Annotated in this window: 105 protein-coding genes and 2 tRNA genes (2 of these 107 only partly in view); 43 read left to right on the top strand and 64 right to left on the bottom strand. The window is 34.6% G+C overall.

Annotated elements, in window-relative coordinates; genetic code table 11:
• From M666_RS05125 to M666_RS05115, 3 genes are all read left to right on the top strand, one after another.
• Nucleotides 1-902: the 3' portion of a PorP/SprF family type IX secretion system membrane protein gene (locus tag M666_RS05125; RefSeq protein ID WP_024482347.1), read on the top strand. The gene continues 49 nt to the left of window position 1, outside the view; 902 of the gene's 951 nt are visible here — the last part of the coding sequence; its start codon lies off the left edge, out of view; the stop codon is at nucleotides 900-902.
• Nucleotides 903-963: 61 nt separating this feature from the next.
• A complete protein-coding gene (gene folB, locus M666_RS05120; RefSeq protein ID WP_029447486.1) occupies nucleotides 964-1,320 on the top strand; it encodes a dihydroneopterin aldolase in 357 nt (118 codons plus the stop codon).
• A gap of 310 nt (nucleotides 1,321-1,630) precedes the next feature.
• A tRNA-Cys gene (locus M666_RS05115) sits at nucleotides 1,631-1,701 on the top strand.
• Nucleotides 1,702-1,879: 178 nt separating this feature from the next.
• Here M666_RS05115 and M666_RS05110 read toward each other — a convergent pair.
• The 6 genes from M666_RS05110 to rnr form a co-directional block, all read right to left on the bottom strand.
• Complete coding sequence (locus M666_RS05110; protein WP_029447487.1) at nucleotides 1,880-2,485, bottom strand: HD domain-containing protein; 606 nt, start codon at nucleotides 2,483-2,485, stop codon at nucleotides 1,880-1,882.
• Nucleotides 2,486-2,649: 164 nt separating this feature from the next.
• Nucleotides 2,650-3,597, bottom strand: a complete 948-nt coding sequence (locus M666_RS05105; protein WP_029447488.1) for a ketopantoate reductase family protein — start codon at nucleotides 3,595-3,597, stop codon at nucleotides 2,650-2,652.
• A 62-nt stretch (nucleotides 3,598-3,659) separates the two neighbouring features.
• Entirely contained in the window at nucleotides 3,660-4,241 is a 582-nt protein-coding gene (locus tag M666_RS05100; RefSeq protein ID WP_029447489.1) for a Crp/Fnr family transcriptional regulator, read from the bottom strand.
• Between the two features lie 66 nt (nucleotides 4,242-4,307).
• Nucleotides 4,308-4,985, bottom strand: a complete 678-nt coding sequence (locus tag M666_RS05095) for a LysE family translocator (RefSeq protein WP_024482352.1) — start codon at nucleotides 4,983-4,985, stop codon at nucleotides 4,308-4,310.
• 6 nt (nucleotides 4,986-4,991) lie between these two features.
• The gene (locus M666_RS05090) at nucleotides 4,992-5,672 is read right to left on the bottom strand and encodes a head GIN domain-containing protein (protein WP_029447490.1); all 681 of its coding nucleotides are present in this window, start codon (nucleotides 5,670-5,672) and stop codon (nucleotides 4,992-4,994) included.
• Between the two features lie 65 nt (nucleotides 5,673-5,737).
• Nucleotides 5,738-7,927, bottom strand: a complete 2,190-nt coding sequence (gene rnr / locus M666_RS05085) for a ribonuclease R (RefSeq protein ID WP_024482354.1) — start codon at nucleotides 7,925-7,927, stop codon at nucleotides 5,738-5,740.
• 608 nt (nucleotides 7,928-8,535) lie between these two features.
• On the opposite strand from rnr, the gene M666_RS05080 reads away from it, so the two are divergent.
• The 4 genes from M666_RS05080 (at nucleotide 8,536) to M666_RS05065 (ending at nucleotide 13,006) form a co-directional block, all read left to right on the top strand.
• Entirely contained in the window at nucleotides 8,536-8,967 is a 432-nt protein-coding gene (locus M666_RS05080; protein WP_029447491.1) for an RpiB/LacA/LacB family sugar-phosphate isomerase, read from the top strand.
• A gap of 8 nt (nucleotides 8,968-8,975) precedes the next feature.
• Entirely contained in the window at nucleotides 8,976-9,896 is a 921-nt protein-coding gene (locus M666_RS05075; RefSeq protein ID WP_029447492.1) for a cation diffusion facilitator family transporter, read from the top strand.
• Nucleotides 9,897-9,899: 3 nt separating this feature from the next.
• On the top strand, nucleotides 9,900-10,343 hold the full coding sequence (locus tag M666_RS05070) for a GNAT family N-acetyltransferase (protein ID WP_024482357.1): 444 nt from the start codon (nucleotides 9,900-9,902) through the stop codon (nucleotides 10,341-10,343).
• Nucleotides 10,344-12,361: 2,018 nt separating this feature from the next.
• Entirely contained in the window at nucleotides 12,362-13,006 is a 645-nt protein-coding gene (locus M666_RS05065; RefSeq protein ID WP_029447493.1) for a hypothetical protein, read from the top strand.
• Between the two features lie 64 nt (nucleotides 13,007-13,070).
• Here M666_RS05065 and M666_RS05060 read toward each other — a convergent pair whose 3' ends face one another.
• Nucleotides 13,071-13,445, bottom strand: coding sequence for a hypothetical protein (locus M666_RS05060; RefSeq protein ID WP_029447494.1), 375 nt, complete (start codon nucleotides 13,443-13,445; stop codon nucleotides 13,071-13,073).
• Between the two features lie 182 nt (nucleotides 13,446-13,627).
• Between M666_RS05060 and M666_RS05055 the strand changes: the two genes are divergently transcribed.
• The gene (locus M666_RS05055) at nucleotides 13,628-14,833 is read left to right on the top strand and encodes a C40 family peptidase (RefSeq protein WP_029447495.1); all 1,206 of its coding nucleotides are present in this window, start codon (nucleotides 13,628-13,630) and stop codon (nucleotides 14,831-14,833) included.
• Nucleotides 14,834-14,906: 73 nt separating this feature from the next.
• Here the strand turns inward: M666_RS05055 and M666_RS05050 are convergent, their stop codons facing one another.
• The 4 genes from M666_RS05050 to M666_RS05035 all read right to left on the bottom strand — a co-directional run bounded on the left by M666_RS05050 (nucleotide 14,907) and on the right by M666_RS05035 (nucleotide 18,212).
• Complete coding sequence (locus M666_RS05050) at nucleotides 14,907-15,746, bottom strand: hypothetical protein (protein ID WP_226989952.1); 840 nt, start codon at nucleotides 15,744-15,746, stop codon at nucleotides 14,907-14,909.
• Nucleotides 15,747-15,901: 155 nt separating this feature from the next.
• Entirely contained in the window at nucleotides 15,902-16,612 is a 711-nt protein-coding gene (locus M666_RS05045; RefSeq protein WP_029447497.1) for a hypothetical protein, read from the bottom strand.
• Nucleotides 16,613-16,858: 246 nt separating this feature from the next.
• Nucleotides 16,859-17,317, bottom strand: coding sequence for a tetratricopeptide repeat protein (locus tag M666_RS05040; protein WP_029447498.1), 459 nt, complete (start codon nucleotides 17,315-17,317; stop codon nucleotides 16,859-16,861).
• Between the two features lie 7 nt (nucleotides 17,318-17,324).
• Entirely contained in the window at nucleotides 17,325-18,212 is an 888-nt protein-coding gene (locus M666_RS05035; RefSeq protein ID WP_029447499.1) for a dienelactone hydrolase family protein, read from the bottom strand.
• Between the two features lie 305 nt (nucleotides 18,213-18,517).
• Here M666_RS05035 and M666_RS05030 point away from each other — a divergent pair, with 305 nt between their 5' ends.
• Nucleotides 18,518-18,736, top strand: a complete 219-nt coding sequence (locus tag M666_RS05030) for a hypothetical protein (RefSeq protein WP_029447500.1) — start codon at nucleotides 18,518-18,520, stop codon at nucleotides 18,734-18,736.
• A 53-nt stretch (nucleotides 18,737-18,789) separates the two neighbouring features.
• On the opposite strand, the gene M666_RS05025 is transcribed toward M666_RS05030, so the two are convergent.
• The 15 genes from M666_RS05025 to M666_RS04945 all read right to left on the bottom strand — a co-directional run bounded on the left by M666_RS05025 (nucleotide 18,790) and on the right by M666_RS04945 (nucleotide 34,266).
• A complete protein-coding gene (locus M666_RS05025; RefSeq protein WP_193353730.1) occupies nucleotides 18,790-19,497 on the bottom strand; it encodes a DUF1963 domain-containing protein in 708 nt (235 codons plus the stop codon).
• Nucleotides 19,498-19,550: 53 nt separating this feature from the next.
• On the bottom strand, nucleotides 19,551-20,468 hold the full coding sequence (locus M666_RS05020; RefSeq protein ID WP_029447502.1) for an SH3 domain-containing protein: 918 nt from the start codon (nucleotides 20,466-20,468) through the stop codon (nucleotides 19,551-19,553).
• A gap of 58 nt (nucleotides 20,469-20,526) precedes the next feature.
• On the bottom strand, nucleotides 20,527-20,901 hold the full coding sequence (locus M666_RS05015) for a hypothetical protein (protein WP_029447503.1): 375 nt from the start codon (nucleotides 20,899-20,901) through the stop codon (nucleotides 20,527-20,529).
• Nucleotides 20,902-21,044: 143 nt separating this feature from the next.
• Nucleotides 21,045-21,692 carry a hypothetical protein gene (locus M666_RS05010; RefSeq protein WP_029447504.1) on the bottom strand — a complete coding sequence of 216 codons (648 nt, stop codon included), beginning with the start codon at nucleotides 21,690-21,692 and terminating at the stop codon, nucleotides 21,045-21,047.
• A gap of 107 nt (nucleotides 21,693-21,799) precedes the next feature.
• Nucleotides 21,800-22,873: a hypothetical protein gene (locus tag M666_RS05005; protein ID WP_029447505.1), complete on the bottom strand. Its 1,074-nt coding sequence runs from the start codon at nucleotides 22,871-22,873 to the stop codon at nucleotides 21,800-21,802.
• Between the two features lie 67 nt (nucleotides 22,874-22,940).
• Nucleotides 22,941-23,279, bottom strand: a complete 339-nt coding sequence (locus M666_RS05000) for a hypothetical protein (RefSeq protein ID WP_029447506.1) — start codon at nucleotides 23,277-23,279, stop codon at nucleotides 22,941-22,943.
• Entirely contained in the window at nucleotides 23,272-23,847 is a 576-nt protein-coding gene (locus tag M666_RS04995) for a hypothetical protein (protein ID WP_029447507.1), read from the bottom strand. The genes M666_RS05000 and M666_RS04995 overlap by 8 nt, the downstream gene beginning before the upstream one ends.
• Nucleotides 23,848-24,573: 726 nt before the next feature.
• Complete coding sequence (locus M666_RS04985; RefSeq protein WP_029447509.1) at nucleotides 24,574-24,984, bottom strand: hypothetical protein; 411 nt, start codon at nucleotides 24,982-24,984, stop codon at nucleotides 24,574-24,576.
• 122 nt (nucleotides 24,985-25,106) lie between these two features.
• Nucleotides 25,107-27,332, bottom strand: coding sequence for an AAA family ATPase (locus M666_RS04980; RefSeq protein WP_029447510.1), 2,226 nt, complete (start codon nucleotides 27,330-27,332; stop codon nucleotides 25,107-25,109).
• 433 nt (nucleotides 27,333-27,765) lie between these two features.
• Nucleotides 27,766-28,758, bottom strand: coding sequence for a hypothetical protein (locus tag M666_RS04975; protein ID WP_151198032.1), 993 nt, complete (start codon nucleotides 28,756-28,758; stop codon nucleotides 27,766-27,768).
• A 291-nt stretch (nucleotides 28,759-29,049) separates the two neighbouring features.
• On the bottom strand, nucleotides 29,050-30,423 hold the full coding sequence (locus M666_RS04970; protein ID WP_029447512.1) for a class I SAM-dependent methyltransferase: 1,374 nt from the start codon (nucleotides 30,421-30,423) through the stop codon (nucleotides 29,050-29,052).
• 403 nt (nucleotides 30,424-30,826) lie between these two features.
• Complete coding sequence (locus tag M666_RS20840) at nucleotides 30,827-31,420, bottom strand: acyl carrier protein (protein ID WP_029447514.1); 594 nt, start codon at nucleotides 31,418-31,420, stop codon at nucleotides 30,827-30,829.
• Between the two features lie 204 nt (nucleotides 31,421-31,624).
• Nucleotides 31,625-32,056, bottom strand: coding sequence for a hypothetical protein (locus tag M666_RS04955; protein WP_029447515.1), 432 nt, complete (start codon nucleotides 32,054-32,056; stop codon nucleotides 31,625-31,627).
• Nucleotides 32,057-32,112: 56 nt separating this feature from the next.
• Nucleotides 32,113-32,676: a Crp/Fnr family transcriptional regulator gene (locus tag M666_RS04950; RefSeq protein ID WP_029447516.1), complete on the bottom strand. Its 564-nt coding sequence runs from the start codon at nucleotides 32,674-32,676 to the stop codon at nucleotides 32,113-32,115.
• A gap of 276 nt (nucleotides 32,677-32,952) precedes the next feature.
• On the bottom strand, nucleotides 32,953-34,266 hold the full coding sequence (locus tag M666_RS04945) for a hypothetical protein (RefSeq protein ID WP_029447517.1): 1,314 nt from the start codon (nucleotides 34,264-34,266) through the stop codon (nucleotides 32,953-32,955).
• Between the two features lie 279 nt (nucleotides 34,267-34,545).
• On the opposite strand from M666_RS04945, the gene M666_RS04940 reads away from it, so the two are divergent.
• Nucleotides 34,546-35,589: a hypothetical protein gene (locus tag M666_RS04940; RefSeq protein ID WP_029447518.1), complete on the top strand. Its 1,044-nt coding sequence runs from the start codon at nucleotides 34,546-34,548 to the stop codon at nucleotides 35,587-35,589.
• A gap of 214 nt (nucleotides 35,590-35,803) precedes the next feature.
• On the opposite strand, the gene M666_RS04935 is transcribed toward M666_RS04940, so the two are convergent.
• The 7 genes from M666_RS04935 to M666_RS04905 form a co-directional block, all read right to left on the bottom strand.
• Nucleotides 35,804-36,346, bottom strand: a complete 543-nt coding sequence (locus M666_RS04935) for a hypothetical protein (RefSeq protein WP_029447519.1) — start codon at nucleotides 36,344-36,346, stop codon at nucleotides 35,804-35,806.
• A gap of 114 nt (nucleotides 36,347-36,460) precedes the next feature.
• Complete coding sequence (locus M666_RS04930; RefSeq protein WP_029447520.1) at nucleotides 36,461-37,201, bottom strand: hypothetical protein; 741 nt, start codon at nucleotides 37,199-37,201, stop codon at nucleotides 36,461-36,463.
• A gap of 73 nt (nucleotides 37,202-37,274) precedes the next feature.
• Nucleotides 37,275-37,847 (bottom strand): hypothetical protein, encoded by a 573-nt coding sequence (locus tag M666_RS04925; protein WP_151198031.1) that lies wholly within the window; start codon nucleotides 37,845-37,847, stop codon nucleotides 37,275-37,277.
• Nucleotides 37,848-37,888: 41 nt separating this feature from the next.
• Nucleotides 37,889-38,953: a tetratricopeptide repeat protein gene (locus M666_RS20530; RefSeq protein WP_029447522.1), complete on the bottom strand. Its 1,065-nt coding sequence runs from the start codon at nucleotides 38,951-38,953 to the stop codon at nucleotides 37,889-37,891.
• A gap of 8 nt (nucleotides 38,954-38,961) precedes the next feature.
• On the bottom strand, nucleotides 38,962-39,663 hold the full coding sequence (locus M666_RS04915; protein ID WP_029447523.1) for a HEAT repeat domain-containing protein: 702 nt from the start codon (nucleotides 39,661-39,663) through the stop codon (nucleotides 38,962-38,964).
• A gap of 26 nt (nucleotides 39,664-39,689) precedes the next feature.
• Complete coding sequence (locus tag M666_RS04910) at nucleotides 39,690-40,292, bottom strand: hypothetical protein (RefSeq protein WP_029447524.1); 603 nt, start codon at nucleotides 40,290-40,292, stop codon at nucleotides 39,690-39,692.
• A 110-nt stretch (nucleotides 40,293-40,402) separates the two neighbouring features.
• Nucleotides 40,403-41,398 carry a hypothetical protein gene (locus M666_RS04905; protein WP_151198030.1) on the bottom strand — a complete coding sequence of 332 codons (996 nt, stop codon included), beginning with the start codon at nucleotides 41,396-41,398 and terminating at the stop codon, nucleotides 40,403-40,405.
• A gap of 1,422 nt (nucleotides 41,399-42,820) precedes the next feature.
• On the opposite strand from M666_RS04905, the gene M666_RS04900 reads away from it, so the two are divergent.
• From M666_RS04900 to M666_RS04880, 5 genes are all read left to right on the top strand, one after another.
• Nucleotides 42,821-43,192 (top strand): hypothetical protein, encoded by a 372-nt coding sequence (locus M666_RS04900; RefSeq protein WP_226989951.1) that lies wholly within the window; start codon nucleotides 42,821-42,823, stop codon nucleotides 43,190-43,192.
• 187 nt (nucleotides 43,193-43,379) lie between these two features.
• Entirely contained in the window at nucleotides 43,380-43,922 is a 543-nt protein-coding gene (locus M666_RS04895) for an HD domain-containing protein (protein WP_029447527.1), read from the top strand.
• A gap of 55 nt (nucleotides 43,923-43,977) precedes the next feature.
• The gene (locus M666_RS04890) at nucleotides 43,978-44,652 is read left to right on the top strand and encodes a hypothetical protein (protein ID WP_151198029.1); all 675 of its coding nucleotides are present in this window, start codon (nucleotides 43,978-43,980) and stop codon (nucleotides 44,650-44,652) included.
• Between the two features lie 2 nt (nucleotides 44,653-44,654).
• Entirely contained in the window at nucleotides 44,655-45,182 is a 528-nt protein-coding gene (locus M666_RS04885) for a GNAT family N-acetyltransferase (protein WP_029447529.1), read from the top strand.
• A gap of 4 nt (nucleotides 45,183-45,186) precedes the next feature.
• Nucleotides 45,187-45,819, top strand: a complete 633-nt coding sequence (locus tag M666_RS04880; RefSeq protein WP_029447530.1) for a LysE family translocator — start codon at nucleotides 45,187-45,189, stop codon at nucleotides 45,817-45,819.
• Nucleotides 45,820-45,838: 19 nt separating this feature from the next.
• On the opposite strand, the gene M666_RS04875 is transcribed toward M666_RS04880, so the two are convergent.
• The 19 genes from M666_RS04875 to M666_RS04785 form a co-directional block, all read right to left on the bottom strand.
• Nucleotides 45,839-46,390: a nucleotidyltransferase family protein gene (locus tag M666_RS04875; protein ID WP_029447531.1), complete on the bottom strand. Its 552-nt coding sequence runs from the start codon at nucleotides 46,388-46,390 to the stop codon at nucleotides 45,839-45,841.
• 44 nt (nucleotides 46,391-46,434) lie between these two features.
• The gene (locus M666_RS04870; RefSeq protein ID WP_029447532.1) at nucleotides 46,435-47,367 is read right to left on the bottom strand and encodes an NAD-dependent epimerase/dehydratase family protein; all 933 of its coding nucleotides are present in this window, start codon (nucleotides 47,365-47,367) and stop codon (nucleotides 46,435-46,437) included.
• 147 nt (nucleotides 47,368-47,514) lie between these two features.
• Nucleotides 47,515-48,135, bottom strand: a complete 621-nt coding sequence (locus M666_RS04865; protein ID WP_029447533.1) for a hypothetical protein — start codon at nucleotides 48,133-48,135, stop codon at nucleotides 47,515-47,517.
• 137 nt (nucleotides 48,136-48,272) lie between these two features.
• On the bottom strand, nucleotides 48,273-48,785 hold the full coding sequence (locus M666_RS04860) for a GNAT family N-acetyltransferase (protein ID WP_029447534.1): 513 nt from the start codon (nucleotides 48,783-48,785) through the stop codon (nucleotides 48,273-48,275).
• A gap of 33 nt (nucleotides 48,786-48,818) precedes the next feature.
• Complete coding sequence (locus tag M666_RS04855) at nucleotides 48,819-49,694, bottom strand: YegJ family protein (RefSeq protein WP_025616319.1); 876 nt, start codon at nucleotides 49,692-49,694, stop codon at nucleotides 48,819-48,821.
• Nucleotides 49,695-49,845: 151 nt separating this feature from the next.
• The gene (locus tag M666_RS04850) at nucleotides 49,846-51,474 is read right to left on the bottom strand and encodes a S41 family peptidase (protein WP_024482403.1); all 1,629 of its coding nucleotides are present in this window, start codon (nucleotides 51,472-51,474) and stop codon (nucleotides 49,846-49,848) included.
• Between the two features lie 49 nt (nucleotides 51,475-51,523).
• Nucleotides 51,524-51,967, bottom strand: coding sequence for a ribonuclease P protein component (rnpA, locus tag M666_RS04845; protein WP_257290290.1), 444 nt, complete (start codon nucleotides 51,965-51,967; stop codon nucleotides 51,524-51,526).
• 209 nt (nucleotides 51,968-52,176) lie between these two features.
• The gene (locus M666_RS04840; protein ID WP_029447535.1) at nucleotides 52,177-54,024 is read right to left on the bottom strand and encodes a M1 family metallopeptidase; all 1,848 of its coding nucleotides are present in this window, start codon (nucleotides 54,022-54,024) and stop codon (nucleotides 52,177-52,179) included.
• 123 nt (nucleotides 54,025-54,147) lie between these two features.
• Nucleotides 54,148-55,788 carry a S8 family peptidase gene (locus M666_RS04835; RefSeq protein ID WP_029447536.1) on the bottom strand — a complete coding sequence of 547 codons (1,641 nt, stop codon included), beginning with the start codon at nucleotides 55,786-55,788 and terminating at the stop codon, nucleotides 54,148-54,150.
• 61 nt (nucleotides 55,789-55,849) lie between these two features.
• Nucleotides 55,850-56,710 carry an MBL fold metallo-hydrolase gene (locus M666_RS04830; protein ID WP_029447537.1) on the bottom strand — a complete coding sequence of 287 codons (861 nt, stop codon included), beginning with the start codon at nucleotides 56,708-56,710 and terminating at the stop codon, nucleotides 55,850-55,852.
• Between the two features lie 163 nt (nucleotides 56,711-56,873).
• Nucleotides 56,874-57,926: an ACR3 family arsenite efflux transporter gene (arsB, locus tag M666_RS04825; RefSeq protein ID WP_039325172.1), complete on the bottom strand. Its 1,053-nt coding sequence runs from the start codon at nucleotides 57,924-57,926 to the stop codon at nucleotides 56,874-56,876.
• A gap of 4 nt (nucleotides 57,927-57,930) precedes the next feature.
• Entirely contained in the window at nucleotides 57,931-58,563 is a 633-nt protein-coding gene (locus M666_RS04820) for an arsenate-mycothiol transferase ArsC (protein ID WP_029447539.1), read from the bottom strand.
• 13 nt (nucleotides 58,564-58,576) lie between these two features.
• A complete protein-coding gene (locus M666_RS04815; RefSeq protein ID WP_316932436.1) occupies nucleotides 58,577-59,104 on the bottom strand; it encodes a GNAT family N-acetyltransferase in 528 nt (175 codons plus the stop codon).
• Nucleotides 59,067-59,534 carry a DUF6428 family protein gene (locus M666_RS04810; protein WP_029447541.1) on the bottom strand — a complete coding sequence of 156 codons (468 nt, stop codon included), beginning with the start codon at nucleotides 59,532-59,534 and terminating at the stop codon, nucleotides 59,067-59,069. The genes M666_RS04815 and M666_RS04810 overlap by 38 nt, the downstream gene beginning before the upstream one ends.
• A 49-nt stretch (nucleotides 59,535-59,583) precedes the next feature.
• On the bottom strand, nucleotides 59,584-59,916 hold the full coding sequence (locus M666_RS04805; RefSeq protein ID WP_029447542.1) for an ArsR/SmtB family transcription factor: 333 nt from the start codon (nucleotides 59,914-59,916) through the stop codon (nucleotides 59,584-59,586).
• 61 nt (nucleotides 59,917-59,977) lie between these two features.
• Nucleotides 59,978-60,367: a response regulator gene (locus tag M666_RS04800; RefSeq protein WP_029447543.1), complete on the bottom strand. Its 390-nt coding sequence runs from the start codon at nucleotides 60,365-60,367 to the stop codon at nucleotides 59,978-59,980.
• Complete coding sequence (locus tag M666_RS19930; RefSeq protein WP_029447544.1) at nucleotides 60,336-63,815, bottom strand: PAS domain S-box protein; 3,480 nt, start codon at nucleotides 63,813-63,815, stop codon at nucleotides 60,336-60,338. The genes M666_RS04800 and M666_RS19930 overlap by 32 nt, the downstream gene beginning before the upstream one ends.
• Nucleotides 63,816-63,976: 161 nt before the next feature.
• Nucleotides 63,977-66,187: a SulP family inorganic anion transporter gene (locus M666_RS04790; RefSeq protein WP_029447545.1), complete on the bottom strand. Its 2,211-nt coding sequence runs from the start codon at nucleotides 66,185-66,187 to the stop codon at nucleotides 63,977-63,979.
• The gene (locus tag M666_RS04785) at nucleotides 66,184-67,047 is read right to left on the bottom strand and encodes a universal stress protein (RefSeq protein ID WP_029447546.1); all 864 of its coding nucleotides are present in this window, start codon (nucleotides 67,045-67,047) and stop codon (nucleotides 66,184-66,186) included. Before M666_RS04785 ends, M666_RS04790 begins: the two co-directional genes overlap by 4 nt.
• A gap of 199 nt (nucleotides 67,048-67,246) precedes the next feature.
• Here M666_RS04785 and M666_RS04780 point away from each other — a divergent pair, with 199 nt between their 5' ends.
• Complete coding sequence (locus M666_RS04780; protein ID WP_024482417.1) at nucleotides 67,247-69,082, top strand: cation:proton antiporter; 1,836 nt, start codon at nucleotides 67,247-67,249, stop codon at nucleotides 69,080-69,082.
• Nucleotides 69,083-69,156: 74 nt separating this feature from the next.
• On the opposite strand, the gene M666_RS04775 is transcribed toward M666_RS04780, so the two are convergent.
• Nucleotides 69,157-69,951: a hypothetical protein gene (locus M666_RS04775; RefSeq protein WP_029447547.1), complete on the bottom strand. Its 795-nt coding sequence runs from the start codon at nucleotides 69,949-69,951 to the stop codon at nucleotides 69,157-69,159.
• A gap of 216 nt (nucleotides 69,952-70,167) precedes the next feature.
• Here M666_RS04775 and M666_RS04770 point away from each other — a divergent pair, with 216 nt between their 5' ends.
• Nucleotides 70,168-70,437: a hypothetical protein gene (locus M666_RS04770; protein WP_029447548.1), complete on the top strand. Its 270-nt coding sequence runs from the start codon at nucleotides 70,168-70,170 to the stop codon at nucleotides 70,435-70,437.
• Between the two features lie 60 nt (nucleotides 70,438-70,497).
• Here M666_RS04770 and lepA read toward each other — a convergent pair whose 3' ends face one another.
• Nucleotides 70,498-72,294, bottom strand: a complete 1,797-nt coding sequence (gene lepA / locus M666_RS04765; RefSeq protein ID WP_025616333.1) for a translation elongation factor 4 — start codon at nucleotides 72,292-72,294, stop codon at nucleotides 70,498-70,500.
• Nucleotides 72,295-72,681: 387 nt separating this feature from the next.
• Here lepA and dusB point away from each other — a divergent pair, with 387 nt between their 5' ends.
• The gene (dusB, locus tag M666_RS04760; protein WP_025616334.1) at nucleotides 72,682-73,680 is read left to right on the top strand and encodes a tRNA dihydrouridine synthase DusB; all 999 of its coding nucleotides are present in this window, start codon (nucleotides 72,682-72,684) and stop codon (nucleotides 73,678-73,680) included.
• An 88-nt stretch (nucleotides 73,681-73,768) separates the two neighbouring features.
• Nucleotides 73,769-74,368: a hypothetical protein gene (locus M666_RS04755; RefSeq protein WP_029450458.1), complete on the top strand. Its 600-nt coding sequence runs from the start codon at nucleotides 73,769-73,771 to the stop codon at nucleotides 74,366-74,368.
• Nucleotides 74,369-74,376: 8 nt separating this feature from the next.
• Here the strand turns inward: M666_RS04755 and M666_RS04750 are convergent, their stop codons facing one another.
• Nucleotides 74,377-75,579 (bottom strand): ABC transporter permease, encoded by a 1,203-nt coding sequence (locus M666_RS04750; protein WP_029447550.1) that lies wholly within the window; start codon nucleotides 75,577-75,579, stop codon nucleotides 74,377-74,379.
• A 3-nt stretch (nucleotides 75,580-75,582) separates the two neighbouring features.
• Nucleotides 75,583-75,975 (bottom strand): 30S ribosome-binding factor RbfA, encoded by a 393-nt coding sequence (gene rbfA / locus M666_RS04745; protein WP_024482423.1) that lies wholly within the window; start codon nucleotides 75,973-75,975, stop codon nucleotides 75,583-75,585.
• A 60-nt stretch (nucleotides 75,976-76,035) separates the two neighbouring features.
• On the opposite strand from rbfA, the gene mce reads away from it, so the two are divergent.
• From mce to M666_RS04655, 18 genes are all read left to right on the top strand, one after another.
• Entirely contained in the window at nucleotides 76,036-76,446 is a 411-nt protein-coding gene (mce, locus tag M666_RS04740; protein ID WP_029447551.1) for a methylmalonyl-CoA epimerase, read from the top strand.
• Between the two features lie 112 nt (nucleotides 76,447-76,558).
• A tRNA-Ile gene (locus M666_RS04735) sits at nucleotides 76,559-76,632 on the top strand.
• A 367-nt stretch (nucleotides 76,633-76,999) separates the two neighbouring features.
• Nucleotides 77,000-77,668, top strand: a complete 669-nt coding sequence (locus M666_RS04730) for an RNA polymerase sigma factor (protein ID WP_029447552.1) — start codon at nucleotides 77,000-77,002, stop codon at nucleotides 77,666-77,668.
• 126 nt (nucleotides 77,669-77,794) lie between these two features.
• Nucleotides 77,795-78,844 (top strand): FecR family protein, encoded by a 1,050-nt coding sequence (locus M666_RS04725; protein ID WP_029447553.1) that lies wholly within the window; start codon nucleotides 77,795-77,797, stop codon nucleotides 78,842-78,844.
• Nucleotides 78,845-78,980: 136 nt separating this feature from the next.
• Nucleotides 78,981-82,322 carry a TonB-dependent receptor gene (locus M666_RS04720; RefSeq protein WP_029447554.1) on the top strand — a complete coding sequence of 1,114 codons (3,342 nt, stop codon included), beginning with the start codon at nucleotides 78,981-78,983 and terminating at the stop codon, nucleotides 82,320-82,322.
• A gap of 12 nt (nucleotides 82,323-82,334) precedes the next feature.
• Nucleotides 82,335-83,738, top strand: coding sequence for a RagB/SusD family nutrient uptake outer membrane protein (locus tag M666_RS04715; RefSeq protein WP_039326263.1), 1,404 nt, complete (start codon nucleotides 82,335-82,337; stop codon nucleotides 83,736-83,738).
• Nucleotides 83,739-83,890: 152 nt separating this feature from the next.
• Nucleotides 83,891-85,042: a dipeptidase gene (locus M666_RS04710; RefSeq protein ID WP_029447556.1), complete on the top strand. Its 1,152-nt coding sequence runs from the start codon at nucleotides 83,891-83,893 to the stop codon at nucleotides 85,040-85,042.
• Between the two features lie 56 nt (nucleotides 85,043-85,098).
• Entirely contained in the window at nucleotides 85,099-87,096 is a 1,998-nt protein-coding gene (locus M666_RS04705; RefSeq protein WP_029447557.1) for an amidohydrolase family protein, read from the top strand.
• A gap of 87 nt (nucleotides 87,097-87,183) precedes the next feature.
• Nucleotides 87,184-88,305, top strand: coding sequence for an FG-GAP repeat domain-containing protein (locus M666_RS04700; protein ID WP_029447558.1), 1,122 nt, complete (start codon nucleotides 87,184-87,186; stop codon nucleotides 88,303-88,305).
• A 42-nt stretch (nucleotides 88,306-88,347) separates the two neighbouring features.
• Complete coding sequence (locus tag M666_RS04695) at nucleotides 88,348-90,414, top strand: amidohydrolase family protein (protein ID WP_082007889.1); 2,067 nt, start codon at nucleotides 88,348-88,350, stop codon at nucleotides 90,412-90,414.
• 8 nt (nucleotides 90,415-90,422) lie between these two features.
• Nucleotides 90,423-90,908, top strand: coding sequence for a RidA family protein (locus M666_RS04690; RefSeq protein WP_029447560.1), 486 nt, complete (start codon nucleotides 90,423-90,425; stop codon nucleotides 90,906-90,908).
• Nucleotides 90,909-90,985: 77 nt separating this feature from the next.
• Nucleotides 90,986-91,897: an MBL fold metallo-hydrolase gene (locus tag M666_RS04685; protein ID WP_158400214.1), complete on the top strand. Its 912-nt coding sequence runs from the start codon at nucleotides 90,986-90,988 to the stop codon at nucleotides 91,895-91,897.
• A 66-nt stretch (nucleotides 91,898-91,963) separates the two neighbouring features.
• On the top strand, nucleotides 91,964-92,821 hold the full coding sequence (locus tag M666_RS04680) for a creatininase family protein (RefSeq protein WP_158400212.1): 858 nt from the start codon (nucleotides 91,964-91,966) through the stop codon (nucleotides 92,819-92,821).
• Nucleotides 92,822-92,855: 34 nt separating this feature from the next.
• Nucleotides 92,856-93,746, top strand: coding sequence for a BPSS1187 family protein (locus M666_RS04675; RefSeq protein WP_151198027.1), 891 nt, complete (start codon nucleotides 92,856-92,858; stop codon nucleotides 93,744-93,746).
• 86 nt (nucleotides 93,747-93,832) lie between these two features.
• The gene (locus M666_RS04670; protein ID WP_052206643.1) at nucleotides 93,833-94,636 is read left to right on the top strand and encodes an aspartate/glutamate racemase family protein; all 804 of its coding nucleotides are present in this window, start codon (nucleotides 93,833-93,835) and stop codon (nucleotides 94,634-94,636) included.
• Nucleotides 94,637-94,638: 2 nt separating this feature from the next.
• The gene (locus M666_RS04665; protein WP_029447565.1) at nucleotides 94,639-96,081 is read left to right on the top strand and encodes an SLC13 family permease; all 1,443 of its coding nucleotides are present in this window, start codon (nucleotides 94,639-94,641) and stop codon (nucleotides 96,079-96,081) included.
• 250 nt (nucleotides 96,082-96,331) lie between these two features.
• Nucleotides 96,332-98,968, top strand: a complete 2,637-nt coding sequence (locus M666_RS04660) for an MGH1-like glycoside hydrolase domain-containing protein (RefSeq protein WP_029447566.1) — start codon at nucleotides 96,332-96,334, stop codon at nucleotides 98,966-98,968.
• Nucleotides 98,969-98,974: 6 nt separating this feature from the next.
• Nucleotides 98,975-99,751, top strand: coding sequence for a M90 family metallopeptidase (locus tag M666_RS04655; protein ID WP_029447567.1), 777 nt, complete (start codon nucleotides 98,975-98,977; stop codon nucleotides 99,749-99,751).
• A gap of 2 nt (nucleotides 99,752-99,753) precedes the next feature.
• On the opposite strand, the gene M666_RS04650 is transcribed toward M666_RS04655, so the two are convergent.
• Nucleotides 99,754-100,668 carry an alpha/beta hydrolase gene (locus M666_RS04650; protein ID WP_158400209.1) on the bottom strand — a complete coding sequence of 305 codons (915 nt, stop codon included), beginning with the start codon at nucleotides 100,666-100,668 and terminating at the stop codon, nucleotides 99,754-99,756.
• Between the two features lie 97 nt (nucleotides 100,669-100,765).
• Between M666_RS04650 and M666_RS04645 the strand changes: the two genes are divergently transcribed.
• Both M666_RS04645 and M666_RS04640 read left to right on the top strand, forming a co-directional pair.
• Entirely contained in the window at nucleotides 100,766-101,473 is a 708-nt protein-coding gene (locus M666_RS04645) for a DUF1003 domain-containing protein (protein WP_029447569.1), read from the top strand.
• Nucleotides 101,470-102,243: a patatin-like phospholipase family protein gene (locus tag M666_RS04640; RefSeq protein WP_029447570.1), complete on the top strand. Its 774-nt coding sequence runs from the start codon at nucleotides 101,470-101,472 to the stop codon at nucleotides 102,241-102,243. Before M666_RS04645 ends, M666_RS04640 begins: the two co-directional genes overlap by 4 nt.
• Nucleotides 102,244-102,269: 26 nt before the next feature.
• Here the strand turns inward: M666_RS04640 and M666_RS04635 are convergent, their stop codons facing one another.
• The 7 genes from M666_RS04635 to nirB all read right to left on the bottom strand — a co-directional run bounded on the left by M666_RS04635 (nucleotide 102,270) and on the right by nirB (nucleotide 111,633).
• Nucleotides 102,270-103,139 carry a DUF4249 domain-containing protein gene (locus M666_RS04635; RefSeq protein ID WP_029447571.1) on the bottom strand — a complete coding sequence of 290 codons (870 nt, stop codon included), beginning with the start codon at nucleotides 103,137-103,139 and terminating at the stop codon, nucleotides 102,270-102,272.
• Between the two features lie 4 nt (nucleotides 103,140-103,143).
• Nucleotides 103,144-105,564: a TonB-dependent receptor gene (locus M666_RS04630; RefSeq protein WP_029447572.1), complete on the bottom strand. Its 2,421-nt coding sequence runs from the start codon at nucleotides 105,562-105,564 to the stop codon at nucleotides 103,144-103,146.
• Nucleotides 105,565-105,822: 258 nt separating this feature from the next.
• Nucleotides 105,823-106,185 carry a DUF7009 family protein gene (locus M666_RS04625; RefSeq protein ID WP_029447573.1) on the bottom strand — a complete coding sequence of 121 codons (363 nt, stop codon included), beginning with the start codon at nucleotides 106,183-106,185 and terminating at the stop codon, nucleotides 105,823-105,825.
• A 10-nt stretch (nucleotides 106,186-106,195) separates the two neighbouring features.
• Nucleotides 106,196-108,046: a sensor histidine kinase gene (locus tag M666_RS04620; RefSeq protein ID WP_029447574.1), complete on the bottom strand. Its 1,851-nt coding sequence runs from the start codon at nucleotides 108,044-108,046 to the stop codon at nucleotides 106,196-106,198.
• Nucleotides 108,047-108,082: 36 nt separating this feature from the next.
• On the bottom strand, nucleotides 108,083-108,673 hold the full coding sequence (locus tag M666_RS04615) for a DUF4202 domain-containing protein (protein WP_029447575.1): 591 nt from the start codon (nucleotides 108,671-108,673) through the stop codon (nucleotides 108,083-108,085).
• Nucleotides 108,674-108,697: 24 nt separating this feature from the next.
• Nucleotides 108,698-109,078, bottom strand: coding sequence for a nitrite reductase small subunit NirD (gene nirD, locus M666_RS04610; protein ID WP_182246367.1), 381 nt, complete (start codon nucleotides 109,076-109,078; stop codon nucleotides 108,698-108,700).
• Between the two features lie 41 nt (nucleotides 109,079-109,119).
• Nucleotides 109,120-111,633 (bottom strand): nitrite reductase large subunit NirB, encoded by a 2,514-nt coding sequence (nirB, locus tag M666_RS04605; RefSeq protein WP_029447577.1) that lies wholly within the window; start codon nucleotides 111,631-111,633, stop codon nucleotides 109,120-109,122.
• Between the two features lie 130 nt (nucleotides 111,634-111,763).
• Between nirB and cobA the strand changes: the two genes are divergently transcribed.
• The 4 genes from cobA to M666_RS04585 all read left to right on the top strand — a co-directional run.
• Nucleotides 111,764-112,534 carry a uroporphyrinogen-III C-methyltransferase gene (gene cobA, locus M666_RS04600; protein WP_394331756.1) on the top strand — a complete coding sequence of 257 codons (771 nt, stop codon included), beginning with the start codon at nucleotides 111,764-111,766 and terminating at the stop codon, nucleotides 112,532-112,534.
• Nucleotides 112,535-112,844: 310 nt separating this feature from the next.
• The gene (locus M666_RS04595) at nucleotides 112,845-114,251 is read left to right on the top strand and encodes an MFS transporter (RefSeq protein WP_029447579.1); all 1,407 of its coding nucleotides are present in this window, start codon (nucleotides 112,845-112,847) and stop codon (nucleotides 114,249-114,251) included.
• A 13-nt stretch (nucleotides 114,252-114,264) separates the two neighbouring features.
• A complete protein-coding gene (locus M666_RS04590; protein WP_052085126.1) occupies nucleotides 114,265-115,023 on the top strand; it encodes a Crp/Fnr family transcriptional regulator in 759 nt (252 codons plus the stop codon).
• A gap of 261 nt (nucleotides 115,024-115,284) precedes the next feature.
• Nucleotides 115,285-115,343, top strand: the 5' portion of a protein-coding gene (locus M666_RS04585) for a CmpA/NrtA family ABC transporter substrate-binding protein (protein ID WP_025616373.1). Its footprint extends 1,315 nt past the window's final position; only the first 59 of its 1,374 coding nucleotides appear in the window; it begins with the start codon at nucleotides 115,285-115,287; its stop codon lies beyond the right edge, outside the window.

Here is a 115,343-nt window from a genome sequence, read left to right as displayed (position 1 = left end):
CAAAAAGCCAAGAGTTAAACTCACCTCAACTCTCGCAGTATTTAGCAGACAATCCGTTTGTGCTATCACCTACCTATGCAGGTATTGGTGATCACGTAAAAATACGTATCAACGGACTTACACAGTGGGTGGGTATTGAAGATGCCCCAGATACACAATCTTTAGCAGCAGATATGCGTATTGGTAATAGATCTGGTGTAGGTATCTTTTTATACAACGATAGAAATGGTTATACCAAACAACAGGGGGCACGACTTTCTTTTGCGCACCATTTAACCTTAGACAGGTATGATGATGAATTTTTATCCTTCGGTTTATCCTATAACTTTAATCAATTTAGAATAGACATTCAAGAATTTGTTAACGCTGGTGGAGATCCTGGTGTTACAGATGATAGATCTACAGCAAACCATAACTTTGATGTTGGGGTGTTGTATAGAAAAGATAAATTCTATGCTAGTTTAAATGCATCTAACATTTTAGATAAAGATTTATCTGGGTTTAATATTAACTATGAGCCAAATCGTTTAAGAAATTATTATTTATATACAGGCTATAGATATAAGAAAAGTAAGAATAGTGATCTTGAAATAGAACCTTCTATTTTATATAAAATGTTTGAAAGTGATGGCCGTTCTGAAACGGATATGAACTTAAAATTTAGATTTTATCAATATGAAGATTACTACTATGCAGGAATCAACTATCGTTTTTTAAATGACCAGATTGGTAAACCTTTATACATAGCTCCTATTGTGGGTCTTAAAAAGAACAATTTATACTTTGGATATTCTTACCAAATACAATTAAATGAAATAACAAATTATAGTACCGGTACGCACGTAGTTACTTTAGGAGTAGATTTATTCCAAGGATTGAGTAATTGTAGATGTACATATTAACATGCTAAAACCTTATTTTTAGAACTACAAGTTTTAAATTTACCAAAAATTATACAGACAGGTGGGTAAAATAAGTGTTAGTAATATTAGAGTGTACGCCTATCACGGGTGTTTAAAAGAAGAAAGTATCAACGGTAGTGATTATCGGGTAGATGTAGAAGTAGAAGCAGATTTAGCGAAAGCAGCACTTTCAGATCATTTAAAAGATACGGTAGATTATGTGTTGATTAATTATATTGTTAAAGAAGAAATGGCCATAAAGTCAAAACTTTTAGAACATGTAGCCAAACGTATTCTAGATCGAATTTTTAAAGAATGTAGTACAGTAGATTCTGGTAATGTTACGGTATCTAAAATTAACCCTCCAATTAACGGAGATGTTGAAATGGTTTCGATAAACTTACAATTAAGTCGATGAACTACACTCTTAACCGATAGGATTACGCATTAAATATTCAGACATTTGTACCACAGTTATGGCATTGTGGTCGAATTGGATAGACAAAGTTCCGCAAGAACTTTCATAGTGGTTCGAGTCCACTCGATGCCTCAAAAAAGAACGCTTAAATAGGTTTATTTAGCCTTAAGTTCACCCCATAAAAGCGAAAAAGAAAGCTCTAAATTTTTTCAAAGAAAGATTTAGAGCTTTTTTGTACTAAAAAAAGAATAAACATTGTAATAATTAATTTCTATTGTCATTAATTTTTGTAAATTTGCAATCCTAAATTGGCATTGTGGCCGAGTGGCTAGGCAGAGCTCTGCAAAAGCTTGTACAGCGGTTCGAATCCGCTCGATGCCTCTTCAAAATCCTCTTCTTTCATTAGAAGAGGATTTTTTGTTTTATAAATAGTGTACTTCCCTAAGTCAAAAATATCTTTTTTATAGAGCATAACTTCCCTGAAATTCCATAAAAAAAAGAGAACAATAAGGTAACAAAACCTTTTGAAAATTAGTAATACTAAAGAAACTTCTACATATTACAAATTTATTAATTCTGCCTTCAAATTTTTTACCGCAGTTGTTTCAAATTGTGATTTAAAGAAATCAGTTTTATAAATAGCTTCTAAATTCAACATATTCATCAATACTTTTTTTCTTCCTTTGCGATACATAAAATCGGGATAGATATAATATTCCTTTCGGATAGCTTTGGCATAAGTAAGATAATTATCAGGCTTTTCTCCTAGCACAGCCAAATCTAAATCTAATAGAATATTAGTATCATTATCAGCAGATAGCAAATGCTCTTTTGTAGCTTCAATAAGATCCATAACCTCCGTAATAGCCTCAAAAGATGTTTTTGAAATCATTTTTTTAAAATACAAGGCACTTTGATGTTCATTATCACTTCTGGTAGTACTATAAATACTATCATGATAATAAATAGCAAATAGCATGGCATCTAAATTTTTCACTTCAGATTTTACGGTAACTAACCAACGAAACATGTATGCCAAATGTTCTAGATTGTGATAATGTCTAGAAGCAGCACTGTATTTAAGTTTGAGTGCTGACCAACAGGTTTTGGCATAAGACTCATCATCCGTATAGCATTTCATCAAATTCAAAAAATCATCTTCCATCTTACTTTATTTTTTCGATACTAAAAGTTGCTATCTTTTCTACCACCAATCCACCTAAAATATCCCTCAGTACACATTTTAAGTCGCTCTAAGCAACTTTTAGAATTAATCTTACTCAGTAGTTGTTTCTATTTTAGTAAATAAATCAAAGCTACCTAAATAGATTATAAATGTATATGCGCTGCTTTTATCTCCTCATAGATACGCTGGGTATATACCGTAGCACAATTCTCTGTAATACCATAGGTGATGATGGCCCCAGCAAACAATTCTAACTCCGTTTTATTTTTACCAGAATGTACATCTAATTGTAAAGAAGTGGGGGTTGTTGGTGGAAAAGTAGCTGCCTTTTCAAAAACTTTCTGAATAATATCAGCTGCTAGAAAAATATCTTTTTTACCAGCAATAGCCTTTATTTCTTGCATAATTTGGGTAGCTTCTTTTTTCTGAGAAGCCTCAGTACATACTGCACCAATAGAAGAATTGTGTTTTGCAGATACTAAACCAAAACTAGCGATAAAGATAAATTTTGACCAGATAGCACTAAGCGCATTCTCTTTAAATTCAAAATCGATAGTACTTTGTTCGCATACAGCTAATACCCAATCTAAATTTACGGACATATGTGCTGCATCTTTACCAAAAATTAATTTTCCAGCGGCACCTTTATGGGCAACAATACCTTTTTCTTTGATATGTGAAGCCACATACACGCAAGAAGGTAAAATAGTATTGTTTGGTAGTAATGCCCGGATACGATCATAAATATCTGCACCATTCATCATAGGTAGTAAAATAGTGTTGGGCGTAATAACTGTAGAGAGCTGTCTACAAACATTCTCCAAATCATATTCTTTAACGCAGATCAGTAGTAAATCAGGATCTTTAATATCTGAAATATGTTCATAAACAGCATCAGGGCGCGTAATAGGTTGTGCATGTTCTGGAGAAAGTAATGTAAGTCCGTGTTCTTTTACAATTGCATATGTAGTTCCTCTAGCTACAAAAGATACTTTATGTTGTTTATTTTTTTCATTAGCCTGATTAATTTTAAATCCAAAATAACCACCAACCCCACCAAGACCAATAATAACTATATGCTTTGTATTCATTTTATTTTTTTTACAAAGATGGATAGGCATTGTTCTTTAGTCACTTGATAAATGACAAGAAATTACATTTTACTAATTTCTTTCCTAATTCTACTTAAACTACTATCTGTAATGCCTAAATAAGAAGCTATAATTTTAAGCGGTACATGCTGAAAAATATGTGGTTGTACTTTTAAAAGATTTAGATACCGTGTTTCTGCTTTCTGACTGGCCATTTCAATTAATCTATCGTTTAATTTATAGTAATTTATAACAAACAATAGTCTGCTGAATTCTCTAAATTCTGTGATGTTATGAAAATTAGCCTGTACGTTATCAAAATTAGTTTCCCAAAAAGTACAATCTGTTAATGTTTGATATACTTCTTTGGTAGGTTGTTTTTTAAAGAAAGACAGGAAGTCATTTACAAAACAAGGAGCTGTATAAATATTGGTAGTTACCTCCTCATTATCTTCATTTAAAATATACGAACGTACATATCCATGTTCTAAAAAATAGGTTTTTGTACTGATGGTATCTTTATCTAATAAAACGGTATTTTTTTCTAAAGTAAAAGGGCAGAAGGTTGCCGTAATTTTTTCTACAACGGGTTCCGGTATGGGAAATAACGAATGGAAATAGGTATTAATATTGGATTTATCCATGGGCTTATTGGTCTGTAATACTCCTCTAGGTTGGTTGTTAATAACTACACTAAAAGTCTATAGTAGTTATTTTTGTTCTGCTTCACGTATTAACTCTATACCTTCTTGAAAGTTTAATTTGTCTTTAGGTAAAAAGCCTTTTGTAATTAATACTAGGCCACAGATAATTAAAATAATTCCTAAGAGTTTCTTTACTAAAAAAATACGTTTTGGAGTAAGTTTCTTACGTAACTGCTTTGCTAATAACATTTTAAAGAGGTCTGTAACAAAATAAGCCCCTATCATAGAACCAAAAAATACCAATATACGATCGCTGTTATTATCTAAACTAGGCCCAACAATGATGATGATCCCTAACCAAAATACAAGAACACCAATATTGATAAAATTAAGAAGAAAGCCTTTTACAAATAAACTCAGATAATCACCGCTCGTAACTTTGACATCCTCATTTCTAAGTTTTACTTGTTTGGTTTTAAAAGTGATAATACCATAAACCAATAATATGACACCACCAAAAACATAGAGTCCTGGCTGATTGCTTAAATTTTCTAGCAATTGAAAGCTACTAAAATAAGCTGCTGTTATAAATATAATATCAGCTAAAATAACGCCTAAATCAAATATTAGGGCAGCTCTAAAACCTTTTGTTGCACTCGTTTCAAGGAGTACAAAAAAAACAGGGCCAATCATAAAGCTTAAAAAAAAACCTAATGGGATGGCTGCCTGTATATCTTCGATCATAAATATCTACATTCTTTTTATGGTTCCTCCAAAAACAGTTTTCTCTTCCATTTTCTTAGGATTCCCATAAACTAAAACTTCTCCTCCTGCTTTTACACTTGCTTTCACATAGTTAACCGCATAAATTTCTGCTTTAGAACCTGCATTTACATTTACGGTAGTAAAATTTGTTTTAAAAGCTTTTCCTTGATAAATACCACCGGTATTGATCATTACATCCTGATTATCAGAAAAACCTGTTGTGGTAATAATACCGCCCGTAACTGTTTTAATTAGCAACTGTTCTACTTGTGTGTTAATCACTAGCTCACCACCTTCTTGAGCTTTAAGCTCTAGTAAATCTTGCTTTATAGCTTCTTTACTGGTAATACGCGCATCTTCATTAACATCAAGAGTAATTAATTCTTCTGTGTAATACAAATCTACGAAAGTTCTATAACCGCTGAAAATTTTACCAATTTCCATTCGTAATTTTAATACACCATCATTATTAATAATTGCTACTTTAGTGGTATTTGCACCCGTAATCACGGCTTTATTAACACTAGACTTTATTAAATTAATAGATAAACCGTCAAAAGCTTTGACGGTTGTAAATTTATCAAGATTTTGAGTAACCTTCTCGTTTTGTGCATGCCCATTAATTAGTGCAAACACTAAGAAAATTACTATAAAATATTGTTTCATTTTTGTTGTTTTTAGGTACTACTAACTAATACTAAACAAATTCTATTCCAAAATGTAAAACCTGACTATTCTGCTTTACCAATCAATGTAAAATCAAGATGTCTTTTTACAAGATCTGTGTTCTTAACCATTACTTTAACTTCGTCTCCTAATTGATATACAGTCTTGGTACGTTCTCCAATAATAGCATATTCTTTTTCGTCAAAATTATAATAATCGCCTTTTATATCACTGATACGAACCATTCCTTCGCATTTGTTTTCTATAATCTCTACATAGATGCCCCATTCGGTAACTCCAGAAATAACGCCAATAAATTCACGATCTTGATGATCTTCCATGAATTTAATCTGCATGTACTTAATAGAATCACGTTCTGCACTTGCGGCTAAGCCTTCCATATCTGAAGAATGTTTACATTTTTCTTCGTACACTTCTTTTTTAGCGGTAGCACCATTATCTAAATAATGTTGTAACAATCGGTGCACCATAACATCTGGATACCTACGAATTGGTGAGGTAAAATGCGTATAATAATCAAAAGCTAAACCATAGTGACCAATATTGTCTGTGGTATAAATAGCCTTACTCATGGTACGTATAGCAAGGGTATCTACCATATTTTGTTCCCCTTTACCTTTTACATCTTCTAAAAGCTGGTTCAAAGAACTACTTATCGTTTTTTTACTTTTAAAATCAAGCTTATGACCAAAACGAGAAATAATGCCATTTAATGCCATAAGTTTCTCTTCATTAGGTTCATCATGAACCCGGTATACAAAAGTTTTTTCAGGTTTTTGTTTCCCTATAAACTCTGCTACTTTTCTATTGGCTAAAAGCATAAACTCTTCAATAAGTTTATTAGCATCTTTTGCTTCTTTAAAATAAACACTTTCTGGTTCTCCCTCTGGTGTTAAATTAAAACGTACTTCTACTTTATCAAAAGAAATAGCTCCTGCCGTCATTCTACGAGAACGCATAATTTTTGCAAGTTCATCTAATTTTAAAGTAGCATTTACAACAGCTTCAGAAACTTCATAAGCAGCACCTCTAATAGAAATATCTTCAGGAATGCTATTTACTTTATTTTCAATAATGTGTTGTGCTTCTTCATAAGCAAAACGCTCATCAGAATTAATAACTGTTCTACCAAACCATTGGTCTATGACATGTGCTTTTTTATCAATCTCAAATATGGCAGAGAAGGTATATTTTTCTTCATGCGGACGTAATGAACACGCATTGTTAGATAAAACTTCTGGTAACATAGGTACTACTCTGTCTACCAAATATACCGAAGTTGCTCTTTCATATGCTTCATCATCCATCACCGTATCTGGTGTTAGATAATGAGATACATCTGCAATATGAATACCTATCTCATAATTTCCATTTTCTAGAACTTCAAAAGATAAAGCATCATCAAAATCTTTCGCATCTCGCGGATCAATTGTAAAGGTTAGCGTATCACGCATATCTCTACGTTTTGCAATTTCTTCTGGTTTTATAGAAGTATCTAGATCATTTGCAAATTGTTCTACTTCTACAGGAAATTCATACGGTAAACCATATTCTGCTAAAATAGAATGTATTTCTGTATTGTGTTCTCCTGGTTTTCCTAATACTTGTGTAATAGTACCATAAGGAGAATCGCCTTTATCTGGCCATTCGTTATATTCTACAATAACCTTATCACCATCTTGAGCATTGTTTATTTTGTCTTTTGGTATAAAGAAATCGGTATACATTCTAAAATCGCCGATACGTACAAAAGCAAATGACTTTTGCATGTCTACAATCCCTACAAAACTAGTTTTATAGCGTTTTACAATTTTAGTAACTTCTCCTTCTAATTTCTTCCCTTTTCTACGCGGATAGATGTAAATTTCTACCGTATCCTTGTGAAAAGCTCTGTTTATTTTGTTTACGGGAACAAAAACATCATCATCCATACCTTCAATTATGATGTAGGCATTTCCTCTTCCTGTAATATCAACAGTACCAGTATGGTATGTTTTTGTATTCTCTATAGCCTTGTATTTCCCTGGAGAGGTTTCTACAATTCTACGTTTCTCTTTAAGTTGTACTAATCTCTTTATTAAGTCATTACGGTCATTGGCTTCACTAATTTGTATCTTAGCAGCAATCTCTTTGTAATTAAAACTTTTATTAGGTTCCTTTTCTAGGACAGTGAAAATACCTCTTGTAATTTCATTCTTTTTCTGTCCTGAAGACCTTTTCTTTTTCTTCGACATTCAATTCTTTAATTTATCGGAAAATTACAAATTATAATCCATAGGTAGCATTAAGCATTTGTAAAGTCACTTTTTTAAATCTTCTTAGTTATAAACATATATAATATATATACTTTTTCTTTTTTTTAAAATTTAAATAAAATGGTGATTATTATAGTCTGTTAATAACCGATATAAATTTAATTAAGTTTACTTGTTTTGCGTTTATAAATAACTTTATTGACAATTTATACAATTGATTACAATTTTAGAATCAGTTGTTTAAATAGGTTATTAACTAATCTTAATAACTTCTGTGAACATAAAATTATTGATAAGTAGGTGTAAATTTATTGTTAACTACTCGGTTTGAAGTTGTGATATCTTTCAAGTAGATTTTTAGAAGTTTATCGTTGAAATACCAATAACTTTTGTAAACCAGAATTACTATTTAATATCAAAATTTACTAGTTAGTTTTTTTAAGTAGTTTATCAACAATTCTATATAATTACTAAAGGGCTAAGTAACAGCATCTTTTCCTTTTGGTTAAAAAAATGTTGTTAATAAGCCAAAATCTGTGGTGAAACCATAGGTATTTGTACCTTTACGGTATAAATAACAGTGTATTATGAAGATAGCTATAGGCAATGACCATGCCGGTACAGATTATAAATTAGCCATTGTAGGAATGTTAAAATCTATGCATATAGAGGTTAAGAACTATGGTACTGATGGTACTGATAGTGTAGACTATCCAGATTTTGTTCATCCAGTGGCAGAAGATGTAGCTTCTAGCGCTGTAGATTTTGGTATCATTATATGTGGTAGTGGCAATGGTGCTTCTATTACCGCTAACAAACATCAAAAAGTACGTTCTGCTTTATGTTGGACGAATGAGATAGTTGCTTTGGCAAGACAACATAATGATGCTAATATTTTAAGTCTTCCTGCACGTTATATATCATTACCGCAAGCTTTAGAAATGGTCAAGACATTTTTAGACACTAAGTTTGAAGGTGGTAGACATGAACGCAGAGTAGAAAAAATACCTTGTAAATAAGAATAGGTATGGGTCACAATCACGCACATGGCCATCAACATAACCATCCAGATCTAAAAGGAAGAAACCTTCTTATATCTATCTTACTAAATATCATTATCACCGTAGCGCAAGTTATTGGCGGCTTGGTATCTGGTAGTTTGTCTTTATTGTCTGATGCGCTGCACAATTTTAGTGATGTCTTATCGCTTATTGTGAGTTATATAGCCACTTTATTTGCAAAAAAAGAAGCGTCTACCAATAAAACATTTGGCTATAAACGCGCAGAGATTATTGCGGCCTTTGTAAACTCTGCTTCCTTAATAGTAGTTGCTATTATATTAATCAAAGAAGCTGTAGAACGTTTTTTAGAGGCGCAACCGGTAATTCAATCAAATATTGTTATTTGGCTTTCCTTATTAGGTATTGTGGCTAATGGCTTAAGTGTCTTATTATTAAAGAAAGATGCTGATAGCAATATGAACATGAAATCTGCTTATCTACATTTACTAACAGATATGTTAGCTTCTGTAGCAGTATTAATAGGTGGTCTGGTCATGAAATTCTATGAACTGTATTGGGTAGATGCTTTGCTTACCTTAATTATTGCGTTTTACCTTATCTATGTAGGTTATGATCTTTTAAAAACATCTACGCGGGTACTCATGCTTTTTACTCCTAATACGATAGAAGTTAATAAAATTGTAGAAGCCTTACATAAGATAGATACAATCAAGAATGTACACCACGTGCATATTTGGCAATTAAATGAAGACGAAATACATTTAGAAGCCCATATAGATTTTGATACCGATATTCGCTTATCTGAGTTTGATGCTATATTAGAGAAGATAGAGGAAGAGGTGTTCCATAAATTCGGAATTAACCATGTGAATATTCAACCAGAATATGATAAGGTAGATAACAAACAAATTATAGTACAAGATTAAGTTATGCTAAAGGTTCAAGTAAAAGAATTTAAAGATTTATCTACCATAGAATTGTATGCTATTCTACAATTACGTAGTGAAGTATTCGTGGTAGAACAAGACTGTGTATATCAAGATTTGGATGGGAAAGATTTCAAATCACTGCATGTTATTGGCTATCATGAGGAAGATGTAGCGGCTTATACGCGTATTTTTAAAGCAGGCGATTATTTTGAAGAAGCCAGTATTGGTAGGGTAGTGGTGAATCCTAAATACAGAAAAGATGGTTTTGGTAGAGAAATTATGAAAGCTTCTATTGCTGCGGTTAAAACAGCGTATGGTGAAGATACTATTCGTATTTCTGCTCAAAAATACCTTTTAAAATTCTACACCTCTTTAGGGTTTAATGTTGTTGGTGAAGAATATTTAGAAGACGGTATTCCGCACATGAACATGATTAAAAATTAGCCTGTTTATAACTTGTTAATTCAACAACGGTTGTTGATTTTTCAATGACCGTCCTTGAATTTGTGTTGTCACTTCGAGTGAATTATTTTGCAGCAATAGCGAAGAAATCATTAGTATCGAGAAGTGTTAATAACTCCAAAAAGTTCCTAATACCCTTCTCCCGTTGGTCGAAGCACTCGAACTGACGGTGTAGTTTCTATTTTGTTAATTCAACAACGGTTGTTGATTTTTCAATGACGGTCCTTGAATTTGTGTTGTCACTTCGAGTGAATTATTTTGAAGCATTAGCGAAGAAATAATTAGTATCGAGAAGTGTTAATAACTCCAAAAAGTTCATAATACCCTTCTCCCATTGGTCGAAGCACGCAAACTGACAGTAAATTTTGTTTCTAGTATAGTTTGTTAATTCAACAACGGTTGTTGATTTTTCAATGACGGTCCTTGAATTTGTGTTGTCACTTCGAGTGAATTATTTTGAAGCATTAGCGAAGAAATCATTAGTATCGAGAAGTGTTGATAACTCCAAAAAGTTCCTAATACCCTTCTCCCGCTGGTCGCAGCATTCGAACTGACGGTAGAGTTTCTATTTTGTTCATTTAACAACCGTTGTTGATTTTTCAATGACGGTCCTTGAATTCGCGTTGTCACTTCAAGTGAATTATTTTGAAGCGATAGCGGAGAAATCATTAGTATCGAGAAGTGTTAATAACTCCAAAAAGTTCCTAATACCCTTCTCCCGATGGTCGCAGCACTCGAACTGACAGTAAATTTTGTTTCTAGTATAGTTTGTTAATTCAACAACCGTCCTTGATTTTTCAATGACGGTCCTTGAAATTGTCTTGTCACTTCGAGTGAATTATTTTGTAGCGGTAGCGAAGAAATCATTAGTATCGAGAAGTGTTAATAACTCCAAAAGTTTCATAATACCCTTCTCCCGCTGGTCGAAGCACGCAAACTGACAGTAAATTTTGTTTCTAGTATAGTTTGTTAATTCAACAACCGTTGTTGATTTTTCAATGACCGTCCTTGAATTTGTGTTGTCACTCTGAGTGTATTAGTTTGAAGCATTAGCGAAGAAATTATTAGTATCGAGAAGTGTTAATAACTCCAAAAAGTTCCTAATACCCTTCTCCCGCTGGTCGTAGCACTCGAACTGACGGTAGAGTTTCTATTTTGTTAATTCAACAACTGTCCTTGATTTTATGTTTTAGTAATTCAACAACGGTTGTTGATTTTTCAATGACGGTCCTTGAATTCGTGTGGTCACTCTGAGTGAATTATTTTGTAGCGTTAGCGAAGAAATCATGTGTATTGAGAAGTGTTAATAACTCCAAAAAGTTCATAATACCCTTCTCCTGCTGGTCGCAGCACTCGAACTGATGATGTAGTTTCTGTTTTGTTAATTCAACAACCGTTGTTGATTTTTCAATGACGGTCCTTGAAATTGTCTTGTCACTCTGAGTGTATTAGTTTGAAGCATTAGCGGAGAAATCATTATTATATAGAAGTGTTAATAACTTCAAAAAGTTCATAATACCCTTCTCCCGTTGATCTTAGCACTCGAACTGACGGTGTACTTTCGATTTTGTTAATTCAACAACCGTTGTTGATTTTTCAAGGACCGTCCTTGAATTTGTGTTGTCACTTCGAGTGAATTATTTCGTAGCGTAAGCGAAGAAATCATTTTTATCGAGAAGTGTTAATAACTCCAAAAAGTTCTCGATACTCTTCTCCCGTTGGTCGCAGCACTCGAACTGACGGTGTGGTTTCTGTTTTGTTAATTCAACAACCGTCCTTGATTTTATGTTTTAGTAATTCAACAACCGTTGTTGAATTTCCACTACGCCTAAAATTACATAGAAAGAAAATAAGCACTTTACATGCTCTGCAGAAAATAATAGTTAACTAGAAGCGTTTATAGTATAATGCGTTTTTGTTATAAGAAGTACTTATAGTATAAAGTGCCTATAAAACCGTTTGCTTATCCCCAATCTACCTAAAGACCAACATCAAAAAAGATGAAAAAAAACCTGCTTATTTTACTACTACTAGCGCTTTATCAACCTGTAGTATCACAATCAACCCCGTGTAAAACCGGTGGATCTTCTTCTTGTTTATCTTTAAAAGATCGTGGAGAAATTGTGATTACCCCATTAAACAAATTAGGCTGCAAAAAAGAAAAAGCACATTTGTATGCTAAATTTCCAAAAGTAACCTCCTACGCTAATTATGTATTTAAAGAAATTGGAGCCTGTACCGCAACAGATATGGATCCTTATCACGGGCAATTAAAATTCACCTATTGTTTGCCAAAAACTTGTCAGGAAATACGTATCACTATATTTGATTTTAATGACCCATATTTTAAAACAGAATCAGGAAGTATTCATAAAGAAATGTACCTCATGGCTTTTGATACTACTCCCGCTTCTGCAATCATAGGAGCACATGCAGCCACTAGTATTAATCATTTTGATAAAGAGATTATTGTTTCTCCACGTTTTGGTTCTATGGGTGGTAGTTCTGATATTGTTGGTTATTTGGCTTATGATAGCAACCAATACTTAATAAGTATAGAGATTGATGACGACCACAAGAAATTTAAAAAACCTAGCCAAGTAGAGCAATTTATTGGGGGTTATGTCACCCAAATTAAATTGTAATACCCTCGTTTATGACACATAAAAAAAGGCGCCCACAGGCGCCTTTTTCATTGATTTTTTTAGCTTAAAGTTTTATAGGTTGTTTATTAGCAAGGTTAATATCTTCTAGCATATCCTCTGTAAATTTATAATGCCCTTTAGTCGTGATAATCCTAAACCGATCAGATTTCATCCGGCTTATGGTATCTAAAAACAACCATTTGGTCTTTAGTAACCTAGGTTTCTTAGATTTTAAACTAATATCAAAAAAGTATTTTCTACCATTTTTAATCGCAACAATATCTGGAGTAATCTTAGAATCATGTCCTTTCCTAGCGTAGGATTTTGGAGTCTCATACCCTTCCATATCAGCTTTAATGTGCTCAAATCCAGTAGCCTCTAAATGAGTTACTGATTTCTCAATTAAGTTTTTGTTTTCTAATTTTTCATATTCGATCATAGTCTTGAAAGTACGTAATTTTTATACCACTACAAAATAATAAGCATTGATTAACAGTGTGTTAAGGTTTTAAAGCCGTTAGATTTTAGCCTTAATAAGACCGTTAAGTTCTTGTTAGGAATACCGCCTAACTAAAAAAATAGCCTTAATTTTAGGCAAATCGTGTTATTAAATTTGTATTCATGAAAAAACGCAGTTCATTACTAACCATTCCCCTTTTACTACTCACCTTATTTTCTTGTTCTAGTGATGATAAAAATGATGCTGTTTTAATTGATGATATCGCAGCAATACGCTCTGAATATGCTCCTGATAAACGGGTAGCTTTATTTGATGTTTCGGCATACCGTATAAAAAATAACTATACCTTATATGGAGAAAGTAACCTTCCTGATGCGGTAACGGCATTACGAGAGCGCTTAACAGAAGAAGGAATAGCATTTGTAGATGATATAAAACTTTTACCGGAAGAAGACTTAAAAGATACTACCTACGGCCTAGTGACCATATCTGTAGCCAATCTAAGAAGTAACCCTAAACATTCGGCAGAATTAGGCACCCAAGCAACTTTAGGCACGCCCGTAAAAATATTTAAGAAAGAAGGTTCTTGGTCTTTGATACAAACTCCAGATCAATATTTATCATGGGTAGATGATGGCGGAATTGTAGCCATGAATGAAGCCGATTTTCAACATTGGAAAGACGCGCAAAAAATGATCTATACCAAAATCAGCGGTGCTACCTATGTGGCTCCCGATGTAAACTCACAAGTAGTGTCTGATATTGTCGCTGGCGGAGTTCTTGAATTATTGGTAACCGATGAGGATGAAGGAAGTGATTTTTTTATGGTAAAATACCCAGATGGGCGTGAGGCGTATGTTTTAAAAACCGAAGCAGCCCACTACTCAGATTGGTTGGCAACGGCAGAACCTAGTCAAGAAAATTTAGTGACTACAGCGAAACAACTAATGGGCTTACCGTATTTATGGGGTGGTACTTCTACCAAAGGAGTAGATTGTAGTGGCTTTACTAAAACCATTTACTTTTTAAACGGAATGATTATTCCTAGAGATGCATCACAACAGGTGCATACGGGAGAAACTATTGATACAGAGAAAAACTTTAACGAGCTGCTTCCTGGAGATCTTTTGTTTTTTGGTACACCCGCTACAGAAGATACCAAAGAAAGGGTAGTACATGTAGGCATGTGGATTGGCGATAACCAATTCATCCATTCGTCTGGACAGGTACATATTAGTAGTATGGATAAAAAAGCAGCGAATTATGATGCCCATAACCACGATAGGTTTTTGCGGGCTAAACGTGTAGCAAAAAGTACGGTGGGTGCCCTTGTAGATTTAAAACAGACGCCTGTTTTTAATGACTAACACCATTAAAATTATTCATAAAAAAAGGTCCTACAACTCTGTTATAGGACCTTTTTTTTATGGGAATAGCTACTTATTCGTTTTCTTTCTCAATCACTTGGTGTGTTTTTAACCACTCTTCGCCTTTGGCATCTAAAAAGAAATCCATCCATACATAGTACATCACTTTTTCTTTTTCTACCGTAACAGAATGGCTAGATCCTAAGGGAATGTGTAACAAAGCATATTCCTCTAAAGGGGTATGCTCATCATCTGCATAAACAATCACATCATTTTCAGAAAGTCCTAAAAATAATTGCTCTAACATAGGGTGCTCATGCGGGTCTACTTTGTCTGGCCCTTTGGTTTGTACCGTTCCCATGGCTATTCTGGGAATAATCTTATTAGGCATTATCGTTCTACTCACGGTATTAGGGCTCTTTATAGGCTCCGTATACGGCTCACAATCGGTAAACTTCTTATAATATACCTGTTGTGTATTCTCTTTAGGAAACGTCTCTAAATCTATAAGATCTTGCTTGCTTAGTTTGCTTGCTATACGTAAATAATGAAGCGTATCATTCACTGCCGTGCTTACTTTTATTTGTTCAACGGCATTAGGCAATAAAATAGTTTCAGGAACAATAGCGTAATCGGTACCTGCAGCATTTACGGTACCATTCCCTTTAAAGAATAGGTAGATAAGCTTATGGCCAGGTGCTGTAGCATCAAGCACCGCGTTTTTTCCTGTTAATGCAATATGCTCTACATGAATCCCTTTTATCTCATCGGCTAATATGGTTTTAGCATACTGCTGGCTGTATTGTGGTAATAAAGTGTTTAGATTTTCTACGGGAATTTCTTGAGCATGGAGGCTCATCATGGTGGTTACTAAAAATGCGCCTAGTAACACTGGAAAACTTTTTCTCATCATTTTCAAAATTAGGACGATAATATACAAACTTAAAAGACTGCTAAACTTTTTTAGGCCTACTTTTTAGGCAATTAGACCATTTTTTAACTTAATTCCTGTTTTCTATGTATTTCTATAAAGAATCTGTTGCAGAGAAAAAGAAGCGTGTATGGCGATTAATTAGGGTAATAATCAATCACTTCTAAGGCCTCATCTATTAAGTATACATAGTTGTAATGCAATTTATCATTCTTATCAAAATTACCGTCTTTATTAGTGTCTTCAATACTTTTTACATACAAACGGTCTATTTCTGATATGATCTTCCACTCTAATAATTCATGATTTTTTGGCATCAAACGTTTAAAATTAGAGCCGTCTATTTTGCTGAGGTATAAGGTTTTTATATCCATACCATCTAAAACACCATCACTATTGGTATCAGCATCAATCACATCATAAATAAAAAGCTGTTTGCCGGTTTTCTCATACAAATCCCACAAGAAATGAGCAGACGTTATCATTATATTTTTATCGGTAAGCGGTACAAGTTTGTTGGTACCTACTTCTTCAAACTTTATATTTTTTAGCGTTCCGTTTAAGGTATAATTGTTATAGTCTGCAATACTAAAATTAGTACCCGCAGCATAACTCCAAGAGCTGGAAGTATACTTACGGTCTTTAGCATACAATTGCAATTCTCCTATGGGGTGCATCAAAAAGTTAGTACTGTCTATTAAGATGGGTAAATCTGCCACGACAACTACAGACGTGTCTTTGGCAAGCGTTTTAGCTTCTTGGTCTGTATAGACTACTTTGGGTTTTTTCTCTGTAGTACAAGAGGCTAGAAGTAATAAGGTTATTAGGGTACTAAAAATAGTTTTCATAGTTGTTTTTTTTAGGTCGATGCTCAAAACTATGTTATTGAACCCTAGGATTAAAGGGGCAACTAGGGAAGTGGCACTTTCCTTGAGGGAACAGGTTTTTTTTAGGGCGATGTTCCTATAGCGTTACCTTATAGCGTAGCAAATAAAGGCTGATGCTTTGTCTAAAAGAGGGATGCTTATATTGTACGATAAGTCCCTAGAAGTTATATCATAATTAACAGTGCTACGAGTATGGAAGATTAACTTCTAAAACTTCCACCAAGGTTTTTTCTTTGGTTTTTCTACGGTAATTTTTGTTTTTAAAAACTCAAAATATTTAGGGTCGTCGTCCGCAAATAATGCTTCGCCTTCCAAAGCATACGCTCTGGTAAGCTCATCTGCAGCCCTTTCTAAATTTCCGGTTTCTAACTGACATTGCCCAAGCCTTAAATGTATAAAAGGATTCCCAATGCCATTAGGGCAATGCATGGCATTGCTGAGGTTCTCTAGACCTGCTTGAAAATCTGCACCTAAAAAATTAGCATCGCCAATAGCCACTAAGATCCAAGTGGTAGCTTCCCATTCTGTTTTGGGCTCTGGTACTAGATCATAAGCATTCCAGTATGCGGTAAGGGCATCGCTATAATTACCTGTTTCGGCAAAAGCATCACCTTGCTCCGATAATTTTTCTATTTCAAGATGAAGATTTTCGTCTAATGTTTTCATTTTATTGTTATTTCAAGTGTTCTTTAAAAAAGGCGATGGTTCTGCTCCAGGATAAATCGGCCGCAGCTTTATCAAACCTTGGCGTAGTGTTATTATGAAAACCGTGGTTTACTTTAGGGTATATATGTGTTTCGTAGGTTATAGCATGTGCTGTTAAGACCGCTTCATAAGCTGGTATTCCTGCATTTACCCGTTCGTCTAATTCGCCATACTGCAAGAGTAGCGGTGCTTTAATTGTAGCCGCATCTTCTGCTTCGGGTTGTCTGCCATAATACGGTACTGCAGCGCCAAGCTCCGGAATACGTACCGCCAACATATTGGCAATCCATCCACCAAAACAAAACCCAACCACACCTATATGACCATTGCAGTCTTCATGGTTTTTTAAATAGTCATAGGCCGCTATAAAATCTTCTAGCATTTCTGCTTGGTTGCGCTCTTTTTGTAAAGCCCTACCGTCATCATCATTTCCAGGATACCCACCTAGCGGAGTTAAGGCATCTGGGGCAAGGCTTATAAAATCTGCTACCGCCACGCGCCTGCCTACATCTTCTATATACGGATTTAGACCTCTATTTTCATGGACCACGATGACTCCGGGAAGTTTGGTTTTAAGATCTTTTGGTTTAGAAAGTAAGCCTTTGATGGTACCACCACCTTTAGGAGAATCATAAGTAATATAGTCAGAATCCAGCGTAGGATCATTGGGTTGCACCAATAAGGTGTCTTTATAGTTGGGCGACATAAAGCTTAATAACGAAGCTACCGTAAGACCACCCACCGCGTAAAGCGATAGTTTTTCGGCAAATTGCCTGCGGTCTAATTTATTATGGGCGTAATCATCATACAGATCAAACACCTCTTGAGAAATAGCTTCTTTTTTTAAATCTTTCATAGCCTTATTATTTGTGCGTAGGAAAGTTAAGAATTTTTTTGTTGCTGTTTAAGCCCAAGCAGGTATGCCAAGCAATCGATAAATGAAAGGGTATAACGCTACAATTAAAACCAACCCTTACAGCTTACTACCGATGAAATGCATAGCGTTTCGGTAAACGGAAAATAGGAACCTTGTCATTAATCGGGGTTGTTTTACCGCTTAGCTGATATTCCTCAAGACAACGAAAAACAGTGTCGTTGGGCGAATCAGAACCTAGTAAAACAAGGTCTACTGCGTTCTACTAGTGTAACAAATTACAAGACATGAAAACTTTACTAATCACTCTTTTTTTAATCTTTACTGGAATAACGGCTCAAGCACAAGAGACCCCTAAAGAAGTGAAAGTAGAAACCACTCTAAAAACTATTGTTACAAAAACGAGCTATGAAACGTCTACAGCGCGATTATACATGTACAAAAATTCTAGAGTTAAAAAAGAATTGGCATTTACTACAAAAGCAAACAAGACTAAATTGGCTTAAGACAAGCAACGAACAGATTTTTAACTATTAGCACATACATTTTACCTAGTTCTTCAATAAAAATCATAATAGATAGCCCATTTCTTGGTTTGATCATTTTTTCCAAACATTAGACTTCCACTATCAATTACATTCAAATTTATTTTTTCATCGGAGGTAATTTGAAATACAAATTCAAAGCCTTCTCCAAAACCATCAGCAATACCAATTCCTGGCTGACAGAAAGAAGGATACCCTCCAAGCTTATGTTCATATTGGTGGAAATCTGCAAGGTCATAATAATCATCAATAACACCCTCATTTTCAAGGGCTAGTATCTCATCTTCCATTTCAGGAGTTAATCCTCCGCCATCCCAAAGTGGGCAGTCTTTTTCTAATGCTGGTTTTAGAGGAAAAGCCTTAATGAATGATTCCGGATTAGATAGGTCTTTAAGTACAATGCTATCTAAATTCTCATACTCACGAATAACCCAATGCTGTCCCATTTCTTCAAAACATTCCGGGTATGTATTAGCGATAAAAACAGTTATTATTTTTGTTTTTGATAGTTTAGTAGGAACAAAAGGTAGGTTTGGAAGGTAGAACTGTGCTAAGGGAAACATTAGAGCTCCGTTTGCATCAAGAGGGATGCTTTCTTCTTTCGTATAAACGCTTACTTTCCCAATCCAACTTTCTTCAATAGTATGTTCAGGTCTAAAACCGCCCACCTTAAAGATGGTGGCTTCTTTAGAAATTTTATGTTTTACTTCTTCTGGTGTCAATATTGATTTCCTTTTTTCAATGAGTTTAGAAAATATAGTGCCTTATAAATGGTTTAGCAACCGTAAGACAAAGTAATATTTACGTATTTTATTTCTGTAGTACCATTGCTATGGTGTAACACAATCTTTAGAAGAGTATCAGCAATAAAATGTACTAATGGTCTCCCTTGGTAGCTCATCGTCGCTGTAGTGCCTCCCATTTCTCCTGGGTAATGCACCAGCGTATCGTTTAATTTTAAATTTACCTGTCTAGCGGTTTCAATTTTTTCATACCGTATTTGCGGAAATAAGGCCATATGTCTTGTAAGTGGTAGTTCTTTAAAAGGGCCATACCCCTCCCAAGCATATTTTTCTTTTGATTTTGATGCATCAAAATTATATTCCCAAACCGATTCTTTAAACGTATAGAACAATTCAATTTTAGTGGTGTTTACCTTCGGTTCAATATAAATTAACCGGTCTCCTAAATCATTAAATACCGCTTCATACATAAACAGGGTATCTTTTTTTACCATAGTAGAAGTTTCAGAGCCCTTCTCCGTTTCATAAAAATAAAAGCTGAGATCAAAACTGTTAAACTTTAAGGTGCTTGTTTCCGTGGTAAGCGCATCAGAAGGGTTGTACGGTTTGTGTTCATTTTTTAATAAATACCCACTAAATACATAACCGGTTAAGATGGGTTTGTTTTCCCAAGCGTTACGCATCGTTTTAACTTTAAACCAGTTTCCGTTTACGGCTACACCATGATCTGTAAGAGACAAATAGGTACCCGTATCTTCTAGCAATTCTACATATTCTCCAGGAGGGAATTTCCCCAATTTTTCACCATGAATAGAAGCTTCACTCCTAACCGTAAGGCCATTTTTAGCAGCAACCGTATAGATAGGATTGTCTTTGGGTTGATGTTGAGACCGTAGCTTAAAAGGAGCAGATAAAATAAAAACAAAGAGTATTAGGTACAGGTTTTTCATATAAGGTGGGTTAAAATTTGCTGCCCTTTAGCGCATCATAAGATACAGTTTTCTGCTTTTATAGCGTGCGGAAGAGTAACAGGAAAGCAATAAACGCTAAAAAGTAGAGCGCAAGACCTAAATAGAGTTCTTGTAGGTGTTGCTTAGCTTCTTGTGTACGTCCATGCACTTTTAAGAAGGCGATGTACCTAAAATGCTTGTTATAGGCAAAGCCTGTTAAAATAGGGCTCCAAGGTTTTTTTTCTAAAGCCGCGTTAACATCCGTATGGGCAACGGCATATTTTTGTGCCAATCGCTCTTGTTCATACCCCGATAATTTACGCAAGGCATATTCTTTTTTGAGTGCTGCTAGCGTACTTGTATCAATGGCATGGTTTTGTAGCAATTGGTAGAGCTGGTAGTTATCTAAAAGGGCTATTTTATGGGGTTCCATGATTTTAAAACGGAGTCTTGTACTTGTAATTGTTTAACCGCTATAAGTTCTAATAAAAAAAATGGTTGTCTCTCTAAAAACTGCTACCTAAGAATAGTTGCTGATATCTGGTGCTTGTAAACAGATAGGTTTACTTCTGTGTTTTATTCTACGATGGGGACTATTTCTATATGTATTGGCGGTGGAGGTGGCGGAAGTTGCCTGTTATAATCAAATATGACTTTTAGTAGTAAACTTTCTTTTTCTTCGCTATTCACCTCATCAAATACTCTGGTGAGCAGTATTAAAGAATGCTTTAATTCCTTTGCCGTCTTGTTTGTATCAAGCGTAATTTCAATGGCGGCTCGTTCTGGAGAATCTGCATACTGATATGCTTTTCCATTATTGGTATAGTGTCTTTTTAAGATCCATTTCAATTCGCTTATAGGGTATCCCTTGTCTACAAGTATAGAATCTGAAGTGATACTTAATATGTTTTTTGATTTATAGAGTCCGTTACCACGAACAGACGGCATTATTTTTTTTACCAGTGCGCCATCTTTAAAGCTAACTATAGTTGTTATTTCTGTAGTCTGATTTTTACTAAGCCAATCTGTAATGCCTTTAAAATTCATCGTAGAATGATCTAATTCTAGAAGCTTCGTGGCCTCTTCTTCTTGAAGTGCGTGAAGTGAATAATACCGTTTCTCTGTTGGTTGGTTTGCACAACTGATAAGCAGGAACAATTGTCCTACAAGTAGGATCTGTTTAAGATGTTTGCGAGAGGCAAAGTCAGTTGAGGAAAGATTCATAGTTTTCTTCTCTAAAGCCCTATTATAAATCTACTTGTACACATTTGAGTATATGCAGACCATACTTTTTAAGCCTTTAAGTCCGTATTAGGTAAAGAACATGTCTATTAGAATTCTTTTTCGAACTCTCTTTTTAATTCCCTTTTTTCAAGATAGAGATAACAATTTTCAACAGGTCCTGCATTGGTTATCGCAATATATGTTTCGCCAAATTGCTTTTCTCTTTCGGCTCTAATATCTTCAGCACTAAATATTTTTTTTGCAATCGGGTCAATGATACTATCAAATTCCTCTTTTGAAATAGTTGGGTTCTCAGTAAAGATCTTATATATTTTTTCTGAAATGGTTTGTGTTCCTACGCCAATCATTTCAATAGGCTTATCCTTTCCTTCATTCATTTTCAGCAAATCAAAATAGGCTATTTGTCTAATTTCATCACCCTTAGCATTGAGGTTTACAATCTTAAAATCGCGATCAAGATTTTCATTTTTCGAATCAGGTTTTAAGATTATAATATTGTTGAAAACATTTAGAACCTCATATTTTTTAATGCCTATCGTAAATTGTTTGCCTATATCTTTTGGGGTGATTACTACTTTGTCATACCCAGAAGGAAAGCTTGCCTTTAATTTTACCGTCCCAGAAATACCAAGAGTATCTTTATTTGATTCCATCTCGAAAGCGCTTCTAATGGTTCTGTAGTGGTACGAAAATTGTTGACCATTTTTGATTCCTGAATTGGATATAGCACCAAAATTAGTTCGTGCGTTTTCTTTTAGACGTATTGGGTTTTTGTTTGCATCAAATAAGGTATAGTCCACTAATTCTATGGTAAAGATGTCGTCAAGATTTTCAATACCTTCTACTTTAGAGCTAAAGACCACATTAATTTCCTCAAAATGACCTTTCTCTACAGCAATAGACCCATTAGATATTATAGTATCTAAACCCATAGCCAAATTTTCCATGCTGCTATTGGATAACTTATCCCAAGGAGCCACGTAATCCTCTTTTATTTTATAGGAAAGCTCTCTTGTTTTAAAGAGGTCATTCCCCATACCATAGGTTACTTTTTTAATAAATTCTAGTTGTTTTAACGCGGTGGAATCTATTTCTTGCCCCATAACTGTTTGACAAAAGCCAATGGATAAGGCTAAAAAAGATAAGAGTAGTTTGTTCATTTTTTAAATATTGGTGCTGGCTATGAATACTACGCAATTTAAAAATTAGTACGTATCCGTTAATCGTTTAGTTGTTTTTTTTATTGAAAACCCTAGAACATATATTGTTTAGTGTCGTCTCTTCCGTTAGTTTAAAAATGTCTAATACATAAGAAATACTCTCAGCGTTCCATGCATATTTTGTCAAGTTTTGGTTGTATTTTTTTAGGAGTTCTTCTAAACTTCTTTTATGAATAACACCACCAATTTCTTTTTCTAATAGTTCTAAAAACTTAGACACCGTGTCTATGGATACAGGCCAATTTTCTTCTGCTTCTAGTAGTTTCTTCACTATTTGCTGGTCCGCTTCATTTTGAAAGTTCTGCGCTTCCAAATGGTCAAAGAAATCGTTGAGGTTCTTAGTCATTTAATTTTAAATAACGACCATCCGTAAAAGCAATAAACTCAAGACCTCTAGTGACGGAGAATACGATGTTTTCAATACTGCTATTTTCGGTACAGTCTTGAAATACGTATACATTGTCAAAATCAAAATCATGCTTAGAATAAGTGGTAACTTGCGCTTCTAAAGGCATATTAACTATGGCTTCGCATGATAACTGAAAACGGCTTTGATAATAGGTATCCATAGACGTCAGTGTATTTATACCAAATGCCCTATCTATAGCTGCTGTTACGATAATGTCTAGGGTAAGGTCTATAGCAGAAAAAGTTAGCGTGCTACTTACTTCTTCTATTTCTGTAATGCGGCAACTATCTGGCCCATCTCTTCTAGCCTCTACAGTGCTTATTCTGGGTGTACTGAGCGCTAGTACTTCTACACCATTGTTATCTGTAAAAAGTAGCTCCTGGCTCGTTGTATAGGGTATTATGGCTTTGTCATAGTCATTTAAGGTATAGGTGTTTTCAATAACGTCTTTACAGCAGCCGCTTATTAGAAAAAATAAGATGAAGCTTAAAGGGGAGAGTTTCATGTGCTTGGTTTTTAGCTTTTGAAGTTTATTTGTTTGTGAAAATTTTTAGAAGAAAGCAGCTCTGTGCCAAAAAATGTAATGGTTATTAGAAGAACAGAAATTTTAGGCATACAATTTATCACGAGTATTTAAGTGACTAAGTTAGCACTTATAAACCAAATAGAAAATAGGTTATAATTTTCGTAATTAGACTACAGCGAGTAATTTTCTAGTATTTTTTATGCTACTACAGGCACTTCCTGTTTAAGGAAAGGAGGCGGTTCTTAGCTATTTAAGTTTTGCCATTCTTTTTGACTTATAATTTCTTAATTAAAATTTGGTGCGCAATTTAAATTATCATTATAGGGTTGAATGTGCTTCCAGAAGGCTTTACCAGCACTATTATAATGATCCATCGAATAATTTGACTGAGTCGATGAACTTACTTGATAAAGGTATTCATTACACGAATATGAATATTGTTTTTTAAAACAGACTATAGCAAAATATAAGGTCTTATAATCAACTCTTACTGTGTAAAAAGTGACTTTGGAAATGGCTTCACTATCATAATTTGTATAAGACCTACCAGAACTATTTGATTTAACAAAACTCATCATTTCATCACAAGATTGTGCATTTGTAATTATGCAACTTAGTAAGAGAATAATTAGGGTTAGTGGTTTTTTCATTAGCTGAAGAATTAATTTAGTTTGGACTTATTTGTAAAGCTGACTCTTCTAATTATTAATATAATTTGATGTCTTGTAACTCAATTTTACCATCTGTTGTTTGTCTTAATTTTACTTCATAATTACTTCTAATCATTGCTCCAAATGTGTTTTGTGAGTCTACAAAAGAAGATACCATAAAATAGCCAGGGCTTAATTTTTTAACTGAAGATTTAAATAGGGCAGGAAATTTAGCTGTTGATGGCGATTGTAAAGATTTTTTTACAAATTTTTGTGCTGCTAAACTAATTTGATCATCGCTTAAATAAGAAAAAGTTTCTATTTTTTCTTGGTTTCTATATTCTTCACGTATTTCAATAATTTCTTTCAATTTGGCATCAGATTCCCTTTTTTCAACATATTTATTGTAAAAGTAAATTCCTGATAAAATGACAATTAAAGCGATCACTACTATTTTAAATTTCATTTGGATTTCTGTTTTTTTAGCGATTTTAGGTAAATTAAAAGTAAATTAAAAGATTTGGTGTTGTTTGTAAACATCCACAGACTTTAGATTTAACATCAAAACGGTGTTAATTATAGTAGCTCTTACTTTATCATTTTCTTATAATGTTCTTCATATCCTGCTACTTTAAATAATTCTGCAAATCCATCTCTAAAGTCATTATAGTCAAATTCCTTAAAGTCGAAAATGTTTTGACCTAAAGAATGAGATTCTCTATTTATATAGCGATTAAATGCTTGAAATCTATTACTTGATTTAAATGGTTCTTGATTGAAAAAAAAGTTATTTAAATCTTTTTTCTGTACAAAATTGAAGAAATACTCAATTACGTTTCTCATACAATTTGCAATTAGCGCTGGTGGTTGATTTTCATCTTTTATAATAGACCAATATGCTTGATAATCATTTTGAATTTCTTCATATTTCATTGTTTGAAAACGACTACCATCATTGTTTTTAATAAGTCGAAATAGTTTTTGAGTTTCTTTTCGTTCATCGTGCTTTGTTTCTGTAATCTCGTAAAAGAAATATAGACTATGAGTTAAAATAAAAACTTGCTCATACTTATAATTCCAAATAGTTACTTTTTCTCCAGTTGCTTCATCTTTTTTTATTTCTTTTTTTCCAAAAAACTCGTTTTTAATTAGTCTTCCAATATTGAAAACATAAATATGGGAAAGACTAGAAATAGGGTCATCAATAATAATTATTTTCTTTTTTCCTGTTTCAGTAGCGTCTTGTTTTCCTCTACACATTTCTAAAAAGTACAAGAAGCTTATTATCATTTTTTCTCCTTCACTTAATGAACGAAATACTTTTTCTTTGTTTTCGTCTCTTACTATCTTGTAAAGGTTTTCTTCGTGATTTTCAATTTCAAAATCAGTAATTCCTAAGTCAATTAATCCATCATTAATATTTGCAATTGCTTTTTCAATATTAACTGTTTGTTTTTGTTGTTCAGATATGATTGACCTCTGTTCAACAATTGTTTTGTCAACACCTTTAATCGTTATATTAAGCAAATCTGTTTTAGTTTTTGATATGCCTTTATCTGAAAGATATGAACTTATAGTTTGGTCGTAATCCCAACGCATAATTTGCCAAAAAGTCTTTTTTATTGCTGTCTTTACTGTTGCTTTTTTATCAATTTTATCGTTGTGTTCTAGTATCGAAGCATTAATTTTACTTATAACCAGATTGACCTCTTCTAATAATTTCGTTGAAATTTCAAGAGTTTGAGGTACACTTGGATTTTTTATTTTTTCTTCAATCTTTTTTTTATTCGACTTAACTAATTGATTAAATGCACTAAATTTAATTTCAAAATCTTGCTTGAATGATTCAAATTTAGGATTGGATTCAAAAACTGTTTTGTTCGGAATTTGTTGAATTGCTTGTAAATATTCTCCGAGAAAGGTTTTTATAGCGTTAATATCTGCTTCATAAGAAGCGTCAAAGTAACCCTTTATATTTTCTGTTAATATGTTTGTAATGGTTTTTTCTTGACAAAAAGGGCAATCTTTATTTTCTTTAAATGGTTCTTCGGGTAAATAATTTAATCCCGATTTTACCCAATCTGAGTTTCCAAGTTTTGTGATTAGTTCAGATACACTACTATTTTCATTACCTACGATTTGTTTGTCGAAAATCTTTTCAGTTTCTGTACTTGAAGATGAGAATGTGATTTTAGGAACATAGGCATATTTTTGAGCATTTTCTCCCATAATTGCCTGAACGTCATTTTTTAAATCATCAATGCTTTTGGTTGGTTTATCTGTTGGTTTCGTTAATCCTTGAATATGATTAAATAGATTGTCTTTTGAACCTTTATGACCTTCTAAACAAAACTCAAGGACACGGTCGCCACCACTAAAATCCGTTTTTATTTTCCAAATAGTAACTTTTGCGTTTTCTAGCTTTTTACCTATTGATATATTTTCTGTTTCTAATTTTTTGGTCGTTTTGGTTTTTTCTTCCTCAAGGTTTTCTATTTCTTTTTCAGCCCTAGCAATTTTTGTTATAGCTTCTTTGTTTTCTTTTGAAAGAGTGAAAATTCCTTTTAAATTTTCAGATTCGAAAAAGTTCTCCTGGATAAAAGTTTGATTATAAACAAGAATTTCGTGATTCTTATCTAAACCTATAATAGAGCAATCTTTATACTTTTCATCTTCTCTTTTTAATAGATAATTTGAAAAAGTACTTTTTCCTGTACCATTTAAGCCATAAATAAGATTTAAAACTTTATCTGTTTCTAAGGTCGTTGTGCTCTTGTAACTAGCTACTTTTTTTAGGTCTATTTTGCTTATCATTTATTATTTAATTTTTCTTTTTCACGAAAGATTTATCTCATGACGTAGGGTTACACGTAATTAAACAGTCATTAATTTGCAGGGGAGAGTTGTAATTTCTTACAGGAACTAAAGTAGCTTAAAAAGAAATGGCCATTCTGCGGGAAACCGCAGAAACGGGGTATTTTCTTTATAATTCTTTATTTAATCGTTGAAATGCACACTTTTGCACTACATAATCGGGTATTTTCAGTATTAGAACCGTTTTAAGAGATAATGGTAAGTATGTGGATGTTAATAGGTAAGAAGCCATTGGAGGGTGAGCTTGGATTTGAGTATCTAAAATGACTTTGTTATTTACTAGGTTGAAAAGAATCTGCTTTAAAAATTGGTCATTGTGGGCGTATTTTTTTGAATTCTAGAGTGTTGCAACAATTAAAATTGTGGTGTGGCGCTATTTTACCTTTGTTAAGGTAGATTTCTCCTCGGTGAAAACATAACCATCAGCGTCTGAACTATAGTATACTTTTTCTAAATGATAAGTATCTACTTCTTTTTTGTGTATTTTATAAGTATAACCTTCTAAATCAATTGCTAAAAATCTACCTGAGTATGGATACAACATATATATACTTTTACCATGAGGGTTAAATTTTATTTCAGATCTCCCTTCATTATCTTTAAAAATATAATTTCCGGAAAACCATTCATTTAAAACACTGTCTGAACCTTCTTGAACAACTTTATATAAATCATTTTCTTTAATCTCTCTTGAGACTTTAAAATATTCATATTTTTTGTTTTTAATTTTAATAGTTAGTGATGAAGGAGTTATTTCTGTAATTTTAAATATTGTGTCTGTTCTGTTGTCAAACGGTTCATAGTAATATGCAATCAGTTTGTCGTTTAAACTACAACTATATTCTTCCGTGTCGTAAGGTGACCATATTACTACTCTTTTATCTTTGAAAACTATATTTACAAAATCATAACCTGATAATGTAATATCATTCCAATCATTAGCTTTATAGAGTTGATTCTTAAATTCTTTTAAAACCCAAATACCATTTTCTAAATATTTTTTTATTTGATTAGAATATTCTTGTTTAGTAGTAGAAAGAAATCCGTCAAAAACATAAACTACGCTGTTTTTATCTAATTTTACACCAACCCATTCGCCTTTTATTATTTTGTCTTTATCTTTAATTTCTTGAAAAATTGCAGTATGTTCTATGACATTTAATTTGCTGTTTAATTCAAATTTCCCTAATGCTTTTCCTTTTGCTTTATCACGATAAATTAATCCTGATTTTGCAGTAACATATTTGATTTCTTCGATAGATTTTTTAGAAACAATTTCAGTTTTAATTTCTTTTTGAGTAGTATTTTTTTTATCAGTCTTACAACTTAGAATCGCCAATAATATTATTATGAATGCTTTTTTCAAATGTAGATTAGTTTTAATGACAGACAACGTACGGATATACAAAAGTATATACTTTTAATTTTTCATATGGAGGAGAATAGCAATCTCCCGTAGCTACTAAAGTAAAATAAAAAGAATTGGCTACACTACAGTTTTTAGTAAAAGCGGTAAATATTACGTACAATTCGTTGTTTAATCGTTGAGATACACTTTTCAGGACAAAATAATAGGGTATTTTCAATATTAGAACGGTTTTAAGTGATAATGGTAAGGATTTGGGTGTTAATAGGTACTATGATTCACACTATGATCTTAATAACTTAATGACTTGAATAAATTGTATGAGTAGAGCGTATAAATTTCATTGTTTTCATCTTTAAAAAAATCGGTCGCAAAGCTTTTATTTATTAAACATAAACCACTCTGTTTAATGATTTCATTATTGCTATTAAAACCATAAATAAATGGCTCTCCGAGTCGCGCCATACCCGCTAAGAATTTGTTAACTATTGGGTTGTCAGAATCAAAAACTTTCTCATCAATCACATCCATCCATAGCAAGCTATTCTTATTATATCTCATTAAATCTCCTATTTCATTTAGTATTTTGTTATTTTCTTTAGACGAAAAATACATAGAGCATCCTTCGAAGATGAACAGAGATGCTTTTTGAGAATCGAAGCCATTATTTAATAATTTTTCGGAGATGCTTTCCGTGATAAAATTACAGCTTATTTGAACTTGAGCTTGCTCTATTGTAGATATAGCATCAATTTGATTGGAGCATTCTTTTCTGTAGGCTAACATTTCTCCTAAATCTAAAGAATAGACTAGTTTCTTTTGAATGTTTTCATTATGTCTTTCGATTCTATAATCTAGACCAACTCCTACAAAAACAATCTGCTTTATAGTATCCGATGTTCTTATTAAAGTCAAGTCTAAATGATGTGTTCTTCCTGCGACTAAGAGTTGTAGCTCTGGTAGAATTTCTAGAAAACGATTAGCTATAACCTTGCCTTGTGCACCAGCAACTTCGTTAGCGATTTGATCTATGAACAATGGGTTGGTTTTTTTGGATTCAAGAAAACGCAGTCGTGCAATTAACTTGGCCGAAGTTTTGATGATGTGCTCAAACATTGCATCTGCTTTCCTATTACTTTTTGACGGCATTAACAGGTTTTTCTTTTTGCAATAATATCTAAATGTGCCTTTAGCGACATCTTGATCATTTTTTGTTCTAAAACTCATTTCTATATCTAGAAGTATGGTGCTTCCTCTATGATAACGTTGTATTAATAGTTCATGCTTTTCTTTTGGTACGTGAGCTTCAATGTATGCATCTTCTACAGAAGGTCTTAGATAACTCATTTCAGATTTAATTAACCAAAGACTCATTCCTTTGTTGGCTGTTACTTCATGAACACCAAGAATGGGTTCTGCATCAAGAATACTAGCTAGAGCAACACCGCCAGTATAATCGCCTGCCATGCCTAAAATTAATGCCTGATGTGTACCATGCTGATTAGAACTGAAGCTATTTAAGGGAAGAATAGCCCTACAATAACCCACATTAACTTCAAGAAATTTAAACTTACTAATACGAACTGCTGGGACAGCATCTCTCAAATATTTGGTTGCATTACCAGGGCTCAATATTTTTTTCGCTTCCGTTGAAATAGGTTTCATAATTACTGTAGTTAACGGTTTGGCTAAGCGTAGTGCTTGAGACTAGGAAACCTTTTGTTTCCATCTGGGCACAAAGCTAAAGCCTCTTATTTTGCCTACCCGCCGGTGAGGTGGGATTTATTTTTCTGTGGGGGGAAGTTGCAATCTCATGCAGTTACTAAAGTAGGAAAAAAAGTAATGGTTATAAAACTGTTTTTTGTAGAAGTGGATACTTTGCTTACTATAGGTTATTTAATCGTTGAAATGCACGCTTTTGCACTACATAATCGGGTATTTTCAGTATTAGAACCGTTTTGATAGATAATGGTAAGGATTTGGGTGTTAATAGGTAATTGTTATATACTATATGACTTCAATCTTGCCTAATTAATCACAACGTACGGACATACGCAAGTGGGTTTTCTTAGTCAATTCCTAAATCATTTGTAATCGAATGTTTTAATTCAATTTCGCTTATGGGAATCCCCATATTTTTACTTATTATTCCCGAAATAATTCTTTCTATTTCATATTTGTCGGTAATACTTTGAATGTCAATTAATGTATCAAAATTCAATGATATAGTCCAATCGATTAATTGTCTAATTGTTCCTTTGGATACAGGTAAAGTTCGTTTTAGGGTTTTAATTCCCAAAATTTTGACATGAGAGTTTACATTTGGATTAAAATCAAGAGCAACTAATTCCGGTAATTTTAGCCCGAGTTCAGTTTCTATTTTTTTCCAATTTGTCTTTAGTTCGGGCTGAGTGAATAATTCCGATATTTTAGTATCAGGCCGTATAATTACTTTCTCAAAATCTAATGTTTGGAATGCTTTTCTAATACGATAAAATATAAGTTGCCTTAGACACTTTTTCGTCGGATTTATTGAAATTATTTTAAAAACAGCATCAGCGAAATCTTGAACAGAATAAATTTTTTCGCATTCATCATCAGGAATTCTAATTCCAAATGTGTCCTCTACTGACACAACTAATTCTACTGAATCTAATCCCATTCTCGGTTTTAATAAATGTTTTAAAGCGTTAAAAGTATGAAACCTAAGGCAGGTATTAAACACTGTCGTTTCGGTTTATTTCTTAGCTAAATATAAGAACTTTGATTTTTCTACTCTAAACGGCAAATTTTATATGTAGTAGACTTTGTTAATATTCGCAGACCTTTCAGATTAGCACAAATGCCTTATGTTTTTTGGGCCTTATTAGATATAGTTTGTTATTTCAGTAGTTGGCAATAGTCTTGAATCTTCTAACCCCGCAGTCCGATGCCCTACATTGTTCAAATAAACTTTACTTTTGGCAAACTCGATAAAAGATTGGACTGATTGATGTTTTACTAATAGCACAACATCCCATTTTTCAGAATTAGGTCCAATTAAGAAATTCTTACTTTCTCCGTAAAATAATATTTCACTTCCTATTCGTTTCAGTCCATCTAATGTATTATTGGTGTATAATTTATACGCTTCTTCTCCTGTAATTTCCTCTTTTGGTTTTAGTAATTCTAAACCAGTATAATCTGCTTTTGATTTGAATTTTAATAAATTTAGCATTACAATAGCTTCTCCATTTTGAAGAAATTTTAAATAAAATTCTTTGCCAGCTTCTGCTGTAGCTTTAATGTGCTTACTCATCTCTATAGGTTTTAGACAAAAATGAGATTATTATTACGAGAATTCATTGATGTAAATCAAGAACCGAGTGCAATCTTTTTTCTAATTCTACTTACCGTTTCAGGGCTCACATTTAGAAATGAAGCTATTTCATACTGAGGGATTTTATCCGTAATTCTTTTATCAATTTTAACTAACTTTAAATATCTTTCCTCAGCGCTTAAAAGTCTTATATCTTCAAGTTTTTTTGATGTAGTAATAAAAAGTTGTTCCGAAACTTGTCTTGCTATTTGTTCAATAAAAGGATACTTACTTAATTCTTCAAGTTTCTTTCGGGTAATTATTCTTAGTACAGAATCTTGTAAACAAACTATTTCTTTATTTGATTTTTCTTGCTTTAAAAAACTATAATAATTTGCTACAAATTGATTTTCAAACGCAAAATCGTCTACAACTGATTTTTCTGAACCAATTAAAGTACATTTTAAAAGGCCTTTTTCTACAAAACCGACTCTATTACTGACTTTACCATAGGTTATAAATTTTTCTCCTTTCATTAAATTTATTCTCTCAAAAGAATCTGAAAATAATTGTGCGTCAGATGCTGAAATATTAAAATTGTTAATAAGGAATTTCTCCATTTTTTTGGGAATTACATCTAACGTATGGCTTTACGTAAGTATATAGTTTTAATTTTTCATACGAGAGAGATTTGCAATCTCTTGCAGTTACTAAGGTAAAATAAAAAGAAATGGCTACACCACAGTTTTTTACAGAAGTAGGTATTTTATTATGGTAGTTTATTTAGTTGTTGAACTACATACTTTAAAAAGCACCTAATCGTGTGTGTTCGATATTAGAACGGTTTTGTTCTGAATTGCTCAAAGTCGGATGCACTACTACATAGTAATTAACCTTTAATTTTCTATGCGAACAGTTTCAGAATCAAGTAATAAGTTAGGATTAGGATCAACATATTTAGCCGTGGCGGATTGACGATCTAAATAAAAGATACTTCTTTTATACGCTACACCATTGATATCTAAATTTGGATAGGCCTCCAAAATTTCATCGGGTAATTGATAACTAAAAGGGTAATAATCACCCCTATGAATTACAGCCCAATGTATTTCAGAATAGTCCACATCTTTAGTTCCGGAACTTGTTTGCCAATGATGGCTTTGCGTGTAAAATAAATTAGTTGAAGGGCCACTAAATTGAAAATTATGTATGGATTCATTTGTTACCTCTACATTCCATTCTTCAGGATATCCGATAAAGATTCTTGTTGGGATTTCGCCATATTTTTTATAGCTATAGTTAAACTTATCCTTAGTATAGTTAAACGTTGTGATATACCGATCTAAAGTATTTAAATATCCTAGATTTAAAGTCCCTGAGGTTATTTTTTCATTGTCAAAAGGAAAAATCAAATTTAAAATGTATCCATTTCCTTGGCTATATTCCTGTCCTTGATTATAGCCAAATACGGATGAGTAATATTCACCTCCTTCAGGAATATATACGGGTACCGTTTGGTCAAATGTTTTTAGTTGCGTATTGTCAAGAGTAACAATTTGGCCATCTGTTAAATCATCTAAGAACATATATTTCCCATCGCCATTAGCGTCAAAAAGAGAAAGTAAATAACGATTATCATTAAAAAATAGGACATTATCAAAAGATAGAGCGGTTTGTTGGTCTACTGTAGAATTACTCGCGCCTCCAGAAAGCGTGGATCCAAAGGAATTGGATACATTATAGGAAGCCGGTGAAATTAAATTGTTTGCTTTGATCACTAGCGCTCCAGTTGGATTTTCTCTAGGTGTAAATTTTGGTGCGGTAGGACTGTCTAAGGTCCATTCTGTACCATTGTCAATAAAAGTATAGGTAGAAATATAGAGGCTAGTATTGCCGTTGTCTGTTGCTATGCTTAATAAACTAATATTGGAAGCAATAAAGAAATCGGATTTGAGTTTTTCAAAAGTGTAGGTAGTTCCATTTGTTAAACGCTGGTAATCCAAAACATTATTGTTATTGGGATCATGAAGTACAACCCAAGCTTCAGTGGTATCAGAAAATTTATTTTCAGGAACGTTTAAGGTAAAGTAGGTCTCAATTTCTTGTGCTATAATTTCCTCCTCGATGGGTTTCTCTACTTCCGAAGATTTTTTTGAACAGGCAAATACGAGGAATAGCAAAGGAAGAAAAACAAAAACTAATTTTTTCATAGTATCAAAAGGTTGGTTAAGGTTGTGGTTTTGTATAGGAATTAAAAGTAGTAAAGTTTTGATGAAGCGTATTACATAAAGTGCCTTAACTCTGGCTTATCTAAGAATAAGCTCTTAAATCTTCTTCTTCTTCTTACTTTTTCAGAAGCTTATCTGGTACTATAAACGTATAAAAACCTATCAGGTAGTTTTGCATTAGAATATAATTTATAGTTGTAATCTACGTTAATAAATGTATCCATCTAAATCACTAATTTAATCAAAAATCTAACAATCAGTATGAGCGCTGTCAGCAAAAGTATTTTCCTTATTATTTCATTTATAATAATATCATGTTCATCGGAAGACAGTGGTTCTGATAGGGGTGATAAAATTGATGAGAATCCAATAGCAGAACCTATTGATGTATTGAATTTGGTGAGTTGGCATAAAATAGCAGATACACCAGTAAACGAGTTTAATGCACACATTGTGTATCAGGATAAATTATATTCCTTAAGTGAAAGAGATACTTATGTTTTTGATTTTATACTGGCAGAATGGACACTGTTAGCTTCCGATACAGCTAACATTTTATCAAACTTTTCTAGCGGCCTAAAAATTAATTTTATCCGAAATGGTAAATGGAGTATGTTTACACAGAGAGGTTTGTATGAATTTGATTTTGAATTGAATAGTTGGTCTGTTATTAAACAATTTCCATTAGCAAATGGTTTATTTTCAATCTCAGGGTTTTATGCAGAACAAGATGAGGCAATTTATTTTTTAGATAAATCTAACGGAAATAAAACAATCTATAAATTTGATTTAACCACTAATGAATTAGAAGAATATAGTACGTATATCAATACAGGAAATAGAGGAGATTGTTATAATGGTTCTTTAACCTTAGATAATTCTAATTATTACGTGACACCTAGTAGTGGTACTGGGAGGTCTAATGAAATTATAATATCAAAATTTAGTGAAGATTTCACCAGTTTAATTTCTGTAAATAATCTTGTGACGGAAAATGATTTAGATAGTAGTGTAGCTTTGCAGTTTGACGATTACATTATCTTTGGATTAGGAGGCATTCCTACTGTAGACGGTGCTGATGGAACTGTTACATATGCTAAGTCTACCTTGAAATTCTATGCTTACGATACTTTAAGTACTGTTTTTACCGAAATGTCAACGCCGTTCTATGAAAGTTGTTGGGGTGCAGATGTAGTTGTTTATAACAATGAATATTATTTAATAAATGGACGCACTATAAAAGATGAAAAAACAGAGTTTAGAAATAAAATAGAAAAAATCACTTTTGATTTTACTACAAAATAGCGGTAGCAGCATACCTTCATAAGTTTAAGTAGCGAAATATGTAATAGAAATATCGCATCTTAAGGGGGGGGAGACAATTTACAAGAGTACTTTTGCTATTATTCTAGAAAGGGAATTTAGTAAAAAACGAATGGTATAAGGCTAAGATCACAATGCTCTCCCAATGGTATATTTGTTTATAGTGTGCTTCATTTGGTTCCAATGATTTCAGTACTTACCACCTTCTGTTCTTGGTAGCCTTTTTATGTTTTTTGTTTTGATGTGCTTCTTTTTTAAATACAGTTGATGCAAAGTGACTTTCTAAAGCAGCAATAAACTTGTTTTTTATACCAAGAATAAGCTTCTTTTTATACTGTCTTTTTTCATACCACCAGGCAATTATAAAGATGACACTGACTAAAATAAAATCCCACGGGTTGTTGTATACGGCAGGGACTTTATAGTATAGACTGATAGCTATGGTAGGTTTTAGGTATTGCAATGCAAAATAGAAGGCGATTAAACAGCCAAGGCCAAAAATTAGCAACAAATAACGATCTCTTTTTAAGTGTTTCTTCACGGTATTGTTAAGGGTTACAATGGCTGCATCACTGAGTAATTCATGTTTTTTTTCATACATTTCATGCAACCATTTTAGCCGTGTTGGAATAGCACTCTCATTTACCTTATCAGAACTATGCTCAACATAATAGGTATTGTAATGCAAGTAATCTTCTGCGGTGATATTAAGTTTTGGATAAAGACTAAATGCAGCCATAAAAATATAATTTGATGATTCGTTTATGAATGTTTAGAACTTTCATGGAGTTGTAGTTTTGATACTTTGGTTAGTATTAGAATTAAAAGTTTTGATGAAGTGCTAAATGCAGCATTAGGTTTTGGCAGGTAAAGTAATTATTCCATCATTTAACACCCTAATATGTATTAATAGATAATTTTTGATTTCTAAATAGACATATCTAAAAGTGTAAACACTAAATGAGAAGAACCCTAAGAATACAAAGTAAAGCCCTTCTGGCATTGGTTTTATATCATCATTTTGTTGAGTTTCTATAAACATTCCTATGAGATAATAGGTGAGTAGAGGTGAAATGAATAGAATTGCCATTCCTTTAAATATTATTCCAGCCGCTGCGTGGTCTTCCGAAGTTAATTCATAAGATGCTTTGTTTTCATTAATAAAATAATCAGGTTTAGTAACAATGAAGTCTTTGTTTAGATCAAATTTATCTTTTATTAATTCAAAAAATAGTTCTGTCGTTGTTTTAGAAGTGAAAGTATACTGCTCAAACCCTATTTGTTTTTTTATAGTCCCATTTTCAATAACTAATTGTTCCTTAAATTTTCCTTTTTCTAAATAATCAAATTTCAAAAGTTCCGTTTTAGAAGAAAATAGAACTTTTGCGAAAGTTTCAGAACGACCTATGTAATTTTTTAAATTTAGGCTGTTTAGGTAACGGTTTGTAGCGGAAAGAATCCATTTTTCTTCAATACAATATTTTTTTATTCCATTGGAGTTTATGGCGTAGTCGTTGGTTATCTTATAACCATTGGAATTAAATAAATCTTTAATTACGTCTCCTTTTGTATAAATGATTCCCCAAAATTCCATTCCTTATTTTTTTGACTATAATATATTAATTCAAGTGGTTAAAAGCACTAATCTGGCAATCTCGTTTTTTATTTCATGTTTTTATTCCAGCAAGCAGTATACCGTAAGCAATTACCAAACCAGCACTACATAGTATAAATTTCCCTGATTTATAATTTCGAGAAATAATTGACCAATTAAAGAGGAAGATAAACACTGGCAGAAAAAAAGGATAATAGTCATAACTAGATCTTAAGTCTATTCCAAAACCATCAAACCTTAGCGGCGTGTGGAAGGTTAAAAACTTTGTAAAAACAAAAAGAACTACCATAAATATAAAAATAGAATTTGCATTTGCAATCCTATTTTTAAAGGTTGCTTTTCTATTTTCATAGGTTGGCTTACTCGTCCAAAAATACATGGTATAACAAAAACCAAGAGACGATGATGTCAAGGCTATTAAAAAATTTGTATAGCTACTAGCAGAAAATTGTGCCATTGAAGTGACATTGCTAGTGGTCAGATCAAACGCTAAAAATAATCCCTTATCCAAAAGTCTAAACCAGAAATTTATCAACAGGCCATATCCAATGCCTAGTGCGATCCCTACATAGCACCTAAAAGTTCCAATTATAGTAAGGGTAAGATGAGGTTTTATTTTTTTCAAAGATGTTGGTTAAGGTTAAAGGATGAATGTGATTTGGCAAGTTAGCCTCCTTGATTTATAAGATAAAAAGGCCTTTCAGTGCCATCATCGTAAGGCGTTAATCCTTCAAAAAACACATTATCTTCATCTTCCATTTGCTCACAGATTTCATTATGCACTTTATAAAGAAATTCTTTTAAAGAAAACCCCTTACTATTAGTTGTCTTTACAACAAAGCTTTCTTCAAATTGGTCTTCCTCACCGTCTTCATTTTCTCCCCAAAACATATACCCAACCGTTATTTCTTTAGAACGATTAAATATCCGATCAATGTCTATACTGCTATTTGGTTTTATACGGGTATTGTATTCAAGAAGTGCTTTAGAAAAGAGTTCTAGGCTATCAAATTTGTCGGTTCTAAAACTCCACAATACATCCGTTAATACATCTTCAGGTTCAATTTTCATCGTTGTTAGATTATTTTTAATCACTTGTTTTCGAAGTTCAGGCCTTATTAATGTAGAATCTATGTCATCCGTTAATTGGATATATTTGGCTAAACTATCCTTTAGCATAAAATAGCTATAGGCACCGGCTAATTGCGCATAAATAGTGGCATTTTTAGGATTGATAGTTAAGGATTTTTGGTAACAACTGATTCCCTTTTCCAATATTTCTACTTCTTTTGTTTTAAAAAATAGTTGACAATAACTTACGGCTTTCGATTCCCAAACTTTTGCGTTTTGGGAATTTAATTGAATGGACGCATCAAAAAAAGCAAGAGACTCCTCAAAGTGCCCGCCTTGTCCCATTAAATTTCCGTAGCCCCAGTATATATCTGCATTGCTTTTATCTAATAACCAAGCCTGATTAAAACGTTTCATAGCTTCATCGGTCTGATTAGCATCATATAAGTCCCAAGCCAAATCAATATGATGTACTGCAGCAACTGCTCTGCTAGGATAAATTTGATCACATTCTTGTAAAAATTGGGCGTCGATACGCAGCTGTTCTGCGCATTTATTAACGTTCCCATATTTAGGTAAACTATGTATGCCTTCAGGACAGTCCGTATGGGCGCAGCTATATATAAAGAGGCTTACAAAAAGAAATAGGATAGACTTCATGATGATTTTTATTTCTTATTTAGTTCAATTAGTCTGAGGCTACGTTTTATTTCTCTTTTAAGACCGTCTTTTTTAACCTCAGAATATAATTTCTTTAAGAAGGCTTCACTTTCCTGTATTCCGCTAAAGGCTCGGATAATTTTCCATGTGATTACCTCATCTGCTTTATTTCTATAATAGCAAGATTGGAGCGGTTTGTATATGTTCTTTGTTTTAAAATTGAAGTTGATATGACCGATAGTATCAATTAATTCGCTCAAAAGAATCATATCTGTAGTTTCTAATGCTGTTAATAGTTCAGGAATTGCTTTATCTCCTATTCTAATTAGCGTTCTACTCGCAATATCTCTTGGCAATGGATAGCTATCTTTTGAAAATTCTTTTTCAGGTATTTTTTTATGCTGATTAGTTCCAATTTTCCCTAAACATTCTATGAGCGGAGGTATCACTAGTTTACCAAACGTAGATAAGGTATTACAAATTTCAATTTTTGGATATAATTTTTTTTCGTTTATTAGAGCGTTAATAAGAAGTTCTGTTGTTTTGGCCCCTTTATCCTCTTTTAACAATCGTGCTCCTAGGGTTCTTTCTGTGGCTATTTTACTTCTTAATAATGTAATTTTTTGTTCAAATGAGCTGTTTAAATACTGAGAGTCAATTCCAGTTTCTAGATATCCTCTATTTTCAAGTTGCTCTTGTTTATTGCTCATTTTTATGATACTCAATATAATTACGTTTATTGATCAATAAATGTAACAACGGGGGTCTTTTGACTGATAATCCTACCAGAAGCTAAATTAGCCTTAACCTCAAACTGAACGGTGTTAGGAAAATAGTAAACATCTATTAATCTAAAAACAACATCATCAGGTTCGTAATAGTAAATCTCGCGGTATTCATTTATAGTTATGGGCTCGTCATCATAATTATAAGTAATAAATTGGCGGGTAACATCTGTTATTTCTTCCGTTGCAGTATCCGTAGCTATAATTTGGAAGGAGGTAATAGGGTCTGTGGCAATATATTCATCACTAGCGCAACTACAGGCGTTTGCAGTAGCAAAACCAAGGCTATTAAATCTTAATTTCTGTTGTACTGCGCCAATTTGTGCTACATCATAAGTAACCATCATGGTGAGGCCAAAATCTAGCTTGTCAGCATCGTTTTTGTCCTCCAATGGTGTGAATGGATATATATTCATATCCCACAGTTCTAGGCGTACTTCATCATATAATTTATCAAAGGTTTTTTTATCCTCACAACCGCAATCGATGACACAGGAGCTGGCCATAAACTGAACTAGATATAATAGTATAACTGCGATAATTTTTTTATTCATAGCACATGTATGCTCAATTAGGGTCTAAAATACATAATTATAGCGCTTGTTTTACGCATTAATTGTAGCGCAACTAGTAAGGAACATCAATTTGTACCGTTTACTATGTTTTATTGAATTAGAATTTCATCGTCTTTAAAAATAATATACCAAGAACTTGAAGAGGTCACATAGGCTTCATTATCGCTACTATAAGAGGGTTCAACGTTGGTAAGCGAAGCGATAACCGTTTCACATATTTCGGGTAGTTCAGGGTTGGTACTTTTGGTCCTGAATAATGATGGGACGCCGTCTTGGTTTACCCGAACACCAATAATAAGAGTATCTGCAACTAAGGCGACCCCTTTTTGTTTAGCGAGTGCTAACACTTTATTATTTATGGTAGTACAAAAGCAGTCTTCTGTGGGAGTGTTTATACATTCAGGTAGTAAGGGTGTCATGGTGGCATTGCTAAATTTTGGCATTTTAGAAGCCTGAGTTTTTAATTCCTTACGGCCAATAAGGCTGCTCTTTGGCATGGTATTGTGCTCTGATTCTAGTTGGTAGGTGAGATGAACTTTATGGTTGGGGTAGGTGTTTGTTTCTGGTTGTAGGGTGTTAGACATTTGCAAGAGTAGTGTGGTGTTTACATGCTCTTCTGTCCAGTAGATTATTTTGTAATAGTCATCAATATCATTAATAGGGGTTTGAGCGTCAAATGTGCCATGCTCCGCTTTCTTTGTATTGGTGGCACTTGTTATTTTCGCTACGTTTATAAAGTGATCTGCAAGCGCTTTCCGGAAGGCTAGGCTTTTCTTTTGGTAGGTATCGTCTGTATCTAATTCATACCTGATTTCTGCAACCACCGAGTCTTTTTTTGCATACACATAACGTACAATAAGGTCTAAATTTGGAACTGTTTGATCTTTTCGGATAAAGGAGATGATATCATAATCCTCCGAAATCGCATAGACGCTAGGGTCTATAATTTCTCCGCCGGTATATTGTTCTTCAATAGTTCTAAAATGTGATAAACTAAACCCAGTAAGGTCTATATCTTTTCGTTCCGCACAAGAAATTAGGATACATATCAATATTAGAATAGATGCTAGGGTTCGTTTTTTCATGCTAGCACTACTTAAGGTTGGTATATTTTTCAAGTTGCATATACAATGTTCCATTTACCTATAAATTAATGGTTATTGGTAGCGCATGATACAAAGAACATAGTTATACAGCACCATAGAAATAATTTCATAGTATAGTTTAGTGATGCAATGTAAGGAATATACTATAAATAGGTTTGAGCATGTACGCTTGCTAAAATATTCATGAACCCTTGTAGAAATCGCAATGTCACTTCGAGTGAATTATTTGGGAGCGTTAGCGGAGGAATACTTAGTATGGAGAAGTTTTTGTGTGTTCAAAGGTTCTCGATACAACGCTTATTTCGTTTGCACTACACAAGCGCCACTCGAACTGACGGTCTCGTTTTTTGGTAACCCAGATGTTTTTATGAATGGTTGTTGAATTTTTGAGGGTAGTTGTTGAAATCATGATGTCACTTCGAGTGAATTATTTTGGAGCGTTAGCGGAGGAGTAATTAGTATCGAGAAGTCATTGTGTTCAAAGGTTCTCGATACAACGCTTATTTCGCTTTCACTACACAAGCGCCACTCGAACTGACAGTTTGGTGTTGATTCTAGTCTAAGTTATTTCGTGAACGCTTGCTAAAATATTCATGAACCCTTGTAGAAATCGCAATGTCACTTCGAGTGAATTATTTTGGAGCGTTAGCGGAGGAGTACTTAGTATCGAGAAGTCTTTGTGTGTTCAAAGGTTCTCGATACAACGCTTATTTCGCTTGCACTACACAAGCGCCACTCGAACTGACGGTCTCGTTTTTTGGTAACCCCGATATTTTTATGAATGGTTGTTGAATTCGCAATGTCACTTCGAGTGAATTATTTTGGAGCGTTAGCGGAGGAATAATTAGTATCGAGAAGTCCTAGTGTGTTCAAAGGTTCTCGATACAACGCTTTTTTCGTTTGCACTACACAAGCGCCACTCGAACTGACGGTCTCGTTTTTTGGTAACCCAGATGTTTTTATGAATGGTTGTTGAATTTTTGAGGGTAGTTGTTGAAATCATGATGTCACTTCGAGTGAATTATTTGGGAGCGTTAGCGGAGGAGTAATTAGTATCGAGAAGTTTTCATGAGCACCACATAAATTATTGATACACCGCTGGTTTTTTAATAAGTAATCTAAGGCCTTTTTTTTAGAGCTATCTGAGAATAGTAGCACAATTGATAAGGATTAGAAATAAACAGATGTTGTGTAGAAATTTTTTTCTATTTTTAAGACATGGCGTAAAATTTCAGAGGTTATATGTAACATACAAACTCTGTACCATGATAAGCAAATATTAAGAGTCGCTCATAATTTAGGTTATGTGGAATTATAAATCAGTTTCAAGCATTGAAACTATAATATAGGACCAGGGCGCAAGTAGTGCAAATTACGCCAGTGCCACTTACAACGATAAATATGTTTTACGATAAAAAAATAAAAATGGAAGAAACCGTAGATTTAAGAAATAAGCCAGAACTAAAAATAGTCTTTAAAACGGATGAATTTGAAGTCATAGACCTGTCTGACCCAAAAAATAATGGATCATACTCCTTTAGTTCATTAAATAAGGTAGCGCTGAATGCGGAAAAAGCCAACTGGTGGTTTTCTGCTTTTACGGTTGTTGTCGAGCTTTTTGTTGGAAGTGGTTCTGCTAAAATATATAACAATAAAGCATATTTAAATCTTAACATGGATAAAAGAGATTTGAAAATTTGGCTTATAGATGCAGATTTTGAAAAAGCCAAAAGAGCGACAGAACTCTTAAGTAAAAAAAGCGTCTTTGCGTGATACGGCATATAGAAAAACACTTAGAAAGAATGTTATTAAACGCGACTAGAGGTTAGGGACTTAATAAAAGTTCTAAAAGCGCTACATATAATTTTCAAAAATTTAGATTAACTTAAACGGCTAACGTATGTATAGGAGGCGTTTCACCTATAAAACGGCAGCAGTTAAGTATCTAAATAAGCATAAAATGACACAAGAACTATATCAGGAAGCGATGAAATTTGCTGGAGAAAAACACAGCGAACAAAAAGTGCCTGGAACCAATGCGAACTACCTCTTGCATATCTCCAATGTGGCTATGGAAGTGCTGCTAGCTTACCATCACAACGACAGTTTTGATCTTGATTTTGCGCTTCAAATTGCCATACTTCATGATGCCCTTGAAGATACGAGTGCGGACTTTGATGAAATAAAAAATAAATTTGGTGCACCAATAGCAGTGGCGGTAAGAGCACTAACTAAGGATGAAAAGTTACCTTCAAAGCAAGAGAGGATGTTGGATAGCCTATGGCGAATTAATACCCTAGAAAAAGAAGTAGGATTGGTGAAATTAGCAGACCGCATTACCAATTTACAGCATCCGCCAAGCCATTGGAGCCAAGAGAAGGTTGTAGCGTACAGTGAAGAGGCTACGCTAATTTTGAATACTTTAGGGGATAAAAATGCGTATTTACGTAAACGATTAGCCGCTAAAATAGCCGAATACGAAGAGAACATAAAAAGTCTGTAGCAGTATCTTAGTTTCTTTCAGTACTTTAACGGAATAGGATAACACCAAAAATAGTATGATGAAATTTGCTCTTTTCTTATGTAGCGTGGTATTTATGTCCTGTTCCACCAAAATAAAAAATAAAGAAAATAGCGTACCGATAACTCCCGCATCTGACAGTGTAATTACAAGCAAATTGTCTTTCGAAGAAACACAAAACGCTTTACGAAATCAGCTTCTCAAATCTAAACCCAATGAACTTCTAAAATCTAGTATATTACAAGAGCTGTACCTCAGAGGGCTTGTAGAGCAAGTAGAGGACAGGATTGTGTTTGAGCTTCCTTTTAATCTTCACGGATTTGATTGTGGTGCGCCCGACTGTTACGTTACAGATATACGTTTTGAGATTGCGGCTAAAGAGCCTATCGAGTTTCCAGAAACTATTCCTTTTAAAATAGTAGAACATGGCTGTGGTATTGAAAAAGAAATAGCCGAAGAAGGTGTCTTTGAACGTATAGAACAATCTCCAACGGCCGTTCATTACTATGCTAAAAAGCAAAGGGGCAGCTTGGTATTAATCAGTGACCCGAACAAATTATATTATTTTCCAGATACGGAACTCCATACAATTAAGGTAAATGCTATTGATGAACTATTTGCTACTTATGATGAGGAAGATGAACAGGCAATAGAACCATACCAGTCTTTTCTAATGACGACCAATGAATATGAGTTTTTTATAAAAAATTAATCATGAATCTAAAAAAAGCATCAGCAACGGAGTATATGGATTTAAAGAAAATCTGTACCGATGCTTATGCGCTAAATTTTCATGACCATTGGAATGAAGGTGGCTTAGGATGGTATCTAGAGCAGGAATTTAGTGTAGAAAGGATAATGGCCGACTTAGCCGATGATACTACCGAGTATTTTTTTATAGAACATAAATTAAAGCAAGTGGGTTTTCTTAAAATCAAAACAACTTCGTCAACAGATTTGCCTTTTGACCATTCCGTAGTATTGGAAAAAATATACCTACTTCCAGAATGTAAAGGATTAGGGATTGGAAAATGGGCATTAGGTACCCTTATAGAAAAGCTAGAAGCGCGCGGGACTAAAAAACTATTTTTAGCGGTGATTGATACCAACCTAAATGCTATTGCTTTCTATGAAAAACTAGGTTTTAGCTATCATAGCAAAACAAGGCTAGAGTTTCCGTATTTTAAAGAAGAGCTGAAAGGAATGCATAGAATGGTTAAAGAATTAAATTCAAATAAATAATAGCATGTTCGGAATCATAAATTTTGAGGCTTTTTTACTCGCGGGATTACTTATGAATATAACCCCAGGAGCAGACACCATGTATATTCTTGGCAGAAGTATAGCTCAAGGAAAAAAGGCTGGAATTTTATCTGCATTAGGGATTTCTACAGGCGCTATTTTCCATATTATTTTTGCCACCTTAGGCCTGTCTATACTCCTTGCTAAATCTGCTGCGGCTTTTGAAATTGTTAAATATTTAGGTGCTGCTTATCTTATTTTTTTGGGACTTAAAACAATCTTTAAAAGAGCAGATGAAAAATTTGAGTTAGGGAATGACACGAAGCGGGTAAATTATAGAAAAATTTATTTTTCTGGAGTACTGACCAATATTTTAAATCCGAAAGTAGCCTTATTTTTCCTAGCTTTTTTACCACAATTTATAGATCCTGAGTATGTGCAAAGCTCACTTCCATTTCTAATTCTTGGCTTCACCTTTTTACTAACGGGAACCATCTGGTGTTTAATTTTGGCCTTATTTGCGTCAAAATTATCGCATCGCATTAGAAAAAATTATAAAATAAAAATGTGGTTGGATAAGGTAACAGGCGGAATTTTTGTTGCGCTAGGAATAAAACTCGCATTACTAAAAAAGTAAGGTATCCTTGTTTTCCTCTTTATTCGGTTTGCACCGTTAACTGGTGCCACCTACGCTGCCATGATTTTTTACGTATCCGATTACGGTATTGGTTTACATCAAAATTTGGAGTAGGTTTAACTATCAATAAAAACAAATCTTCTAAACCATATGGGGCACAATAGGCTAGCTCATCAAGAGTAGTTAAACGTATCGCAATGGCCGTTGCCGTTTCTGGCCAATAAGAAATTGCTTCTTCACAGGAGGCATAGGGAAGCTGTCCATTTCTAAGATGCATTCTTGCTTGGTTTTTAACAGACCAGTTTAGTGTGGGGTGAAGGGCTTTTAATCGTGCTTCAATTTCTTGGTCTTTTGCTTTAGTGGTGTTGCTACGGTCAAAATAAATAACATCAATATCATTTAATGGTGTACGTGCAAAGCCATGCAATACATCCCAGATTTTATTACGTACAAAGCCAGCACCAATCCAACAATCTTGCAAGGCTACATCGCGTACAGTTGCCAAAATAGCAAGCATCCAAGCATCTGCTCTAATATACCGTATCAGTTGTTGTTCTAGCGTTGGATTCATGTTGAGGTGTATCTATTAGTCATCAATAGAAGTTGTAGCCATCGTTATTGTAGGCCAAAACTATGTAGTATTTCTTTAATACCTTGGGAATAGGAAGTCACCTTAAAATCTGGAAACCGCTTCTTAAATTTTGAGGAATCAAAAATATTATCAATCAAATACCTCGGCAGTAACTCTTGGGTTTCTTTTAAATTAGCATTAAAAAGTGCGCCTATTTTTAAGGTAAAGGCACTTAAAATACCATAGCTAATGGTACGGCCTAGTTGTGTAGAGATTTCTGCAAATAGTTCTTTGTACGTTAACCGATGGTCATCACAAGGAAGGTGCCATGTTTGTCCAAAAGTATCAGGAGTATTGCCCAGTAGCGCCATAGCTTTACTAGCATCTGGGGTATAAATAAGTGTGCGTACCACATCATCTCTTAAAAATACTTTAGGTTCCTTATGTGCCTTTAATTTTTCAAAAACTAAAGCATTGGTAAGTCCTTGTGTTTTTCCAGGGCCATAAAATTCTGGTGCCCTACAAATTACCGCTTCAATTTCTTTTTCCTCAATGGCTTTTAAAAGTAGTTCTGCTGCAATTTTTTTAGCGATTCCTTTTTTTCCTTTTGAAGCAAAGGGAGAATCCTCGCGTTGTATTTTACGATCCTGAGCATATGCATATGTATTATCAAAATAAACAAGCTTACAATTATTAGCTTTGCAGGCTGCCATAACGTTTTTCATAATTTTTGGCCAATCGCTCAACCAAACCGAAGATTTGTAAGGTAAGCCTACGGTCATATACGCAATAGTAGCATTTTCCAATGCCTTATGTACGTCTTCAGGATGTAATAAATCGCCTTTAAACAATAAATCTTCTGGGTGCACCTTTTTGGGAGTGCGCCCCATAAGTGTGATGTCTTGCGTGTATTTGGCGCGTAATTCTTTTGCCAATTCTTCTCCTATAATTCCGTTTGCTCCTAAAATTACCTGCATGTTCTTTTTTGTATTTAACACTACAAAGATACTGGTGAATAGTACTTTTTAACCCACTTATAAAGGTAAGTAAAACTTAAAGTTATGTAAGCTATTCTGTTTTTTGGTGTTTCATCATCAAAAAAATAGGGGCTTAACTCTAGGAAGTTATTCTGGTGTTATTCTTAGATGAGGTAATGAATAATATGCTGCACTATTGTTAAAGGGACTAAAAAAATAGACGGTACCAAATTCAATTTTTTTAAAATCAGTAAGTACTTTATGGTCTTTAAGGAGTCCTATTCTAAACTTGGAAGAATGATATTCATTGATGAGTAGTGCAGGCAAAATATACATTTTTCTATGCTGTTCAAAATAACCGTTTTTTATTTTTCCCCTTATCGTATACGTTTTTAAAAGACTATCATTTATGGTTACCGAAGCTCTGATTTTCTTTTTATTGAGTACGTTAAGGCTGACTAGGTAGGGCTTGTTTTCTTTGTTTACCTGTTTGGAAACGATTTTAAATTCTTTGGCTTTAAGGTATGAACCCCAGAAATAATCTAAATAGGGAGGACCTTCATTACTATTATTTTCATAGGTCCCGTTGATTAAATATAGATTCTCTGCGGTGAGTTCTATTTGATTTGGGGCTAATGCGGTCTTCCCTAAGGTGGCGCAAGAACAAATAAACAAGAGCATACACCAACAAGCTACATGTTTTAGGAAAGATGTGTCTCTTTTATTCTTAGTAAAGAATGCTTTAAACATAGGCCCTGGTTTATTCATATGGTAAGCGATTACTATTTACTTTATTTGGGTGACTGGCATTTCTCTACAGATTTTATTTTTCGTTTTAATCTTTGGTTCTTTACTTGAGTTGCAGGCGTCTTAAAGGGCAATTTAAACGAATAAGCAGAGTTACTTTAGGAGTTTACTACTTTGCTATACAGACAACGTTCTCCTCGTTCAGGAGCAGTAAACGTACTGATAAAATTTAATCCTAGTTTTTCTAATACATTTCTTGATGCCGTATTGTTCGGGTGTACGGTTGCGACAAGTTTTGGTAGTTTTAGATGGCTTTGCGCATGTGTTAACCAGAAGTTTCCAATTTCGGTAGCCAAGCCTTTACCCCAATAGTCCTGGTGGAGAATAAACCCAAATTCGTGTGCATGATCTCCTTGATAATGACAAGGGTGAATGCCTGAAATACCCACAAGAGATCCGTCTGCTTTATCCGTAACACACCAGAATCCGAAGGCATCCTTTGTAGTTCTAATAAATTCCTCTTTGATAAGGCTTTCAAATTCTACTTTGGTAAAAGTGCGTCCCTTTAAAGTAGATTTCATGACGAGCTCATTTTCACAACATAGTTTTTCTAATGCAAGTCTATACTCAGGGAGGTAAGGCTTAAATTGAAGGCGTTCTGTTTGTAGCATACGTTAGATGAGAATAGTTAACTATTTGAATTTCTAATCCTCTAAACCAAGAACTTTCCATTGGTTTTCTATTTTATACGTGTTAAATTTCTGTACTGATTTTCCGCCATCGGGGTAGTGGCATGTTTCGGTAATAATACAATGGTCATCTGAAATAATTTGTCTGCTAAAAGCTCTTTTAAGACCATTAAATTTTGGCATCCCGTGTTCTTGCATATTCTTTATGTACGATAGCCGTAGTAGTTCTGAGGTAGAAGCAATAATCTCTTCATTCAGTTCTATTTTAACGGTTCGTTTCAGCATAAATTCTGCCTCCTTATGAAAATCTTTACAGCTGATGGCCTTGTCTAAATTATCTTCATCATAGGCATTTTCTAGGGCTAAGATGGCCCCTTCCGGAGTGTCTAAATTAGGAAGGAAATAATCTTCACCCTCATCTATAAACATGCCTCCAAGGCTTTTATCAAAATTGGCTAATTCAGCTCCACTAATACCATCCCGGATAGCGCGAATGGTATAGCCACCAATAAGTCTTCCGTTTTCTATAATCATCCAATCAGAAACCTCATTAGCGGTAATTCCTATTTTTTCATTAATCCGTACATTGGTAACATCGATAGGTTCATTACCTACCACACCAAAAATATTTCCGTCGGTATCAAAGCTAGGTTCCATCAGCCAGATATGTTCTATTTTTCCATTATCTTCTATTCGTGCTTTAATCGAAAAATAATGCTGATCTTTTTTAGGGTTAGCAAGACAAGCTTCAAAATAATGCAGGGTGAGCTTTGCTTTTTCCATTGCCCAATTCATCCGGTCATTATCATTAGAGGCGTTATAAACATCAGGGTTTCCTTCACGTTGCCGTACTGTTTCTTTCTTTCCAAATAACCTATTTAGTAATCCCATAATGTTTTTTTAGTGGTGTTTGTATATAGCTACACCTCTAAAATAGAGAAAAAAAGCGGCGCTTGTTCATACATTTAGACGAACTGCAATGAATAGGAAAAAGAAAAGGCTATCTGTTGGGATAGCCTTTTAGTATATAAGAAGTGTTTTTTTATTTTAAAATACTTTTATACTTCGCCGCATCATTCAAAAGTTCTGTAGCGGTTAAAATAGCCTCATCATGGGTTAAGAAATAATCATAAAGTCCTTGGCTATAGAAGTAACGTGTTATAATTTCATCTTCTAATTGCTTTTTAATCTCCTTTTTAGATTTATCCAATCCTGTGATTTTCTTGGTGTTTATTTCTGCCAATAGCTCACGGTATTTTTCTTGTACCTGCGTATCTAATAAGTCGGTGTCATTCAATGCCATCGCTTTATTTAACGCCTTTTCAGTAGCGGTTTCAAACGTAAAACCAGAAGATTTTATATAGGTTTTAAAAGCTTCAAAATGGGCGTCTGTAAATTCAAAATTAGCAACATCAGGAACACTATTTTTATAGTAGAACTGTGTGGCATAATTAAAAATAGCATTTTCACGAAGCAAGGCTGTGGTAAGGGTATTGGTTTTTAATGCAGCGATTTCTACATCTGGTAATACACCACCACCATCTTGCACTTTACGACCATTACGGGTTTTAAAATCGTGAATATCTGTGGTTTTCACCGCATTACCCGCAGCATCTCTATTCCAATAATCTAAAGACTGTATGCATCTGCCAGAAGGCGTATAGTAGCGAGAAATAGTTACTTTTAATTGAGTGCCGTACGTGAGTTTTAAAGGGCGTTGTACTAAGCCTTTTCCAAAACTACGAGCACCAACAACTACAGCTCTATCTAAATCTTGTAAGCCACCAGAAACAATTTCACTTGCCGATGCACTGCTCCCATTAACTAAAACCACTAACGGAATTTCTGTATCAACAGGCGCATTTTTTGTTTTGTATTCAGAATTAAATTTTTTGACCTTTGATTTTGTAGTAACAATCAACTCTCCTTTGGGTACAAATAAATTGGTAACATTGATCGCTTCTGACAGTAAACCTCCCGGATTACCTCTTAAATCTAAGATGATTTTTTCCGCTCCTTTATTCTTTAAATCGATTAAAGCAGCTTTGGTTTGTTCCGATGCTTTTTTATTAAATTTAGCTAGGACAATATAACCTGTTTTTTCATTCACCATTTTGTAATAGGGTACAGCGTCTACCTCAATAGCTTCTCTGGTGATGCTCGTAGTCTTGGTTTCACCTTGTCTGTTGTAGGTCACCGTTACGCTTGTATTGTTTGCCCCTTTTAAAAGTTCTGTGGCATTGTCTTTAAAATCTTTAACATCAATTTCTCCAATTTTAATAATTTCATCGCCTGCTTTTAAACCTGCTTTATCTGCAGGATTGTCTTTATAAGGCTCTACAATAACCAGCTTATCATCATAAGCTCTAACAATAGCACCGATACCAGAGTATTCTCCTGCATTACTAATTTTATACGCTTCTACATCTTGTTCGTTTAAAAAACGAGTATAAGGATCAAGACCTTCCAACATACTTTTAATGGCGGTATCCATTAATTCTGCGGGATTGGTTTCATCCACATAATTCATGTTCAATTCTTTGAACAACGTAGTGAAAATCTCTATCTGTTTTGCGATTTCGAAAAAATCACTTTTAAAACTACTCCCAACGACAATAAATACGAGGGCAAAAACAGGAATGATAACACGTTTTTTAATCAGTTTTTTCATGGGTATTTTTATTTTGATCAAATCAATAAAACACTTTAAGGAAGTGGCTTTACTTGATTTCTTCTGAAGTCGATTTTTTTGATTCTTGGGCTATTTTTTTATTGAATTTATCAAGAAGCACTTCCATTTTCTGGTGTACCGCTTTACTCTCAGGCATTTCTTTACCAAGATATAAAATTAACAACGCATACTTATCTGTACTATTGTTACTTACCATAGATTTATTAAGCCGGTAAGCTTCTCGTAGCAAGCGTTTTATTCTATTTCTTTTTACAGCGCTTTTAAAATTACGTTTAGAAACTGTGACCCCAGCTTTTATAGGAACATTATCTTTAAAATCTGCTTTTACGTAAATAACACGCAGTGGAAAATTAGCCACACTTTTTCCTTCTGCGAACATTTTTTCAAAAAGCTTTTTGCTTTTTAGTTTTTCAGCTCTTGAATAGCTAAAATCAGGTTTGTTTTCCACGGTTCTTATTGCTGTATGTTGCAAAGATACTGTTTCATGCGATATAGTTATTATCGCGAGGCATTTTGTGTAGCTCTAGGCAATCAATAGCTTTTTGAAGTCTGGTTTTATAGGGCGTATTACAGTCCTTTTTGTGTATAGTAACCCTGTCATGAAAAGTAACCTCAAGTCGTTAAAACAAAAAAGGCATTGCTTTCGCAACACCTTTTCAAATCATTAATTTATATTAGAAATTACTTGTTTTCCCAAGCATTGTTTTCAAGATTTACATCTGCCATTAATTGTGAAGGATCAATAACAATTGCTTTTATAGCCGTTAAAGGCTTAGCAATAGTAAAGTCATAGGTAGGGAAAGCCCAAGGCCAATCTTCTACTACCGTCCGTGTTAAGTTAGGGTAAGGATTTTCTTTTTCACCACGCATCATTCTAAGTGGTGCATAGAAAGTTTCTTGTGTATCATCTGCATATACTACCAAAATATCAAGAGGCATAGGCATTAAACCAATACGCTCTAAGCTAACTTTTGTTTGTTCCCCATCTGCAACAACAGCGGTAATACCATAGTCTATAGTATTGGTTGTTTGCGTCCAATCCATCAAATACCAATCTAGTTCCATCCCAGAAACCTTTTCAGCCGTTCTCTTAATATCGTTTGGCGTAGGGTGTTTGAATTTGAAATCGTTAAAATACTTTTTCAAGGTTTCCATTAAATTCTCTTGGCCAATAATATAACCTAATTGCGCTAAGAAAATTTCTCCTTTGCTATAAGCTGCAATACTATACGGCATGTTTTCAGCATAGCGGTCTGCATGTGTAGTTTGTGGTTGCTCTTTACCAGATTTTACTAAATAGTTATAGCCTTTATAAGACCCCTCAAACGGATTTGTTTTTTTCTCTCCCATATATTCATTCATATATAAGTGCGAGATAAAACTGGTAAACCCTTCATCCATCCACTCATGTTTAGCCTCATTAGAGGCCAAAATATGCTGAAACCACGAGTGCGCCATTTCATGTGCCGTTACCCCCACAAGACTTCCAAATTTACGCTCCCCAGTAATAAGTGTTGCCATAGCATACTCCATACCACCATCACCACCTTGGATCACAGAATACTGATCATATGGATATGTACCCACATTCTTGCTGAAAAATTGCATCATTTCTGCAGTTTTAGGCTGTAGTTTTTTCCAGTTTTCTTTTATCGCTGCATTGTCTTTGTACAAGAAGTGAAGCATTGGACCATTTTCTACTTGTAAGGTGTCATGGATGTATTCCGGATCTGCTGCCCACATAAAGTCATGTACCATAGGCGCTTTAAAATGCCATGTTAAGGTCTTTCCTTTTTGCTTTTTTATTTTTGATCCTGGTGCTTCATACCCATGACCAATTTCTTGTGCATTTTGTAAATAGCCACTTCCACCAACGGTGTAGTTTTTATCTATGGTAATCTTTACATCAAAATCTCCCCATACGCCTTGAAATTCACGAGCAATATATGGATCTGCGTGCCAGCCTTCAAAATCATATTCGGCTAGTTTTGGATACCACTGGCTCATAGAAAGTGCTACGCCTTCTTCGCTATCGCGACCAGAACGACGAATTTGAATAGGAATTTGACCTTTGAAAACCATATCAAAAGTTGCTGTACCTCCAGATGGGATAGCTTCTGCCAAGGTAACAACAAGAACAGTACCTTCTTCTGAAAAGCTTACCGGCTTTCCGTTTTGGGTAAGGGAAGTAGGGTGTAAGTATCCTATCTCATCAGGTTGTAAGGTCGAAATTCTACTTTTTCCATCGGCCATCATACGGTCATCAGGATCTGCGATACTTTGTAAACGCCTGTCCATTTCACTGCCGGGTTGAAAGGCATTAAAATATAAGTGATAATATACTTTGTTTAAAGCGTCTGGAGAATTGTTGGTATATACTAATTTTTGAGTTCCGGTGTACTCATGTGATTTTACATCCATGTCTACATCCATCGTGTAAGCAACATGCTGCTGCCAATATGATGTGTTTTGAGCGAAACCACTAAGGCCCGTAACCAAAACTAAAAGGCTGAGAATTGTTTTTTTCATTGTTATTTTTTTTTGAGTATAATTAGTCAATTGCCCTAAAGATAAAAAGATCATAGAAATTAAAAGCTTAACTTAAAATTTCTATGACCTTTTTAGTTCTGCTAGGTCTTTTTAGCGAAATTCTTATAATTTTACTTTTCCTGAGGCCACTTGCTCAGCCAGTAGCAATGCATTGTAAGCATTTACCATTTTTCCTGATTTTGATAAGGCAGAAAATTCTTTAGCACCAGCATCTTCTCCTGGAACGGTAACTTGTGTTTTAGTCGTTAAACCAGATTGTAAAATAATTTTCTTTACTTGGCTTGCTTTTAATGATGGGTACTGAGACCACACAAGAGCTGCAACACCTGCAACCCCTGGTGCCGCCATTGAGGTACCACTATTATAGTCATAAGTACTATTAGGCATCGTAGCATATATAGCACTACCTGGAGCAAATACATCTACATTAATAGTACCATAATTAGAAAAAGAAGAAACTAATCCTGATCCGTACTTAGCTGTTAAAGAACCGACCGTAATAACGTTATCTGCAATTTCTGCACCATTGTTTATTTGGTCATTAGGGAAGTTAGCATTGCTCGTATCATCTAAATCATTACCGTCATTACCCGCAGCATGTACAAATAATACGTCTTTAGAAGCAGCATATTTAATAGCTTCATAAACCCATTCAGCATTTGGAGAGAAAGCTTTTCCAAAACTACCGTTGATAATTTTAGCACCATTATCTACCGCATAACGAATACCTAAAGCAATATCTTTATCATATTCATCTCCATTAGGTACCGCTCTTATGCTCATTAAGGCTACATTATTAGCAACACCATCTACACCTTTACCGTTTCCACGTTGTGCCCCGATAATTCCTGCAACATGTGTACCATGACTTTCGGTAGCAACACGGTTTTGAGGGTTTCCATTACCATAGCCTAAATCTTTAATGTCATATGGATTATCACCAACCTCTGTTCTACCATTAAAATCTACATTTAAGTTATAGTTTAAACGTTCTATTAAGCCATCGATATCGCCTTCTAATTGTGTTATCACTTCTGCCATAGAATCGCCATAGGCAAACATTTGAGTTACAATAGATTTACTCTGTAATAAAGTGGAATCTTCTGTGGTAATAGCAGCAACTTCTTCTTTGCTATAATTTTTTTTACCTAAATGTGCGGTAATGGCCGCATCTGCACTTTTTATAGCAGGAAGCATTTGGTCTAACTGGTTCTTATAGGTAAGGTATTTTTGAGCATCTTCATCAATGACCTTTTTTGCTGCAGCCTGCAGGGTAGCATCGCCTAACTTAAGACGTAAGATTCTTGCAGCCTCTAATTGCTCATTGTAAGACTCTCCTAAGAAGTTGTAACCGTGAATATCATCTACATAGCCATTGTTGTCATCATCTTTATTATTACCAGGAATTTCTTTGGTATTGGTCCATAATACATTGACTAAATCTTCGTGTTCTAAATCCATACCAGAATCTAAAATTGCTACGATGATTTTTTCTCCTTTTTTACCTTTTACAAGATCAGCATAGGCTTTTTCAACAGCCATTCCCGGAATGGTATCTGAAATAAGATCTAAGTGTCCCCAAGTTTTCTTTTGAGTTTCTGATAAGTCGGAAATTTTTAAAGGAATGGCATCGATGTTTTCTACGGGAGTACTTATAAGTACCGGCGCTGTAGCACCGCAACCGGATAAAAGTAAAGAGCAAATAGTTAGCCCTAAAATTGATTTAGAAAAATTAGTAGTCATACTTGAGTAGTTTTTATAAACTATATTGATTTTGAGTTATAAATAATTGTGAATAAGCGTATTAAAAAAGGCCGTCAAAGGAGTGAATGTCCTTTAAACGAATGCCTTTTTCTGTTTCTTGTAGGGTACAAATTTCATTGTGTGCATCATGTTCTAAAAACAGATAGAAATTATTGGCAGCAGCCTTGAGTAAGAATTTTTCTTTTTCCGCCAATGTTAACAAGGGTCTTGTATCATAGCCCATCACATAGGGCAAGGGAATGTGTCCTACCGTAGGAAGCAAATCTGCCATAAAAACCAATGTTTTTCCTTGGTACTGTAGGTGCGGAATCATTTGTTTATCTGTGTGGCCATCTACATATAGGATATCAAACCCTAACTCTGACGAAATTTGAAAGTCTGTAGTGCTCGTGCGTTCTATAAAGTGAAGTTGCCCACTAGCTTCCATGGGTAGTAAGTTTTCTTTTAAGAAAGATGCTTTTTCTCTGTTGTTAGGCTTCGTAGCCCATTCCCAATGTTCTTTATTCGTCCAGAATTTTGCATTTTTAAAAGCAGGCTCATAGCCCGTTCGGTCTTTATTCCATTGGATACTACCGCCACAATGATCAAAATGCAAGTGTGTCATAAAAACATCGGTAATATCATCTTTATGAAACCCATGGGATTGCAGTGATTTTTCGAGTGTATGATCTCCCCACATATCATAATAGCCAAAGAATTTGTCCGATTGCTTGGAGCCCATTCCAGTATCAATAAGAATTAAGCGGTTGCCTTCTTCAATTAATAAACTCCGGGCAGCAAGATCTATTCTATTGGAGGCATCTGCAGGATTGGTTTTTGTCCATAGTGTTTTTGGCACTACTCCAAACATTGCACCACCATCTAGCTTAAAATTACCAGTTTCTATTGGATATAATTTCATAGACGTTTTAAAAAGCGATGAATTTAGTTGTTACTCGGAAATCACGATTGTGATATTCTTCCTGTTTTAACCAAATAATCGTGAAATTTAAGAAAATCGTTAAAAATAGAATCACTAATTAAGAGTTTTTAACGCTCCAAAACGCAGAATATCCTCTCGCTGGTTACGAATGTACTTCTTTACCAAAGTATTTTTTACGCAACCAGAAAGAAACACGCACTAATAGTATGAGGGCAGGAACTTCTACTAATGGCCCAATAACCCCTGTAAATGCTTGCCCAGAATTAAGTCCGAATACTGCAATGGCAACAGCTATGGCAAGTTCAAAATTATTCCCTGCTGCGGTAAATGCTACGGCTGCTGTTTTATCATAGCTTGCACCCATGGCCTTGGTAAAGAAAAATCCGATAATGAACATGAGGGTAAAATAAATGAGTAGTGGAATAGCAATGAGTAATACATCGGCAGGAATCGTGACAATTAATTCTCCTTTTAAAGAAAACATTATAACAATGGTGAAAAGTAGAGCAATCAATGTCATAGGCGAAATAGTAGGTATAAATTTCTGGGTATACCAAGCTTCTCCTTTAAGTTTTACTAAAACAACACGGCTAATAATGCCTAATAAAAATGGAACTCCAAGATAAATAGCAACACTCTCTGCTATGGTAGCAATAGAGATGTCTACAATTGCACCTTCAAAACCAAAATACGGAGGTAATACGGTTATAAATAACCACGCATAGAAACTGTAGGCAAATACTTGAAAAATGCTATTTAAGGCAACAAGGCCTGCGCCATATTCGCTACTACCCTCTGCAAGATCATTCCAAACCAATACCATGGCAATACAACGTGCCAAGCCTATAAGAATTAGGCCTACCATGTATTCAGGATGGTCTTGTAAAAAGATGATGGCTAAAACAAACATTAAAATTGGTCCTATAATCCAATTTAATAGTAAAGAGATAGACAGTATTTTTACGTTCTTAAACACTTTTGGGAGCAAGGCATAGTTCACCTTAGCTAGTGGCGGATACATCATTAAGATTAGACCAATAGCTATAGGGATATTGGTGCTACCGCTGCTGGCATTATTGATAAGTTCTGGAAAAGAGGGCATCAAATAACCCAAGCCTACGCCTACAATCATGGCTATAAAAATCCAAAGGGTCAGGTAATTATCTAGAAAGCTTAATTTTTTTGGTATACTCATGAGATTATGCCTTTACTTTAGAAAAAATATAATAGAGTTCTGTGGCTATTTGAAGGCTACGTTCTTGGTATTTCTCTGCTTGTTGCGGGGTATTATCAAAAGCTTTTGGATCTTCAAAAGTTATGGGAAACCTTTTTTCTGCTCCAGCAATAAATGGGCATCCTTGGTCTGCAGAAGAACAGGTCATGATTGCTGCAAATTCTGAAGAGGGATTAAAAGGCGCGTCAAAAGTTTTAGAAAAACCAATTATTGGAGCCTCATTGGCAGCATATTTTATGCTATATACTGGGTTTTTGCCTTCAGAAAGTGACGTTATTTGAAAACCTGAGTTTTTCAAGGTTGCGGCTGCCATAGGGAAGAGGGCAGTAGCTTCTGTGCCTCCAGAGTAGGAATATACATTTGTAATCCCAAAATGAGCTGCTATGGCTTGTGCCCAAGCCTGAGATAAATGACTTCTACGCGAGTTATGGGTGCATATAAAATTTAAGCGTATTTCTTGATCTGTTTTTACTTTATGTTGAATAAACTCGGCTAGCGGATCTAAAATTTCTTTACGTGTAGCTGAAATACGCTCTATATCTAAAGTATTAATTAGGGCTGCTAGTTGTGGAAATAGTGTTGGTGTTGTTGTAGTCATTTTTTTATTCTATTTATATTCCTATGTTTTTACTTCTTCGTTCCAAGAGGGTATTATCTAGCCAAATGTCATGAAGTTTTCCTATTTTTTCGCGGTATCCAATGATTCTAAAGCCACAAGAAGTATGTAAGTGTATGCTAGCAATATTAGCAGTCATAATTCCGGCTTGTAAGGTCCAAATACCATGTTCCTCACTAATTTTAATAAGTTCTTGTAATAATTTTTTTCCTATTCCTTTACCACGGGAGGTTTCTGCTATATAGACACTAACTTCTGCAACGCCACCATACACACACCTACTAGAAACAGGAGCAAGAGAAGCCCATCCTAGCATTTTATCTTCGGATAGCAGCGCAATGTTACCAAAGTTTAAGTGGGCAGTATGCCATTTTTCCCAAGCAGGAACTTGCGTCTCAAAAGTAGCTAGCCCTGTATTGATGCCTTCTTTATAGATTTTAGCAACAAGAGGATAGTTAGCTTCCGTGATGGGCACAATAGTCATACTAGCAGCAGCCAGAATTAGGGTCGCAAGAATTTCCACTTTGTAAACTAGCCATAGTTAGTTTTGGTTTTGCTTCTGGAATACCACAATTATCTTTTGCCAAACAATCTGTTTGTTTCGTAGTTAATACAAAGTTGGTTCCGTTAAATTCTAATCCAAATTTACCAATGGTGCTTCCTTGGTATTCTACTTCGATGTCCAAATCAGGGATGGCTAATATTTTTTCTGATAGCTCAATAATATGAACAAGCTTTTCTGGATGCAGTCTGTGATCATAATCATCCGCATTCCATAATTGAAAATTAACAAGTTCTTCATTGCGTACGGTACCTCCACAATCAATAAAGTTCTTGGTTACTTTACCTACTTCTGTAACGTGAAAATGGTTGGGAACTAAAGAGCCATCAGGCAGTTCAAAAGCAATCGTTTTTAAATTTTTTAAGTGCGATTTTATTTCTGATAATTTCATAAGCTTATTGTTTTATTGTGATATTACGATGAATGAATTCAAATTTTTTTTAGCAACAATCTGTTTTACTCGGAATATTTAAATGTAATAAAGTACCCATTTTAGATTTCATTTTTTCCCAATTGTCGGTATCAATACAGTAACAAACACTGGTACCATCTATAGTGCCTTTAATTAAACCTAATTGTTTTAGTTCTTTCAAATGCTGAGAAATGGTAGGTTGTGCAAGACCAATTTCTTGAACTAGGTCTCCACAGATACATGCATTTACTTTAAACAGATGTTGTAAAATAGCGACTCTAGCAGGATGCCCAAAAGCCTTGGCAAAATTTGCTATTTCATTTTGTTCTGCGGTAAATATTTCTGATTTGGCTAAGCCCATACTTAATTGTTATATTGCAATATTACGATTAAGAAAGATAAGTACCAAAATATTTTCGCTTTTATTTTAAAATAGAATCTAGTTGCTCTATGACTAAAGGTTTTATAATGTGATTTTTAACACAAGGAAATTGTTTCGCTCTTTCTTCATCTTTAGGATCTATAGACGAGCTAAGGATATACACACAGCATTTTTCTTTAATATGCTCGGGAAATAAACCAAACGCCTCTAAAAATTCAAAGCCGTCTAGTTCTGGCATTTTTATATCTAGAAAAATAATTTCAGGAAAACTACTAGGGTCATTACAACATTCCCGCAAATATTTTAACGCGGTTTCGGGAGAAGTTTCAGACAAGATACGTTCTGCAACATTTGCTTTGGTTAAAACAGTTTTGTTGATAAAATTATCAATTTCAGAATCATCGACTAACAAGATTTGTTTGAACTTCATTCGCTCTTGATTTTTTAGTTTGATTGGGGAGTAAAATTACAAATTTAGTACCCACATTAGGCTCTGATACCACGGTTATTGTACCATTTAGCTTGGTGACAATTTCTTTTATGACGTACAATCCTATGCCGGTTCCCATGACCTTTGATGATACTCTGTAAAACATTTCAAAGATTTTATCTAGATGCTTCTCAGGGATACCGATGCCATTATCTGCAATCTGTATAGATACTTCATCGTTAACAGATGCTATTGTGATGGTGATTCTTGGATTTTTAGCATTAATATTATGGTATTTAATGGCGTTAGAAATAAGATTATTAAAAATGATAGATATTCTCTTTTTATCGGAATAAAAAAGAGGAATCTCCTTTATATCAATCTCCATATTAATATACTTCCTATTCTTCAAATACCACAAACTTTCAAGAGATTCATTAATCAAATGCCTGAAATCTATAGGCTCCATGGCTATTTCTAAATGTTTGTTTTGAGAATACTGTACAATATCTTTAATAAAATCATCTAGTCTTTTTACCGACTGCTGCATCATGTCTAGCTTAAAGACGAGAGCTTCATCATGATCTTCATGCAAAATAATGTCTATAAGTCCCATGACAGAAGATAACGGGGCTCTCAACTCATGAGAGGCACTATAGACAAAGCGGTCTAGCTCTAAATTGGTTTTAGAAAGTTCTTCATTTTGTTGTTCTAACAGGTGCTCTGCTTCTTTTCTTTTGGTATTATCAATGGCACTCACCAAATAATTGGTTCTATTGTTTAATTTTAAGGGTTCTATAGATAATAAGGCTGGGATTTTTTTTCCGTTTTTTAAATAATAGGTAATTTCTTCATCTCTCAAGATTCCTTCTTGCATCAATTTATCCCAAAGTACTTGCCGTGTTTCAGAATCTTGGTGAAGTTCAAAATTAAGGACCTCTGCTCCCAAAAGACTTTTTCCAATCAGATTTTCTCGGGTAGTTTCAAGTAAATTTGCTACAGTATCATTGGCTTCAAGAATGATCCTATCGGCATCTACAATAACTTTTCCAACGAGGTTAGAATGAAAGGATTTATAAAATTTTTCTTGACTTTCCTTAAGCTCTTCTTTAACCCGAATGGTATCTGTCATGTCTATGACGGTACCATGAAATTTATGGATCTCATCATTTTCGTCCACTAAAATTTCTAATTCTACCAACACATGATGTATAGAATTGTCTTTGTGAACTACACGATAACTAAAAGGGGTATTGTCTTTATTTTGAATTCTATGGTTTATTAATTCTTCATGTTTTTTTCTGTCTTCCGGGTGTATACATAAAGACGCATTTTCAAAAGTTAAGGGGGTATCTGGATGCAAATCAAATATAGTATACATTTCGTTAGACCATTCCAAGCTATTGTCTTGCATATCCCAGCTCCAGTAGCCTATTTTTCCAATACGGATCGCAGATTCCATTTTGGCTTTGGTTTTTAAAACTTGCTCTTCTGTCTTTTTTATTTTAGTGATGTCTTTAAAATACACTGAAATTCCTTCAGCAGACGGGTACATTCTATATTCATACCAGCGGTCAAACTCTTCTCTGTATTGTTTGATATACCTATACTGCTGCGTCTTCATGGCCTCCAGAAGCATTTTATAGGCATCAGTTTGCGTAAAATAGGGTAAGGTATCCCAAGCAACGGTGCCTATAAGTTCTGAGTATGATTTTCCTATGGCATCACAAGCTTTGGCGTTTACATAATTAAATTTCCAATCTTTGTCTAAGGCTACAAAGCCATCAGAAATACGTTCTGTCAATTCTCTATATTTAAGCGCACTGTTACGAAGTATCTCTGCTGTTTCTTCGCGTTCGGTAACATCTTGAATAATGCATAGAAAATGATGATTGGGCATCATTTTTACATTGGCTTGAGCGGTAAAAGTAGTCCCATCTTTGCGGAGCATTTTTCTCAGCGCTTGAATGGTCTTTCCTTCGGTGAGCTCTTTTATCCTTAAAGGTTGTGCTTCTAGATCCTCAGGGAGAATTAAGGCTATAAGACTGCTACCTACACAAACGTCTTTAGTGCTTCTAAACATCCTGCAAAATTGGTGGTTAACATCTGTAATGGTTAACTCTTTATTTAATAGAAAAATGCCATCTGAAGCTTCCTCTACAAGCATTCTATATTTTTCTTCACTCTCTTTAATTTGTTCCGCATTTTTACTAGCAACCTTTTCTAATGCTATGCGTGAACTTACGTCTCTAACAATGCCTTGTACAAGTTTGTTAGGGAGTACCGTAGCACTAATCTCACCATAAAATTCAGTGCCATCTTTCCGCACTAATATACGTTGAGATATTAAAGAATTTTCCTGAAAAATTTTGTGAATCCTTTCCGGTATTTTTTTAGCGTGCTCTTTAGTAACTAATGCGGAAATATTGAGTTTTAATAATTCTGATTTTGTGTACCCAAAAAGCTCACAGGCTTTGATGTTTACTTCTATGAGGTTCCCGTGTTTGTCACCTAATAAGATACCATCGGAGGCTTGTTCTACTAAATTTCTATATTTTTCTTCGCTTTCTACGAGTTCTAAATTTTTTTTCCGAACCAGCTTATCTAAATGTTTGGGTTGCTTAAATAAATACCAAGCCATACTACCCGCAAGGATAGAAACAAACAAACCGATAACACCAAATAGTAGTATTCCTATAATAGGCAAACGCCCTTTCGTAGATACGTAAAGTTTCCACTCACCATGTGGCATTTCTACGGTTGATGAAAATGAATTTGTCGTAATATTATCATAAGTAGAAAAGTAAACTTGTTCCGATTTATCAGGATTTACCTTAGTAAGGCGGTATAAAAACTGATTGTCTCTCTTATGAAGTTTGGCAGATTCTAAAACATTTTTTAAAGAAATAATAGCCGAGGTAAACCCTTCAAATTTGTCGTCTTTAAAAATAGGGGTTCTCCCGACAAAACCTATCCCACCTTGTTTCAGACGTATGGGGCCAGTTACAAAATAGTCCTTTCTTTTGATGGTTTCATTAGCGCCTTTCTTTCCAAGAGAATCTTTTAAGATATTAAACCCTATAATACTATTTTCCTTTTCAGGAAATACATGAGTTATCACGCCCTGTTTATTTACAATTTCTAGTGCGCTAATTTCTTTATTGGTAGCAATCAATAAATTGGAAATGGAATCAAAATTTTTAGGCACGCCATAATGCGCAACAATAAAAGCCAAGGTCTGAGTGGTGGAATAACCTTGATCTAGTGTTTTTTTAAACTCTTGCTCTACCCAATTGGCTTGAGTAACTAGCCTTTTTTGCTTTTTAGTTTCAAAAAGGAGATAGCTTTGGTAATTAAGAAATTGCGTTAAAGCTAATGTGATTGCAAATACGGTTAGACCAAAGGTAATAGGGCTCTTAAAAAACCGAAAAATATTTTCTAGTTTCATTACTTGGTCGGTGTTTAGTTTTCTAGGCAATTTTAACTCCCCAAACGGTATAACCTAGTACTACTATAGAGAGATAACTGTAAAATACAAAAAAGGATAATTCCTACAAAAGAAACCGTCTATATTTATCAGAATTCACCTATTAAATCAATCTATGATTACTATTTCTTTAATAAAGAATGTAATTGCTCTCCAAAATAAATCATGGCTTTTACTTCTTGTACACTTAATAAGCGTTCTTTTTTAAAGATTAATAAAGAACTCCCGTTAGACTCCACATGGTAATACGGATTGCTTTCAAAGAATAAAATTAGTTCATCACTAAAGATTCTTTTAATGTCGAGCTCATTAGCTCCTTTAAGGTAAAAGCGCTTATTAAAATCCGGCCTGTTTTCAATAGTTATATCTTTTAAACCAGCCAATTTGTAAAGCATCTCTAGCAAACCTTCCTTGTCTAGTGTAAATACGGGTATCTTATGGTCTAGTCGTACATGCAACACTGTAGTTTTTACTATTTCTTTAGCGATAAAAGCTCCTTCTGTAAACTCTACATCAAAGACACTTTTCTTTCTATCCTTTTTAGATAATGAATTGTAAATAAAATTAATTTCTTTGGTTCTAAAGAATATAAAATTAGATAAAAAATCTACTTCTTTATTTTTTTTAGGAACATAGGTCCACCCTAATTTTTCTGCCGTTAACTCTATGTTTTTTTGTCGTTTGGTAAAGTAATTTTCAATAGGTTTAAGCGCCTTCAGGGGTAATATTTTCCGAATGGCAAAAGGGTGTTTAGAATCGGCCTCATGCTTATCTAGCCCTATAAGTTCTATACTTCCACCTTTTTTAGAAAAGGTTTGCACGTAATTTTCTACCCCTTCAAAAGAGGTATGGTCCACAAAGCTACACATAGAAAAATCTAGAATTACATGTTCATTTTCAGGAATCATGTCTAGCTTATTTTTCAGTTTATAGAAATTGATAAAGCTGCAGAAATATTTAATGCTCACATAATAATTATCACCATCTAATTCTTTAAACATAAGAATATTTGGCTTAAATAAATGTTTAAAAAATAAACCGAAACTGTGGTTGATAATAACGTGTATAATAAAGGTGATAAGAATACCCACACTAATACCCGTCATTAAATTGGTAAATAGGGTAGTTAATAACGTGGCTAGGAAAATTAATATTTGCTCCTTACCAATTTTGGCAATCTTTTGGAAGTTTTTGGGTGTAGCAAGCTTATATCCTGTATAGACCAAAATAGCGGCCAATGCAGCTAATGGGATGCTTCGTAATTGTTCTTGAAATAAGACAATAAATAATACTAAAAATAGGGCGTGAAATAAATTTGCAGAGCGGTTAGAGGCTTTGTTATTAACGTTTACAGAGCTTCTTGCAATCACGGTCACCACATTAAGTCCGCCTAAAAAACCACTAATAGTTGTGGCTAAGCCTAGTGCTTTTAAATCTTTATTTACATTAGATCTTCTAGATTGTGGATCCAATTTATCAACCGCTTTTATGCTTAATAATGATTCTATACTAGAAATGAATGTTAGGGCAAAAACTACGGCAATAAATTTTTTAGAATAGACTATGGAAAAATCTGGGAATGCTAAAGAACTGAATACATTATCCGGAATGTTCACTAAAAAATTAGCATCCATTGGGTAAGCAATATCCATTCCTTTATAAACATAGCTCAACCCTATGGTTAGGATTAAAATCCACATAGGAGCAGGAATTAATTGGAAGTATTTATTTCTAATTTTCGAATAGAAAATCATGATACCAAGACTTATAATTCCAATAGCAGCAGCAAATAACTTACTCTGGTTGCCTTCTGTAAAAAGCTGTAATAAACCTTCTGGGATTTGCAGGAGCAATGAAATAATACTGCCGTGTTCATTATTATGGCCAATCATAATATGAAACTGCTTGGACAAAATACCGAGACCTATGGCGGCAAGCATTCCTTCAATAGCCGATGCTGGGAAAAAATCTGCTAATCGTCCCATTTTTAAAAAGCCCAAAAGCATTAAGAGAGCACCAGAAATGACTATGGCAGCTAAAGTATATAAATACCCTTGGTACATATCTCCGCCACCTAGGGATGTTATAGCGCCAAGTACAACTATGACCAAGCCATTTCCCGGTCCTGTAATTGTTACATTTGATCCTCCTAAAATAGACACGACAATACCGCCTACCACAGCGGCTATAATACCTGAAATTGGAGGTGCTTCACTTGCAATAGCTAATCCCAAACCTAAAGGAAGCGCTATTAAAGACACAACAAACCCCGCAAAAATATTTTTAGGGAGGTCTTTTATAAAGGAAGCAGATTTCTTTTGTTTAGGTGTCAATTTGGTCTACGGATTATTAATAAATCTGTTGGAAGGTCAGATAAAATATATTCAATATCATGTGGGAATAAACGGTCTATGAAGCGTGTTTTTTTAGGAGCATTCATTACTAATAAATCGGCCCTGACCACTTCTGCATAATGCCCAATAGAATACCCTCTTTCTCCAAAGATATTTTGAGTTTTAATTTTTAGATTTTGAGTATACGTATCGCACTGATCGCTAACAATTTTACGTACTCTAGAGTCTTCTCTATGTTTTAATCGTTCTCTCATGATATTCGCTTTTTTAAGCGATTTATCATCTTCTACTTTAACGTGTATTTCTCGTTGTAAAATTTCTTCTACAATGGTAATTTGTTGTGCACCAAGAGCATTAGCCACATAAAAAGAATCTTCAATAGCAAGCGGAGTATCTGGGGCATCTAAACCATTCACTACAATGTTTTTACAGGACACCCTTTCTTCTGAGGGTTTAATTAATAACAGTACGGAACAACACACCTTACGGGTTAATTTACGAGCAATAGAACCTACGTAAAATTGGTAAGCATTCTCATGCTGTAATGCCCCTAGGATAAGTAAATCTATCTTTGAGTTTTTACAAGAATCTAAAATGACCTGAATAGGGTCTCCTGGAATCCACTGAATTTCTATGGTTAAATTTTCTATAGACAGCTCATTTAAAATCGCCGCTATCTTATCAGACTTTTCAGCGGTTTTCTCACCAACATGAAGTAAAATTAATTTTGAATTGAAAAACGTAGCAATGCGTGTAGTTTCAATGATGTTTATTCTAAGTTTTGGTGAAAAAGCGAATCCAAATAATATGGTTTTAAATGGATGTATTTTTTCTTTCATAACTTATCGTTAGCCTTGTAATTCAATACAATAATACAGCTATGTTATTTAGGATAATAATTTGAAAGTGATAAATGTGAAATTTTAACCTTAGAATTAGACCTTTTAAGGGTATTTTTTATGGTCTTTAGAACATTAATTCTTACGGTTCCATTCATAGTTTACGAATAAAAGCAGTATTTTTCCCCTAAAAATAAGAATGGTTGAACTTGCGGGGATTATTGTTCTGGGTATAATAGCCCAATGGGTGGCATGGAGATTAAAATTACCTGCCATTTTACCACTGATATTGATTGGATTATTGGTGGGGCCAATTGCAACACTATACACAGAAGACGGTCTTAAATTAATAGAACCCATCTGGAATGGTGAAAAAGGTCTTTTTCCAGGAGAAAGTTTATACTACTTTGTTTCCTTAGCCATTAGTATTATTCTTTTTGAAGGTGGTTTAACCTTAAAGAGGAATGAAATTAAGAACGTAGGACCTGTGATTACCAAATTAATCACTTTAGGTAGTGTGGTTACCTTCTTTGGTGCTGGTATAGCTGCGCACTATATTTTTGGATTAAATTGGCAAATATCTTTCCTGTTCTCAGCATTAATCATTGTTACTGGGCCAACAGTAATTACACCTATATTACGTAATATTCCGCTAAAGAAAGATATCTCTACGGTCTTAAAATGGGAGGGTATTTTAATTGATCCTATTGGTGCCTTAGCAGCCGTTTTGGTGTTTGAATTTATAAGTGTAGGAGAAGGACAAGCCTATACGCAAACGGCATTGATTGAGTTTGGTAAAATTTTGCTCTTTGGGACCACTTTCGGTTTCACGTTTGCACATGCACTTACTTTTGCCATCAAAAAGAATTTTATACCACATTACTTGCTCAATGTAGTTTCATTGTCCTTGGTATTAATGGTGTTTGTAATGTCTGATGTTTTTGCTCATGAATCAGGGCTATTAGCCGTGGTGGTTATGGGAATGGTCTTGGGGAACATTAACCTACCGAACCTTAAAGAATTACTGTACTTTAAAGAATCATTAAGTGTTCTATTAATTTCGATCTTATTTATTCTCCTTGCGGCAAATATTAATATAAGCGATTTAGCACTTATCTATAACTGGCAAACAGCCGTGCTTTTTGCGGTAATTGTTTTTATCATTAGGCCATTAGCAGTGTTTTTAAGTACACAAGGATCATCCCTTAAGCTCAATGAAAAGCTTTTTATTAGTTGGGTAGGTCCTAGAGGGATTGTGGCAGCAGGTATTGCTTCTTTATTTGGTTCTAAACTATTAGCCAAAGGCGAAGCGGGTGCAGAGTACATAACACCATTGGTGTTTATGATTGTTTTAGGAACGGTAATTTTAAACGCTACAACAGCCCGTTTATTTGCGAAGCTCGTTGGTGTTTTCTTAAAAAAATCTAACGGGATATTAATTATAGGAGCTTCTAAAGTCTCTAGAATTATTGGGAGTTATTTGCAAAAGAATGATAGGCATGTGGTGCTTATTGATAACAACCAAACCAATGTAGATAAAGCTAAGAATATGGGATTGGAAGCTATTGCTGCCAACATCTATTCAGATACATTGAGTGATAACATAGAATTGAACGATGTTGGGTATTTAATGGCGTTAACGGGGAATTCTGACATCAATAGATACGCCATCAGTAAATTCTCTAAACATTTTGGAGAGAATGGTGCTTTTAGATTGGTAACCGACGATGAAATGAGTAATCCGGATACGAATCCTAAAGAGGGACTTTTTTCACATACAGATGATTTTATAAAGTTAACAGAAGCGGTACGTAAGTATCCGTCTATCCATGAAATAGATTTAAAATCTACGGAGCATTATAATAGTTTGATTGAAATTACGAAGGCAGATCCTAATTCAATTCCAGTATTTTTGAAAACACCAGAAGGAGATTTAAAGATCATTTCTTCTTTTAGTGAGGAATTTGAAGATATTACGGAACAATTTAAATTGGTGTATTTAGGGAAACGTTTTGAAGACGATCAAGAAGCCTAGCCTAAATTAAAACGTATTAAAAAGCCCTTTGTATGAAATATACAAAGGGCTTTTTAAGTAGTATCGTAGGGGTATTATAGGGTAACCTCTTCAGTAACTCCATTAGGATAAATTATGTTGGCTTTGTTATCACAAGTACCATCACCCAGATCTACTACAACATCAATACCATTTTTTGATAAGATAAAAAGACCATCAGAGAAATACTCACAATCTATTAACTTGGTTAATTTTTCAGTAACAATTACCTCATAGGTATCTCCGTTTTCTACAAGAGCCCAAGTACCTGTTACGGCAATGACAATATTATCTTCAGCAAAAATGATACTAGCTGTTTTAGTTCCTGCTTCGGTAATTACTTCACCATCCTCCAGGATAATAACCATATCTGAAGTTACGCTAAAGTTTATATCACCTTCATTCTCAGTGGTACTTATCGTAAATGTTCTTGTGCCGTTTAATTGGATGGTTCCAATATAAAAATTGCTATAGGTTGCTGTAAAAGTAGTATTTGTCTCTCCTATAGTATAGGTGGCATTTATAGTGCCGCTGACGTTATCTGTTTCGTTGTAAATACAATTATTAAAGATCATGGTGAAACCAGCATCGGTATAGGTGGTATTATAACATTCTGTGTCTTTCTGAGAAGAAAACCTTTTTCCAGTGCTATTCTTGCCTAAAAAAGCTTCGGTGATAGCATTGTCTACAATACCTGAATAATCATCAATAGCTAATACTTTTTGAACCTCAAATTCCGAAATTTCTATAGCTTCAGAATTGGTATTATCTGTGGAGCAGCTAGTTAGGGCCAAACCAAATAAAGCAATAAGTATAAAAGTAGAATATTTTAGTTGGTGGAGCTTTTTCATGACATTTACAATCAGGTTCTATTTTGTAACGTAAAAAGTTCGCAAATAGTATACCAATTCTTAAAATTTGTTAAAAAAAGTTCAATTTTAAGTTTTTACCTAGTATTGGATTTCATCCACGCGATAGGCGATTTAATTTCTTTTTGCAGTAATTGGCAATATCACTTAAAATAATCTGTTTTGAAATACATAACCAAAACCAAAACTATTTATTTTATGAAAAAATCAATTTTATTCGCCGCACTAATAGGAAGTGTTTTATTTTTTTCGTGCGCTAAAGATAACGATGATAAAGGCATCTGCGAAAGTTGCGAACTTATAGGGGTTCCTATAACAGCTTGTGATAATGGTGATGGTACAGTTGTTATTTCCTCTGGGGGGAATTCTGAAACTATTTCTGAAGAAGAACTGGGAGGCTTGAGTCCGGAGGACTATGTAAAGGGAATCTGCTCTGCTGGTGCTATTGACTTGGGGCAAGCCAATTAATTAGGCGTGTTTATTTTATAGTATATAAAAAAAGGCTACATTTTAATGTAGCCTTTTTTGTTAATCGTTTAGCTTTAAAACAGCCATAAATGCTTCTTGTGGTACTTCTACGTTACCTACCTGACGCATTCTTTTTTTACCTTTTTTCTGTTTCTCTAAAAGTTTACGTTTACGAGAAATATCACCACCATAACATTTGGCGGTAACGTCTTTACGTAAGGCTTTTGTTGTTTCTCTTGAAATTACTTTTGCTCCAATAGCTGCTTGAATAGGAATATCAAACTGCTGACGCGGGATTAGTTCTTTTAACTTTTCACACATTCTTTTACCGATATTAACGGCATTATCTGCGTGAATAAGTGCAGATAGGGCATCTACTGGTTGTGCGTTTAATAAAATATCTACACGTACTAATTTAGAGGTACGCATTCCAATAGGCGTATAGTCAAAAGAAGCATAGCCTTTAGAAACTGTTTTTAATCGATCATAAAAATCGAAAACTATTTCTGCCAAAGGCATATCAAAATTAAGTTCAACACGTTCTGTTGTTAAATACGTCTGATTGGTGATAACCCCTCTTTTTTCAATACAAAGAGACATAACATTACCAACAAAATCTGATTTAGTAATGATTGTAGCTTTTATATACGGCTCCTCTACACGATCTATACTAGACGGATCGGGTAAATCTGTAGGGTTATTAACTATTAACGCTGTATCAGGGTTTTTACGCGTGTATGCATGGTAACTAACGTTAGGTACCGTAGTAATTACGGTCATGTTAAACTCACGCTCTAAACGCTCTTGAATAATTTCCATATGAAGCATTCCTAAGAAACCACAACGGAAACCAAAGCCAAGGGCAGCACTACTTTCTGGTGCAAATACTAAGGAAGCGTCATTGAGTTGTAACTTCTCCATAGAAGCTCTAAGCTCTTCAAATTCGTCGGTATCAACAGGGTAAATACCGGCAAAAACCATTGGTTTTACATCTTCAAAACCAGCAATCGGGTTTTTTGTAGGATTCGCGGCATCCGTAATTGTATCACCTACTTTTACTTCACGAGCATCTTTTATTCCAGTAATTAAGTAACCAACATCACCAGCCTTAACACTTTGCTTTGGGTGTTGTGTTAGTTTTAAAGTACCTACTTCATCAGCAAAATAGTCACTGTCTGTAGCTACGAATTTTATTTTTTGACCTTTTTTTATTTCACCATTAATAACTCTAAAATAGGTTTCTACCCCTCTAAAAGGATTGTAAACAGAGTCAAATACTAAAGCTTGTAATGATTCATCAGGGTTTCCTTTTGGAGGAGGAATACGCTCAATAATTGCCGTTAAAATTTCTTCGATACCAATACCTGTTTTAGCACTGGCAGGAATAACTTCACTAGGATCACAGCCTAATAAATCAACGATATCATCCGTAACTTCTTCAGGGTTAGCACTTGGTAAATCTACTTTGTTTAATACGGGAATAATTTCTAAATCGTTCTCAAGGGCAAGGTATAAGTTACTTATTGTTTGTGCTTGAATACTTTGTGCAGCATCAACAATTAATAAGGCACCTTCACAAGCTGCAATAGATCTAGAAACTTCATAAGAGAAATCTACGTGGCCAGGAGTATCAATAAGGTTTAATATGTATTGCTCACCTTTATAGGTGTAGTCCATTTGTATAGCGTGACTTTTAATGGTAATACCACGTTCACGCTCTAAATCCATACTATCCAACAATTGTTCTTTTTTCTCTCGATCTGTAACAGAACCAGTGAAATCTAACAATCTATCTGCCAAAGTACTTTTACCATGGTCAATATGTGCAATAATACAGAAGTTTCTAATGTTTTTCATGTAAGCTGAATAAGTTCAGTTGACTAAAATTATGGTTTATCAAAAAAAATATCGAAAACCAATTGCAAATATAAGTGATTTGTTGAGCATTAAATATGACAAGAATAGAAATAAGAATGAAATACGATTAAAAGCAGTAAAATAAGAACAGATTGTACTTTTTTTTGACAAAAAACAAGTTTAACATGCTAAAATAGTTGATAAAAAATGCGTTCTCCTACCTAAAATAGTACCGTGACTTTTTTCTTTCTATAGTTGGGTATATTCCTAAAAATGAAGTTTAAACAGGCTAATGCTTTAGAATTCCTTAAATATTTGCGTTCATAATTAGGGTGTGATAACTTCCTAAAAATTACGTAATTTTGCCTCGTATTAAATTAGAAAGTTTTGCCAAAAATAGGAGACATACAACTGCCAGATTTCCCATTATTACTTGCGCCGATGGAAGACGTGAGCGATCCACCTTTTCGCGCGCTATGTAAAGAGCAAGGCGCAGATGTGGTATATACGGAGTTTATCTCGTCTGAGGGTTTGATTCGTGACGCTGCTAAAAGTGTTATGAAATTAGATATCTATGAGAAAGAACGTCCGGTGGGGATTCAAATTTTTGGAGCCAATCTAGAATCGATGTTACAATCCGTAGCGATTGTAGAAAAGTCTAATCCAGATATAATAGATATTAACTTTGGTTGCCCTGTAAAAAAGGTAGTAAGTAAAGGAGCTGGTGCAGGTATTTTAAAAGATATAGATCTTATGGTTTCTTTGACGGAAGCCATGGTTAAGCATACTAAATTACCTATTACGGTAAAGACTCGTTTGGGTTGGGATGATGATTCTATTAAAATTGTTGAGGTTGCAGAGCGTTTACAAGATGTAGGTTGTAAGGCCATTGCTATTCATGGAAGAACGCGGGCACAGATGTATAAAGGTGATGCCAATTGGGGGCCGATAGCAGAAGTGAAGAACAACCAAAGAATGCATATTCCTGTTTTTGGAAATGGCGATGTTAATACGCCAGAAGCGGCAATGAAAATGCGTGATGAATACGGATTAGATGGTGCTATGATAGGTAGAGCTAGTATTGGTTATCCTTGGTTTTTTAATGAGGTAAAGCACTTTTTTAAAACAGGAGAACATTTAGCACCGCCTACTATTCAAGAACGTGTAGAAGCTGCACAGCGTCATTTGCAAATGGCAATAGATTGGAAAGGGGAACAATTAGGTGTTTTTGAAACAAGAAGACACTATACCAATTACTTTAAAGGTATTCCTAATTTTAAGGAATATAGAATGAAAATGGTAACCAGTGATCATTCAGAAGATGTTTTTAAAGCTTTTGAAGAAGTGCTAAAGATTTTTGGGGACTACGAGTTTGACTCCATCTAATTAGTGTATTTCAATGGTTAAAGTTAAGAAAACTAACTTTTTACTTCTACTCATTATTACCTGTGTTACTATTAACTGTAAACAAGATATGGAAGTTTTTAGCTTTCATCATTTTGATAGAAAAGCAGATACCATTAATATAGATTTTTCATTGAATAATATTGATTTTATTCATTCTCTTGAAAAAAATAATAAAATAAATCTTTGCCAGGAAAGATATAAATTAGGTGTATTTGAGCTAGAAAATTCTAAATATATATTTCCTGTAATTATTGACAAGGACTGTAATGATGCAGTATTAATTCATAATATCATTGATGTAATATGTAATGAGAACAACCAAGTACTAGTAGAAAGCGAATTGGTTGGTCTTAATGAAAACCTTAAAAATGAAATTTTCAGACACACTAAAGAAAGGCTAGATTCAAAAAAGTATAATGGTCTTTTTTATAACTTTAATTGGGATGTAAGGTTGGGTGAAGTGGCAAATAAAAAAAAATTAGTTGAGGTTTTGAAAGGAATTGATCTAGTATTAGAATACAAATCCATGGAACTATTAGAAAAACCTTTAAGGTCTCTTAGTGAAAAGGAATTAGAAAAATTGAACGATAACTTTTACGCTATTATTTTAATTGTAGATTATTCTCCAATTACTAATGTGCCACCACCTCCTTTGATGATTAATTAACGTGCCTCTTAAGTTAATAGCGCCTTATTAATTCTACTGCTTGCAATTTTTGATGCGATAATTCCTAAGACCGTAATCGTAGCTAAAACCACCAATACGTTTGCCCATAGATATTCTACTGGGTAGGCTAAATCTCCACTAATCTTTAACCACTCAAAAAGAAGTTGTGACCAAATTAATAGTGATCCTAAGGCTACACCTATGAGTCCGCCTAAAAAGGTAACAATGACCCCTTGAATAAAGTAAATTCTTCTTAATTGGCGAATGCTGGTACCTAAACTATATAAGGTTTTAGAATTTCCTTGTTGGTCTAAAATCATCATAATAAAAGCCCCGACAACGTTGAACAAAGCGATGATTAATACCAGGGTGAAGATTAAATAAGTCGCCATGTTTTCGGTATTCAACATGCGGTAAAGTGTGCTATTAAGCTCTTTTCTATTTTTTAAAAGGATGTCTTTTCCAAGAATTGCTTTAATTTCTTCTCGAGTCTTTTCGGCAGTATCGGAATTCGAAAATTTAAAATTGACTCCAGAAACTTCGGAGCGCTCTTTATCTAATAAAGCTTGTACCAAAGCAAGATCAGCAAATACATACTTATTATCTAGATCTGCTTCTACAGCATAAACACCACTTATTACCACACGTGCTGTATTGAAAAATTTAGCATTAGGGCCTTGCTGAGTTAAAGATTGGGTTCCTGCTCTAGGTACTAAAATTTCTAGAGGACTGCGGACATTGTTAATAGATAATCCAAGGAGGTTAGCAATTCCTATACCTGTGACTACTTGCTGTTCATTGATCCACGTACCAATGTATAAAATACTGTCTATTTGGGTAACGTTATTGTAGTTGGTGTCTACCCCTTTAACATAAGCAATGTGGTCTTTTTGTTTGTGGGTAAGATAAACGCGGTCTTCTAATTCTTTTGAGTAGGCAGTTATTCCTTCAAGCGTACCAAGTTTCTCTTCTTGTTCTGGAGAGATATGAAAAAACTTACCAGTTACGGGTAAGGCTTTTAAATCTGGATCAAAAGAATTAGTATAAGAAAGGCTATATGTTTTTAAGCCAGAAAATCCAGAAAGGACTATAAATAGTGCTGCTGAGCCAATGACAATAACGCAAAAAGTAACCAAATTGATGATATTGACGGCACTTTGCTTACTTTTTGACCTTACGTAACGCTTGGCGATGTACAGCGGAAAATTCAATGACTATGCTTTTTTTCTTTTTTCTAATAAATCAGGATTGTCAATTGGGTTGTCCTTTCCTTTTAAAGATTTTTCTATTCCGTCTATATATTCTAACGAATCATCTAAGAAGAACATAAGTTCTGGCATACGACGTAATTGATTTTTTGTGCGTTGTGCCAATTCATGTTTAATTAATGGTTGATTAGATTTCATACCATTTAATAACTCCTGAGCATCTTTTGTTGGAAAAATACTTACGTATACTTTTGCAATAGAAAGATCTGTAGTAACAAGAACTTTTGAAACGGAAATTAAAGTCCCTCTAAGTCCACCATCCGTTGCGGCTCTTTGTAAGACATCAGCGATATCTTTCTGTATGACGCCACCTATTTTTTTTTGTCTCTGTGTTTCCATGGGACAAAAATACGCAGATTATTGCGTATTTTAGTGCATTAGTACTATATAGTAGAAAAAATGAAAAAAATTGAGCATATTGGTATAGCCGTGAATAGCTTGGAAACCTCTAATGACTTGTTTGAGAAGTTGTTAGGAGTAGCGCCATATAAGGAAGAAGAAGTGTTATCTGAAGGGGTGAAAACCTCTTTTTTCAAGAACGGTCCTAATAAGATAGAACTTTTAGAAGCTACCAGTATAGACGGACCTATTGCAAAATTTTTAGAAAAAAAAGGGGAAGGCGTTCATCATATAGCTTTTGCAGTAGATGATATTGTTGCAGAAATAGCACGTTTAAAAGCAGAGGGCTTTACTATTTTAAATGAAGTTCCTAAAAAGGGTGCAGATAATAAATTGGTGGCTTTTGTGCATCCTAAAACTACAAATGGGGTATTAATAGAGCTTTGTCAAGAGGCTCCAGAAACGCTCTAATTTTTTGTATATCAGTACAATTAGAAATAAAATTGGGATTTGTAGCATTTTTGTAAAAGAGAATGCTTGCAACGTATAAAAATAAGTGGTAATATTGCATCCGCAAATTGCCGGTCCTATAGCTCAGTTGGTTAGAGCACCTGACTCATAATCAGGTGGTCCCTGGTTCGAGCCCAGGTGGGACCACTTTTACAGTTTGTTAAGCCTTTCGAGAAATCGAGAGGCTTTTTTTATTTCTATTCCTACCCCAACCATTATGAAGCTTATACTCCTTTTTATGGGATTAAATCCTCAATAAGCCGCGCCAGCATTTAGAAGTGTTCTTTATGGTTTTAGAATTAGTAATGCGCTTCGTAATCAAATTAGTTTTATATTATATGTATCATATTGTCAATATATGTAAACATTACATATCATATACTTAAAATACCTACTGATAATTTATGATTTTATTTTTTTTGATAAAAAATCAATAATAGTGTCTATAAGAAGATCATATATTACTTATTTAGTATGAAGGCATAAGCAGAACATAATTATAAATTCAAGTATCATGCAAGAATATGGTGAGTTAGCATTGGCTTTAGCTACAGAAAGAAATCGAGATACGGACGAACAGATGTTCACACATCAGCCAGAAATTAGCAGTACAGATTTCTTTATAGAGAAGGAAAAGGAAATTTTAATTTGGCAAAAATTAATTGATGGAGACAAGGCTGCTTTAGGTAATCTGTATGATATCTATATCAACATCTTATTTACCTATGGTATGTATCATTCCAAAGATAAAAGCTATGTTTCTGATTGTATCCATGATTTATTTGTAGACCTATATAAGTACAGAAATAATTTATCTATGACGGATAATGTAAAATATTACTTGTTTAGATCTTTAAAGCGTAAAATCAATAAAAAATACAGAACTAAAAATTTGGCTGTCTCTTTAGATGATTTTCAATTTAAGCCAGATTTTACCAAAGCAAACCATATTAGTTCTTGTGAGAAGTCTATCATCCATCAAGAAGGTATTAAAGAGCGAAACGAAAAATTGGCAGAAGCGATAAGCACCTTAACCAAAAAACAGCAGAAAATACTTTTTTTAAGGTTCGATCAGGAAAAATCGTACGAAGAAATTTCAACAATTATGGATATTTCTATACAAACTGCAAGAACATCAATCTACCGTGCTATTAAAACCTTGCGAAAGCTAAAATTTTATTAATTCAAATAAATTGGATTAATGATGTCTATAAAAAATAAACTAATTACTTATTAGTAATAGAATTCAATTCAAATAGTCAATTTAATTAAAGTTTAAAAGGTAAGATTATTGAATCTAAGTAAAGACATGAAAGAAATTAAATCTAAATATAATAACCAGTTATCTGAAGTTGAGAAAGCGTTGTTGAAGAAGAACATACTTGCTTCTATAGACAAGACTTCAAAAAAGAAGAAACACTTTGGGAAGGCATTGTCTATCGCATTTGTTTTGATACTCTTTGTTTCTGGTTTTTTTTGGTATCAGAATAGAACGCAAGAAAGTTCTATTGCAGATGTGGTATCTGCTTCAAAGAATTTAAATGTTAATGATTCTGATAAGGTAGTATTGATTTTAGGAAGTGGTGAAAATTTAAAGATAGACCCAAATAATAAAAGCATTAACTACTCTAATACAGGGCAGAAAATAACTTTAGGCAATTCAAAAGAAGTAAACCAAGAGACTTCTAAAAATAATAAAACGGTGTACAATACGCTGTTAGTTCCTTTCGGGGAACGCACAAAAATAAATTTATCTGACGGGAGTACTGTATGGTTAAATTCCGGATCAAAAATGGTGTATCCTGCTGTTTTTAATGGCGATAGAAGAGAAGTGTATTTAGAGGGAGAAGCTATTTTTGACGTAGCCCATAATAAATATCACCCTTTTATAGTAATGTCTCAGGACCAAGAGATAGAGGTGTTAGGAACTGTTTTTGGCGTAACTAGTTATGCAGATGAAAGCACAATAAATACAGTACTAAAGAGTGGTAGTGTACAAATTAGCTACAAAAACGAAACCTCATCAGGACACCTCGATAAAATGAAAATTACTCCTGGAACAAAAGCGAGTTATGATAAAAATAACAAAAGTATTTTTTCAGAAAAGGTAAATGTTGATCATTATTTTTCTTGGAGAGATGGTGTGTTTGTATTCAAGAAAAACGATTTAAAGCATATTATGAAAAGGATTTCTAGGTACTATAATAAAAATATACTGATTGAAGACGAAACCTTGAGCTCAGAAAGTTTTTCTGGGTATTTAGATTTAAATGAAGATATAGAGAGTGTCTTAAAAAATATTAAGGCGAGTACAAATATGAACTACAGCTTTAAAGGAAATAGTATCATCATTAATTAAAACACACCGTGAATGAAGTAAACCTATTATTTATTTGAATTAGTAAAAAAAACCAGAAGATGCGTCCAACATCTTCTGGGAATTTAAATCAAGATCACTTAAAACTAAGTGACATTAATTAACCAAAACCAAAAATATGAAAAAAACTTTAAGTTTAGGAATCCTTACGCTTATGAGAATATTTTTATTGTTTATTACTATCGGTCTTTCAAGCGCTTATGCCAATTTGGCTATGGGGCAAAATAAGATGGATGTGGAACTTAACAATTTATCCGTAGAGCAATTTTTTAGTGAAATTCAGAGTACTAGTAATTACATCTTTTTTTACAAGGATGATGTTATTAGTACCGATAAGAAGATCTCTTTAAAACTTAAAAATGTAAAGATTTCTACCGTACTAGATAAAGCCTTTTCAAATACAAATCTTACGTATAAGATAGAGGGGAAGCAAATTGTCGTTAAAAAAGTTGAATCGAGAGCAGCTATCAAAAATATTTCAAACGATGATACTTCTGTACAAGAAAAGACAATAACAGGAACTGTTTATGATACTGATGGTATACCATTAGTTGGCGTAAATATTCTGGTGAAAGGTACTACTCAAGGTACACAAACAGATTTTGATGGTCACTATGCTATAAAAGCGAATGATACAGACGTATTGGCTTTTTCTTATATAGGAATGCTAACTCAAACGGCTACTGTAGGTGCAAAAACGGTCATTGATATTACGCTAAAGGAAAATGCAGCAGCCTTAGAAGAGGTTGTTCTTGTGGGGTATGGTTCACAGAAAAAAGAATCTTTAACAGGATCTGTAGGTGTTGTAAAAAGTGCAACTTTTGAACAAGCACCGGTTTCTAGTTTCGAGCAAGCATTAAGAGGTAGTACTGCAGGTTTACAGGCAAGTGCAGTAGATGGTGCTCCGGGAGGAAATACACAAGTCAGAATAAGAGGTATTGGTTCTATTTCAGCTTCTAGTGAGCCATTGTATGTTATAGATGGTATTCCAATACAAAATGGTAGTATTGGTACTATAGATAATGGCGGTAGCAGTACCAATGTTATGGCATCTATTAACCCTAATGATATTGAATCAATATCAGTATTAAAAGATGCGGCTTCAACTGCAATTTACGGGTCTAGAGGTGCAAATGGTGTTATTTTAATTACAACAAAATCAGGCAAGTCTGGGAAGGCTAAAATTACCTTAAAAACATTAACAGGCTTTAACTCGCAAGCATACAATAATATCTTGAAACCATTGAATGCAGCAGAATATACGGAACTTTTTCTTGAAGGTTATGTTAATGGTGGAGATACAGCAGCAGAAGCGCAAGCAAGATTTGATGCTACTTTTCAACAACTGATTGATCCTTCAACTGGCGAACCTACGGATACCAATTGGTTAGATGCCATAACTAGAACGGGAATAACTCAAAGTTATGATTTAAGTGCTAGTGGCGGTACTGATAATTTAAAGTATTTTTTCTCTGGAGCTTATTATGATCAAGAAAACTATATTATAGGATCAGGTTTTAAGAGGTTAAGCGCTAGGAGCAACATAGAGTTTAAAGCAACAGATTATTTAACCATTTCCAATAATATATCGGTTTCAAACAGTACAACTAATACGTTTTTTGATGGTGGCTCTTTTAATAATCCGTTTAAAAACTCTCTAGAGTTATCACCGTTAATACCTATTTATGATGAAGAAGGAAGATTTAATGGGGAACATGCTGATTATTTTCCTTTGGGAGGTGCTAATCCAGTTGGAGCTTTAAGTGGTGATGACCTTTGGGAAAATAAGCAATTAAGGGTTATTGATAATTTTGCGGTTTCTATAAAACCAATAAAGAATTTGACTTTACGTTCACAATTGAATTTTGATTTACTTACGTTAACCGAATCGCAATATCAAAATCCAAGATATGGCGGAGGAAGAAATTCTGGGGGTATCGGTTATGAAGCGAATACGTCACTTAGAACCTTTGTAGGTACGCAAACAGCAGATTATAATTTTATTTTAGGTGATAACCATAATTTTAATGTCTTAGGAGGTTTTGAAGCTCAAGAAACTAATAACGAATCTTTTAGTGCTTCTGGAACGCAATTTCCTAACCAAAGTTTAAGAACGTTAAATAGCGCATCGGCAGAGTTTGCTATTAGTGGATCAAAATCTGAGTATACTTTTGTTTCTGCCTTTTCTAGGTTAAATTATAACTACGATGGAAAATATTTTCTTTCAGGTAGTTTAAGACGAGACGGTTCTTCTAGATTTGGTGCGGACAACAGATGGGGTACTTTTTATTCCTTTGGAGGAAGTTGGGTTGCTAGTAGGGAATCTTTTTTAGAAGATGTTTCCTTTTTAGATTTACTAAAAGTTAGAAGTTCTTGGGGTGTAACAGGTAATGCTGCCATTGGTAATTTTCCTTCACAAGGGCTTTACGTTTTTGGTCAGGATTATGATGGTAATCCAGGTGGTAGTCCAAGCCAAATAGCGAACCCTGATCTTACTTGGGAGAGTCAACAGAATTTTAACGTGGGTGTAGATTTTGGTCTCTTTTCAAAAATTAGTGGTACGGTTGAATATTTTGAACGTACTTCTTCAGATCTTATTTTGAATGTGCCTATTACCTTGACCTCAGGTTTCTCTTCGTTGACCCAAAACTTTGGTGAAATGAAAAACTCAGGTTTAGAACTCTCAATCAATGCAGATATCATTAGCAGTGATAATTTTAATTGGAATATTGGGTTTAATACCACTTTTTTAAAGAATGAAATTACTGAGCTAACAGACGATTTTACAGATGGTGCTTTTAGAAGACAAGAAGGCGAAGATTTTCAATCTTTCTATCTATATAGCTGGGCAGGTGTAAACCAAGAGAATGGTGATCCACAATGGTATACAGATGCTTCAAAAACTACGATAACTAATGATATTAGTGATGCAGAACGCTTTTTAGATGACAAGTCTGCCACTCCTGAATTTTTCGGTGGTTTCAATACGATGTTTACTTACAAGGATCTTAGTCTAAGTGCCAACTTCATTTATTCTTATGGCAATTATATTTTCGATGATAGGGCAAGAGGTACATTAGGTGATGGAAGACTTACGCCAAGAAGTACAGCAGACTTTATTTATGATAACAGATGGCAACCTGGTTCAACAGACGCATTAGTACCTCAGTTTGTTTGGGGTGGTCGTAATGGTAGTAATGAAGCAAATCAGACAAGATGGTTGTATGACGGTAGCTATATTCGTTTAAGGGATTTAACGGTTGCCTATAATTTCACCGAAAAAGTTACTTCGTTGTTAGGCTTGAATTCAATGCGATTGTATGCAAGAGGAACTAATATTCTAACTTTTGTAAAAGAGGATATCCTTTACATTGATCCAGAACAGGGAATTAATGGTACCTACACGGGGCAGACGCCTGCAGTGAAGACTATATCCATTGGTTTAGATATTCAACTTTAAATGATGAAACACATGAAAACATATAAAATATTTATATTAACGATAGTAGCTGGACTCGTATTATCTTGTTCAGACTCCTTTTTAGAACTTACTCCGCAACAATCTGTTTCGGATACTGACGCCCTTTTAGATCTTGATGGTTATGAATCTTCTATTACTGGTATCTATAATAAACTGTCCGGTTCCGAATATTATGGGCGTTACATGATTATGATACCTGATGTTTTGGCAGATGATGTTAAACAAAATAGTCAGGCCAATAGAATTGTCGACTATGCCGAGCACATTCAAAGAGTATCAGATGGTGATGCACTCTCATTGTGGGGTAGTGCTTATGAAGGAATTAATGCAGCTAACGCTATCATCAATTCGGAAACAATTTTATCTGATGCAGTTATAGCAGAGCAAAATCATATTATCGGGGAGGCCTATGCTTTAAGAGGTTTGATGTATTTTGATTTAGTGCGCATGTTTGCTCAACAATATAATTATACGGCAGATGCTAGTCATTTAGGGGTGCCTATTGTTTTGAATTTTGATTTAGATAATGAACCTTCTAGAAGTACTGTCGCGGAAGTATATGAACAAATTGTTTCTGATATGACTACGGGTATTTCTTTCATGAATGGCAATTCTAGAAGCGGTAATTCTAGTACGTTATCTCCAACATCGGTAAGGGCATTATTGGCAAAGGTTTATCTTTTTCAAGAAGATTGGAGTAATGCAGAAGCTATGGCTACGAGTGTCATAGACTCAGGTGATTATACGTTGATTTCTAACGATAACTATTATGATTTATGGACTACGGACAATAGTTCTGAGTCAATTTTTGAAATATCAATGACCGAAGCAGATAATGTGGGTGGCGCTGGTATCGCTGGTCTTTATCTACAAGCAGGTTTTGGAGATTACCTTCCCTCTAATGATATCGCTGATCTTTACCCTGAGAACGATGCTCGCTTAAGCACCTTTGAAGTAGATCCTTTATTAACTGGAGAATTTGCGCCTTATAGAATGATCAAATATTCGGACATCAATGGTTTTGACAATGTAAAAGTTGTAAGACTTGCTGAAATGTATTTGATACGTGCCGAGGCTAGAGCAGAGATCGGTACAGATATAACGGGTGCACAAGATGATTTGGATATGGTACGCCAACGTGCAATTGCAGATGAACCTGATAATACAGATACTGGAGACACTCTTAAAGATGCTATCTTTTTAGAAAGAAGATTAGAATTAGCCTTTGAAGGTCAAAGATTATGGGATTTAATGCGTAATCAAATGGATATTGTTAGAACCAACTGTACGGCACAGATTTGTACCATTCCTTATGGAGCAGATACTGTTATAATGCCAATACCACAAGATGAAACAGATGTTAATCCTAACATAGCGCAAAATCCAGGGTATTAATTAAAACATTGAAGCTATTTACTTGTACGCACATTGATACCTAATTAATGTGTGTACAAGATTTATTTCATGATGATGAACAATGCTAAAAAATAGCTTTGTTCTTTATCTATCTCTTTATGCCAATTTTTAAATAGTAATACTAGAATATTTTGAAACAAAACCGTAGAAATTTAGTCAAACTATTATCGCTAGGAGCACTGTTTCCAGGACAAACCGCACTTGCTTTTAATTCCATTTTAGAATCTGTTCATCTGGATCCAAACCAAAACATTATCAGTAGTATAACCAATCTTTCCGACAAAAAGATTGAAGAGCTGTACAAAAAAGCGATGGTTATAGATGGTCTCGTGATTCCGAAAGGATGGAATGAAGATTCTTTTAAAGCCTTAGAGCAATCTGGTTACACGGGCTTTAGTACATCCTTACTTTCTGGAAGTTTAAAAGGGGCCTTAAAAAATATAGGAGAGTGGGATACGCGAATTCAAAACAATTCGGATGTTTTACTCAAAGCGACTAGAGCCGCAGATTTTATCCGTGCAAAAAAAGAGGGCAAAACAGCTGTATTATATGGGTTTCAGAATGCTACAATGATAGAGAAATCTATAGATAATATAGACACGCTATATGACGCGGGTACCCGTTGGATTCAGTTAACCTATAACCAAAGAAATTTACTGGGAGATGGGAGTACGGAGCGTACCAACTCGGGCTTGTCAGACTTCGGCCTTGAGGCTTTAGCACGCATGAATGAGTTGGGAATTATGATAGACCTATCGCATTGTGGGCGACAAACAACCAATGAAGGTATTGAGTTTAGTACTTCCGGAGCTTGTTTTAATCACTCTATGTGTGAAGCACTCTATAAAGACCATCCGCGAGCAAAAACAGACGATCAAATAAAAGCTATGGCCGCAAAAGGTGGCGTCATAGGAATTATATGCTTGGGTTATATGATTGGCCCGGATCTAGGCACCAAGACTACCTTAGAAACTTACGTAGACCATATAGACCATGCAGTAAACATAGCAGGAATAGAACATGTGGGTGTTGCAGCAGATTTTGCTATCCAAGGTTTAGAGGCTACAGGAGCTACAAGAGAAAATTGGTATGTTCCAAGATTAACAAGATTTAAACCTTCTTATAAAGTACAGTGGCCCCCTTGGATTCCTGAATTAGATAAAGCAGACCGCTATTTGCAAGTGGCAAAAGTGTTAGATAAAAGAGGGTATAGTACAGGAGATATAGAAAAAATATTAGGACTTAACTGGTTAAGATATTTTAAAGATACTCTAAAATCATAGCGCCTTATTCGTAACCAAAAACCAGAAATTTAAACCCTTAAACATACCTGTAACTAATGAAATATATATGCACACTCTTCTTTGTTTTTATAGTTACAAGTAGCTTTAATACACCTTTTTCCACCACTAAAAATAGTTCAGAGAAAGTGGTTTATGATGTGGTTTTTAGAGAGGGTTTAGCGGGTACCTATGAAAAATGGAAGACCAGTAAAAACACAGTAAACTATTATTATACGTATACTGATAGAGGTCGTGGTCCCGAATTTTCAGAAGAACTTCGGTTTAATAAAAACGGATTTATTTCCTCGCAAACAGTAACTGGCGTCAACTATTTAAAAGATTCTATTCAGGAGTTTTTTAAGAGTGAAAAGCATAGCGCAACTTGGTTAAATCCAAAAGGAGAAAAGAAAGGAGCCTTTAATGGAGATGCTCTTTATTTTAGGTATGATGGCTCTCCTGCTATTTATGAAATTCTTGCAAGACTTTTAATGGCGGCAGAAGACCAAAAAGTAAAATTATTCCCCATAGGTGAAGTTGAACTTGTAGAAAATCTGCCAATAACACTGTCAAATAATACAGAAGTTAAGTTGCTGATGGTAAAAGGCCTTGATATGAATCCTACGTATTTATGGATGATTGGTAATGAAATGGTTGCCAAAATATCAGGAAATCTACATGTTATTCGGGCAGATTTGAAGGAGTTGCGTCTAGAAATGAAAGGAATACAGGATGCTATTGAAGATAAGTATTTGGCTCGTCTTACTAAAAAACTATCCCACACATTAGAGGATGTACTCATAAAAAACGTGAATATCTTCACGCCTCAAGGTACAATCCTAAACAATCAAGATGTGTTGGTTAATGGGGATCGTATCACGGCCATCAACGATAGTGATGACCATGAAATAGGTAGCGAGATTCAAGTGATCAACGGACAAGGAAAAACATTACTTCCTGGAATGTTTGATATGCATACTCATAACACCAAATTTAGAGGCATGCTGCATGTGGCAGGAGGGGTAACTTCCGTAAGAGATTTAGCCAATAACAAGCAACTAAAAAAGTTAAGCAATCAGTTTAATACGAATGAAATTATCGGTCCACGAATTGTCACATTTGGGGGTATCATAGATGGAGATGGGCCTTTTGCCAATCAACGAAATGTAGTGAGCTCGGTAGAAGAGGGTTTAGCTGAAATACAAGAATATAAAGAGTTAGGCTATCAGCAAATTAAATTATATAGCTCTATTCGGCCAAAATGGGTGGCCCCTTTAACAAAAAGGGCACATGAATTAGAGATGCGTGTAAGTGGGCATATTCCTGCTTTTATGACCGCAACGCAAGCCATCAATCAAGGGTATGATGAGATACAGCATATGAATATGGTATTCCTCAATTTTTTATCAGATACCATAGATACCCGAACGCCATTAAGGCATACGATGTCTGCATACCATGGTGTAGATCTTAATCTTAAATCGAAAGAATACCTCGATTTTGTAGAGCTGTTGAAAACAAAAAACATACGTATAGACCCTACCGTTTCTATTTTCGAAAACATGTTTGTATCCGTAAAAGGCGAGCCTAGTCCTACTTATGTTAAGATTATAGACAGACTTCCATTACTTAACCAGCGAGATTATTATAGCGGGGGACTCCCGAAATCTGGTGAAAAAATAGCACGGTATAAAGGGAGTTTCAATAAGATGTTAGCGGTCGTGTATGATTTACATCAGAAAGGGATAGAAATTGTTCCGGGTACAGATGGTCTTCCTGGATTTTTGTACCACAGGGAGCTTGAACTTTATGCGCAGGCCGGTATTTCTACCTCTGATGTTCTGCAATTGGCAACTATAAAATCGGCAGAGATGACGGGGGTTTCAGCATCCTACGGCACAATTGAAGTGGGTAAAATGGCAGATCTTATTCTTGTAGATGGGAATCCATTAGAAGATATGAGTGCTATACGCAATGTAGAATGGACGATGAAAGGTGGTACTCTTTTTTACGCTAAAGAGGTTTATCAAGCCATGGGAATTAAACATTTTAAATAAATAAAAATTCAGCAGGAATAAGTGTCTATAAAAAGGCACCTGATTACTTATTAATACTAGCAACTCAAACCAACTAATAGTTACCTTATGAAATATATTTTATTTGCACTTTTTTCTTGTTGCGTGCTTTCCGTTCATTCTCAAAAAGCAAAATTTTTTAATAATAGTAGAACCATTCTAGGAATCAATAAAGAGCGTACCGCTTCTATGGGGGTTGGAGATATTGATAATGATGGCGATCTAGATATTGTTGTGGCAAATGGTCGACACTGGCCAGGTCAGAATCGAATTTTTGTAAACAACGGACGTGGAATTTTTACCGTTTCAAAAAATTTAGGAACAGAGCAAGAGACAAGTTATTCTACAGAACTCGCAGATTTTGATGGTGATGGTGATTTAGATATTGCTGTCGGAAATGATATGGCTCCCAATTATATTTTTATAAATGATGGAGCAGGAAACTTTACCAAAGGAGAAAGCTTTGGAGAAAAATATGGGCATACTAGAAATATTGTGGTTGCAGATATAGACAATGACGGCGATATAGATGTATTGATTACCAACAGAGGAAGCGAAAACGAAATTTGCTTAAATAACGGAAAGGGAGCCTTCACAGAAGTAATTGGCTTTGGTGATAAAAAAGATTCTACCATAGATGTTGAGGTTGCAGATATGAATGGCGATGGCCACTTAGATCTGATATTGGCTAATAGAGATGACCAACCTAATTATGTGTATCTGAATAATGGTAACCTTAAATTCTCTAAAAAAATACCTTACGGAACAGGCAATGATGTTACACGATCTGTAGCGGTAATAGACCTGGATAAAGATGGGTATAAAGATATTGTTACCGCAAACATAGGAGAGCCAAATGTGATTTATTTTGGAAGCAAGAAAGGAACTTATGACCGTAAGGTTGTTTTTGATGATAGTTCAGCAGAATCGTATTCGCTTTCTATAGGAGATTTAAACGGTGATGATAGTATAGATCTTGTGGTAGGAAATGTAGGTGGACCCAACATGGTTTTTATCAACTCGGGAGGTGCAAATTCTTGGGAGAAAATAAAATTAAATGATCAGAATTTTAGCACCTATGATATTCTAACCTATGATTTAAATGGAGATCATAAGCTTGATATTATCGAAAGTAATTCAGATGAACTAAACCTTTTTTACTTCAATAGGTTTACGCCAAAATTTCCTTGATTCTAAGGGTGAGCCGCTAGTACAACACTAAAAAAAACCAAAATGAAAGTTAAAAATAAATCAAAATTTATGATGCATAAAGCCAACCACCTGCTACAGATAGTCGTGTTGCTTTTAGTTACCGGATGTGCAACTACGCCATCAAAATGGCAAGATATCAATGAAGAAGGTACATTTTTGGTGTATAGAAGGCAGTCTTTAATTGGAGAAGAATCCTATGCAATCAAAGCCACCAAAGATTCTATTGTAGTTACATCACTACAAGGAGAAAACGAAAGAGGTAGAATTACAGGAGTAGCCGCAGAGTTGCATTTAGATATGAACTTAACGCCTTCATATTATTTAAATAGAAGAATTACAGCAAAAGATACAATAGTTAATCTAGAAGTAAAAAGAACAAAAGATAGCATTCTCGTTTGGGAAAAAAACAGAGACTTTGTTCAATTAAAAAACACAGACTTTTTCCTGGTACACAGCAATATTCCAGCGGGGATAGAAATGATGCTATACCACTATTACTTTAAAAATGGAGGTAAAATAAGTATACCGACGCTACCAAGAGGTGAGGTTACCATGAATTTTATTCAAAAAGATACGGTAGCAATAAAAGGTGAAAAGGTGCCCTTAGATCGGTATGTTGTTGAAGGTATTAATTGGGGAGGAAGAACAATATGGGTTGATGAATCTCAAAATTTAATTGCACTGGTTAAAGCAAATACGCAAATAAGAGAATACATAAGAAAAGGATACGAAGAAGCTAAGCCATTCTTTGTGCAAGGTAATGTAGAAGAACAAATGGCCGCTTTAACTAAATATACAGAAGATTTGAAAGGAACACAAGCTAGTGTTAAAGCACTTGTAGGTGTAGACCTTGTTGATGGAGTACATGATACTACCCAAAAAGACATGACTTTAATTATAGAGAATGGTCGTATAAAAACAATAGGGAAACGCACTGAAGTTAGTATCCCAGAAAATGCTAAGCTTATTCATCTTAAAGGAAAGACCATAATGCCAGGGATGTGGGATATGCATGCCCACTCCAACCAAGTACAATGGGCACCTGCTTATTTAGCCGGCGGAGTAACTACCATTCGTGATAATGGAAATGAGCTTGAGTTTGCAACATCTTTTAGAGATGCTATTGCAAAGAAAGGTGCTTTGGGTCCTGATATTTTACTAGCGGGGATGACAGATGGTGCAGGAATACAAGGTAATGGAGTGGTCAGAGCAAGAACGGTACAAGAAGCTAAGGAGGTAGCAGATCTATATTTTACAAATGGCTACAAGCAAATAAAAATCTACTCATCCGTTAATCCAGAATTGACAAAAGTTTTGGCAGAGGAAGGACATAAACGCGGAATGTCTATTACTGGTCACGTACCAAACGCTATTGGTAATGCGCGTGGTGCTATTGATGCAGGAATGGATATGTTGAGTCACACCTCTAGAGTATTAACGGTGCTTTTTCCAGATAAAAAAGTAAAAGAGCTTGGAAGCAATTTTATTTCTAAGAATGACATTAGTCAAAAACAAATGGATGAGGCTACGGCTTTTCTTTTAGAACATAAAACAGTACTAGACCCTACAATTGCGTTAAGTGTTGTAAGAGCAATGCCTAAAGGTGATGTGATTGAAACGTTAGAACCGTTTTCGGATCGAATAGCTTATGAATTGTTTGAAGGCAAAAGATTTAGAAGTGGTGTAACCCCATCGCGGTCTGAGGCAGCTAAAGCAGATTATATAAAATCAATGAATATTTTGGGGCAATTTTATAAAGCGGGAGTTCCTATTGTTGCCGGAACAGATAATGTAGTGCCTGTTTTTGGTCTGTACCTAGAAATTGAAACCTATCAAAAATATGGCGATTTAACGCCTTTACAAGCAATACAAACAGCAACAAGTGTTCCTGCCAAAGCCATGGGTGTATATACAGAAACAGGAAGCTTAGAAGTAGGTAAAGAGGCTGATATTGCCATTTTAGAGAAAAACCCATTAGAAGATATTAGAAATATAAGAACGGTAGAAGCCGTAATTACAAATGGTAATTATTATGAAAGTGAGCCCCTATGGCATGCTGCAGATTTTAAATCTAAAAACGATAAGTAAAAAGAATAATGTTAGAAAGGATAGAAAAAGAATATGATCCAGAACAACGATTAAGAGAATTAAATATAACGTTACCTAGTCCCCCCAATCCTGTAGCAAACTATGTTAATGGTGTACAAACAGGTAACCTTATTTTTTTAGCAGGCAAAGGCCCTAGATATGCTGATGGAACTGAAATGACAGGGAAATTAGGGCTGGATGTCTCTATTGATCAAGGCTATGAAGGTGCTAGATTAACAGCGATAAATCAAATAGCAGTATTAAAATATATGCTAGGCGATTTAAAAAAGGTAAAACGCATTGTAAAAGTCTTAGCATTTGTAAACTCAGAGCCTGCTTTCGTAGCACAACCCAAGGTCATTAATGGCTTTTCAGATCTTATGGTAGCTGTTTTTGGGGAAAGAGGTATTCATGCTCGTGCTGCCATTGGTGTAGCCACATTACCTAGAGCACAAGCCGTAGAAATAGAAGTAATCGTTGAGGTTTACGATTAGTATCACTCTTTTAATGCCAACTTAAATTTATACACTTTATGTTAAATACAGCAATTAAAAAATCAGTTATAAAAATCATGAGTTCTAAAACAATGTTTTTTGGATTTTTGTTTTTAGGACTTCAATATGCAAGCAGTCAAGAACTGAAATTAAAATATTTTGGTGGCGCTGGTTGGGAAATGACCGATGGGAAAACAACCATTTTAGTAGATCCTTATTTGTCTAGAGTAAAATTAGGAGATAGCCCTGCAAATAGTAAAGAAGATCCGCGCAAAAATTATTATGAAAGTGATTACTTTCAATCAGATACTGTGGTAATCAATACACACATTACAAAAGCTGATTATATTTTGGTACACCACTCTCATTTAGATCATTTGGGAGATGTGCCCTATATCGCAAAGAAAACAGGAGCCAAAGTGATTGCTACAGAAACGAGTTGTGCGATACTAAGAGCGTATGGAGTTCCAGAAGAACAGCTGCTTACGGTTAGAGGTGGCGAAGATTACCAGTTTGATGAGTTTTCAGTAAAAGTGGTTCCCTCTATTCATTCTGCCTTAAATGACAAACATTATTTTGATGCTAGAACACATGAAAAAGAATTAAAAGCACCATTGAAACTGGAAGATTTTATAGAAGGAGGTTCCTTGATGTTTTATGTGAGATTTAATGATCACAAAATATTAACGGCAGGTTCTATGAACTTTTTAGAAAAAGAAGTTCAAGGCTTAACGCCAGATATTCTTTTACCAGGAGTAAACTTTTCAAGATTGGAAATTTATAAGTATACAGAACGCTTGTTAAAAGCTACAAATTTCCCTAAAACAATAATACCTACGCATTGGGATAATTTTAGGGTGCCTTACGGCTATTCTCAAAAACAAGCCATAGACAAAAAAATTAAGCCTTTCATAGAAGAAGTAAAAGCTGTTTCTCCCGATGCTAAAATTATTGTTCCTGTACATCTAGAAACAATAACTATAAAATAGCGTACTGCTTAATTTTTAAGTAAAACTGATGTACTATAATTTATACTAAATTCTTTTTTTATGCCTATGAGCTCTTTAATAAATCCACTTTGGAACGAAAAAAAAGTAAAGAATTATTTACCTCATATGACGGTTCCTGAGGTGGATGATTTTTTGACAAAATCTGATTTGGTTATTATTCCTATTGGGGCATTAGAGCAGCATTCTAGTCATTTACCTATTGGTACCGATTTTATAAACGGCGTTGAGCAATGCAAACTTATCGCACAAGAACGGGATGTTTTGGTAGCTCCTGTTCTAATGGCGGGGCAGTCTCCCTATCATATGGCCTTTTCGGGATCAATTACCTTATCGGCAGATACCATTATTCAAGTGCATATGGAAACGGTAGTGTCCTTAATTAAGCATGGGTTTAAGCGTTTTGTGTTTATGAATTCTCATGGAGGAAATAGGGCTATTACTACGTTTTTAGTAGATCAAATTAAACAAAAAACGGCAGGGGTAGCTGTAGATTTCGGGGTGGCGATACATCCTTATTTGAAATCAGATACCTATAAAAAACCAGAAGTATTAGACCGTCATGCAGGTACAGGAGAAACCTCAGACTCTTTGTATTTAATGCCAGATTTGGTGCAGTTAGATAAAGCTACGGCAACAAAATTAACGCTTCCAAAACATTTGGAGCAGATGCTTCCGAAAGTAATTAATGAGGAACCAACAGCTAAGTTATTGTTTCTTTCAGAAGCCTTAAAAGGGGAAGAGACAGGGAAAAAGACCTCAACATTAGAAATGACTAAAACGGGAGTGTGGGGAGAGCTAAACCCTAAGGAGGCAACCGTAGAAAGAGGAGCGAAAAATATCAATAACACTGTACAAGCAGCGGTCAAATTTATTGATAAATGGAATGACCTTATTAAAGAATAGCACACATTTTATAGTTAACCTTTACCATAGAAAAATGAAGAACTCTTTACTTACGCTAATTTTTATTTCCTTGTTTTTTGCTCATGCTGGGGCTCAAGAGGTGGGTGTAGAAGCAACATCAAACATTGTTTTAAATATTAAGCCTTCGCAAACAGATAGCAGAATTAATAGGGCAGATACGCCTCATTTTGTGACGTATGATCCTGCTATCAAACAAGGCAAATTGCTCCTTTTTATACCAGGAACAAATGGTATTGCTTCAAGAGGGCCAAAGAATTTTTTTAATACAGCGCTCAAACAAGGGTACCATGTTATTAATTTATCCTACATAAATACACCCGCTATAGCTCAAATTTGTAAGGGTACTGCCTTGGAAGAAAATGCTAATTGTGCCGAAGATTTTAGAAATAGAAGGGTATATGGTACGACTCCTTTTTCATTGATCAGTGATGCCTCGTATGATGCTATAGTTAACCGTCTTACTAAGCTTTTGCTATACCTATCAGAAAAAAATGTAGAAGGCAATTGGGATAAGTATTTGGAAAATGGGCAACCAAAATGGGAAGAAATTGCTTTAGCAGGACAATCTCAAGGAGGTGGAATGTCTGCCTTTATAGCCAAGACACACCGGGTTGCTCGAGTTATTGATTTTTCTGGCGGATGGGATTATTCCGCAAAAAATAAGATTGCAGATTGGTATTTTAAAGACAGTAAAACGCCTCTTGATCGGTGGTATGGAACCTACCATGTAAAAGAGCCTGCTGCTCCCACAATTATTAAAACCTATAAGGCCATGAATATTCCTGAAAAGCATATTTATGCTTTTGATTTGGAAGTTCCTGATGGAAAAAAAGCACATTCCAACGGGATACGGAATATTGCGTATGTAGCAGATTGGATTGCATTGCTTGGAAAAGGAAATTAACATTCTATCTAAATAGTAGTTACCATTTCATGATACGTTCTGAATAATTCTGTTCGCTCCAATTCCTTATTTAAACAATTACACCTATGAAAAAATACATTTTGGGATTCTTGATTTTAGCACTGACATCGTATGCTTTTGTAGAAAAAGAACCCATACAAGAACATAAAATCACTACTAAAACACATTCAAGAATGAATACACTAGGATTAATTGGCGGCACTTCGTGGCATTCTACTATAGATTATTACAGAACCATCAATCAAACTATAAATGATCATTTTGGAAATAACACCAACCCACCCTTAATTGTCTATACCCTTAACCAAGCAGAAGTACATCGGTATCAAATAGAAAACAAATGGGATTCTATAGCTACTATGTTGGTCACTGCGGCTTTAAATTTAAATAAAGCAGGTGCTAGTGCTGTTCTTTTCTGTGCAAATACCCCTCATAAGGTATATGATGATGTTCAAGCAAAATTAGATTTTCCTGTAATTCATATTGCAGATGCTACGGCTCAGGCAATCCATGAAAAAGGATTAAAAAAAGTACTGTTTCTAGGGACTAAGTACAGTATGGAAGAACCTTTTATAACCAAAAGAATTGAGGACAATGGAATTGAGGTATTAGTACCGAAAAAAAAGAAGCAAATTGAAGAACTACACAGGATTATTCAAGAAGAACTAACCTACGGTATCATTGACAAAGAGTCTAAAAAATATGTTCTGGGTATTATTGCCGAAGCTATAGCTGCAGGAGCTCAAGGAGTTGTTTTAGGTTGTACAGAGTTTCCGCTAATGATCTTTCAAGAAGATTTAGAAGTACCTGCGTTTAATACCACGGAGATTCATTCAAAAGCAGGGGTAGATTATATTTTAAAAAATTAGGCATGCAGATTTCAAAGCAACGTATCGGATTAGTATTAGGGCCATTTGTGTTTAGCATTATTCTTTTTTTTCTAAAGATTGAAGGTTTAGATTATAAAGCAAAAGCAATTTTAGCCTCTGTTGCTTGGATTGCAATTTGGTGGATTACTGAAGCCATTTCAATAGCGGTGACTGCATTATTGCCTATTGTGCTTTTTCCATTATCTGGCGGCTTAGCGCTGAGCCAGACGACCGCTTCTTATGGTCATAAATATATTTTTTTATATGTGGGTGGTTTCATTCTCGCTATTGCCATTGAAAAATGCAACCTGCACAAGAGAATAGCCCTTTCTATCATAAAAATAGTGGGAACTAATATTACCAATATCATTTTGGGCTTCATGATTGCTACAGCACTTTTATCGATGTGGATTTCTAACACAGCAGCTACTGTTATGATTTTACCTATGGGAATGGCTATTGTTTCGCAATTGCGCGATAACCCACACACGATTAAAAACGAAAACATTCTTTTTGGTAAAGCATTAATGTTAGCAATTGCGTACAGTGCTTCTATTGGGGGTATTGCTACTTTAATTGGTACACCTACTAATTTGGTGCTTGCAGGCGTTGTGCAGACCACTTTTGGAGTAGAAATAACATTCTATCAATGGTTTGTTTTTGGTTTTCCTATTGCTTTAATTTTATTGTTTCTGTGTTGGAAATACTTAACAAAATTTGCCTTCAAATTTCAACAGAAAGAGTTTCCGGGAGGTAGAGCGGAAATTAATGCACAGTTCAAAGCATTGGGTAAGATGTCTTATGATGAAAAGATGGTTTTAGCGGTATTTTTATGTACTGCTTTTGCTTGGATTACAAGATCTTTTTTACTTCAAAAAATTATCCCACAAATAGACGATACCATTATTAGCGTATTTTTTGCAATAGCATTGTTTGTGTTGCCATCTAGCAAGAAAAAGGAAGGATTAATTTCATGGGAAGATGCGGTAAAATTACCGTGGGGTGTTGTTTTACTCTTCGGTGGTGGTATGGCCTTGGCATTAGGTTTTGAAACTAGTGGTTTAGCCCTGTGGATTGGTAATAAATTAGTAGCATTAGAAGCTGTTCCTTTTATTTTCTTACTCTTAATCTTAATTTTTGCTGTAAATTTTTTAACAGAAATAACCTCTAATATAGCAACAACAGCAATGTTACTTCCTGTGCTCATCTCTTTGGCGCCTACATTAGGCGTGCATCCGTATTATTTAATGATAAGCGCAACGGTAGCGGCATCATGTGCCTTTATGCTTCCTGTAGCCACACCACCAAATGCAGTAGTATTTGGTTCTGGGTATTTAAAAATTGAGGATATGGTTAAAAAAGGAATTTGGATGAATCTGATTTCCATTATCATTCTAACTTTATTTGTATACTTTGCTTTGCCTTTAATTTGGGATTTAAGCTAAGTATAGTACTAAGTTTTCTGCTTTGCGGTGTCTGTTTAATTTTCACCAAAAGAAAATTCCATCAGGCGGAAAAATGTAATTTCTCAAAAAAACGAATAAATAGTAACTTTTCGATAATAATAGTGGTTTCCAATTTCAGATTATTATAACAACTCCAAAACATTAGTATATTTATGTACGATCTATATATGATAAAGGGCAATTTAACGTTCTTTATGCTGCTATAGCATATAATTTGATACATCAGTACATGAATAATACTACACCAGAACATAAACGCCTAGAAGAAAATTATTCCGAAGAAAAAGATTGGTTAAAATGGGGGTCTTATGTGAGTGAACGTCAATGGGGAACGGTTAGAGAAGATTATAGTGCTAACGGAGACGCATGGAATTACTTTCCACATGAGCATGCTAGAAGTAGAACCTATAGATGGGGAGAAGATGGTATTGCAGGTATTTCAGACCGCTATTGTAATATTTGCTTTGGGGTTAGTTTATGGAATGGAAAAGATGCTATTCTTAAAGAACGACTATTTGGATTAACAGGACCTCAGGGAAATCACGGAGAAGATGTAAAGGAATTGTATTATTATCTTGAAAATACGCCTACACATTCGTACATGAAGCAATTGTACAAGTATCCACAAAAAGCTTTTCCATATGCAAAATTAGTAGAAGAAAATGCCAAACGTAATAGAACGGAACTTGAATACCAATTATTAGATACAGGTGTTTTTGATAACGACGAATATTTTGATGTTTTTACAGAATATGCGAAAGGCGATAATGAAGATATTTTAATTAAAATCACGGTAAATAACAAGAGCAAAAAAGCAGCGCCATTACATTTGTTGCCCACCTTATGGATTCGTAACTATTGGGATTTTAAGGAGATGCCAAAAAAGCCTAAAATAGAAAAGCAAACCCAGAATGGTAGCCCTTTTGTTAAGGTAGAGCATTGTTACGTGGGAGATTATAACCTGTATTTTGAGGAAGCAGCAGAATTGTTATTTACAGAGAATGAAACCAATATGGAGAGCGTTTATTTAGCAAAAAACGATCATCCTTATAAAAAAGACTTATTTCATAAAGCAGTAACTTCAAACGATTATAAACTAGCCACAAAACGTACGGAAGGGACGAAATTTTCTCCGTTGTATAAGCTGAATTTGAAAGGTGGAGAATCTAAAACGATTAGACTTCGTTTTACAAAGGAAACTCTTGAAAACCCTTTTAATGATACGTTTGATACCCTTTTTGATACCAGAGTTGCAGAGTGCGAAGATTTTTACACAGCTACTATTGGTGAGGTGCAACACAAAGAAATTCAAAAGCAAGCATTAGCGGGCATGTTGTGGTCTAAAAACTACTATAATTATGATGTAGAGCAATGGCTATTAGGAGATTCTAAGGCATCGGTGCCTGCAAAAGAAAGGTTGTCTGGTAGAAATAATTCATGGAAAACCTTACGGAACCATGATATAATGTTGATGCCAGATGCTTGGGAATATCCATGGTATGCTGCCTGGGATTCTGCTTTTCATTGTGTGACCATGGCACTAGTAGATGCTAATTTTGCCAAGCATCAATTATTGTTATTTACCAAAGAATGGTACATGGCTCCAAACGGTCAAATACCTGCCTATGAGTGGAATTTTAGTGACGTTAATCCACCGGTACAAGCATGGGCCACTTTAAATGTTTATAAAACAGATAAAGAGCAAACAGGCAAAGGCGATTTACGTTTTTTAAAGAAAATGTTTAATAAACTAGCTTTGAACTTTACTTGGTGGGTAAACCAAATAGATGGCAGTCAGAATAACGTTTTTGAAGGCGGGTTCTTAGGTCTTGATAATATCGGGGTTTTTGATCGTAGTCATGGTGTGCCAGGTGGCGGTACATTAGAACAGGTAGATGGTACCTCATGGATGGCACTCTATTGTTTAAATATGTTAGAGATAAGTTTAGAATTGGCATTGCATGACGATTCTTATGATGATATGGCGATTAAATATTTTGGCCATTTTGTCTTTATCGCAGAAGCATTAAATAAATTGAGCCTTGAAACAGAAGGTATCTGGGATGAAGAAGAAGGCTTTTTCTATGATAAGTTACTCTTTCCTAATGGTAAATCTGCTTCTATAAAAATACGTTCTATTGCCGGAATGCTATCTATTGCAGCAGTGCTTTGCATCCGAAAGGAAACCTTAGAAAAACTTCCTAAGTTTAACCATGCCGTGCAGTGGTTTAAAAACCATAGAATGAAAACACTGAAGTATCCGGTGGTTCAAGAATATGCAGATGGTGATGATTTGTTACTTTCATTAGTCCCAAAAGATCGTTTAAAAAGGTTGGTCAATGTGCTATTGGATGAGAAAGAATTTTTGAGTCCTCACGGGATTAGATCCTTATCTAAAATACACGAAACTCCTTATAATGTAGATATTAATGGCGTTAATTATAGCATTAATTATGAGCCAAATGAGTCTACCACATCTTTATTTGGAGGTAATTCTAACTGGAGGGGTCCTGTTTGGTTTCCTTTAAATTATTTGTTTATACAAGCCTTAAAAGAGTACCATAGTTATGGTGGTGATAGTTTAAAATTTGAGTACCCAACAGGGAGCAAGAATAAACTAAGCTTAAAAGAAATAAGTGTAGAGATCAGCAAACGTTTAATTTCCATCTTTGAGAAGGATAAAGATGATAACCGTATTGTTCATGCCTTACATAAAGACATCTATGCGCGAGAAGGTTTTAAAGACCTAATTCTCTTTTATGAATATTTTGATGGTGATAATGGTCGGGGTGTAGGAGCATCTCACCAAACTGGGTGGACTTCTCTAGTAGCAAATTTAATAGACGAAATAAACAAGAAAGAATAATAGCAGATGTTTTATTTTATAGCTTGGTTATTGCCAGTACTCTTTTTGGGGTATATGATTTGGAGGATTTGGATTAAGAAAAAAACTTTTGAATTAAAGGCGCTTCCTGAGGCTTGGAAAAAAATACTGCAAGAGAAAGTTTCGTTTTATGCTGAATTAAATGCAAAGGATAAGGCCAAATTTGAGGTAGATGTACTTTACTTTTTAAATACGGTAACTATCACCGGTGTTAAAGTACAGATTGATGATGCAGATCGGTTACTCGTAGCGTCAAGTGCTGTCATTCCGCTTTTTGGGTTTCCGGAACTACGCTATCGTAATATTAATGAAGTGCTATTGTACAAAGATTCATTTAATGAAGACCACCAAACCGAAGGAGAGAAACGCAATATTTTAGGCAAAGTTGGTTCTGGTGATATGAATAGATTAATGATTCTTTCGCTTCCTGCATTGCGTGCAGGTTTTGCCCTTAAAGACAGCAAGAATAATGTGGGGATCCATGAATTTGTCCACTTGATTGATAAGGCAGATGGCGCAGTAGATGGTCTTCCGGAAAGTATTATGAGTCAACAGTTTGTATTGCCGTGGTTAAATCTAATGCATCAAGAAATAGAAAAAATTAAAGAAAATGATTCTGATATCAACCCTTATGGTGCTACCAGTCAAATAGAATTTTTGAGTGTAGTAAGTGAGTATTTCTTTAATCAACCAGAAAAATTCAAAGAAGAGCATCCTCAATTATATCGCCTGTTAGCCAAAATATATGCCCAAGATAGCGCCTAGCCTTACTTTTTTGAAGGAGGAGGAGTTATTGTTTCTATGGTTTGAATTTTAACGCCGTGTAATACATTTTCATATAAAAAATTGGTGATGATATCTTTATAAGAATATCCCCATTCTGCCCAATTATGTCCGCCTTCTAGGTCTACATATAACGAGTAGGATTCGTTGAGTTCTTTTAGTTTTTGAGTGATAATTTTAGGTCCGTCAAGAAGTACATACCCATCAGAACGTTCGTTACAATTATGATGTGCTGCAAGAGCATAAGGTACTTTAGCATCTAATTTACCATGAAAGAAAAGCATAGGAACTGCATTTTCTTTAGTTAAATAGTCATTATTTAAAGTGGCTCCAGAAAAACTAATGATGCCTTTGATTTTTGCATCGCTATAGTAAATCGTTTTAAATAAATAATGATTCTTCATGATAACAGCATTCAAAACCATTTCTGCGCCAGCGCTACTACCCACAAGAATTACATTATTGGGGTCTACATTAAAACTTTTATAGTAATTGGTGAGATACCAAATAGATTTATTTAAGTCTGCAGCAGTTTCTAAATAGGTTCTCATTTTCTGCGAGGTACGATAATCACACCCAAAAGATTGCTTTCTTTGAGATAAACGGTAATCAATAGAAGCTACCGCATATCCTTTTTTAGCCAACGCCCTACCTAAACCTTTTTCGTCACCACCATTTCTTTGACCAGCCACAAAACCACCACCGTGAACAATAATCACAAGCGGTTTTAGTTCTTCACGATCTTTTTTGACATCATAGAAATCTAACTTTAACGTATCTGCATACACAAGCGTTCTTATTCTAACATCAGAAAAAATATCGTCTTTATATCTGGTTTGACTAAAACAGGTATTTAAACCGAATAAGAAAATAAGTAAAGTTGAAAAGTATGTATTCATTTGTTTAAAATGACGCAAAGATATGTAAACATTCATACCAAGCTTGGCATTAGACTTAAAAGAAAAGATTATTTTTAAGAACCATAAATACATGATAATGAAAACCTTTGTTAGTAGTATCTCTCAAAAAGAGTTTCCGATTAATGAAAAATTTATAGGAGGAGCGATAAGGAAATCAATCTTTGATAGCATACTAAAAGATCACGCCGACTTCACTAAAAAAAGTACCATAGCATTATCTGAACTTAATTTTTACCGTCAAAAATATTTAGCAAACTATCTGCTTGAAGAAGTAGGAGAGTTAACAAGCTTAGAGAATGATGTATTGGAAACTATTGCCAACAATGAGATGATTACTGCCAAAAGCATTACGGCGGATGAGGGGGGAGATTTTTCCGTAGGGCAACGTTTGGCAGATGCTGTTGCTAGTTTTGGGGGCAGTTGGAAATTCATTATTATCTTCGGGTTGTTCATTGCTATATGGATTACGTCCAATATTGTTTTCTTGATGAACAAAGGCTTTGATCCTTATCCTTTTATTTTACTAAACTTAATACTCTCTTGTTTGGCAGCATTACAGGCGCCAGTAATAATGATGAGCCAGAACAGGCAAGAAGAGAAGGATAGAGAAAGGGCACAAAAAGATTACATGATTAATTTAAAGGCAGAGTTAGAGATACGCACCTTACATGAGAAATTAGATCATTTAATCATACACCAACAACAAGAGCTTCTAACCATTCAGCAAGTACAAGTAGAGATGTTGGATGATATTATGAAGCAGCTAAATCTAAAAAGAGAATGATAGAGACTACTATTGGGATAGCACTTTCTGGAGGAGGTGCTAGAGCCGCAGCGCATATTGGAGTATTGCATGCCTTAAATGAAAACGGCATTTATCCTACCCACGTATCGGGTACTAGTGGTGGCGCTGTTATTGGTGCTTTATATTGTTCTGGATACGCTCCCTTAGAAATTTTAGAACTGACCAAAACTGCCTCTTTTCTGCATATTTTTAAATTAGGTTTGGAGTTTAGATCTATTCGGGATATGTCTCGTTTAAATGAGTTTCTGTATTACCATATTAAGCACGATTTTAAGGAACTACAAATACCACTCTTTTTATCTGCTACAAATTTAGATTCCGGATTCAATGAAATTATGAAGGAAGGACGTTTATTACCTGCGATAATGGCTTCTTGCGCTATTCCGCTGGTATTTAAACCTGTGGTTTTTAATGGCAATACGTATGTTGATGGCGGAATATTGAATAATTTACCGGTAGATGTGCTCAAAGAAAAATGCCAGTTTGTATTTGGTTCTAATGTGAGTGGTTTAGAAAAAGGGAAGAAAGTAAATAGCCGCTTAGAAATTGCACACAGGTGCCTTCAATTAGCTATTAGTACCAATGTAGCACCAAGATTAAAAATGTGTGACCATGCTATAGAAATCCAAGACGCCTTTCATTTTGGTATTTTTGATATTGAAAAAGCCCAAGAGTTATTTGATATTGGGTATGCCGCTACTGTCAATGAAATGGAGGTTATTAAATTAAAATTAGCAGCGAAACATTAATTTTGGACCTTTAGGTAATTTTTTAGCTAGTATTGAATTTCTATGATTTTTTCAGTTAGTTGATAACCTCCAAAAACACCAACTCCGTTTTCACCAGCTATATTATCTGGAGCAATACTGTATTCTACAAACGGATTTCCATCATTTTGGCTATTTAAATAAGATGCTCTTAAATTTTGGTAAATTAGTTCTTCAACGTTTGCTACCTGTAAGGTTAGTTTAACAGAAGTTCCTTCTTCTAAAAATCCCGTATACGTAGATGTCTTATCATTTAAAATAACACCATCTCCGATAGCATCTGTAAGAAAGCCACCCGTTTCAAAATATAGTGAGCCTTTATACGTTTCTTCTTCAAATATCTCTTCGTATTTGGCACCAACAATATAAAAATTGGCCGTACCCACGATATCTTCAAAGCTTATATCTACATCGGTATAGACACCGTAATCATCTTGACCTACAGCGAAATTCTCTAGAATAGAAGCTACTTTTTTAGGAATTTTACAACTTGAGGTATAGGTGTTTCCTTGTGTAATTACCTCCAAAAAATATTGAGATCCCTCTGTTATTTTAAGGTTTTCTGCACTTGTGGAATACATAGAATTTTCACTAGAATATAGAAGCTGTACAGAATTTCCTTCAGCATCGGCTATGTTTACTATAGCGTCTTCAATTATAAAAGTCGTGTAGTTTTCCGTGTCATCCAAGCTTAATGCTGTACCTATAGCGGGTAATGCTTTAGAAACGCTTACGGTTAAAAGAGTATCTGTTGGTGATAAATAACTTAAGATGTACACCTTTTCTTCTGCATCTAACAAGTTATCAGCATCAATAACTTTTTCACAACTGGAGAATACAATTAAAATAAGAAAAAGTAGGGTGATTAATGTTTTCATAAACTTAGAATTTTAGGTTGTAATTTACAGAAGGTATAAACATAAGTACCGAGATTCTAGTGAGCTCTTTTTCAATTGTGGCATTTGGGTCACTATAATCGTAGTTTTTAGTATCCAGAGTGTAAATAAACGGATTCTGCCTAGAGTAAGCATTGTATAATGAAACTCCCCAAGTACGGATTTTGTTGCTCTTTTTCTTTTTATGAAATTGAATTCCTAAATCTAGCCTATGGGTTGTTTCTCCTCTAAAATTGTTTCTACCAGAACTAAATTCCTCATTTCCATAATTATAGTTATAATTAGTATTGATTGGAAAATTCCCTAAATTATTTAAACGTTGCAAGTTAGGAAGCGTATAATTATTACCTGTAGATAGCACCCAAGTTCCAGATAAGGTTATTTTTTCACTAGGCTTATAAATACCTACTAATGATATATCATGTCTGCGATCATAGCGGTCAAAGAATTTCTTTCCTAAATTTAGTTCGTCAAACTGTCTTTCAGACCAAGAAAGTGTATATCCCAACCAACCCGTTAATGGTCCTGATTGTTTTCTGAAGAGAAGTTCTGTGCCATAGGCCCACCCTTGACCCGTGGTAATATTTTCTTCCCAATTTATGTTTTTCCCACTTTCTAAATTGTCAAGGGCTAAAAATGAAGCACCTTCTTTATAAGAAATTACATTATCTAGTTTTTTATAGTAGGCTTCAGCGGATAAGGAATACTCTTTTTCTTGAAAATCTTTTGCAATTCCAATAGCATATTGTTCTGAGCTTTGAGGCTTTACATTGTCTGTAGAAGAAACCCATAAATCTGTTGGTAATCCTATACCAGAACTGGATAACAAATGAATGTATTGGTTCATTTTAGAATAAGATGCTTTGAAGGCTAAATCAGGTCTTAGATTATAAGACAAAGCTAAGCGTGGTTCAAAATTTAAGTAATTTTCTGCTTTATAGTTAAAGTAACTGGCCCTTAAACCAGGAGAAACATGGAGTTTATCCGTAACCTTCCAATCATCTTCTAGATATACGGCACCTTCAAAAGAATTGAGCTCTTGTATTTTGTTAATATTACCGCTGTAGGTATCCTTAATTACAAGTCGTTGAGGGGTAAAATTATGTCTTGTTGCAATGGCTCCAAATTTTACACTGTGGTTGTTATTCGGATAGTAATCAACATCCGTTTTCACAGAATAATCATCGATACCAGAGCTAGTTTTAAATAAATAATTATCATTGTAATCATCTATTTGTAAATCCTCATTATCAATATTAATTTTGAATTCATAGTTACTGAAAATAAGGGAAGAATTAGCAAATAGTTTATTATTAAATTGATGATTCCAGCGTAGTGTTGAGGTAATATTTCCCCAAGCTAGGTTTGTTTTTTCTTTAGCGGTTGCATCAATGTATTTGCTGTAAAATTTATCTTTCCCGTAGTAATTGCTCCAATATAATTTGTCTTTTGAACTAAAGACATGATGTATTTTAAAGTTTAAATCTGTAAAAAAATAACCGCCATTTTCATCTTTATCAAGGAAAGGTTGCGCAATTAAATCGGCGTATGTGCGTCTGCCGCTCATGATAAATGAGGTCTTCCCTTTATTAATGGGTCCCTCCAGAACAACGGAAGATGAAATTAGTCCAATATTTATATTTCCAGAAAGTTTTTCTTTATTTCCATCTTTCATACCTATATTAATTACAGAAGATAACCTTCCGCCATAGCGGGCAGGGAAACCTCCTTTAAAAGCTTCTACAGATTTTATGGCATCCCCATTAAAAACAGAAAAGAAACCAAATAAGTGATTAGAATTATAGACTACCGCGTCATCCAAAATAATTAAATTTTGATCGGGTGTACCGCCACGTACAAAAAAGCCAGAACTTCCTTCCGAGCCTCCCTGAATGCCAGGCAAGAGTTGTAAGGTCTTTAAAACATCTTTCTCGCCAAGTAATGCAGGAAGATCCTGCACATCCATAGGGTTAAGGCGAACAGCGCTCATTTGAGTTACTTTACTTTCTTTAACATTCTGGTCAGCTATAACCACAACTTCAGATAAGGCTTCGGATGATGCTATTAAATGTACGGATACTTCCAAGTCAGCATTTAAATCAATTTCTTTAACCTGTGAGGTAAAGCCTATATAAGAGAAGACTACGCTATGCTTTCCTTTAGGGGCGGTAAAAGAAAAGAAACCATACTCATTCGTGACGGTACCTACTTTTAATTCTGGAATATAAACAGACACTCCAAATAAATTTTCACCACTACCTTGTTCTTTTATATAACCACTTACAATATATTTTTCTGCCTGATGAGGCGTAGATTTTTTGTGGGTAAAATTCCGTTTTTCTTTTGCTGATAGGCTGTTCGAAATAAAAAGAATAACGAATACGGAGTGGAGTAGTTTTGTTTTCAAGTAGCGCTAGTTGTGTCCAATTACTTGGATGTGGTTAGTTTTTGCAAAACTTATAGTTTCTAATAAACGTTAAGAGCTATGCGTCAGCAATTAAGGTTTATTTTCTAAGTTTTCTTGTTAAACAAAACATAAATAGTCTTTTGTAGACTATAATTTAACTTTGATTTAATGTTTAGCCTGTTTGTTGTAGAAATAAGTTTATTCGCTATTATATTGTCTCTTTAATAGCTGGAGCTCAAAATGTCAAATTCTAGCTTTTTAAAGCTTAGGATTTGGGTAATGGTTAGCTTGATCTTCTAAGGCTTGATCCATACAAATAAAATCCTTTTCAATAAGAATACTGATGGCATCGCCTGCAGAGGTGGTGTGAATGTTTTCAAAGCCTACGGTTTCATTGGTAGCCCAATCTTTCGTGTCTGCTTTAGGAAAATAGAGGGTGATGGTATTATTGGTATAGTCTGCCTCTAGTTGTGAGATTCCTTCTTTTGCTATTAATTCATAAGAGAACTGAGTGGTTGCAAATGCTGTTTTCTCACTTAAAAAACCTGTGGAACAAAAGGTTTCTACATCACTTTTTGTAAGTCTATATCTTAAGGTATTTCCTTTAATTCTTATTTTCATGGCTGTGAATTTACGAGACTAAATTTACATCTTTTTCTGGTGCAGTAGTTTTATAATTAATAGTAACTCGCGTGCCTTCTCCTGGAATTGAATTAATAAATAAACGACCATTGATATAGCTAATGCGCTCTCTCATATAAAAAAGCCCCATACCGCCTTCGCTGTTGTTTTTAGGCAATTTATCTAGGATGGTTTCATCAAAGCCTTTGCCGTCATCATCTATGACAATACTTAGGACATTGTCTGTGTATTTTATACTTAATAAGATGTAATTGGCTTCTGCATATTTTATGGCATTATTTACAGCTTCTTGCGCTACCCGATAGATATTGGTTTCTGCGAGCGAATCAAAACGTATAAATTTTTCTGTTTTGTTTTCAAAAAGAATATTCTTTCCAGTGAGTTTGGCCAATTCGGAGGTCATTTTATGTAAGGCAGGAAAAAGACCATGATCTTTTAATTCTGGTGGCGTTAAATTAAAAGTGGCGGTTCTAACCCCTTTTATTAAATCGAAACAGAGGGTTTTTAAATAGGCAATTTTTTCTGCAGTCTTATCTTTATTATCTAGGTTAATAGATTCTATATTAAACTTTAGGGCAGTTAACATCTGGCCAATTCCATCGTGGATGTCTTTAGCGATACGTTTTCGTTCTTCTTCTTGCCCCTCAACAATCTGACTCGCTTGCACCTTCTTTTGGAGTATTTTATCTTCAAAATTTTGTTTGATGAGCTGCTCAACTTTTTCTTGGTTTTGTTTGCGCTCTGTGATATCAGAACAAAGAATAAGTACGTTTTGTTTTTTACTAGATTGATGTAGTGGTATGATAGACATATCTAACCAAATACTTTCTCCCTTTCTGGTTTCTACATTAATTTCTTCAGATCTAATAGTCTTACGGTTGCTTTTTAAAACTTCTTTTAAGTACTGCTGCTGGCCTTCATTTGTGGTTAGAAGTTCGGATAATGGCTTAGACAAGTCTTCATCATTGCAGGCTAGAAGTTCTTGGAATTTTTTACTGATAAATACGACGCTTCCATCATTTTTTGCACTAGCAAATAAGGCTGCATTGTCTATTACAAAATTAAGTTCTTGTAATTCTTTAAGCGATTTTTCGTTTTCCTGATATAGCTGCTGAATTTTATCGGTATTGGCATCAGATTCTAGCTGATTTTTCATCAACCTAGAAATTGTGTTTTTAATTTGAAGTGATAGAGGTTTAAATATAAAGAGGATTTCTAGAAATAATATGAGTAGTGAAAAGATAAGTAGAAGGTATTCTTTAAATTTTAAATTTTCTAGTTGTGTTTTACTCCGATTATCGTATTCATTAACAATAACATCCATCAACCTTAAAAAAGTACGTTCGTTATCAAGAAGTGTTTGAATATTTTTTTGCGTAGTACCAGTGGGGCTTAGTCCTGATTTTTCTTCTTCAGCAATTACCTGTTGTGCAGCTGTAATCATTGCGGTATGGTGTGGCGTTATTTTTTTAAATAAGCCGAGTATATCTTCGTGGGTTTCTTTTTGAATCCCCATAGAATCATTCCCGAATTGTAAGGCCGCATGAGATATTTTCCAAGTAGTGATGGTCTTTTTTAATTCCGTAAGTATTTGCTTCTTATCAGAGCCAGGCTGTTTTAATAGCAGTGCTTCTTTGACTAATTTCTGACTATATGCACGCTGCCTTCCCGCTACATTAATTACCCTAGAATCATCAAGTTGAGCGTTTAAATGCACTTGTATTAAAATTTGAGCTACAATAATAGTAAGTGCAATTGCGGCTAGAGCAAGCAAATACCATTTTCGAATTCTCAAAAAGGTAGAAGAGTCTAGCGGTTGCTCAAATTTTGGTTTACTCATGTAATGGATACTAATAAAAGTGCAAAATACAAAGATTTAGCCTTGCAAAGCTTTCCCTACTAAGGTCAAAGAGTTTGCAGATAACGGAAGTTTTAATGCAGCTTCTTGACCTTCTTTAGACATCTTACGCCATGTTTTTTGTAAAATATCAATCAGTTTCTCTTCTGAATATTTCTGGGCAAAAGGTTCAAAGTAATATTCAAGAAACACCAAGCAGATAACATCTTCCAGCGTTTGGGTTTCTTCATTCTTTTTAAGTTGCTTTTTTTCTAATAGAAAAGCAACATTGTCAATGGTTTCCTGATCATAACCAATGCTTTCTAGCAGTTCGCCAGCTTTCTTAGCATGAAACTTCTTTAGGTCTTGGCGCCATGTGAGGTAGCCAGTTCTGTTCATTTCATAAGAATCACGGGCAATCTCCCATCGGCAAATATGTTGGCACCTAGCAGTAAGCTGTAATACTTCTGATGCATTAGGAGCAAAAGAATTTAACTTTTCAGTCATCCGAATAGCATAAAGTACTTCTTTAGCATATTCTTTGCCTTCAAAAATTTCTTTATTGGGATCTTGCTCGTTCGCTTTATCAAAAAGTATAAAAGCCTTTTCTAATTTATCCGATGATGCCATAGTATTCTTAGGTTTGCTCCAAAGCTATTCAGAAAAACCAATATACACAAAACCATCTTCTATTTTTACAGGATAAGTTGAAATGGCAGATAATGTACCGTTTAAATTTTCTCCTGTTTCTAGAGAGAAAGTATTTTTATGCAAAGGACAAGCTACTTTTGGAGTGCCCATATCTTCGCCAACCATACCTCGAGAAAGCACCATTTCCATTTTATGTGGACATAAGTTTTGGCACGCATACCATTTTCCTTCACGTGTAAAATTAAAGACCGCTATTTGTTTCTCATTGTACTTTACACAGGCACCGCCATTTTTTGGAAATTTTGTGACTGCAGCAGCTTTGAACCACACCGTTACATTCTCAATAGGGGTTGTATTGTATTCTTTTAAAATGGAATCTATCATTTTATTAGCTTTTAGTTCAACATTAGGTGATGCATTATATTTTAAGCCCAAGGTGCCGGCATTTTTTGTTCTCTTAAAGACACAAATTCTATATTTTCGTCTGCTGCGGTAGAATTCACGAAATGAGTGTATTTTGCTCTAATTTCAGGATTCTCAACGGCCTCTTTCCACTCACATTTATAGGTATCTACTAAATGTTGCATTTCTTTATCTAGCTGATCTACAATTCCCAAACAATCATTAATCACAACATCCTTTACATAATCAATACCTCCTTCTAGTTTATCTAACCAGGCGGCGGTACGCATTAAGGGTTGTGCAGTTTGTATGTAATACATTAAAAAACGATCTACATATTTTATGGCGGTCTCTTTATCTACTTTCTCCGCCAATAACAATGCGTGTTTAGGAGTTGCACCACCGTTTCCGCCGATATAAATATTCCAGCCTCCTTCTACAGCGATAAAACCAAAATCTTTACCACGTGCTTCGGCACATTCACGGATACAACCAGAAACACCGCCTTTAAATTTGTGTGGAGAACGAATGCCTTTATACCTGTTTTCTATTTCTATAGCAAAACTTACGCTTTCATCCATACCATACCTGCACCATGTAGAGCCTACACAACTTTTTACGGTACGTAATGATTTTCCGTAGGCTTGTCCGGTTTCAAAACCTTCTGCGATAAGCTCTTCCCAAATCAATGGTAATTCATGCAGTTTGGCACCGAACATATCTATTCTTTGTCCGCCGGTAATTTTGGTATACAAATCATATTTTTGAGCAATTCTACCCATAGCAATCATTTGCTTTGGAGAAATCTCACCGCCCGCAACACGAGGTACTACAGAGTAGGTACCGTTACGTTGTATGTTTGCTAAATATCTATCATTGGTATCTTGTATAGTATCTTGCTTATTGGCAGTTTCATTAAATATACTTGCAAATAGTGAAGCCGCTAAAGGTTTGCAGGTTTCGCAACCATTTCCTTTTCCATGGGTGTCTAATAATTCATCGTAATCTTGAATGTTTTTCATTTTTACGATGTCATACAATTCTTGACGGGAATAATCAAAATGCTCGCAGATACGTTCTTTTACAACCTTACCTAAAGACTTTAAAGTTTCATTTACAAGATCGGTTACCATGGGTTTGCAACCACCACAACCGGTAGTTGCTTTGGTAGCTTTAGCAACAGCTTTAACGGTTTCATTACCATCATCTTTTACAGAGCAACAAACTTGTCCTTTAGTTACCGCTTCGCAAGAACAAACTACAGCAGTATCTGGTAAATCCATAGCGCTACCAAAAGATGCACCACCATCACCAGCAGGAAGTATTAATTGTGATGGATCTGAAGGAATAGGCATACTATTCAAGTAAATTTGATGCAGCATGCTGTAGTCAGAAGCATCCCCGACTAAAATACCTCCTAGTAATCTTTTGCCGTCAAGGCTTACATTTATTCTTTTGTATAAGTGTTGTGTTTTATTTTCAAATATTATAGAATGCCCTTTAGCGGCGGGCATAAAAGGCTCGCCAAAACTAGCGACATCAACTCCTATTAATTTTAGTTTGGTAGACATATCAATCTCTGGAGCCATGATATTATCGGTTTTACCTGTAATCTGGTCTACGGCAACTGTTGCCATTTCATACCCAGGAGCTACTAAACCATATATCATTTGGTTGTACAAGGCAATTTCTCCAATGGCATATATGTTTTCATCGGAGGTTTGCATTTTATGATCTACCACAATGCCCCCACGAACTCCCATTTTTAAACCACTAGATTTTCCTAATTCATCTCTGGGGCGAATACCGGCAGAAATTATAAGCATTTCTACATCCAAGACATCATCCTCGCCAAATTCCATTCCAACAATGGCATCGTCTCCTAATATCTGATTGGTTGCTTTGCTTAAATGAATGTGTAAACCAATAGATTCTAACTTTAATTGTAATACTTGGCTACTTCTAGAATCTAACTGTCTTGGCATTAATTTGGGCGCAAATTCTACAATATGGGGCTCTAGACCCATATCCATTACTGCTTTCCCTGCTTCTAATCCTAAAAGTCCACCTCCTAAAACGGCAGCTTTGGCATTAGGATTTTTAGCTTTTAAGGCCGCTGCGTAAGAGAGCATGCCTTCTAAGTCTTCAATAGTACGATATACAAAGACTCCTTTTTTTTCTACTCCTTTAATAGGGGGTACAAAAGCAGAAGAACCTGTTGCTAAAACAAGGTAATCATAAGAGAAATCTCGATTCTTAGCTGTGGTAATTGTTTTTTCTTCGCGGTTAATATCTGCAACACGTTCATTGACCATGAGTTCTATACCATTTTCTGCATACCATGCTGCCGGAGCCATTTCTAGAGCTTTAGCATCCTGGTTTTCAAAAAATTCACTTAAATGAACACGGTCATAGGCAGGTCTTGGTTCATCACCAAAAACAATAAGCTTATAATCTTCACTTGTTTCTTTGGCTACAAATTTTTCGCAAAATTTATACCCTACCATTCCATTTCCTACTACGATTACGGTTTTCATACGTACGTCTTTATCATGTTACAAGACAAAATTACGTATAATTACGTATATTTTAGGTAATTTTATAAAAATAAATACGTAGTTTTGTTGTCATATTAATAATTCTACACCTTAAAAAATAGAAATTATGATGTCAAACAAGAATCCAAAAGTAAGTTTAGTAGGCGCAGGCCCTGGGAGTAGTGACCTTATTACACGAAGAGGTTTTAAGGTGTTACAGGAGGCGTCTGTAATTTTATATGATGCTTTAATCAGTAAAGAATTACTTGATGAGATTGATGGAGCAATCCCCAAAATATACGTAGGTAAACGTTGCGGAGAGCATTCTTTCACTCAAGATGATATCAATAGATTAATTGTGGAAAACGCTTACCAGTATGGCCACGTGGTGCGGTTAAAAGGAGGGGATCCTTTTGTATTTGGTAGAGCGAGTGAGGAAATAGAATATGTAGAATCTTTCGGAATACCAGTAACCGTCATCCCGGGAGTAAGTAGTGCCATCTCTGTACCTGCCAGTCAAGGTATTCCTGTGACCAGAAGAGGTATTAGTAGTAGCTTTTGGGTAATGACTGCCACTAAAAAAGATGGTTCTTTTTCTCAAGATCTGAAATTAGCAGCGCAATCAGCAGCAACCTTAGTCATATTAATGGGGGTACGAAAATTTGACGAAATTGCGGAAGAAATTTCCAAGTATAGAAAGGGCATCACTCCTTTTGCTATTATCCAAAATGGTACTTTGGCTAAAGAGGTATGTATCACAGGAACCTTATATAATAGAACAAAACAATTGGCTCAAATAGATACTTCATTACCTGGTATCATAGTTATTGGTGATGTGGTGGCAGAACATCCTTCCTTTTTTGAAGAAGAGCTACAACGGGTATTACATTCAACCATATAATCAACCATTTTTTATAGCCGATATGACCAGTATTTTTGGTTCTGCCTTGATCCAAGTACTGGTCTGTATATCGGTGAATGTCTTCATTTTTAACCACTTGCATAAGTCGTGAAGCAATCCTTTCTGATGAATATGCTATCACAGATTGCTATTTTTTTCTTTTTGATAAAATTAGCACACTAAAATTGACACTTCAATAAAAATACGTACAACAATACTTATTTCTATTCTTTAGTACGTATAAATACGTATTTATACTTATTTTTGAATTGTATGCAATACAATGTTTAACCTTCTTAAAAATAGAGACATGAACAATACGACATCAAATAAAGCAACAAAATTAAATTTAAGGGATTTTAAGAGCATCCAGATGAAAACGTTTTGGATCACTTCCTTAGCATTTTTCCTTTGCTTTTTCGCATGGTTTGGTATCGTGCCTTTTATGCCAGATGTAGTTAAAGATTTAGGCTTGAGTCCGTCTCAAAAATGGAATTCTATTATACTAGCGGTGTCAGGAACAGTATTTGCTCGTTTAGCTATTGGTAAATTGTGTGATAAATATGGACCAAGATTATGCTATACTTATTTATTAGTATTTGGGGCTATTCCGGTAATTTTACTTGGATTTGTACAAACACCCTTGCAGTTTTTAGTATGTAGGTTATTTATTGGGTTTATTGGAGCATCATTTGTAATCACACAATTTCACACGTCAATTATGTTTGCACCAAATATTGTGGGGACGGCAAATGCCACCTCTGCAGGATGGGGTAATCTTGGTGGTGGCGCCAATCGTTTAGGGATGCCTTTAATTGCTGCGGCCGTAGTGAGTTTTGGGATAGCAGATGAAATTGCTTGGCGTTATTCTATGGTTATTGCTGGGATATTGTGTTTAGCAATGGGCTTAGTGTATTTCTTCTTTACAAAAGATACACCGGAAGGAAATTTTGCAGAGTTAAAAGAACGAGGCGAAATGCCAGTCTTCAAAAAAGATGAAGCTTCATTTGCTAGTGTGTTAAAAGATTATAGAGTTTGGATTTTATTTTTTGTGTATGCCGCTTGTTTTGGTATTGAGCTAACGGTATATGGTACAATGGATGATTACCTTCAAAATAGATTTGGTTTAGATAGAACATTTGCAGGAAATCTGGTCCTTTCTTTTGCTTTGATGAATATTTTTGCACGTACACTTGGAGGGTATTTTGGAGATAAATTTGGAAATAGTAGAGGTTTACGAGGTCGGGTTATTTTCTTAGCGGTTATTCTAGCGGCAGAAGGGGTAATGTTATCATTCTTTTCAATGACGACGAGTCTTGCGGTAGGAATGATTTTTCTGATAGCTTTTAGTTTAACAGTACAAATGGCAGAAGGAGCTACCTTTTCTGTGGTGCCATTTATCAATAAAAAAGCGATTGGTTCCATATCGGGTATCGTAGGAGCAGGAGGTAATGTAGGAGCTTTTCTTGCCGCTTTATTATTAAAATCAAAATCTGCCGTAGCAGAAAGTGCCGCTATTTCTTCGAATAAAGGTTTAGGGGAAGAGGCTATTAAAACGGCACAAACCATCGCTTCAGCTTCTGCGGTTTCAGCAGGGTATTTTGTAATTGGAGGGTGTATTTTAGTGGCAGCATTACTGTCTTTAGCCATTAAATTTGCCACTTCAGAAGAGGCGGTTCCTTCGGAAAAATTAAATATACAATTAGCAGATAAATAACAGGGTAAAGATATTGAATACGCTAACAGTACATACTAGGAATGCAAGTTCAAAAAGATATAACGCTTTAAACACCGCTTGTGAAAGTTGTTTGAATGCTAATTGTCTTATCAATAGAAATGTGTCTTCAGAGCAGGTGGCGCTATTTTCTAATGAAAAAACAGAGATCACTTGCAAAAAAGGGCAGCAATTTATCATCGAAGGCGCACCTGTAAATGGACTTTTCTTTATATTAAAAGGAAAGGTTAAGGTTTATAGGACGGGAATACATGGCAAAGAACAAATTGTTCGTTTTGCCAAAGAAGGAGAAATTATTGGGCATCGCGGTTTTGGTACAGAAGAATATTATTCTATTGGGGCTATAGCGCTAGAGCATACGGAACTTTGTTATTTCTCTAAAGATACATTGCAAAAAGCGCTAAAGAGTAATGCTAGTTTTGCATATGATTTAATGCTTTTTTATGCTGATGAATTGAATAGAAGTGAAGCAAAAGTCAAATCTATATCGCAAATGACGGTAAGAGAACGCGTGGTAGATACCTTATTATATATCAACAGGAAGTTCAAAGATCAAAACGGATTCTTAAATCTTGCCTTAAGTAGGAGAGAATATGCAGATTATGCAGGCACAACAGAAGAACAGGTCATTCGAATATTTTCAAGTTTAAAAAAAGAAAACCTTATCCATACAAAAGGGAAAAAAGTTGGCATTACAAACGTAGAGCTACTCAAAAGAGAAATCTCTGAACATAACTTTTATTTAGATTTATAACCACATATTCTATCTGGTTTATTTTAGACTGGTTTAGAATAGAAAATCACAAAACACCAATTACGTACAGCTACGTAATTGGTGTTTTTGTTTTAATAGCTTATATGCTAGTTATTTATGGTTAAAATATGTTTTATCGCAGGTTTTGCTATGTTATAAAAAGAGGTTTGCTTCTGTGCTATTTCATAAAATTTGAATTTAAGTACTTATATATTTGTCATTATTAAGTATTAGTACGTAGAAAACTATAAATAATCAACTATGAAACATGTAATCAAAAAAGTGGCTTTTTCTTTTATGGCAGCTATGCTTCTTTCGGC

The sequence above is a fragment of the Cellulophaga baltica 18 genome, from assembly GCF_000468615.2.
Classification (GTDB): domain Bacteria; phylum Bacteroidota; class Bacteroidia; order Flavobacteriales; family Flavobacteriaceae; genus Cellulophaga; species Cellulophaga baltica.
Note: the sequence above shows the minus strand (reverse complement) of the source record. Positions and strands in the feature narration are given on the sequence as shown.

What these genes read in the sequence shown, in the direction of transcription:
- M666_RS04755 (WP_029450458.1), top strand. Translation starts at nt 73,769, where the DNA reads ATGGAAGTTTTTAGCTTTCATCATTTTGATAGAAAAGCAGATACCATT.
- M666_RS04860 (WP_029447534.1), bottom strand. Translation starts at nt 48,785, where the DNA reads ATGCTACAAACAGAACGCCTTCAATTTAAGCCTTACCTCCCTGAGTAT.
- M666_RS04625 (WP_029447573.1), bottom strand. Translation starts at nt 106,185, where the DNA reads ATGAAAATAAGAATTAAAGGAAATACCTTAAGATATAGACTTACAAAA.
- M666_RS05035 (WP_029447499.1), bottom strand. Translation starts at nt 18,212, where the DNA reads ATGAAAGATTTAAAAAAAGAAGCTATTTCTCAAGAGGTGTTTGATCTG.
- M666_RS04805 (WP_029447542.1), bottom strand. Translation starts at nt 59,916, where the DNA reads ATGGGCTTAGCCAAATCAGAAATATTTACCGCAGAACAAAATGAAATA.
- M666_RS05100 (WP_029447489.1), bottom strand. Translation starts at nt 4,241, where the DNA reads ATGGATAAATCCAATATTAATACCTATTTCCATTCGTTATTTCCCATA.
- cobA (WP_394331756.1), top strand. Translation starts at nt 111,764, where the DNA reads ATGTCAAACAAGAATCCAAAAGTAAGTTTAGTAGGCGCAGGCCCTGGG.
- M666_RS05095 (WP_024482352.1), bottom strand. Translation starts at nt 4,985, where the DNA reads ATGATCGAAGATATACAGGCAGCCATCCCATTAGGTTTTTTTTTAAGC.
- M666_RS20530 (WP_029447522.1), bottom strand. Translation starts at nt 38,953, where the DNA reads ATGAAGTCTATCCTATTTCTTTTTGTAAGCCTCTTTATATATAGCTGC.
- lepA (WP_025616333.1), bottom strand. Translation starts at nt 72,294, where the DNA reads ATGAAAAACATTAGAAACTTCTGTATTATTGCACATATTGACCATGGT.
- M666_RS04640 (WP_029447570.1), top strand. Translation starts at nt 101,470, where the DNA reads ATGATAGAGACTACTATTGGGATAGCACTTTCTGGAGGAGGTGCTAGA.
- M666_RS04935 (WP_029447519.1), bottom strand. Translation starts at nt 36,346, where the DNA reads ATGGCTGCATTTAGTCTTTATCCAAAACTTAATATCACCGCAGAAGAT.
- M666_RS04715 (WP_039326263.1), top strand. Translation starts at nt 82,335, where the DNA reads ATGAAAACATATAAAATATTTATATTAACGATAGTAGCTGGACTCGTA.
- M666_RS04980 (WP_029447510.1), bottom strand. Translation starts at nt 27,332, where the DNA reads ATGATAAGCAAAATAGACCTAAAAAAAGTAGCTAGTTACAAGAGCACA.
- M666_RS04655 (WP_029447567.1), top strand. Translation starts at nt 98,975, where the DNA reads ATGTTTTATTTTATAGCTTGGTTATTGCCAGTACTCTTTTTGGGGTAT.
- nirB (WP_029447577.1), bottom strand. Translation starts at nt 111,633, where the DNA reads ATGAAAACCGTAATCGTAGTAGGAAATGGAATGGTAGGGTATAAATTT.
- M666_RS05010 (WP_029447504.1), bottom strand. Translation starts at nt 21,692, where the DNA reads ATGAATCTTTCCTCAACTGACTTTGCCTCTCGCAAACATCTTAAACAG.
- M666_RS04670 (WP_052206643.1), top strand. Translation starts at nt 93,833, where the DNA reads ATGAAAAAATACATTTTGGGATTCTTGATTTTAGCACTGACATCGTAT.
- M666_RS04840 (WP_029447535.1), bottom strand. Translation starts at nt 54,024, where the DNA reads ATGAAAAAAACAATTCTCAGCCTTTTAGTTTTGGTTACGGGCCTTAGT.
- M666_RS04620 (WP_029447574.1), bottom strand. Translation starts at nt 108,046, where the DNA reads ATGAGTAAACCAAAATTTGAGCAACCGCTAGACTCTTCTACCTTTTTG.
- M666_RS04955 (WP_029447515.1), bottom strand. Translation starts at nt 32,056, where the DNA reads ATGAGTAAGCACATTAAAGCTACAGCAGAAGCTGGCAAAGAATTTTAT.
- mce (WP_029447551.1), top strand. Translation starts at nt 76,036, where the DNA reads ATGAAAAAAATTGAGCATATTGGTATAGCCGTGAATAGCTTGGAAACC.
- M666_RS04650 (WP_158400209.1), bottom strand. Translation starts at nt 100,668, where the DNA reads ATGAATACATACTTTTCAACTTTACTTATTTTCTTATTCGGTTTAAAT.
- M666_RS04785 (WP_029447546.1), bottom strand. Translation starts at nt 67,047, where the DNA reads ATGAAAGAAAAAATACATCCATTTAAAACCATATTATTTGGATTCGCT.
- M666_RS04690 (WP_029447560.1), top strand. Translation starts at nt 90,423, where the DNA reads ATGTTAGAAAGGATAGAAAAAGAATATGATCCAGAACAACGATTAAGA.
- M666_RS04695 (WP_082007889.1), top strand. Translation starts at nt 88,348, where the DNA reads ATGAAAGTTAAAAATAAATCAAAATTTATGATGCATAAAGCCAACCAC.
- M666_RS04985 (WP_029447509.1), bottom strand. Translation starts at nt 24,984, where the DNA reads ATGAAATTTAAAATAGTAGTGATCGCTTTAATTGTCATTTTATCAGGA.
- M666_RS05110 (WP_029447487.1), bottom strand. Translation starts at nt 2,485, where the DNA reads ATGGAAGATGATTTTTTGAATTTGATGAAATGCTATACGGATGATGAG.
- M666_RS04870 (WP_029447532.1), bottom strand. Translation starts at nt 47,367, where the DNA reads ATGCAGGTAATTTTAGGAGCAAACGGAATTATAGGAGAAGAATTGGCA.
- arsB (WP_039325172.1), bottom strand. Translation starts at nt 57,926, where the DNA reads ATGAGTATACCAAAAAAATTAAGCTTTCTAGATAATTACCTGACCCTT.
- M666_RS04705 (WP_029447557.1), top strand. Translation starts at nt 85,099, where the DNA reads ATGAAATATATATGCACACTCTTCTTTGTTTTTATAGTTACAAGTAGC.
- M666_RS05090 (WP_029447490.1), bottom strand. Translation starts at nt 5,672, where the DNA reads ATGAAACAATATTTTATAGTAATTTTCTTAGTGTTTGCACTAATTAAT.
- M666_RS04915 (WP_029447523.1), bottom strand. Translation starts at nt 39,663, where the DNA reads ATGAGCAATAAACAAGAGCAACTTGAAAATAGAGGATATCTAGAAACT.
- M666_RS05050 (WP_226989952.1), bottom strand. Translation starts at nt 15,746, where the DNA reads ATGATGAGAAAAAGTTTTCCAGTGTTACTAGGCGCATTTTTAGTAACC.
- M666_RS04930 (WP_029447520.1), bottom strand. Translation starts at nt 37,201, where the DNA reads ATGGAATTTTGGGGAATCATTTATACAAAAGGAGACGTAATTAAAGAT.
- M666_RS05080 (WP_029447491.1), top strand. Translation starts at nt 8,536, where the DNA reads ATGAAGATAGCTATAGGCAATGACCATGCCGGTACAGATTATAAATTA.
- M666_RS05020 (WP_029447502.1), bottom strand. Translation starts at nt 20,468, where the DNA reads ATGAAAAACCTGTACCTAATACTCTTTGTTTTTATTTTATCTGCTCCT.
- M666_RS04880 (WP_029447530.1), top strand. Translation starts at nt 45,187, where the DNA reads ATGTTCGGAATCATAAATTTTGAGGCTTTTTTACTCGCGGGATTACTT.
- M666_RS20840 (WP_029447514.1), bottom strand. Translation starts at nt 31,420, where the DNA reads ATGGGATTAGATTCAGTAGAATTAGTTGTGTCAGTAGAGGACACATTT.
- M666_RS04665 (WP_029447565.1), top strand. Translation starts at nt 94,639, where the DNA reads ATGCAGATTTCAAAGCAACGTATCGGATTAGTATTAGGGCCATTTGTG.
- M666_RS04850 (WP_024482403.1), bottom strand. Translation starts at nt 51,474, where the DNA reads ATGAAAAAACTGATTAAAAAACGTGTTATCATTCCTGTTTTTGCCCTC.
- M666_RS04940 (WP_029447518.1), top strand. Translation starts at nt 34,546, where the DNA reads ATGAGCGCTGTCAGCAAAAGTATTTTCCTTATTATTTCATTTATAATA.
- M666_RS04720 (WP_029447554.1), top strand. Translation starts at nt 78,981, where the DNA reads ATGAAAAAAACTTTAAGTTTAGGAATCCTTACGCTTATGAGAATATTT.
- M666_RS05070 (WP_024482357.1), top strand. Translation starts at nt 9,900, where the DNA reads ATGCTAAAGGTTCAAGTAAAAGAATTTAAAGATTTATCTACCATAGAA.
- rnr (WP_024482354.1), bottom strand. Translation starts at nt 7,927, where the DNA reads ATGTCGAAGAAAAAGAAAAGGTCTTCAGGACAGAAAAAGAATGAAATT.
- M666_RS04780 (WP_024482417.1), top strand. Translation starts at nt 67,247, where the DNA reads ATGGTTGAACTTGCGGGGATTATTGTTCTGGGTATAATAGCCCAATGG.
- M666_RS05015 (WP_029447503.1), bottom strand. Translation starts at nt 20,901, where the DNA reads ATGGAACCCCATAAAATAGCCCTTTTAGATAACTACCAGCTCTACCAA.
- M666_RS04945 (WP_029447517.1), bottom strand. Translation starts at nt 34,266, where the DNA reads ATGAAAAAATTAGTTTTTGTTTTTCTTCCTTTGCTATTCCTCGTATTT.
- M666_RS04645 (WP_029447569.1), top strand. Translation starts at nt 100,766, where the DNA reads ATGAAAACCTTTGTTAGTAGTATCTCTCAAAAAGAGTTTCCGATTAAT.
- M666_RS04885 (WP_029447529.1), top strand. Translation starts at nt 44,655, where the DNA reads ATGAATCTAAAAAAAGCATCAGCAACGGAGTATATGGATTTAAAGAAA.
- M666_RS04810 (WP_029447541.1), bottom strand. Translation starts at nt 59,534, where the DNA reads ATGAAATTATCAGAAATAAAATCGCACTTAAAAAATTTAAAAACGATT.
- nirD (WP_182246367.1), bottom strand. Translation starts at nt 109,078, where the DNA reads ATGATAGATTCCATTTTAAAAGAATACAATACAACCCCTATTGAGAAT.
- M666_RS04685 (WP_158400214.1), top strand. Translation starts at nt 90,986, where the DNA reads ATGAGTTCTAAAACAATGTTTTTTGGATTTTTGTTTTTAGGACTTCAA.
- M666_RS04895 (WP_029447527.1), top strand. Translation starts at nt 43,380, where the DNA reads ATGACACAAGAACTATATCAGGAAGCGATGAAATTTGCTGGAGAAAAA.
- M666_RS04615 (WP_029447575.1), bottom strand. Translation starts at nt 108,673, where the DNA reads ATGGCATCATCGGATAAATTAGAAAAGGCTTTTATACTTTTTGATAAA.
- M666_RS04910 (WP_029447524.1), bottom strand. Translation starts at nt 40,292, where the DNA reads ATGAATAAAAAAATTATCGCAGTTATACTATTATATCTAGTTCAGTTT.
- M666_RS04680 (WP_158400212.1), top strand. Translation starts at nt 91,964, where the DNA reads ATGAGCTCTTTAATAAATCCACTTTGGAACGAAAAAAAAGTAAAGAAT.
- M666_RS04800 (WP_029447543.1), bottom strand. Translation starts at nt 60,367, where the DNA reads ATGAAGTTCAAACAAATCTTGTTAGTCGATGATTCTGAAATTGATAAT.
- M666_RS04950 (WP_029447516.1), bottom strand. Translation starts at nt 32,676, where the DNA reads ATGGAGAAATTCCTTATTAACAATTTTAATATTTCAGCATCTGACGCA.
- M666_RS04660 (WP_029447566.1), top strand. Translation starts at nt 96,332, where the DNA reads ATGAATAATACTACACCAGAACATAAACGCCTAGAAGAAAATTATTCC.
- M666_RS04820 (WP_029447539.1), bottom strand. Translation starts at nt 58,563, where the DNA reads ATGACTACAACAACACCAACACTATTTCCACAACTAGCAGCCCTAATT.
- M666_RS04865 (WP_029447533.1), bottom strand. Translation starts at nt 48,135, where the DNA reads ATGAATAAACCAGGGCCTATGTTTAAAGCATTCTTTACTAAGAATAAA.
- M666_RS05055 (WP_029447495.1), top strand. Translation starts at nt 13,628, where the DNA reads ATGAAAAAACGCAGTTCATTACTAACCATTCCCCTTTTACTACTCACC.
- rbfA (WP_024482423.1), bottom strand. Translation starts at nt 75,975, where the DNA reads ATGGAAACACAGAGACAAAAAAAAATAGGTGGCGTCATACAGAAAGAT.
- M666_RS04595 (WP_029447579.1), top strand. Translation starts at nt 112,845, where the DNA reads ATGAACAATACGACATCAAATAAAGCAACAAAATTAAATTTAAGGGAT.
- M666_RS04905 (WP_151198030.1), bottom strand. Translation starts at nt 41,398, where the DNA reads ATGAAAAAACGAACCCTAGCATCTATTCTAATATTGATATGTATCCTA.
- M666_RS04875 (WP_029447531.1), bottom strand. Translation starts at nt 46,390, where the DNA reads ATGAATCCAACGCTAGAACAACAACTGATACGGTATATTAGAGCAGAT.
- M666_RS04995 (WP_029447507.1), bottom strand. Translation starts at nt 23,847, where the DNA reads ATGAAACTCTCCCCTTTAAGCTTCATCTTATTTTTTCTAATAAGCGGC.
- M666_RS05000 (WP_029447506.1), bottom strand. Translation starts at nt 23,279, where the DNA reads ATGACTAAGAACCTCAACGATTTCTTTGACCATTTGGAAGCGCAGAAC.
- M666_RS04775 (WP_029447547.1), bottom strand. Translation starts at nt 69,951, where the DNA reads ATGAAAAAGCTCCACCAACTAAAATATTCTACTTTTATACTTATTGCT.
- M666_RS04900 (WP_226989951.1), top strand. Translation starts at nt 42,821, where the DNA reads ATGTTTTACGATAAAAAAATAAAAATGGAAGAAACCGTAGATTTAAGA.
- M666_RS04675 (WP_151198027.1), top strand. Translation starts at nt 92,856, where the DNA reads ATGAAGAACTCTTTACTTACGCTAATTTTTATTTCCTTGTTTTTTGCT.
- M666_RS04635 (WP_029447571.1), bottom strand. Translation starts at nt 103,139, where the DNA reads ATGAAAACATTAATCACCCTACTTTTTCTTATTTTAATTGTATTCTCC.
- M666_RS05040 (WP_029447498.1), bottom strand. Translation starts at nt 17,317, where the DNA reads ATGAAAACATTAGACGAAAATCTTCATCTTGAAATAGAAAAATTATCG.
- M666_RS05105 (WP_029447488.1), bottom strand. Translation starts at nt 3,597, where the DNA reads ATGAATACAAAGCATATAGTTATTATTGGTCTTGGTGGGGTTGGTGGT.
- M666_RS04770 (WP_029447548.1), top strand. Translation starts at nt 70,168, where the DNA reads ATGAAAAAATCAATTTTATTCGCCGCACTAATAGGAAGTGTTTTATTT.
- M666_RS05030 (WP_029447500.1), top strand. Translation starts at nt 18,518, where the DNA reads ATGAAAACTTTACTAATCACTCTTTTTTTAATCTTTACTGGAATAACG.
- M666_RS04890 (WP_151198029.1), top strand. Translation starts at nt 43,978, where the DNA reads ATGATGAAATTTGCTCTTTTCTTATGTAGCGTGGTATTTATGTCCTGT.
- M666_RS05045 (WP_029447497.1), bottom strand. Translation starts at nt 16,612, where the DNA reads ATGAAAACTATTTTTAGTACCCTAATAACCTTATTACTTCTAGCCTCT.
- M666_RS04725 (WP_029447553.1), top strand. Translation starts at nt 77,795, where the DNA reads ATGAAAGAAATTAAATCTAAATATAATAACCAGTTATCTGAAGTTGAG.
- M666_RS04855 (WP_025616319.1), bottom strand. Translation starts at nt 49,694, where the DNA reads ATGGGATTACTAAATAGGTTATTTGGAAAGAAAGAAACAGTACGGCAA.
- M666_RS04730 (WP_029447552.1), top strand. Translation starts at nt 77,000, where the DNA reads ATGCAAGAATATGGTGAGTTAGCATTGGCTTTAGCTACAGAAAGAAAT.
- M666_RS04830 (WP_029447537.1), bottom strand. Translation starts at nt 56,710, where the DNA reads ATGAAATTATATCCAATAGAAACTGGTAATTTTAAGCTAGATGGTGGT.
- M666_RS04700 (WP_029447558.1), top strand. Translation starts at nt 87,184, where the DNA reads ATGAAATATATTTTATTTGCACTTTTTTCTTGTTGCGTGCTTTCCGTT.
- M666_RS04835 (WP_029447536.1), bottom strand. Translation starts at nt 55,788, where the DNA reads ATGACTACTAATTTTTCTAAATCAATTTTAGGGCTAACTATTTGCTCT.
- M666_RS05075 (WP_029447492.1), top strand. Translation starts at nt 8,976, where the DNA reads ATGGGTCACAATCACGCACATGGCCATCAACATAACCATCCAGATCTA.
- M666_RS05060 (WP_029447494.1), bottom strand. Translation starts at nt 13,445, where the DNA reads ATGATCGAATATGAAAAATTAGAAAACAAAAACTTAATTGAGAAATCA.
- M666_RS04970 (WP_029447512.1), bottom strand. Translation starts at nt 30,423, where the DNA reads ATGAAACCTATTTCAACGGAAGCGAAAAAAATATTGAGCCCTGGTAAT.
- M666_RS05065 (WP_029447493.1), top strand. Translation starts at nt 12,362, where the DNA reads ATGAAAAAAAACCTGCTTATTTTACTACTACTAGCGCTTTATCAACCT.
- M666_RS05005 (WP_029447505.1), bottom strand. Translation starts at nt 22,873, where the DNA reads ATGAACAAACTACTCTTATCTTTTTTAGCCTTATCCATTGGCTTTTGT.
- M666_RS19930 (WP_029447544.1), bottom strand. Translation starts at nt 63,815, where the DNA reads ATGAAACTAGAAAATATTTTTCGGTTTTTTAAGAGCCCTATTACCTTT.